This is a genomic window from Streptomyces sp. NPDC048623 (assembly GCF_040650755.1).
In the GTDB taxonomy this organism is placed as follows: domain Bacteria; phylum Actinomycetota; class Actinomycetes; order Streptomycetales; family Streptomycetaceae; genus Streptomyces.
This window is the reverse complement of the sequence record NZ_JBEZHV010000006.1, coordinates 168,270-280,382: the sequence shown is the minus strand read 5'-3', so window position 1 is coordinate 280,382 and position 112,113 is coordinate 168,270. Positions and strand designations below refer to the sequence as shown.

Below are 112,113 nucleotides of genomic sequence, written 5' to 3'. Positions count from 1 at the left end.
ATATTTCGGTTGCGTTACGTGACTTGTGAAACACCATGGAGCGAAATCCGGCCACGCGATCCACCGGCGATTCCCCGAAGATCCACTGTTCTTCCGCGAACAGGGCGTGCAAACGAGAAAAGACCCCGCCCCCGGTGCGCGGATGTGATGCGCGCGGGGGGCGGGGTCGGGCGTGCGGGCTGTTCGGCCGCTGTGCGGTCAGCCGACCAGCTGGTCGTACGCGGGGAGGGTGAGGAAGTCCGCATAGTCGGCGTCCAGGGAGACATGCAGCAGCAGGTCGTGGGCCTGCTGCCACTTTCCGGCCGCGAAGGCCTCCTCGCCGATCTCGGCGCGGATCGCGGCGAGCTCCTCGGCGGCGACCTCGCGGGTGAGTTCGGGCGTGGCGGTCTTTCCGTTCTCGAAGACGACACCCGCGTTGATCCATTGCCAGATCTGCGAGCGCGAGATCTCGGCGGTGGCCGCGTCCTCCATCAGGTTGAAGATGGCGACGGCGCCCAGGCCGCGCAGCCAGGCCTCGATGTAGCGGATGCCGACCTGGACGGCGTTGCGCAGCCCCTCGTACGTCGGGTGGGCGTGCAGCGAGGCGATGTCGATCAGCTCGGGTCCGGCGACGTGCACGTCCTCGCGCAGCCGGTCCTTCTGGTTCGGCTTGTCGCCGAGGACCGCGTCGAAGGAGGCCATGGCGATCGGGACCAGGTCGGGGTGGGCGACCCAGGAGCCGTCGAAGCCGTCGCCGGCCTCGCGGTCCTTGTCGGCCTTGACCTTCTCGAACGCGACCTTGTTGACCTCGGCGTCCTTGCGGGACGGGATGAAGGCCGCCATGCCGCCGATCGCGTGCGCTCCGCGCTTGTGGCAGGTGCGGACGAGGAGCTCGGTGTACGCGCGCATGAACGGGGCCGTCATCGTGACCGCGTTGCGGTCCGGCAGGACGAACGCGGGGCCGCCGTCACGGAAGTTCTTGACGATGGAGAAGAGGTAGTCCCAGCGGCCCGCGTTCAGGCCGGCGGCGTGGTCGCGGAGCTCGTAGAGGATCTCCTCCATCTCGTACGCGGCCGTGATGGTCTCGATGAGGACCGTGGCGCGCACGGTGCCCTGCGGGATGCCGACGTGGTCCTGGGCGAAGACGAAGATCTCGTTCCAGAGGCGGGCCTCCAGGTGCGACTCGGTCTTCGGGAGGTAGAAGTACGGGCCCTTGCCGAGGTCGATCAGGCGCTGGGCGTTGTGGAAGAAGTAGAGGCCGAAGTCGACCAGGGCGCCCGGGACCGGACGCCCGTCGACGGTCAGGTGGCGCTCGTCCAGATGCCAGCCGCGCGGGCGCATCACGACGGTGGCGAGCTGGTCGGCCGGCTTGAGCGCGTACGACTTGCCCGAGCGCGGGTCGGTGAAGTCGATGTTCCGGGTGTACGCGTCGATCAGGTTGACCTGGCCGAGGACCACGTTCTCCCAGGTGGGCGCCGAGGCGTCCTCGAAGTCCGCGAGCCAGACCTTCGCGCCCGAGTTCAGCGCGTTGATCGTCATCTTGCGGTCGGTCGGGCCGGTGATCTCCACCCGCCGGTCGTTCAGCGCCGCCGGGGCGGGCGCGACCCGCCAGGAGTCGTCGGCGCGGATCGCCGCGGTCTCGGGAAGGAAGTCCAGGGTGGAGGTACGGGCGATCTCGGCGCGGCGCTCGGCGCGCCGGGCGAGCAGCTCGTCCCGGCGCGGGGTGAACCGGCGGTGCAGTTCGGCCACGAAGGCCAGCGCCGCGTCGGTGAGCACCTCCTCCTGGCGCGGCAGGGGCTCGGCTTCGACGACGACCAGGGAGGACGGCGCTGGTGCGGACATGAACTGTCACTTCCTTCAGCGGACTTCACGGGCGGTGCCAGGCGGCCGCCGGGCGCAGCGGGACGGCACGCGGTGCCGCCGGTGCCGGGATACGGCCGCGGGGCGCCGATCCGGGGATCGGGCCTTCTGAACAGTGGATACTAGTTTCCTCATGGTGGAAGTTCAATGGTTTGTTGATGTCGAGAATCTTCGGGTCGACAGACCATGGCTCCGGGTGCCACCGCACTCGCTCCCGGTGTCCCCGGCCCCGGAGCGCACTCTGCGGTGCCCCTCGGAACGCCTCACTCCAGGTGCGCCAAGTCGGCCTCCGTGTCGATGTCGTACGGCTCGGCCACATCCGAACAGTCCACCAGGGTGATCGCATCCCGGTGCGCCGCCAGATAGTCCCGCGCCCCCCGGTCGCCGACCGCCCCCGCCGCGATCCCCGCCCAGTGCTCCGCGCCGAACAGCACCGGATGGCCCCGCTTCCCGTCGTACGAGGCCGCCGCCAGCGCCTCCCGCCCGCCGTACGCGCCCCGCACCCGGGCCACCGCCGCCGCGCCGATCCCCGGCTGGTCGACCAGCGACACCAGCGCCGCGTCCACCGGCACCGCCGCGGCCCGCAGCGAGTCGAGCCCCACGCGCAGCGAGGACCCCATGCCCTCGGCCCAGTCCGGGTTGTCCACCAGGACGCACCCCGGCAGCTCCGCCTCCGCCCGTACGCGCTCCGCCGCCGCCCCGAGCACCACGTGCACCCGCTCGCACCCGCCCGCCCGCAGGACCGCCACGGCGTGCTCCACCAGCGGCCGGCCCCGGTGCCTGAGCAGCGCCTTCGGCCGCCCTCCGAGCCGTCGGCCGCCCCCGGCGGCGAGCAGCAGTCCGGCCACCACGGGCCCCGTACCGGGGGTCTCTCGCGTCTCTTCCGTCATGGGGACTGCTTACCGCATCGGGCGCGCACGGCAGCGATGCGCACGGGTGCACACGGATGCCTGAAGTTCCGTCCGCGCGCTGGCGCGTGAGCGGCGCCAAGGAGTTAACTGACCCGCGACCCCGGGCGCCCGACCACCGCCGGCGGGGCCGGCACGAACGTGTGCGCACGGGGGGAGGGAAGCCCCCTGGGGGGAGAGAACCATGTTGCGAGACGTGGGGCAGAGGCGAGTGACCGCGGACGGAGTGGACCCGAGGGTGGCCGAACTGCGCGCCGCCGTGTCCCGGCTCCGGCGCGAACTCGCCGGGCATCGGCGGGAGTTCGCCGACCGGGGGATCGCCGAGGACGAACTCGCCGCACTCGACGCGATGGCCGTGAGCGGCGCCCCGGAGATAGCGCGGCTGCGCCGCTCCCTGCTGCTCGTCGCGGGCGCCGTCGGCTCGGTCAGCGCGCTCGCCGAGGGGCTCGCGGGCGTCCGCCGCGCCGTCGACCTCTTCGGCCCGCCGTCCGTGCCCGGGCCCCGGGACGGGCACCTGCCCTGGGACGGGCACCCGGACGCCTGACCCCGACCGGCCCCGTCTCGGGTCGCTGCCGGGGACCTTCGGGTACCCCGGAGGGGTTCACCGCGCCCCTGCCGGTATGCCGAAATCGGGTCAAAATGATACGAAAGGAGACTGCGGCAACGATTCGGCCGGAGCCGGAAGGCGGTGACGAGCATGGCGGCAGTCCGCGGCACCCCGCCGCCCGGACCGGCCCTCCCCGGTGTCGCCCTCCCCGGTGTCGACCCGCTGGGCGACCCGTTCCTGAGGACCCGTTTCGTCCCCCCGGCCAGACCCGCGACCTTCCTGCGGCGCGAGCGCCTGGCCGAGCACCTCGGGCAGGCGCTGCACACCCCGCTCACCGTCGTCGAAGGATGCGCCGGTGCGGGCAAGACCCTCCTGGTGGCGGACTGGGCCGACCGCCTCGGCCGGCCGGTCGCCTGGCTCACGCTCGACGCGGCGATCCAGGGCCCCGGGATGTTCTGGGCGCACTTCCTCCAGGCCCTGCGTGCCGCCGGGGTGCCGCTGCCCACCGGGACCGGGACCGGGACCGGGACCGGGATCGGGACCGACGCGCCCGCCGTGACGGACCCGCTCGCCACCGACCCGCCCACGCGGTCCGGCCGGGCCGCCGCCGGCGACCACACGCTGCCCGCACGGCTCGCCGCCGAACTCGGTGGCCTCGACCGGCCCGTCACCGTGGTGATCGACGAGTTCGACCGGATGACCGCCCCCGAGACCGCGCGGCAGCTGGAGTTCGTCCTGCACCACGGCGGCGCGGGACTGCGCCTGGTCCTGGTCACCCGTACCGAGCCGCTCCTGCCCCTGCACCGCTACCGCCTGGCCGGACAGATCACCGAGATCAGGGACGCCGAGCTGGCCTTCACCCCCGACGAGGCGGTCACCCTGCTCGCGCTGCACGGCCTCGACCTGCCCGCCGCGGCGGCCGGGGACCTGGTGGAGCGCACCCGGGGCTGGGCCGCCGGCCTGCGGCTGAGCGCGATGGCCGCGGTGCTGAGCCCGGACCCCGAGCTCTACCTCAAGGAGTTCGAGGCGGGCAGCGGCACCATCGCCGACTTCCTGCTCGCCGAGGTGCTCGAACGGCAGCCGCCCCGTACCCAGGACCTGCTGCTCCGCGTCAGCCTCCTGGACCGCTTCCACCCCGATCTCGCGGACGCGCTCACCGGACGCCGCGACGCCGCGGGCATCCTGGCCGGACTGCTGCACGACAACGCGTTCGTGGAGGACTTCGGCCACGGGTGGTACGGGCTCCACCCGCTGTTCCGGGAGATCCTCAGGGCCCATCTGCGCCGCCGCTCGCCCGGCCTCGAACGGCAGCTGCACCGGCGCGCCGCCCGCTGGCTGCGGCAGTCCGGTGCGCTGCCCGAGACGCTGGCCCAGGGCGCCGCCGCGGGGGACTGGACCTTCGCCGCCCGGGCCCTGGTCGACGACCTGGCGATCGGACAGCTGTTCTCCGGCCCCCGCTCGGACGAGCTGGAGGCGCTGTTCGCGGGTCTGGGGGCCGAGACGCCGGGACCGGCCGCGGACCTGGTCCGCGCCGCGCGCGACCTGGCCCGCCACGACCTCGACCGGGGCCTCGCCCACCTCCGCCACGCCGAGGAACGGCTCACCACCGACGCCCGCGACACCGCGGCTCGGCTCGGCTGCGCCCTGCTCACCGCCCTCGCCGCGCGCCTCTCGGGCTCCCCGCACCAGGCGGAACAGGCCGCCCGGACCGCCTCCGACCTGCTGCGGACGGCGCCCGCCCGGCTCCTCGACGAGCACCCCGAGTTCCTGGCCCTCCTCCGCACCCACCTGGGCTCGTCGCGCCTCTGGGCAGGACACGTCGACGAGGCGCAGGCCGCCCTCACCGCCGTGACCCGCGGCCCCGGCGTCGCCGCCACGGCACTGCCGCGCCGGGACGCCCTGGAACACCTGGCGCTCATCGACTGCCTCGACGGCCGGCCGGGCAGGGCCGAGCGGGGGATCCGTGCCGCGACGGCCGCGGCGGAGGGCCACGGTCCCTCCGTACCGGCCGGCACCGGCCTCGGCCGAGTCGTCCTCGCCGCGGTCGCCCTGGAACGGGGCGAGAACGCCCGCGCCGAGGCCCTCCTCCGCCGGCCGCCCGGCACACCGGACGCCGACCAGGACCGGGGGCCGCACCAGGACCGCGAGCCGAACCCGGCGCGGCAGCCGAATCCGGAGTCGGACCCGGTGACGGCCGCGGCCCGTCGCCTCGCCACGGCCCGGCTGCTCCTTGCCCAGGGGCGCGTCCGGGCCGCCCTCGCCACCGCGGAACAGGTCGTTCCGGCCGCCGAGGACTCCCCGTGGGCACAGACCCACGCCGCGCTGGTCGTCTCCGCCGCCCGCCTCGCCGAAGGCGACCCGGAGGCCGCCGCCGAGGCCCTGCGAGCGGTGGCCGGAGACCAGCCGGTCGTCCGCGTCGGCGCGGCCCGGGTCCACCTCGCGGCCGGTGACCCCGCCGAGGCCCTGCGCCTGCTCGACGGCCTCCCCGGCCGGGGCGCCGGCCCTGCGGTGTCCGTACGCGCCGCACTGCTCCGCGCCCGCGCCGCGAAACTGGACGGCGACCTCGACGCCGTACACCGGCTGCTCGGCCGGGCCCTCCGGGAGGCCGGGCCCGAACAACTGCGGCGCCCCTTCCTCGAAGCGGGCCCCTGGATCGCGCCCTTCCTGGCGACGGCGCCCCTGCGGATGCTCGCCACGGGCTGGCTCGTGACCGGGGCCACGGCCGGAGCCAGGCCCGAGCCGCCGAGGGGGCTGACGGGGCCGACGGGGCTGACGGGGCCGCCGGTCGAGCCCTTGCTGGAGCCGCTGAGCGCACGCGAGCGCGACGTGCTCAGCCGGCTCGCCCGGACGATGTCCACCGAGGAGATCGCCGCCGATCTGTACGTCTCGGTCAACACGGTGAAGACCCACCTCAAGAGCGCCTACCGGAAACTGTCCGTGCACCGGCGCAACGACGCCGTGCGCCGCGCCCGCGACCTGGGCCTGCTCTGACCCTGGCCGGCCCCTGGGGCCACAGCGCACTCACCCGCCGCGGGTGAGGCGGCGGACCGGGGATTCGGGTGTGATGGCACGGTGAATCGATGGCGTGCGCTGATCGTCCTGGGTGCGGCCCAGTTCCTGATGGTCCTGGACACCTCGGTCATGAACGTGTCCATCAGCCAGCTGGTCGAGGACTTCGACACCGAGGTGACCGCGATCCAGGCCGTCATCACCCTGTACGCCCTGGTCATGGCCGCCTTCATGATCATCGGCGGCCGGATCGGCGACATCCTGGGCCGCCGCCGCGTCTTCCTGCTCGGCATGGGCGTGTACGGCGTGGGCTCGGCCCTCACCTCCGTGGCGCCCACCCTGTGGGTCCTGGCCCTTGGCTGGTCGGTCATCGAGGGGATCGGCGCCGCGCTGGTCCTGCCCTCCATGGCGGCCCTGGTCGCCGAGTCGTACCGCGGCAAGGACCGCTCCGTCGCGTACGGCGTCATCGGCGGCCTCGCCGGCGCCGGGATCGCGGTGGGGCCGCTGCTCGGCGGCTGGGTGACGACGTACCTCACCTGGCGGCTCGTCTTCGCCGGCGAGGTCGTCGTGGTGCTCGCCGTCCTGCTCTTCCGGCGGGCGATCGAGGAACGGCCCGCGACGGGCCGGCGCCCCCGTCTGGACGTGGTCGGCGCCGTGCTGTCGGCGGCCGGCCTGGCCATCGGCGTGCTCGGGGTGCTGCAGAGCACCACCTGGGGGTGGGTGGCGCCGCGTGATCCGCCCTTCACCGTGATGGGCTTCGCCCCCACCCTCTTCGTGATCGCGGCCGGGGTGGCCCTCCTCGCCTTCTTCCGGACCTGGGAGCGACGGCGGGAGGAGAGCGGCGCGGACCCCCTGGTCCACCTGGCGCTCTTCCGCAGGCCGGTGCTGCGCTCGGGCCTGATGACCCTGCTCAGCCAGAACCTGATCCTGCTCGGCCTGTTCTTCACCATCCCGCTGTACCTCCAGGTGGTGCAGGGGCTCGACGCCTTCGAGACCGGACTGCGGCTGCTGCCGGTCTCCGTCACCATGCTCGTGGCCTCCCTGGCCGGGGCCCGGCTCGGGCGCCGGGCGGGACCGCGCCGGGTCGTCCGGGTGGCGCTGGTGCTGCTCGCCGCGTCCATCGTCTGGCTGCTCGCCACCATCGACCCGGTCATCGACGACGCCCAGTTCTTCGGGGCCATGGCGCTCCTGGGCCTGGGCATGGGGATGCTCGCCTCGCAGCTGGGCAACGTCGTGCAGTCCAGCGCGGGGGAGGAGGAGCGCAGCGAGGTCGGCGGACTGCAGTTCACCGCCCAGAACCTGGGTTCCTCACTCGGTACGGCCCTCATCGGGTCGATCCTGATCGGCTCCCTGGCCCACGCCTTCACCACCCAGATCGAGCAGAACCCGAGCCTGTCCGAAGAGGCCAAGCAGCAGACGAGCATCGCCCTGGAGTCCGGGATCAGCTTCGTCTCCACCGACCAGGTCCGCTCGGCCGCCGAGCAGGCCGGGCTGCCCGCGGGCGAGGTCGACGCCGTCACCGAGTCCTACGCCACCGCCCAGCTCAACGGTCTGAAGGCGGCCATCCTCGCGGCCGGCGGCATCACCCTCGCGAGCCTCCTCGTGACCCGCGGGCTGCCCACCGCGAGCCCGGCCCCGGCCGCCGGACCGGAAGAGGAGGAGTCATGAGGTACGCCCGCACCGCACAGCTCAAGGGTCACCCTCAACGGGTGAGGCGGACCGGACCGGCCACGGCGCACGATCGTGGCATGCAGTACGAGATCCGCGTCGACGGACACATGTCGGAGCCGCTGTTCAGCGCGTTCCCCGAACTGGAGCACGTGCTGATCTCCCACCAGTCGGTGTTGTACGGCCCTGTCGTGGACGAGGCACACCTCTACGGACTGCTGGCCCGCTTCCAGTCGCTCGGACTGCACGTGGTGGAACTCCGGCGCCTGCCGGACTCACCGTGAAACACCCGGAACGGAGCAACAGAGATGGGCACCACCTACCTCGCCTACGACTTTCCGCTGCTGAGCGCCTTCTGGACCATGCTGTGGTTCTTCCTGTGGATCCTGTGGTTCATCCTGCTCTTCAGGATCATCGTCGACATCTTCCGTGACGACGACATGGGCGGCTGGGGCAAGGCCGGCTGGCTGGCGTTCGTGATCCTGCTGCCCTTCCTGGGCGTGCTGGTGTACGTCATCGCCCGCGGCAAGTCCATGGGCGGCCGCGAGATCAAGCATGCCCGCGCGCAGCAGCAGGCGTTCGACGACTACGTCCGTGAGACCGCCTCCGGCGGCACCGCCGCGGCCCGCCCCAGCCACGCCGACGAACTCGCCAGGCTCTCCGAACTCCGGACCCGCGGCGACATCACCGAAGAGGAGTTCCGCCGGGCCAAGGCACTCGTCCTGGGCGACGACGCCCCGTCCGCGTCCGCGACCACGGCGGCCGACACCGGTACGGGTACCGGCACCGGCGCCACCTCCCGCCAGTAGCGCGGGAGGACGGAAAGGAGAACCGAGATGGCCACGTCGCACGCTTCCACGCACTCGGCCGGGAGAAGTCCGGCCACCTACGCCTGGGCCGAGGGGCTGACGGCCTTCGCCGCCGTCATGCTCTCCCTCGCCGGACTGCTCGGCATCTTCCGCGGCATCAGCGCGATCGCCGAGGACGAGGTCTTCCTCACCACCCCGAACTACGTCTTCCAGTTCGACCTGACCGGGTGGGGCTGGGTCCATCTCGGGCTCGGCATCGTCGCCGTGCTGGTGAGCATCGGACTGTTCATGACGCAGACCTGGGCACGGTACGCGGGCATCGCCATCGCGGGGCTCGTCATCATCGCGAACTTCCTCTCGCTGCCGTACTACCCGGTGTGGTCCGTCGTCATGATCGCGATGTCCGGATTCATCATCTGGGCGCTGTGCGTCTACCGGAAGCAGGACACCGGCGCCGCCACCGGCGGGAGGACGTCGTGAACGACCTGAAGTTCGAGCAGAAGGGTTCGCTGAGCCACGACGAGGCGGCGGATCTGCTGGCCTCGCTCGCCAAGGCGTTCAAGAAGGGCGAGGAGGCCGAACTGGCCTTCGGCGGGGGAACGCTGAGCCTGAAGGTCCCCGACGCGTTCAGCAGTGAGGTGGAGGTCGAGGTCGAGGGCGACGAGATCGAGCTGGAGCTGGAGCTGAAGTGGCGTACGGGCGGTGCGGCGGACACCGAGCTGGCCAAGGCGCCGAAGGAGACCAAGGAGTCCAAGGAGTCCAAGGCCGCCCAGGAGCCCAAGGCGGCCGCGCCACCCGTCGAGGCGGCCAAGCAGACCAAGCAGGCCAAGCCCGCCAAGCCGAAGGGCAAGCCCGCCAAGGCGAAGGGCGGTCCCGGCAAGCCGAAGGGCAAGTCCGCGAAGCCGACGGGCAAGCGCGCCAAGCGCCGTGCCAAGCGCGCCCGCGCCAAGGCCAAGCGGTGATCCGCCGGGCACGGACGCGAACACGGCGAGGGCGAGGGCGACGGCCCGCGGCGCCGGCCCTGACCCCGGTTTAGCGCCGGATCAGGCGCCGGGCCGTCGCCGCCGCCACCGCCGCCGTGCGCGAGTCCACGCCCAGCTTCGCGAAGATGTGCACCAGGTGGGACTTCACCGTGGCCTGGCTCAGGAACAGCGCCTTGCTGATCTGCTGGTTCGACAGGCCCTCGCCGACCAGCTGGAGCACCTCCAGCTCCCGCCGGGTCAGCGCCTCCGCCGGGGTGCGCATCCGGTCCATCAGACGGTGCGCCACCGCCGGGGCCAGGGCCGACTGGCCGGCCGCCGCCGTCCGTACCGCCGCCGCCAGTTCCTCCGGCGGAGCGTCCTTCAGGAGGTAGCCGGAGGCGCCCGCCTCCACGGCCGCCAGGATGTCCGCGTCCGTGTCGTACGTGGTGAGCACCAGGACCCGCGGTCCGCCCGGTACGGCGGTGATCGCCGCCGTCGCCTCCGAGCCGTGCATCCCCGCGCCGAACTGGAGGTCCATCAGGACCACGTCCACGCCCCCGGCGGCGGCCAGCTCCACCGCGCGCTCGGCCGTGGCGGCCTCGGCGACCACGGCGAAGTCCGGCTCCGTGTCGAGGACGGCGCGCAGCCCGGCCCGTACCACCGGGTGGTCGTCGGCGAGCAGCAGGCGGACGGTCATACGTCGGCTCCAGCGGGTTCGGTCGGGAGGGGAAGGGACACGGCCACGGCGGTGCCCTGGCCGGGGGCGGACTCGACGGTGAAGGAACCGCCCAGCGACTCCGCCCGTGAGCGCATCGCCGGAAGCCCGAAGCCGCCCTCGGAGGAGGGGCGTACGGTCCGCAGCGCGGCCGGGTCGAAGCCCTTGCCGTCGTCCACGACGTCCAGGGTCACCGACCCGCCCATGAACGACAGCGTGATCTCGGCCCGCGAGGCGGAGGCGTGCCGCACCGTGTTCGCGAGCGCCGACTGCGCGATGCGCAGCAGCGCCACCTCGTACGGGGTCGGCAGCTCGACCGGCGTGCCGCTCACGGAGAAGCGCACCCGGGGCCCGTCCGGGCCCGCCGCCCCGCACAGCCGCTCCAGGGCCCCGGCCAGCGAACCGTGCTCCAGATCCGGCGGAGTGAGCGCCCGGACGAAGCGGCGCGCCTCCGCCAGATTGTCCTGGGCGGCCCGCCGCGCCTCGTCGATGTGCCCGGCGGCCGGTGAACCCTCCGGCAGCGCCCGCTCGGCGGCCCGCAGCAGCAGCTGGATCGAGGACAGGCCCTGGGCCAGGGTGTCGTGGATCTCCCGGGCGAGCCGCTCGCGCTCGGCGAGCGTGCCCGCGTGCCGCTCGGCCGCCGCGAGCTCGGCGCGGGTGGAGATCAGCTCCTCGATCAGCCGGCGCCGCCGCTCGCTCTCCCGGTACAGCGCCTGGTAGCCGAGCACGGTCGCGACCGCGACGGCCGCGCCGAGCAGCGGCCCGATGAAGACGCCCGGATTGAGCGCGGCGCCGTGGCCCACGTACGACAGGATCGCGGCGCACGCGGTCAGCCCGACCGCCGGAAGCGACCAGCGCACCGGCAGCAGATGCAGCTGCAGGAAGTACAGCGGGAAGGCGATCCACAGCCCCTCGGGCGTCACCCAGAGCAGCAGCAGCCAGGACAGGCACAGGGCACCCAGCCAGACCGCCGCCCCGCGCTGCGAGCCGCGCACGCCGGGCAGGACCGAGCCCGCCGCGTACACCGCACCGGTCACCACCGCCGCCACCACCCCCGCGGGCGTCTGCGAGCGCACCGCCGCCAGGACGAGGAGGCCCGCCATCAGCAGATGCAGACAGAGGCGCAGCGCGCGCAGGGCAGGGGTGAGGGAGCGGGGATCCATGATGGTTCCAGGGTAGGCGGGGCTGCGAGCCGGACCGGACGCATCCCTCTCAACCGAAAGTTTGATTACGGAGCCAACCGTGGCGCGATGCCCGCACGGGCCCCTGACCAGCAGGCTTGGCCTCATGTTCGTGGCATGGAGAGACCTGAGATTCGCCAAGGGGCGTTTCACCCTGATGGGCACCGTGATCGTGTTGATCACGCTGCTCGTCGGACTGCTTTCGGGACTGACGGCCGGGCTCGCGCGGGAGAACATCTCGGCGATCACCGGCCTGTCGGCGGACCGGCTGGCCTTCGCGGCTCCGCCCGCCGGCCAGTCGGTCTCCTTCACCAATTCGACCGTCACCGCGTCCCAGTGGCGGGACTGGGCCGGCCGGCCGGGCGTCGAGAGCGCCGCGCCGCTCGGCATCCGCACCCTCAACGCGGCGGCGGGCGACCGCACCGCCGCCCTGTCCGCCTTCGGTACGGAGCCGGGCTCGGGCCTCGCGCCCGAGAGCTCACGGCTCGGGGCGGGCAAGGCCGTCCTGTCCGAGTCGGCGGCCGAGGAACTCGGCGTGAGCGCCGGGGACGCCGTACGGCTCGGCAGCCTGGACGCCACGGTCGTGGCGGTCGCCGGAGACGCCTCGTACAGCCACACCCCGGTCGTCTGGACCTCCCTCGCCGACTGGCAGCGGCTCGGCCGCAGCGGTACCGGCACCGAGGACCAGGCCACCGTCATCGCGCTGACCGGCTCCGGTGTCGACTGGGGCGCCGGGGACAAGGCCCTCGGCACGGCGTCCAGGACCGTCGACGAGGCACTCGGCGCCATAGGGTCCTACCAGGCCGAGAACGGCTCGCTCCAGCTGATGCGCGGCTTCCTCTTCGTCATCTCCGCGCTGGTCATAGGAGCCTTCTTCACCGTCTGGACCATCCAGCGCAGCGCCGACGTGGCGGTGCTCAAGGCGCTCGGCGCCTCCACCCCGTACCTCCTCAAGGACGCCCTCGGGCAGGCCCTGGTCATGCTGACCGCGGGCACCCTGCTCGGCACCGGGCTCGCCTCCGGCATCGGCGCGCTGATCAGCGGCGGCGACGTGCCCTTCGTGCTCCAGCCGCTGACCGTGCTCGGCCCGGCCGCCGTGATGATCGTGCTCGGCTCGCTCGGCGCGGCCCTGTCCATCCGGCGGATCACCGCCGTCGACCCCCTGACCGCCCTCGGAAGTGCCCGATGAGTCTGCTGCTCGAAGATGTGACCCTGACCTACCCCGACGGCGACGGCCGCCTCACCGCCCTCGACGCGGTCACCCTCGACGTGCCCGCCGGCCGGCTCGCCGCCGTCGTCGGCCCCTCCGGCTCCGGCAAGTCCAGCCTGCTCGCCGTGGCCGCGACCCTGGTCACCCCGGACAGCGGCCGGGTCGTCGTGGCCGGTACGGAGACGAGCGCGCTCAGCCCGGCGGCCAAGGCGGAGCTGCGCCGCGAGCACATCGGCATCGTGTTCCAGCAGCCCAATCTGCTGCCCTCGCTCAGCGCCCTGGAGCAGCTCCAGGTGATGGCGCACCTGTCGGGCCGCAACCCGCGGACCGTCCGCGACCGGGCGATGGGACTGCTCGACGCCGTCGATCTCGCCGACCAGGCGCACCGGCGCCCGCACCAGCTCTCCGGCGGGCAGCGCCAGCGCGTCAACATCGCCCGCGCCCTGATGAACGAGCCCTCCGTGCTCCTCGTCGACGAGCCGACCAGCGCCCTGGACCACGAGCGGGGCGCGGCGGTCATGGAGCTGCTCGCCGGTCTCACGGCGGAGCGCGGCACGGCGACGGTCCTCGTCACGCACGACCGGACGCATCTGGGGCGGGCGGACCAGGTGGTGACGGTGCGGGACGGACGGCTGACGGAGGAGGCGGCGGAGGTCGCGGTCTGACGTGCGTACGAATGCGCGTACGAAGAAGGGTGCCCCGAGCCCGGAAAGGCTCGGGGCACCCTTCTTCGTACGTCCGGGACCAGGGCCTCAGCCCTGGCCGTTGCCCGCCGTGTTCGCGAGCGCCGCCGACAGCTCCTCGGCGACCTCGTGGAGGATCGGGACGATCTTCTCGGTCGCCGCCTCCGTGACGCGGCCCGCCGGGCCGGAGATGGAGATGGCCGCCGCGGTGGGGGAGTTGGGGACCGGCACCGCGAGGCAGCGGACTCCTATCTCCTGCTCGTTGTCGTCGACCGCGTACCCCGTGGCACGGACCGTCTCCAGGGCCGCCAGGAAGCCCTCGGGCGTGGTGATGGTCTTCTCGGTGGCGGCGGGCATGCCGGTACGGGCGAGCAGCGCGCGCACCTCGTCGGCCGGGTGGTTCGCGAGCAGCGCCTTGCCGACACCGGTGGAGTGCGGCAGCACCCGGCGGCCGACCTCGGTGAACATGCGCATGGAGTGCTTGGACGGCACCTGGGCGACGTACACGACCTCGTCGCCGTCGAGCAGCGCCATGTTCGCGGTCTCGCCGGTCTCCTCCACCAGCCGCGCCAGATACGGGCGGGCCCAGGTGCCGAGCAGCCGGGAGGCGGACTCGCCGAGGCGGATGAGGCGCGGGCCCAGGGCGTACCGGCGGTTGGGCTGCTGGCGGACGTAGCCGCAGGCGACCAGGGTGCGCATCAGGCGGTGGATGGTGGGCAGCGGGAGGCCGCTGCTGGCGGAGAGCTCGCTCAGCCCGACCTCGCCGCCGGCGTCGGCCATCCGCTCCAGGAGGTCGAAGGCGCGCTCGAGGGACTGGACACCGCCGCTCGCGGGGGCGGGCTTGGCGGCGTCGGTGGTGCTGGCGCTGGACGTCGGCACGGCAACGGTCCTTTCGGGGCAGGCGGGCAAGGCAGCAGCCTACCGGGCTGCCGAGCCGGGCACACGGCCCAGGTCCCGGCGTCCGGGCCGGTCAGGGGGGTGTTTGTCCCAGGTCGGCGGCTGCCTTGAGGGGTCCTGGTCCGCCCCGCATGTGCGGAGCTACGTTCTACTGTACGAAATCGGCATTCCACTTCATGGAAACATCCAAGTGTGGTGCGGCGGCGTCTCACGCGGGAAACGAACCCTTGACGGCCTGTCGTCCCGGACGCACACTCCTTCAACAGTTCGTTGAAGTTCGGTCGTGGAATGAAGCAACGAAGTTCGGACGAGGAAGAGGGATAGGGGTACGGGTGGACGTCAATCTGGTCCTGCGTTCGACGCGTGTGGTCACGCCCGAGGGGACGCGCGCGGCGTCGGTCGCCGTCGCGGGCGGCACGATCGCGGCCGTGCTGCCGTACGACGCCGAGGTGCCGGCCGGGGCGCGTCTGGAGGACGTCGGCCATGACGTCGTACTCCCGGGCCTGGTGGACACCCATGTGCATGTGAACGACCCGGGCCGCACCGAGTGGGAGGGGTTCTGGACCGCGACCCGCGCCGCCGCGGCCGGCGGCATCACCACCCTCCTCGACATGCCCCTCAACTCCCTGCCCCCGACCACGACCGTGGAGCACCTGCGGATCAAGCAGGACACCGCCCGCCCCAAGGCCCATGTCGACACCGGTTTCTGGGGCGGCGCGCTCCCGGACAACGTCAAGGACCTGCGCCCGCTCCACGACGCCGGAGTCTTCGGCTTCAAGTGCTTCCTCTCCCCGTCCGGGGTGGAGGAGTTCCCGCAGCTCGACCAGGACCGGCTCGCCGCCTCCCTCGCGGAGATCGCCGGCTTCGACGGCCTGATGATCGTCCACGCCGAGGACCCCCACGAGCTCGATGCCGCGCCCCAGAAGCCCGGCGCGAAGTACGCGGACTTCCTCGCCTCCCGCCCGCGCGTGGCGGAGGACACCGCGATCGGGAATCTGATCGCGCAGGCCCGGCGACTGCGCGCCCGCGTCCACGTCCTGCACCTGTCCTCGTCCGACGCGCTGCCGACGATCGCCGCCGCGAAGGCGGAGGGCGTGCGGGTCACGGTCGAGTCGTGCCCGCACTTCCTGACCCTGACCGCGGAGGAGGTCCCCGACGGGGCGACCGAGTTCAAGTGCTGCCCGCCGATCCGCGAGGCCGCCAACCAGGACGCGCTCTGGCAGGGCCTGGCCGACGGGGTCATCGACTGCGTCGTCTCCGACCACTCCCCGTCCACCGCCGATCTGAAGACCGGGGACTTCGCCTCCGCGTGGGGCGGGATCTCCTCGCTCCAGCTCGGGCTGCCCGCGGTCTGGACCGAGGCCCGGCGCCGTGGTCACGACCTGAACGACCTCGCCCGCTGGATGTCCGCCAACCCCGCCCGCCTCGCCGGACTCACCCAGAAGGGCGCGATCGAGCCCGGCCGGGACGCCGACTTCGCCGTCCTGGACCCCGACGCGACGTTCACCGTCGACCCCGCTCGGCTTCAGCACCGCAACCGTGTCACCGCGTATGCCGGAAAGACCCTCCACGGCGTCGTCACCTCCACCTGGCTCCGCGGCGAACGCATCAACGCCCGTGGCACGCTCACCGAGCCCACCGGCCGTCTCCTGGAGAGGAACAACCGACCGTGACCGCGATACCGAGCTTCACCGGCGACGCCGGCCCCTACGGCGGAGGCGACCCGTACGCCGACTACCGCACGGCGGACTTCCCCTTCACCCGGTACGCCGACCTCGCCGACCGGCGCCTGGGCGCCGGGGTGATCGCCGCCAACGACGAGTTCTTCGCCGAGCGCGAGAACCTGCTCAAGCCCGGGGCCGCCGAGTTCGACCCCGAGCACTTCGGCCACAAGGGCAAGATCATGGACGGCTGGGAGACCCGCCGCCGGCGCGGTGTCTCCGCCGCGCAGCCCCATCCCACCGAGGACGATCACGACTGGGCGCTCGTACGCCTCGGCGCCCCCGGCGTGATCCGCGGCATCGTCGTCGACACCGCCCACTTCCGCGGCAACTACCCGCAGGCCGTGTCCGTCGAGGGAGCCTCCGTCGCCGGCTCGCCCTCGCCCGAGGAACTGCTCGCCGACGACGTGAAGTGGACGCCCCTCGTCCCGCGCACCGCGATCGGCGGCCACGCCGCCAACGGCTTCGCCGTCGCCGTCGAGCAGCGCTTCACCCACCTCCGGGTCAACCAGCACCCCGACGGCGGCATCGCCCGCCTCCGCGTGTACGGCGAGGTCGCCCCCGATCCGGCCTGGCTCGGCGTGCTCGGCACCTTCGACCTCGCGGCCCTGGAGAACGGCGGCCAGGTCGAGGACGCCTCCGACCGCTTCTACTCCCCGGCCACCAACACCACCCAGCCCGGCCGCTCCCGCAAGATGGACGACGGCTGGGAGACCCGGCGCCGCCGCGACAAGGGCAACGACTGGATCCGCTACCGCCTCGCCGCCGAGTCCGAGATCCGCGCCGTCGAGATCGACACCGCGTACCTCAAGGGCAACAGCGCCGGCTGGGCCGCGCTCTCGGTCGCCGCCGAAGGCTCCGACGACTGGACCGAGATCCTGCCCCGGACCCGCCTCCAGCCCGACACCGACCACCGCTTCGTGCTCGACACCCCGGCGGTCGGCTCCCGGGTCCGGATCGACATCTACCCGGACGGCGGCATCTCCCGCCTCCGCCTCCACGGCTCGCTCACCGAGGCGGGCGCGGCGCGGCTGACCGCCCGCCACCAGGAACTGGGCGGCTGACGTTCCGGGCCGAGGCGGCCCAGAGGAAAGGTGTAGCCACCAACGGCCGCGCGCCGGTACGGTGCTCGCACCCCCGTGTGCGAGCCGCCGAAGTCTCCACCGCACCCCCCTGAGTTGGAGACTCGATGTCGTCGCTCGCCGCCCCGCTGCCCCTCGGCGCCCCGCGCCGCGCCTGGCTCACCGACCTGCCCGTGCTGCTCGTCGCGGTGGTCTGGGGCACCAGCTACCTGGCTGCCAAGGGCATCACCAGCGCCCACACCGTGCTGGCCGTGCTCGTGCTGCGCTTCGCGATCGTGCTGCCGGTGCTCGTCGCGGCGGGGTGGCGGCGGCTGCGGACCCTGGACGCGGCGCAGTGGCGCGGGGCCGCCGTCCTCGGGCTGATCCTGGCCGGGATCTTCCTCGTGGAGACGTACGGCGTGGTCCACACCTCCGCCACCAACGCGGGCCTGATCATCAGCCTCACCATGATCTTCACGCCGCTCGCCGAGGCGGCCGTGAGCCGCGTCCGTCCGCCCCGCGCCTTCCTCGGGGCCGCCGCGCTCTCCGTCGCGGGCGTGGTCCTGCTGACCCAGGGCGGGGGCTTCACCGCGCCGTCCCTCGGCGACCTCCTGATGCTGCTCGCGGCCCTGGCCCGTACCGTCCATGTGCTCGCGATGTCCCGGATCAAGGCCGTCCGGAACGCCGACTCGCTCTCCCTCACCACGGTCCAGCTCGGCTCCGCCGTCGCCGTCTTCGCGGTCCTGGCCGCCCTGCCCGGCACCGGCGCCACGCCGTGGGCGGCGGCCGCCGACTTCGGGCCGGGGGAGTGGGCGGGGCTGCTGTTCCTCTCCGTCCTCTGCACCCTCTTCGCCTTCTTCGTGCAGATGTGGGCCGTTCGCCGCACCTCCCCGTCCCGCGTCAGCCTGCTCCTCGGCACCGAACCGCTGTGGGCCGCGGCCGCCGGCATCGCCCTGGCCGGCGACCGCCCGGGCGCGCTCGGCCTGGCGGGCGCGGTCCTTGTCCTCGCCGGAACCGGCTGGGGCCGCCGCGCCGCCGACCGGGACCCGAACCGCGCCAAGGGGTGACACCCCGCCCCCGCCGGACCCGTCCCGCCCGTCCCCGGCTCGGGACAGGGCCTCACGCCGAGATCGCCGCCGCGCTCCACACGGGCGTGCCCACCGTCAAGACCCATGTCTCGCGGATTCTGGCCAAACTCGGCCTCGACAACCGTGTCCGGATCGCGCTGCTCGGCCACGACGCCGGACTGCTCGACCTGCCGGGCGACGAGGACCGTGCGTAGTCTGAGCCGATGTCGGTCACTGATCTGCGGGAGTACGGCGCGGACTTCACCGCGAACCCGTACCCCTACTACGCGAAACTCCGCGCCTCTGGTCCGGTCCACGAGGTCATCACCCCCGAGGGCATCCCGGCCTGGCTGATCGTCGGTTACGAGGAGGCCCGCGCCGCCCTCGCCGACCAGCGGTTCATCAAGAACCCCGCCGAGGTCATCGACTTCGTCCCCCTCGACACCGAGGTCATCGGCCCCAACCTGCTCAGCGTCGACCCGCCCGACCACACGCGTCTGCGCAAGCTCGTCGCGGGCGAGTTCACCGGCCGCCGCGTGGAGGCGCTGCGCCCGCGCGTCCAGGAGCTCACGGACGAACTGCTCGACGCGATGGCCCCGGCCGGCCGCGCCGACCTCGTCGACTCCCTCGCCTTCCCGCTGCCCATCACCGTCATCTGCGAACTCCTCGGCGTGCCCGCCGCCGACCGCGAGTCCTTCCGCCGCTGGTCGAACGAACTCGTCGCGCCGAACGGGACGATGAGCGAACGCGAGGCCGTCGAGGGCTTCGGCGGCTACCTCGACGCACTCATCGAGGACAAGCGCGCCGCCGGGCCCCAGGACGACCTGCTGTCCGCGCTCATCGCCACCCGCGCCGAGGACGGCGACCGGCTCTCGCTGCCCGAACTCCGCGCCCTCGGCTATCTGCTGCTGATCGCCGGCCACGAGACCACGGTCAACCTCATCGCCAACACCGTCCGGCTGCTGCTCGGCCATCCCGGTCAACTCGCCGCCGTGCGCGCCGACTTCGGCCTCGTCGACGCGGCGATCGAGGAGAGCCTGCGCTACGACGGGCCGGTCGAGACCGGCACGTACCGCTTCGCGCGCGAGGACGTGGAGATCGCCGGGACCGTGATCCCCGCCCGCGCCATCGTCCTCGTCGGCCTCGCCGCCGGCGCCCGCGACCCCGGCCGCTTCCCGGACCCCGACCGCTTCGACGTACGGCGCGACCCGCGCGGCCATCTCGCCTTCGGCCACGGCATCCACTTCTGCCTGGGCGCCCCGCTGGCCCGCCTGGAGGGCCGGATCGCCGTCCGGTCACTCCTGGAGCGCTTCCCGCGGCTCGAACTCGACCCCGAGGCACCGCCGTACGAGTGGATCCAGGGCCTCTTGATCCGCGGCACCCGGCGGCTGCCGGTGGTGTGGTGACCGGCTGACCCGCAGGACGGGCCACCGGACACGGCCTACAGCCCGGGGATCTCCGTGAGCCGCACCGGCCGCCGCTCGCGGCGGGACCGCTCGCACGCCTCCGCGACCCGCAGGGCCTCCAGGGCCTCCGCGCCGTCGCAGGGGTTCCCGCGCTCGCCGCGCACCAGGCGTACGAAGGCGTCCAGCTCCGCCTCGTACGCCGGGGCGAACCGCTCCAGGAAACCCGGCCAGGGCTTCCCGGGCGGCGGCGGGCCCATCGGCTCGACCGACTCGAGCGGGGTGCGCTCGTCCAGGCCCACCGCGAGCTGGGCGAACTCCCCGGCCAGCTCCATCCGTACGTCGTAGCCGGCGCCGTTGCACCGGGTCGCGGTGGCCGTCACCAGCGTGCCGTCGTCGAGCGTGAGCAGCGCGGCCGCCGTGTCCACGTCGTCCGCCTCGCGGAACATCGCGGGCCCCGCGTCCGACCCCGCCGCGTACACCTCTACGACCTCCCGCCCGGTCACCCAGCGCACGATGTCGAAGTCGTGCACCATGCAGTCCCGGAACAGACCGCCCGACAGCGGCAGATACGCGGCGGGCGGCGGCGCCGGGTCGGAGGACGCCGTCCGTACGGTGTGCACCCGGCCGAGCCGCCCCGCGCCGACGGCCTCCCGGGCCGCCCGGTACCCGGCGTCGAAGCGCCGCATGAAGCCGATCTGCAGCTCGGTCCCGGCCGCCGCGACCGCCCGCAGCGCCCCGAGCGTCCCCGGTATCCCCAGCGCGATCGGCTTCTCGCAGAACGCCGGAAGCCCGGCCGCCGCGGCCCGCTCGATCAGCTCCGCGTGCGCGGCCGTCGCCGAGGCGATCACCACCGCGTCCAGCGCGTGGTGCCCGAACAGTGCCTCGGCGTCCGGTGCCGCCTCCGCCCCGAGCGCCCCGGCCACCTGCGCGGCCCGTGTCGCGTCGGCATCGGCGAGTACCAGCGCGTCGACCTCCGGATGCCGCGCGAGCACCCCGGCATGGAAGCCGCCGATCCGTCCCGTCCCGACCAGTCCGATCCGCATGGCCCCAAGGTCGTTCGGATCGCCGCGGGTGTCAAGGAAGCCCCGGGCCAACCGGACAGGCCCCCGCCCCCGGGGCGCCCCAGCCGCCGCACGCCCCGCCGGCGGCGCTCCGGTGCTTCCGACGGCTCACCCGTGGGTAGGCCGTCCGTTCGGGATCGGGCCCCGCTGAAGATCGGCGCGACCCCCATGACCGATACTGCAATGCACGCAGAAGGACACAAAGGAGGGCACGGTCTCGTGACCAGGGTTCGCACAGGAGGGGTACGCGCGGCCGTCGGCGCCGTGCTCGCGGTGGCGCTGACCGCCGCGCTCGCCGGATGCAGCAGCACCGGCGGCAAGCGCGCGGAGGACGCCCGCAAGGCGGCCGCCGCCCAGGGCAGGGCGGCCGTGAACACCCCCCGCTGGACCTTCGCCATGGTCACCCACTCGGGCGACGGCGACACCTTCTGGGACATCGTCCAGAACGGTGCCGAGCAGGCCGCCGTCAAGGACAACATCAACTTCCTCTACGCCCACAGCGACGAGGCGCAGCAGCAGGCCCAGCTGATCGACTCGTACGTGGCGAAGAAGGTCGACGGCATCATCGTCACCCTCGCCAAGCCCGACGCGATGAAGGCCTCCGTCGAGAAGGCCGTGAAGGCCGGCATCCCGGTGATCACCGTGAACTCCGGGGCCGACCAGTCCAAGGCCTTCGGCGCCCTCACCCACATCGGCCAGGACGAGACCGTGGCCGGCGAGGCCGTCGGCGACGAGCTCGACCGGAGGGGCCGCAAGAAGGCCCTGTGCGTCCTGCACGAGCAGGGCAACGTCGGCCACGAGCAGCGCTGCGCCGGAGCGAAGAAGACCTTCGGCGGCGAGCTGCAGAACCTCTACGTCGACGGCACCAACATGCCCGACGTCCAGGCCTCCATCCTCGCCAAGCTCCAGTCCGACCCGTCCATCGACGCCGTCGTGACCCTCGGCGCGCCGTTCGCCGACGCCGCCGTCCAGGCGAAGAAGAGCGCCGGCAGCAAGGCCGAGGTCGACACCTTCGACCTCAACGCCAAGGTCGCCACCGCCCTGGAGGCCGGCACCCTCGGCTTCGCCGTCGACCAGCAGCCCTACCTCCAGGGCTACGAGGCCGTCGACCTGCTCTGGCTCTACCGCTACAACGCCGACGTCCTCGGCGGCGGCAAGCCGGTGCTCACCGGCCCGCAGATCATCACCAAGGACCAGGCCGGCGCGCTCAAGGAGTACACCGAGCGGGGCACCCGATGAGCGCGGCGTCCCCGCCCTCGGACGGCCTCGACCACGTCGACGAACGACTCCTGCGCACCTCGCCGCTGAAGAAGCTGCTCGCCCGCCCCGAGCTCGGCTCGGTGGTCGGCGCGATCGCCGTCTTCGTCTTCTTCTCGATCGTCGCGGACAGCTTCCTGCGCGCCTCCAGCCTCGGCACGGTGCTCTACGCGGCCTCCACGATCGGCATCATGGCCGTGCCGGTCGCGCTCCTGATGATCGGCGGCGAGTTCGACCTGTCGGCCGGCGTCCTGGTCACCAGCTCGGCGCTGATCTCCTCGATGTTCAGCTACCAGATGACCGCGAACGTCTGGGTCGGCGTCGGCGTCTCGCTGCTCGTCACCCTCGCCATCGGCGCCTTCAACGGCTTCATGCTGACCCGCACCAAGCTGCCGAGCTTCATCATCACCCTCGGCACCTTCCTGATGCTGACCGGGCTGAACCTCGGCTTCACCAAGCTGATCAGCGGCACCGTCTCCACCAAGTCGATCGCCGACATGGAGGGCTTCCCGTCCGCCCGGAAGCTCTTCGCCTCCCAGTGGACGGTCGGCGGGGTCGAGCTCAAGGTCACCATCCTGTGGTGGTTCGCCCTGGTCGCCGTCGCCACCTGGATCCTGCTGCGCACCCGCTTCGGCAACTGGATCTTCGCGGTCGGCGGCGGCGCCGACGCCGCCCGCGCGGTCGGCGTCCCGGTCTACAAGACCAAGATCGGCCTGTATCTGGGCGTGGCCTTCTGCGCCTGGATCTCCGGCCAGCACCTGCTCTTCTCGTTCGACGTCGTGCAGTCCGGCGAGGGCGTCGGCAACGAGCTGATCTACATCATCGCGGCCGTCATCGGCGGCTGTCTGATCACCGGCGGCTACGGCTCCGCCATCGGCTCGGCGGTCGGCGCCTTCATCTTCGGTATGACCGGCAAGGGCATCGTCTACGCCGAGTGGAACCCGGACTGGTTCAAGTTCTTCCTCGGCGCGATGCTGCTGCTCGCCACGCTTCTGAACGCCTGGATCCGCAAGCGTGTGGAGGCCACCAAGTGACGACCGAGACCACCACCCCCGCGTCTCCCGCGCTCGTCGAGCTCGACGACGTCAGCAAGTACTACGGCAACATCCGCGCCCTCGAAGGGGTCTCCCTGGAGGTGAACGCGGGCGAGATCTCCTGCGTCCTCGGCGACAACGGCGCCGGCAAGTCCACTCTCATCAAGATCGTCGCCGGTCTGCACCGGCACGACGCCGGCACCTTCCGCATCGAGGGCGAGGAGGTCACCCTCGCCAACCCGCGCGACGCCCTGGACCGCGGCATCGCCACCGTCTACCAGGACCTCGCCGTCGTCCCCCTGATGCCCGTCTGGCGCAACTTCTTCCTGGGCTCCGAGCCCACTCGCGGCAAGGGCCCCCTCAGGCGCCTCGACGTCCCGCTGATGCGCGAGACCACCCGTACGGCGCTGCTGCGCATGGGCATCGACCTGCGCGACGTCGACCAGCCCATCGGCACCCTCTCCGGCGGCGAGCGGCAGTGCGTGGCCATCGCCCGGGCGGTCCACTTCGGCGCCAAGGTGCTCGTCCTCGACGAGCCGACCGCCGCGCTCGGCGTCAAGCAGTCCGGGGTGGTCCTGAAGTATGTGGCCGCCGCACGTGACCAGGGCCTCGGCGTGGTCCTCATCACCCACAACCCGCACCACGCCTATCTCGTCGGTGATCGTTTCGTGCTGCTGAAGCGCGGCGTCATGGCCGGCAGCCACACCAAGGACTCCATCACCCTGGACGAGTTGACCCGCCAGATGGCCGGCGGCAGCGAGCTGGAGGACCTGCGCCACGAGCTGGAACGCCCCTCCGGTCCGTAGGGCCTGTCCGGCGGATCAGGGCCGGGTCCGCGACGCCTGGCACGGCACCTCGCCGCGTTCCCGAAGCGCCCCGATAGCTCCGCTATCGAGACGCTCCGGCGCCTTGCGATGCACCGCACCAGACGCCGCGGCCTATCCGGCCCTGATCCGCCGCACAGGCCCTGACCCGTTCATCACGCGGACCTCACACCCCACCTGGCAGAATCGAGCCGATGAGTACCTACCGTGACCTCACGCACCGTGGCTCGGCTCGCGGCACGGTCCTGCGGACCGTCGGCACCCGGGAGCGGCGCTCGCATCTGACCGCGCCCCGGGTGCCGACCGTCGGCATCGACATCGGCGGTACGAAGGTGATGGCCGGGGTCGTCGACGCCGACGGCAACATCCTGGAGAAGGTCCGCACCGAGACCCCCGACAAGTCCAAGAGCCCCAAGGTCGTCGAGGACACCATCGTCGAGCTGGTCCTGGACCTCTCCGACCGGCACGACGTGCACGCCGTCGGCATCGGCGCGGCCGGCTGGGTCGACGCCGACCGGGCCCGGGTGCTCTTCGCCCCCCACCTCGCCTGGCGCAACGAGCCCCTCCGGGACGCCCTCCAGGACCGGCTCGCCGTCCCCGTCATGGTGGACAACGACGCCAACACCGCCGCCTGGGCCGAGTGGCGCTTCGGCGCCGGCCGCGGCGAGGACCACCTCGTCATGATCACCCTCGGCACCGGCATCGGCGGCGCCATCCTGGAGGACGGCCAGGTCAAGCGCGGCAAGTACGGGGTCGCCGGCGAGTTCGGGCATATGCAGGTCGTCCCCGGCGGCCACCGCTGCCCGTGCGGCAACCGCGGCTGCTGGGAGCAGTACAGCTCCGGCAACGCGCTGGTCCGCGAGGCCCGCGAGCTGGCCGCCGCCGACTCCCCGGTCGCGCACGAGATCATCGAGCGGGTCAAGGGCCACGTCCCCGACATCACCGGCCCCCTCATCACCGAGCTCGCCCGCGAGGGCGACGCCATGTGCGTCGAGCTGCTCCAGGACATCGGCCAGTGGCTCGGCGTCGGCCTCGCCAACCTGGCCGCCGCGCTCGACCCCTCCTGCTTCGTCATCGGCGGCGGCGTCTCCGCCGCCGACGACCTGCTCATCGGCCCCGCCAGGGACGCCTTCCGCCGCCATCTCACCGGCCGCGGCTACCGTCCCGAGGCCCGGATCGCCCGCGCCCAGCTCGGTCCCGAGGCCGGCATGGTCGGCGCCGCCGACCTCGCCCGGCTCGTCGCCCGCCGCTTCCGGCGCGCCAACCGCCGGCGGGTCGAGCGCTACGAGCGGTACGGGCGCTACGCGCAGGTGCTGCGCGGCGCCACCACCGACCGCAGCTCCCGCACCACCCCCCAGGACCCCCGTTCATGACCGTGCCCCACCCGACCCTGCCGCCCGAGAGCTCCGAGAACACCGAACACGCCGAGCACGCGCCCGGGACGCCCGAGGGCCGAGTCCCCGAGAGCCGAGCCCCCGAGGGCCGGCTGCCCGAGGACCGCGGCCACATGCTGCGCCGGCGCGTGCTCACGCTGCTGATCATCGTGCTGCTCATCGGCGTCCCGGCCGGCTATCTGGCGATCTCCGCCGGCCAGAGCCGCGACAGCGGCCGCGACAAGGAGCGCGAGTCCTCCGCCGTCGGCCTCCAGGACAACCGGCCCTCCCTGATGAAGCGCCGCGTCTTCGAGATCCCGATCCCGGACGGCGCCTGGCACGTCGCCTACTACGAGACCAGCAACTGGAAGACCAGCCGCCTCTACGTCCACTTCACGACCACCGCCGCGGGCCTGGACACCTTCCTCGCCGAGAGCGGCGGCAGCCGCGCCGCCCTGAAGCCGGGCGAGGTGAGCATCACCGCCCGGGACGCCGACATCGTCGGCTGGAACTTCACCCCCGGCCACGGCTGGTCCGGCACCACCATCACCCGCGAACGGCCCCGCCCCCACACCGACATCACGGTGGACCTGTCGGACCCCGCCTTCCCGCGCGTGTACGTGGTGTCGACGACCTCCCCCTGAGGACCTGAGGAGGTACGGCGCGGGCGCGGGCTGAGTAGCACGACTCAGGACGCCGGGGCCGGCCCGGACCGAGCATGGCGGCAGGAACGTCGCCGACCTCGGGGGGACCCCATGCTCAGCCGCCTTTCCGGACAGCTCGTACCGGCCGTGGGACGCCTCCGCGTCACCACCGACCCGCACACCGACCTCGCGCCCGGCAGCATCCTGGTCGCCAACCACACCTCGCTCGCCGACCCGGCGATCGTCCTCGCCGCGCTGCACCGGCTCGGCGCCGAACCCGTCGTCGCCGCCACCGCGGGCCTCTGGCGCCTGCCCTGGCTCGGCCGCGCGCTCGCCCGTGAGGGCCACATCCCGGTCCACCGGGGCAGCGAACGGGCCGCCGAATCCCTCGACCTCGCGGCGGCGGCCCTCGCCGCCGGCCGGCTCGTACTGATCTACGCCGAAGGCGGGCTGCCCCGCCGCAGGGACGCCGCCGAGGCGCCCCCGGAGGCCTTCCGCAGCGGCATCGCCCGTCTGTCCCTGCGCACCGGCGCCCCGCTCGTCCCCGTCGGCCAGGCCGGCGCCCGCCGGGTCGTCTCCGGCGGTACGGCGAAGCAGCTCGCCGGCCTGGTCACCGCACCCCTGCGCCGCCCGGACCTGCACGTCCACGTGGGCGCGCCGCTCACCCTCAGCGGCGACACCCCGGCCCGTACCGCCCAGGCCCACGACGCCGTCACGGCCGCATGGCGCGAGGCCGCCGCCCGGCTCGGTGAGCGGGGCGGCGGCCTCGGGACGGATCAGGGGACGGGCCGGGGGACGGCTCAGCAGGTGACGGTGCCCCTGCGGATCGCGTGACCGCCGGTGTTGCTGTCGTCGGCCCAGTACACGGGCTTGGAACCACCGACGCACTCGTCGGCTGAGGCGAGCGCGAAGCCCTCGTTGTTCAGGTTGGACATGCCGGTCGGGCGGTTGTAGACGGCGGCCAGGGCGAAGCTGCCGGTGGTGCCGATCTTCATCGTCCGGTGCCGGCCGGAGCAGGTGTCGTCGCAGACCACCCACAGCCGCGCGGCCTGCGCCTCCCACTGGAGCTCCATCACGCCGGACATGCCGCTGCCGATCGTGGCGATGCGGGTGGCGGTGCCGCCGTCCTCGAGCACGTAGCCGTAGACCGTGCCGGTGCCCTCGACGCCGAGGAAGAACACGCCGCCGGTGTGTGCGCCGAATCGGCTCGGGTCGTAGGCCGCGCCGGTCGACTCGTCCTTGAAGCCCGCCGCGGTGAGGGTGGCGTCGGGGATCCAGGTGATCGCCTCGAAACCGGCGTTGGAGCCCACGGCGGGCAGGCCGGCGGTCAGGTTCCACTCCTTGGTGGCGGTGAGGCCGGTGCCGGTGCCGGTGCCGACCTCGTAACGGAGCACGGACAGCCGGCTGGTGCCGGACGCGTCGCCGTCGCGCTCGGTGGCGACGTACGCGCCGCCCGCCGCGCCGGCGGCGGTCAGGGTGACGGCCTCGCTGTCGGGGGCGCCGCTGCCGCCGGGGTAGCGCAGGGTCTTGCCGGAGGTCCAGCCGTTCGCGGTGTCGGGCCTCCAGCCGCCGGAGCCGTCACGGACGAGCCGCCACAGCTTGCCGGAGTTCTGGGCGCCCCACAGCACGGAGCCCTCCTCGTACAGGCCGCTCAGGTCCGAGCCGAAGACGTTGGAGCCGTCGGCCGTCGCCACGGAGCTGCCGCCGGGCCAGGCCACCGGGTCCGAACCGCCGCCGGAGGTACCGCAGTCGTTGAGCGCGCCGAGCGTCATGGTCGCCGCCTGGCGGAAGGCGCCGGTGCCGTCGGGGCAGCGCGACCAGGACGGGGCGGAGTGGCTGGTCCAGGTGAAGCTGTCGACCAGGGTGCTGCCGCCGGGCAGGTACAGGCGGGCCTTGTCGCTGGAGCCGAGACCGAACGACGCGGAGACGTCGAACGCGCGGACGGCCCCCGGGGCGAGCGAAGTCCCGGACGGCACGGTGAACTTGGAGCTGTTGTTGTCGTCCTTGAGGATCCAGCCCGAGACGTCCACGGCCGCCGTGCCCTTGTTGTACAGCTCGATCGAGTCGTTGACGCCGCCGGTCGTCACCACCTCGTTGACACGGATGTCGTCCGCCGGAGCCGCGTGGGCCACGGGCACGAGCAGCGCCGCGGCGGCGGCCAGCGTGGAGCCGGCGACGGCGAGGCGGAGGGGGGTGCGGCGGAGGAGAGTGCGTACGTCGGGCACGGTTGTCCGTCCTGGGGAGGTGAGGAGCGGCGGCTGGGGCGAGACGAGGCTCCCCGCCGATGCCGAACGCCGGTCGGCAGCCGCCCGGTCGGCGTGTGAACGCCGGTCGAACGGCAGGCCGACGGGCATCGGCCGCGGACGTCCCACTCCGCGGGGCTCACCGCAGAACGCCGGCCGGGTGAACGATTCCGCCTGTGACCGCCTCTCACGCCGCCGGTCGCCGCCAGGGGAACGGTGCGAGGTCGGGTTCCACCCAGCCGGTCCTGGCGGCGGGGCTCGCCAGGGTCGAGGGGCGGTAGAAGCGGGTGAGGAGCCGCTTGTCGAGCAGTGCGGGGTGCCGGCTGGCGAAGGCGTCGAAGTCGCACCGGCCGGTCTCGGTGGTCTCGGCGGTCTCGGCGGTCTCGGCGGCATGGTGCCCCACGAGTTCGACCCAGGCCCGGCTGACGGTGGCGTTGTACTTCTGCGGCACCCCCGCGTCGCGGGCGATGCGCTGGATGCCGTCGCTGACCAGGGCCACCGCGGCGGCGGTGCCGTACCGCGTCACCGCCAGCCAGGTCAGCTGGACGTGCTGCCGGTGCCCGAAGCGGTCGGCGCCCGCCATGACCTCCCGCATCAGCTCCGGGAACCGCGCGTCCCGCGTCACGAGGACACCTCCACCAGCGCCCGCAGCACGTCGTGGAAGCCGGCGACCGCGGCCGGGGGCAGCTCGGCGAGCGCGCGCCGCTCGATGTCGGCGAACGTCCGGCGGATCGTGTCCGCCGTCACGCGCCCGGACGGGGTCAGCTCGATCAGTACGGAACGCCGGTCGCCCGCGCGCGTGCCGCGGGTGATGTGTCCGCGGCGCTCCAGCCGGTCGAGGACGCTGGTCAGCGTGGTGGGGCGGGTGCCCACGGCGGCGCCGAGCTGCGACACGGTACGGCCCTGCCCGTCGGCGAGGTTGGCCAGGGCGTTGATCTCGGAGGCGGTCATGTCGAGGTCGACGAGTTCGGTGGCGATCAGGTGCAGCGTGGCGTGGGTGGCGCGCTGCAGTGCCAGGAGGGCCGACGGGTTCAGGGGTGCGGATCCAGGTTTCACGATTTCGGATAGTACGATATCGGAGTAATGGATGCCGGCCGTCCGGCCCGGTAGGTCTTCCAGCTGGTCAAACGGCTACAGTCGGGACCCGGTTCATAGGGGCTGTCGTGACAGATTGAAGGTGTGAACCCGTGACCGAAGGCAAGACCGAAACCCTGCAATACCGCGTCGACGGGCGAGACGACGCCCCGGTCCTGGTCCTGGGGCCGTCCCTCGGGACCACCTGGCACATGTGGGACCGGCAGATTCCCGAACTCACCCGCTCCTGGCGGGTCGTCCGCTTCGACCTGCCCGGACACGGCGGCGCCCCCGCGCACCCCGCCGACTCCGCCGCCGAGCTCGGCGACCGGCTGCTCGCCACCCTCGACGAGCTCGGCATCCAGCGTTTCGGGTACGCGGGCTGCGCCCTCGGCGGCGCCGTCGGCCTCGACCTCGCGCTGCGCGCCCCGCACCGGGTCGCCTCCCTCGCCCTGGTCGCCACCTCGCCCCGCTTCGGCACGCCCGACGAGTTCCGGCAGCGCGGCGTGATCGTGCGCACCAACGGCCTCGAACCGATGGCCCGCACCGCGCCCGAGCAGTGGTTCACCCCCACCTTCGCCGGCGCCCAGCCCGCCATCGTCGACTGGGCCGTGCAGATGGTCCGCACGACCGACCCCGGCTGCTACATCGCCGCCTGCGAGGCGCTCGCCGTCTTCGACGTCCGCGACGCCCTGGAGCGGATCGGCGTCCCCGTCCTCGTCCTGGTCGGCGCCGACGACCGGATCACCGGCCCCGCCGAGGCCCGCACGCTCGTCGCCGGAATAGCCGACGCCCGGCTCGCCGTCGTCCCCGGCGCTTCCCACCTCGCGCCCGTCGAGCAGCCCGCCGCCGTCACCGAGCTGCTCACCGGCCACTTCGCGCCGCTCGCCCAGGAGTCCACCGGCTCCCTCGCCGTGCCCGGTGTGCCACCGGTCTCCGCACCCGTCGTCCCGGTCGGCGAGCTCGCCCCGGTGGCCCCCGCCGAGGAGGAGGACGTCCGCCCCGACGCGTACGACCGCGGCCTCGGGCTGCGCCGCGAGGTGCTCGGCGACGCGCATGTCGACGAGGCGCTCGCCGATCCCTTCGGCGCCGACTTCCAGAGCCTGGCCACCAGCTTCGCCTGGGGCGAGGTGTGGAGCCGCGACGGCCTCGACCGCCGCACCCGCAGTGCCGTCACCCTCGCCGCCCTGATCTCCGGCGGCCACCACGACGCGCTCGCCGACCACACCCGCGCCGCGCTCCGCAACGGCCTGACCCCCGTCGAGCTGCGCGAGATCCTGATCCACACCGGCGTCTACTGCGGCCTCCCGGCCGCCGAGAGCGCGCTGCGCGTGGTCCGCCGCGTGGTCGAGGAGGACACCACGCCCCCGGCGTAGGCTGCGCTCGTGAAGCTCACCAAGAACACCCACTCCTGCGTCCGCCTGGAGAAGGACGGGCGGACGCTCGTCATCGACCCCGGGATGTTCACCGAGGAGGAGGCGGCCGTCGGGGCGGACGTCCTCCTCGTCACCCACGAGCACGCCGACCACTTCGACGAGGCGCGGCTGCGGGCGGCCCTGGACGCCAACCCGGGCGCCGAGGTGTGGACGCTGCGGAGTGTCGCCGAGCAGCTGTCCGCCGCCTTCCCGGGACGGGTCCACACCGTCGGGCACGGCGACACCTTCAGCGCCGCGGGTTTCGACGTCCAGGTGCACGGCGAGCTGCACGCGGTGATCCACCCCGACATCCCGCGCATCACCAACATCGGCTTCCTCGTCGACGGCGCCGTCTTCCACCCCGGCGACGCGCTGACCGTGCCCGACCGGCCGGTGGAGACGCTGTTCCTGCCGGTCATGGCGCCGTGGAACAAGATCTCCGAGGTGATCGACTACGTGCGGGAGGTCAAGCCGGTGCGCGCGTACGACATCCACGACGCGCTCCTCACCGACCTGGCCCGGCCGATCTACGACCGCCAGATCGGCGCCCTCGGCGGCACCGACCACCGCCGCCTCGCCCCGGGCGACTCGGCCCTGCTCTGAGCCCGGTTGTCGGACCCCCCGACCCAGGGCCTGTCCGGCGGATCATGGCCGGGTCCGCGACGCCTGGCACGGTACCTCGCCGCGTTGCCGAAGCGCCCCGATAGCTCCGCTATCGAGTCACTCCGGCGCCTTGCGATGCTTCCCCTCGGCCCTGGCGGGCCTGGGGAGACCCCATGCACCAGACACCGCGGCCTGTCCGACCCCGATCCGCCGGACAGGCCCTAGGCTTGCGCTCATGCGCATCGCCACCTGGAACGTCAATTCGATCACCGCCCGGCTGCCCCGGCTCCTGGCCTGGCTGGAGAGCACCGGCACCGACGTGCTGTGCATCCAGGAGACCAAGTGCACCGCCGAGCAGTTCCCCGCCGCCGAACTGCGGGAGCTGGGGTACGAGTCGGTGGTCAACGCCACCGGACGGTGGAACGGGGTCGCCCTGGTCTCCCGGGTCGGCCTCGCGGACGTGGTCACCGGACTGCCCGGCGGACCCGAGTACGAGGGCGTCGAGGAGCCGCGGGCGATCTCCGCGACCTGCGGCCCGGTCCGCCTCTGGTCGGTGTACGTGCCGAACGGGCGTGAGGTGGGCCACGACCACTACGGGTACAAGCTGCGCTGGCTGGAGGCCCTGAGGGCGGCCGTCGGCGGGGACGCGGCGGGGGAGCGCCCCTTCGCGGTGCTCGGCGACTACAACATCGCGCCCGCCGACGAGGACGTCTGGGACATCGCCGAGTTCGAGGGTCTCACCCATGTCACCGAGCCCGAGCGCGCCGCGCTCGCCGCGCTGCGCGAGGCCGGCCTGGGCGATGTGGTGCCGCGCCCGCTGAAGTACGCCCACCCGTACACGTACTGGGACTACCGCATGCTGAGCTTCCCCAAGAACAAGGGCATGCGCATCGACCTGGTCTACGGGAACAAGCCGTTCGCCGACGCCGTCAAGGACAGCTACGTGGACCGCGAGGAGCGCAAGGGCAAGGGCGCCTCCGACCACGCCCCCGTGGTCGTCGACCTGGACGTCTGATCGTTCCGCGCGCCGGGTGGTGCCCCCCAGGGGTGTGATGCGAGGCTGTTCGGATGCACATTCCTTTCCTGGACAACTGGCGCAAGAAGCACGACACGGCCCGCTCCCCCCTGGTCTCCGTCTTCGACCGGGACCCGGAGGGAGCGGCCGAGCTGCTCGCCGAGTGCGAGCTGCTGCGCGCCCGTGCCCAGGCGGCCGGGGTGGCGCTCGACGACACCCCACGCTCCCTCGCCGCGCTCGACCAACTCCCGCCGCGCTGGCGCGAGGACCCCGAGGAGCTGCCCTGGTTCGGGAACGACGCGGGGCTCTATCTGGGCACGGTGCTCGTCCGGACCGTGCCGGGCGCCGGCTGGCGGCTGCGCCCCGACGGGCAGCCGGTGGTCCAGCTGCCCTCCGGCCGGGAGATCAACGTGGTCGAGGCGGGCCTGGACTGGGCCGCGACCGGGATCCCCGAACTGTCCCAGATCTACGCCGAGTCCGCCGAGTTCTGACCCCTCCGCGGTCCTTTCGTCAGCCGCCAGCCGTGATCACTCACTCCGGACGCAGCGGCACGGACACATGACTGGGGTCGGCCGCGGGGGAGGAGAAGGTCAGCTGCGCGCCGGTCGGGTTGTGCTCGATGTACAGCGGGTCGACCGTGTCGACGACCAGCGCGAGCCGGTGACCGGCGGGCACGTCGTAGGCCGTGGCGAACAGCTCCAGGTCCACGGCGAACGGCCGACCGGGCTCCCGGCCGTGGAAGGTGTACGGGGCGTGGGTGACCAGCTTGCCGACGCCGAGCGGGCCCACGTCGTACAGGTACGCCACGAAGGTGCCGCTCCCGGCGGTCGGGGTGACCGTGGTGTGCAGCCGCGCCGTACCGCGCACCCGCTGCGGCGTGGCGTACCGCTCGGACTGCCACACGCCCGCGAAGGCGCGGGGGAGCAGCGGGATCGAGGCGATGGGCGGGGCCTGGAAGAACTGGTCCAGGAGGTTGGAGAGCATGACGATGCCGCCGTCGGCGCCGGAGTCGACGTTCGCCCACAGGTGCGCGGAGCCGCCGAGCGGGAGCTTGTGCTGGTTCGCGTTGACGGACTTCCAGTCCGGGTAGCCCTCGTAGCCGGCGTCGGAGCGCGGCTTGAGCCGCACCGGCTGCTCGCGGTCGACGCCGTTGTCGACGCCCTTGAGGTAGTGGTCGAACCAGCGGTGGGCGCTGGTCCAGGTGTCGTTGGGCAGCCCGAGCAGTCCGGTGGCCTCGGCGGTGGCGTGGTCGCCGGGCCGGAACTCCAGGCGCTTGGGACCGGCCAGCTTCTCGTAGAAGCTCGCGAACTGGTTGGGCGGGAAGATGGTGTCGCCCCAGGCGTTGCCGAGCATGATCGCGGGCCGGTTGGCGTTGATCGCGTCGAGCTGGGTCGCGGCGGAGCGCTCGCGGCCCCAGGCGATCATCTCGTCCTCCTTGTCCAGGTTGGACGAGAGGAAGTTCTTGAGGGTCTCCTGGAGTTCGGGCCCGGGGCGGCCGGTGAGATAGCCGGCGCCGCCGAGCAGGGCGGCGGCCTGGAGGTGCTGGGTCCGGCCGCTGTAGATGGAGTCGATGAGATCGGCCCAGCCGCTGAGCGCGGCGACCGCCTTCACCCGCTTGTCGTGCGCGGCGGCGAGCAGACTGATGCCCGCGCCGTACGAGACGCCCGCCATGCCCACCTTGGCGGGGTCGGCGGGCGTGTGGGCGAGGGCCCAGTCGATGACGAGGGAGGCGTCGGCGACGTCCTTCGGCCCGGCCGTCTCGATCTCGCCGCCGGACTGCCAGAAGCCGCGCGAGTTGTAACTCACCACGACATAGCCGGAGTCGGCGAGCTGCTGCGCCTGGGTGAGGTACTCGATCTGGGGCACGGCCCAGCTCGTCGGCAGCACGATCACGGGGAAGCGGGCACCGGCGGAGGCGCCGGCCGGGGTGACGACATTGGCCTTGAGCACGGTGCCGCCGTCACCGGCGATGTCGACGAAGCGGACGGTGCCGGCGGAGTCCGCATGGGCGGCGGGGGCGAGCCCGAGGGCCGCCCCGGCGACGAGAGCCGCCGAGACGGCGAGGGGCAGGGCTGTGCGGCGCACGGGTCACTCCTCACTGGATGTCACTGATGGGGGGCAGTGAAGTGACCCGACGGTAAGGGCAGGGGCTTACCGGAGGTAACTGGTCGGTAAGTTACGCGTGGGTAACGATTGGGGAAGGACTGGAATCGGCGGGTTGCGCCGGAGCCGGAGCGGGAGCCGGAGCCGGCCCCGGCCCCGGCGGGCGCCCGCTCCGGCGCCCGCCGTCGCCGTCAGGGACCGCCGAGGATCGCGACGGCCTCGGCGAGGTCCGCGTGCGCCGGTACGAAGCTCCCCAGCGCGACGGAGAACATCGCCCGGTCGGTCAGCGCCCGGGCCAGGCGGACCGAGTCCCCCGGCAGCTGCCGGGCGAGGTCGACACCCTCGTCGAAGAACGGCCCGAGCCGCTCCCGCAGCCGGTACGGACGGTCCCCGTCGCGGCTCACCACGCGCACCGCGATCCTGCGCCGGACGTCCACCAGTTCGGGCAGCCGCCCGTCCGCGCCCAGCCGGGCCGCCCGCTCCTCCAAGGCCGGCAGCTCGTCGAAGAAGGCCTTCCGTGTGTCGACCGCCCAATGGAGGACGACGCTGCCGAACGGCGGCCTCGGGTCCTCGGGCGTGGCGGCCGGCTCGTCCGCCCGCCCCGAGAGCGTGAACAGGGTGACCCAGGAGGACAAGCCGCTGCTCCAGGACCTCGGCTCACCGTGCGCCGCGAGCCCGGAGAACACCGTCAGGGCCTCCTGTCGTGCCGCCGCGGCCTCCTTCGGACGCCCGGCGGTGTCGTACATACGGGAGTGGTGCACCAACTCCCAGGCGAAGCCGCCCAGTGGCGACTCCTGTCCGGCGGCCTTGCGCCGGGTCTCCTCGACCAGTTCCCCGAACACCTCCAGCGCTTCCCCGTGCCGTCCGGCACCCTCCAGTGCGGCCGCCCATGCGGTCATGTCCCAGAACGAGGGCACCGCTGGGCCGCTCCGGGCCACCTTCCCGCACAGCTCCGCCGCCTCCGCGAACCGCCCCTCCTCGGCCAGCGCACGCGCCAGGCGCTCGCCCTGCCCGGCCCCGGCCAGCTCCTCGCAGACCGCGCGGCCCTCGGCCCGCCGTCCGAGCGCGAACAGGGCCCGCTGCCGGGCATCCAGTGCGCGGCGCAGGCGTTCCACCCGGCCGGGCACGTCGTCCGTGATCCGCCGCGCGGCCCCGACCGCCTCGGTGGCGAGCGACAGATCCACCCGCGGGTCCCGGCTGCGGTAGGAGGCCAGCAGCAGTCCGTCGACCAGCTTCGGCAGATACGCCTTCGGACTCACCTCCGCGAGCACCCGGTACGCCAGGACCTCCTCCCAGTCGCTCAGCCGCCCGCTCCCCAGCAGCAACACCCGCGCCCGCAGCACCGCGTCGTGATCGATGTTCCCCATGTCCCCCCTGTTCTCCGAGTGATGCACGACGGAGATTCTGGGAGTCGGCGGGCGGACCGGACAAGGCTCGCGAACTGTGCGTTCCGTCCTACGAAAACGGCCGCTGACCTGTCATGATGGTGACGTCTTCACCCCGACGGGAGGGCGGGCCGGTGCCGGACGCGAGCGAGGCTCTCGACGCGGGCGAGGTCCCCGACGTCTTCGACCCGCGGATCTACGCCGCCGGCATCCCGCACGCACGTTTCCGCGCCCTGCGCGACCGCCGGCCCGTCGCCCGGCAGGAGGAGCACGAGGTCCTGGGCTGGCCAGCCGGGCCCGGCTTCTGGGCGGTCACCCGGCACGCCGACGTCGTACGGGTCCTCAAGGACGCCGGCACCTACTCCTCGCACCTCGGGGCCACTCAGATCCGCGATCCCGACCCGGCCGACCTGCCGTTCATCCGGCGCATGATGCTCAATCAGGACCCTCCGCATCACGGGCGGTTGCGCCGCCTCGTCAGCCGCGCCTTCACACCCGGCCGGATCGAGCGGTTCGCCGCCACCGCCCGCGAACGGGCCCGCGAACTCCTCACCGTGGCACGGGAGTCGGGTACCGAAGTGGACCTCGTACGGGCCGTCACCGACGAGTTCGCCCTGCTCAACCTCACCGATCTGCTCGGCGTGCCCGCCTCCGACCGGGGCCTGCTGCTCGGCTGGACCGAGCGGGTCATCGCGTACCAGGACCCCGACGAGCCGCCCGTCCTCGACGCCGAGGGGCGGCCGGTCAACCCCCGCTCACCCGCGATGCTCGCCGAGATGTTCGCCTACGCGCAGCAGCTCGCCGCGCACAAGCGGGCGCACCCCGCCGACGACCTCATGACGGCCCTGGCCGGCTCCGAACTGCGCGACGCCGAACTGGAGATGTTCTTCTTCCTGCTCACCGTCGCCGGCAACGACACCGTCCGCGGCGCCGCACCCGGCGGTCTCCTCGCCCTCGCCGAACACCCGGACCAGCAGCGGAGGTTGTGGCAGGGCGAGGTGTCCATGGACACCGCCGTCGACGAACTCCTGCGCCTGCACCCGCCGGTCCTGTCCTTCCGCCGCACCGCCGCCCGGGACACCGAGCTCGCCGGGGTGAAGATCGCCGCAGGGGACAAGGTCGTCGTCTTCCACGCCTCCGCCAACTTCGACGAGCGCGCCTTCGCCGACCCCCACCGGGTCGACCTGGCCCGTACGCCCAATCCGCACGTCTCCTTCGGCGACGGACCGCACGTCTGCCTCGGCGCGCACTTCGCCCGGCTCCAGCTGCGGGTCCTCTACGAGGAGGCGCGCGCCGTACTGCCCGGCCTCGCGCCCGCCGGGCCGCCCCGGCGCCTGGTGTCCAACTTCATCAACGGGATCAAGTCGTTGCCGGTGCGGCTTGAGGCGTGCGCGCCGCGCGTGTGATGTCGGCGACCAGCTCGACCACATCGGGGCCGTACGCCTGCGAGTTGACGACCTTCAGCAGCAGCACGAAGGTGCCGTCCGTCCCGTACCTGGCGGCCAGTGCCTGGTGGTGGCGGGCCAGATGGCGCGCCGCGGCCTGATTGGTGACCGCCGCCTGTCCGCAGAGCAGGAACACCGGCCGCCCGCCCTCGCCGCGGGTGAGGCGCGCGAGGACGACGTACTCGCTGACGCCCCACACCGGACGGTAGGTCTCGCCGCCGACGGTGAACATCGCGCGGTCCTCGATCGGCTCGGACTCGACGTTCACCGTGAGGCCCGGCAGCAGATTCGGCAGATGCGCGGCCATGCGCCGGTTGGAGTAGGGGCCGCCGATGCAGAACTCGGCTATCTCGCCCAGACCCTGACGGGCCGTGTCGTGCTGCACGATCCGGGGCCGGGCGCCGCAGTCCTTTATCAGCGCGGACAGTTCGAGGAGCGCGGACACGTCGGTGGCGTGCACCCCGCGTTCGCTGCCGGCCAGGCGGTTCACCACGAGCAGGCACTCGGAGCCGCCGGGAAGCCCGAAGAAGGCCTGCTTGCGGCGCAGCCGGCGGCGCCAGAAATAGGTGCGGGTCAGCCAGCCGAGGGAGCCGCTGACGCCGGTGGCCAGGACACCGAGCACCACGTTGCGCAGGTCTTCGTTCATGGGCGCGCATGCTAGCGGGGAAGCGGTCGGTTGTTCGAGACCGCCCCAAGGGCCGGGCCCGGACACGGCCCGGGCACGGCCTGGACGCGGTCCTGACGGATCGTGCGGCCAGAAGTTACGCTGCGCGGACCGGCGTTGACTGGAGGTAGGGATGCACGGGCGTTTGCGACGTTCTGCCGTACGTCACGGATCGATCCTGGCCGTTGCCGCGGCGGTGCTCGCGGTCGGGGCCGCGGCCCCGCCGACGGTCGCCCGCCCGGCCCCCGGGGGATCGGCCCCGGTCAAGGAGCCCGTCGCCGCCGGCTGGGGCGGGGCCGTCGCGAGCGTCGACGCGGACGCGTCCGCCGCCGGCGTCGAGGTGCTCCGCAAGGGCGGCAACGCCGTGGACGCGGCGGTCGCGGTGGCCGCCGCGCTCGGTGTGACGGAGCCGTATTCGGCGGGCATCGGCGGGGGCGGCTACTTCGTCTACTACGACGCGAAGACCCGTACCGTGCACACCGTCGACGGGCGCGAGACCGCGCCCGGCTCCGCCGACGCGAACCTGTTCGTGGAGAACGGCGCACCCATCCCCTTCGAGGAGGGCATGACCAGCGGCCGCGGCGTCGGCACCCCCGGCACGCCCGCGACCTGGGCGACCGCGCTCGACGCGTGGGGCAGCAAGCCGCTCGGCAAGCTCCTCGAACCGGCCGAGCGGCTGGCCCGCGACGGCTTCACCGTCGACGCGACCTTCCGCGCGCAGACGGCGGGCAACGAGGCGCGCTTCCGGGACTTCCCGGCGTCCTCCGAACTCTTCCTGCCCGGCGGGCAGTTGCCGGTGGTCGGCTCGGTCTTCAAGAACCCCGACCTGGCCCGTACGTACGAGAAGCTGGGCCGGGAGGGCGTGGGCGCGCTCTACCGGGGCCCGCTCGCCCGGGACATCGTCAACACCGTGCAGCACCCGCCGGTACGGGCGGGTGCGACCCGGGTGGTCCGCTCGGGCGATCTGACGGAGCGGGACCTGGCGCGCTACGGGACGGTGCTGCGGCAGCCCACCAAGGTGTCCTACCGGGGCCTCGACGTGTACGGCATGGCGCCGTCGTCCTCCGGCGGCACCAGCGTCGGCGAGGCGCTGAACATCCTGGAGTCCTCCGACCTCTCCCGGGCCTCCCAGGCCGCGTATCTGCACCGCTTCATCGAGGCGAGCCGGATCGCCTTCGCCGACCGGGGCCGCTGGGTCGGCGACCCGGCCTTCGAGGACGTGCCGGTCCGCGGCCTGCTCTCGCAGCGGTACGCGGACTCCCGGGCCTGTCTGATCCGCGACGGGGCCGCGCTGACCAGCCCGCTCGCGCCGGGCGACCCGCGCGACCCCGCGCCCTGCGCCACCGGCGGGACGGCCGCCCCGACCACGTACGAGGGCGAGAACACCACCCACCTCACCGTGGCCGACAAGTGGGGCAATGTCGTCGCCTACACCCTGACCATCGAGTCCACCGGCGGCAGCGGCATCACCGTCCCCGGCCGCGGCTTCCTGCTCAACAACGAGCTGACCGACTTCTCCTTCGCCCCGGCCAACCCGGCCGTCCACGACCCCAACCTGCCCGGCCCCGGCAAGCGCCCGCGCTCCTCGATCTCCCCGACGATCGTCCTCGACCGCACCGGCCGCCCGGTCCTCGCCCTGGGCTCCCCGGGCGGCGCCACCATCATCACCACGGTCCTGCAGACCCTCACCGGCGTCGTCGACCGCGGCCTCCCCCTGGTCGACGCCATCGCCGCCCCCCGCGCCAGCCAGCGCAACCAGCCCACGACGGAACTCGAACCGGCCCTCTGGAACAGCCCGTTGAAGGCGGACCTGGAATCCATCGGCCACGCCTTCCGCCAGAACCCCGAGATCGGCGCGGCCACCGGCGTCCAGCGCCTCCCGGACGGCCGCTGGCTCGCCGCCGCCGAACCCACCCGCCGCGGCGGCGGCTCGGCGATGGTGGTCCGCCCGGCGCCGTAGCCCAGAGGGGCTAAAGGGCCGTCAGGACGCGCGGGCCGTCCGGGGTGATGGCGATCGTGTGCTCCGCGTGGGCCGCCCGGGAGCCGTCGAGGGTGCGGATGGTCCAGCCGTCGGCGGCCGTGTAGTGATGGTCGCGGCCGCCGGCGAGGAGCATCGGTTCGATCGCGATCGCCATGCCCGGGCGCAGCGGCATGCCCCGGCCCGGGCGGCCCTCGTTGGGGACGTCCGGGCCCTCGTGCATCGTGCGGCCCACGCCGTGGCCGCCGAAGCCGTCGGCGATGCCGTAGCCCGCCCGGCGGCAGACGCGGCCGACCGCGTGCGCGATGTCGCCGATCCGGTTGCCGACCACCGCCGCCGCGATGCCCGCCGCCAGCGCCTCCTCGGCCGTCTCGATGAGGCGGGTGTCCTCCGGGCGCGCCCGGCCGACCGTGAAGCTCACCGCCGCGTCGCCGACCCAGCCGTCGAGCACCGCCCCGCAGTCCGCGCTCACCAGGTCGCCGTCGGCGAGCCGGGTGCCGTCCGGGACGCCGTGCACGATCGCGTCGTTGACCGAGAGGCACAGCACCGCGGGGAACGGCACCGGCGCCCAGTCCGGGCGGTAGCCCAGGAAGGGCGAGCCCGCACCGGCCGCGGCGAGCACCTCCCGGGCCACGCCGTCGAGTTCGGCCAGGGTCACCCCGGGCGCCGCCTTGTCCCGTACGGCCTGGAGGGCCTGGGCCACCACCCGCCCGGCCTCGCGCATGAGCAGCAGGTTCGTTTCCGTCTTGATCTCCACCATGCCAATTACTATACCGGTATTAGAATGGGTCGCATGGTCCGTACACCCCTCACCCCCGAAGAGCGCGAGCGCGGCGAACGGCTCGGGCAGCTGCTGCGCGCGGCGCGCGGCGAGCGCTCCATGGCCGAGATCGCCGCGGCCGCCGGCCTCTCCGCCGAGACCCTCCGCAAGATCGAGACCGGCCGCGCCCCCACCCCGGCGTTCTTCACGGTCGCCGCGCTCGCCGGCGTCCTCGGCCTCTCGATGGACGAGCTCGTCACCCGCTGCGCCCTCGTCCCCCTGTAGGGCCGGCCCGGCGGCTCATGGCCGGGCCCGCCGAGTGGTCCCGGCGCGGCGGAGGGAGGACGCTGGAACCGAGCGCGTCCGGGTGTGCCGAGGGCGCACCGCTCGGAGCCCTCCGCCCGGTCGGGAAAGGTCGCGTCATGCGCATGCTGTTGAAGGTTCAGATGGACACGGCGGCCTCCAACGAGGCCATCAAGCAGGGCACCCTCCAGCAGACCATGGAGGCCGCGCTGGAGAAGCTGCGCCCCGAAGCCGCCTACTTCACCGCCGAGAACGGCTGCCGCACCGGCTATCTGTTCTTCGACCTGGCCGACCCGTCCGACCTGCCGGTCATCTCGGAGCCCTTCTTCATGGGGCTCAACGCCAAGCTCTACTACTCGCCGGCCATGAACGCCGACGAGCTGCGCAAGGGACTCAGTGCCCTCGGCCGTTAGGGCGTGTTCCGAAAACACCGGCGCACCGGCCGGGCCTGCCGGACCGCCGCGTAGCCTCGGGGGCGTGACCCCCGACACCAGGATCCCCGAAGAGCTGCGGCACGGCCGCTACGTCAGTCTCACCACCTTCCGCAGGAACGGCACCGGGGTCGCCACCCCGGTCTGGTACGCGGTCGACGGCGACGAGCTGTACGCCTGGACCCGCACCGACTCCTGGAAGGTCAAGCGGCTGCGCAACGACCCCCGGGTCGTGGCCGCCGTCTGCGACGTGCGCGGGAACATCCCCGAGGGCGCGGTACGGGCGGAGGGCACGGCCCGGCTCGTCACGGGGGACGAGCTGCGGCACGTACGCAGGCTGCTCTCCCGCAAGTACACCTGGCAGTTCTGGGCCGTCGACTGGCCCGCGACCCTCGCCCGGCTCGGCAAGCGCCCGCACACCGGCATCGTGGTGAGCTTCCCGCGCCGAGGCACGCCCGAAAACTCTGCGTAGCCGTCCCGTAACACTGGTGCGGTCCAATGCCCCTGGACCGAAGGGGCAGCGGAATGACGGTGCATCACATCCCGGCGGACATCGCCGCGTTCACGGGCTGGCTGAGCGGGCTCGCGGGCCGGCTCGCGCCGGGCGAGGGCTGGTACGGGGTCTTCGCCGCCCGCGACCCGGAAGGGATGCGCGCCTGCTTCGACGGTACGGACATCCTGCCCTGGGACGTCGCCGAGTCACTGCTCCAGGACCTCGGCGAGGCGGCCGACGGGCCCGGTGCGGTACGCGGCCGGGCCCTGCACCGGGCCGCGGCGGCCGCCCACGACCGGGCGCCCGGCGGGGCGGCGGCGCTCACCGAGCGGCGGGCCCTGATGGCGGCCGAGATCAGGTACGCGGAGCAGCGCATCCGGGAATTGAGCGGCCGGCCGGACCCCGACGGCGCCCTGTTCTGGGCCCGCGACGACCACGCCCGCGCCACCGCCCGGGTCGCCGAGCTCACCGAACGGCTCGACACCCTCGCCGGAGCCGGAGCCGGAGCCGGAGCCGGAGCCGGAGCCGGAGCCGGAGCCGGAGCCGGAGCCGCTGCGGCTGCCGGGACCGGGGTCGGGGCCGTACGACCTCCCGCCCCGCCAGAGCCCGTGCGGCGCCGTCCGCGCGGGGCCCGCTACGCGTGGCTCGCGGAGGAGGTGGAGGAGCCGGTGCCGCTGGGGGAGCCGGCGGCCGGGCCGGTCCCGGCGGCGCCGCCCCTGGCCCCGCCCCGTGGCGCCCGCTTCGCCCCCGTACCGGCCGCACCGGACCCCGCCCCGGCCCCCTCGTACGGCTCCGGCACGCCCGAAGACCCCGGCCGGGCCGCCCGCGCCGCCGGCAACGCCGTCCACGCCCTGCGCCGGCTGCGCGCCCAGGGCCGTACCGGCGAGGCGCACGCCCTGCTCTGCGAGGCGCTGGCCGGGCCGCCCGCCTGGCTGCCGGTGCTCGCCGCGGAACTGCGCGCCGCGGGGCTCGCCGCCGACTGGTCCACCCTGCTCTGGGAGGCCGCGGGGCTGCCGCCCGCGCGGCTCGCCGCCGTCGCGGCGGCGCTCGCCGACGCGGGCCGCACCGACGACCGCGACCGGCTGCTCCGCCAGGGCGCGGCCCGCCCGGTGGCCGAGCTCGCCGGGGCCTGTGCCGCGCTGCGCGCCGAGCGCCGGGAGGCGGAGGCCCGCGCCCTGCTCACCGCCTTCCTGCACGCCCGTACCCCCGAGGACGCCGCCGCCCTCGCGGCCACCGACCCCGCCGCCCTCGTCCCCGAGCTGCGCACCGCCGCCCGCGCCGTGCTCTCCCCGGCCGGTGAGCGCGACCTGCTGCACGCCTTCCGGGTCGCGGGCCTGGCCTGACCGGCGCACCGCGCCCGAACATCCGTGCCCGTACACGCGTCCACCCGTACCGGTACGTGTCGGTAGGTGTCCGACGTGGACCAGTCGGGTATGAAACATGATCGACTCCGCCACTTCACGGCGGTGGTCTTGCTCCGGGGTGAGACGGGGCTTACGTTCTCCATCTACGCATCGCGTCTACGTGCGTAGAGGCTCTCTGACGCCGCGCCGAAGGAGCAGCTCATGACCGACGTCGTACGCGCCGCGCTCGTCCAGGCGACCTGGACCGGCGACACCGAATCCATGATCGCCAAGCATGAGGAGCACGCCCGCGAGGCCGCCCGGCAGGGGGCGAAGGTCATCGGGTTCCAGGAGGTGTTCAACGCCCCGTACTTCTGCCAGGTGCAGGAACCCGAGCACTACCGCTGGGCCGAGCCCGTGCCTGACGGGCCCACCGTGCGCAGGATGCAGGAGCTCGCCCGGGAGACCGGGATGGTGATCGTCGTGCCCGTCTTCGAGATCGAGGGCGCGGGCTTCTACTACAACACCGCGGCCGTCATCGACTCTGACGGCTCCTACCTCGGCAAGTACCGCAAGCACCACATCCCGCAGGTGAAGGGCTTCTGGGAGAAGTACTACTTCCGCCCGGGCAACCTCGGCTGGCCGGTCTTCGACACCGCCGTCGGCAAGGTCGGCGTCTACATCTGCTACGACCGGCACTTCCCCGAGGGCTGGCGCCAACTCGGCCTCAACGGCGCCCAGTTGGTCTACAACCCGTCGGCCACCCACCGCGGCCTCTCCTCCTACCTCTGGCAGCTGGAGCAGCCCGCCGCGGCCGTCGCCAACGAGTACTTCATCGCCGCGATCAACCGCGTCGGCACCGAGGAGTACGGCGACAACGACTTCTACGGCACCAGCTACTTCGTCGACCCGCGCGGCCGGTTCGTCGGCGACGTCGCCTCCGACAAGGAGGAGGAACTCGTCGTCCGCGACCTGGACTTCGGCCTGATCGAACAGGTCAGGCAGCAATGGGCGTTCTACCGAGACCGCCGTCCCGACGCCTACGACGGGCTGGTGCAGCCGTGAACAGCCTCTACCACCGCCACCGCGCCGTCATCCCTGACTGGGTCGCCCTCTACTACCAGGACCCCATCGAGCTCACGCACGGCGAGGGCCGCTACGTCTGGGACGCCGAAGGGCGCCGCTACCTCGACTTCTTCGGCGGCATCCTCACCACCATGACCGCCCACGCCCTGCCCGAGGTCACCAAGGCCGTCTCCGAGCAGGCCGGGCGGATCATCCACTCCTCCACCCTCTACCTCAACCGCCCCATGGTGGAGCTCGCCGAGCGGATCGCCGCCCTCTCCGGCATCCCCGACGCCCGGGTCTTCTTCACCACCTCCGGCACCGAGGCCAACGACACCGCCCTGCTGCTCGCCACCGCCTACCGCGGCAGCAGCCAGATCCTGGCGATGCGCAACAGCTACCACGGGCGCTCCTTCTCCACCGTCGGCATCACCGGCAACCGCGCCTGGTCGCCCACCGGCCTCTCCCCGCTGCAGACCCTGTACGTGCACGGCGGCGTGCGCACCCGCGGCCCGTACGCCGCGTACAGCGACGAGCGGTTCATCGACGGCTGCGTGGCCGACCTCGAGGACCTCCTCGGGCACACCCACGACGTCGCCGCGCTCATCGCCGAGCCCATCCAGGGCGTCGGCGGCTTCACCTCCCCGCCCGACGGCCTCTACGCCGCCTTCCGCCGGGTCCTCGACCGGCACGGCATCCTGTGGATCGCCGACGAGGTGCAGACCGGCTGGGGCCGCACCGGCGAACACTTCTGGGGCTGGCAGGCGCACGGCCAGGCCGGACCGCCCGACATCCTCACCTTCGCCAAGGGCATCGGCAACGGCATGTCCATCGGCGGTGTCGTCGCCCGGTCCGAGATCATGAACTGCCTCGACGCCAACTCCATCTCCACCTTCGGCGGTTCGCCCGTCACCATGGCCGCGGGCCTCGCCAACCTCGGCTACCTCCTCGAACACGACCTCCAGGGCAACGCCCGGCGCGTCGGCGGCCTCCTCATCGAGCGCCTCCGGGCCGTCGCCGCCGGCGTCGACGCCGTACGCGAGGTGCGCGGCCGCGGCCTGATGATCGGCATCGAGCTCACCGAACCCGGCACCGACCGGGCGAACCCCGAGGCCGCGTCCGCCGTCCTGGAGTCGGCCCGGGAGAACGGCCTGCTCATCGGCAAGGGCGGCGGCCACAACACCAGCGCGCTGCGCATCGCGCCCCCGCTCTCGCTCACCGTCGCCGAGGCGGAGGAGGGCGCGGCCATCCTCGAACAGGCCCTGAGGTCCCTCTAGTTCGCGAACCCCTCCGCGAACCCTCTCGTCCGCAGGGAGAAGCCCCGTGAGCACCCGCACCCTGATCCGCGGCGGCCTGGTCGTCACCGCCGCGGACGAGACCCACGCCGACGTCCTGATCGAGGAGGGCCGCATCGTGGCCCTCGCCGCCCACGGCTCCGACATCGCGGCCGGCTGGACCGCCGACCGTACGATCGACGCCACCGACCGCTACGTCATCCCGGGCGGCGTCGACGCCCACACCCACATGGAGCTGCCGTTCGGCGGCACCTTCGCCTCCGACACCTTCGAGACCGGCACCCGCGCCGCCGCCTGGGGCGGCACCACCACCATCGTCGACTTCGCCGTGCAGAGCGTCGGCCACTCCCTCCGGGAAGGGCTCGACGCCTGGTACGCCAAGGCCGACGGCAACTGCGCCGTCGACTACGGCTTCCACATGATCCTCTCCGACGTGAACGAGCACACGCTCAAGGAGATGGACCGGCTGGTCCAGGAAGGGATCTCCTCGTTCAAGCTGTTCATGGCCTATCCGGGCGTCTTCTACAGCGACGACGGACAGATCCTGCGGGCCATGCAGCGCGGCGCCGAGAACGGCGGGCTGATCATGATGCACGCCGAGAACGGCATCGCGATCGACGTCCTGGTGGAGCAGGCGCTGGCCCGCGGCGAGACCGACCCCCGGTATCACGGGGAGGTCCGCAAGACGCTGCTTGAGGCGGAGGCGACGCACCGGGCGATCCAGCTGTCGCGGGTGGCGGGGGCGCCGCTGTACGTGGTGCACGTGTCGGCCGAGGAGGCGGTGGCGGAGCTGGCGGCCGCGAGGGACAAGGGCCTGCCGGTCTTCGGCGAGACCTGTCCGCAGTACCTCTTCCTCTCCACGGACAACCTGGCGGAGCCGGACTTCGAGGGTGCCAAGTACGTCTGCTCGACCCCGCTGCGGCCGAAGGAGCACCAGGCGGCCCTGTGGCGGGGCCTGCGGACCAACGACCTCCAGGTGGTGTCGACGGACCACTGCCCCTTCTGCTTCGTCGGCCAGAAGGAGCTGGGCCGGGGGGACTTCTCGAAGATCCCGAACGGTCTGCCGGGGGTGGAGAACCGGATGGACCTGCTCCACCAGGCCGTCGTGGACGGGCACATCTCGCGCCGCCGCTGGATCGAGATCGCGTGCGCCACGCCGGCGCGGATGTTCGGGCTGTATCCGCAGAAGGGCACGATCGCGCCGGGCGCGGACGCGGACGTCGTCATCTACGACCCGCACGCCACCCAGACCCTGTCGGCGGCCACCCACCACATGAACGTCGACTACTCCGCGTACGAGGGGAAGACGCTCACCGGCCAGGTCGAGACCGTCCTGTCCCGCGGCGAACCCGTCATCGAGCAGCGGAAGTTCACCGGGCGCGCCGGCCACGGCAGCTTCGTCCCCCGCTCCACCTGCCAGTACCTGAACTAGGAAGGCCGCACCCTTGGACTTCGGACTCGTCCTGCAGACCGACCCGCCCGCGTCGCAGGTGGTGGGACTCATGCGCCGGGCGGAGCGCAACGGCTTCCGCTACGGCTGGACCTTCGACTCCGCCGTGCTGTGGCAGGAGCCCTTCGTCATCTACAGCCAGATCCTCGCCAACACCACCAAGCTGCACGTCGGCACGATGGTCACCAACCCGGGCACGCGGACCTGGGAGGTCACCGCCTCCACCTTCGCCACGCTCAACGACATGTACGGCAACCGGACCGTCTGCGGCATCGGCCGCGGCGACTCCGCGATGCGGGTCGCCGGCCGCAAGCCCAACACCCTGGCCCGGCTCGGGGAGGCCATCGGGGTCATCCGCGACCTCGCCGAGGGCCGGGAGGCCGTCGTCGACGGCAACCCGATCCGGATCCCGTGGATCAAGAACGGGAAGCTGCCGGTGTGGATGGCGGCGTACGGGCCCAAGGCGCTCGCGCTCGCCGGGCAGAAGGCGGACGGCTTCATCCTCCAGCTCGCCGACCCGTTCCTCACCGAGTGGATGGTCAAGGCCGTCCGGCAGGCCGCCGCCGACGCCGGCCGCGACCCCGACGCGCTCACCATCTGCGTCGCCGCCCCCGCCTACGTGGGCGACGACCTGGCCCACGCCCGCGACCAGTGCCGCTGGTTCGGCGGCATGGTCGGCAACCACGTCGCCGACCTGGTCGCCAAGTACGGCGAGCACTCGGACATGGTCCCGGACGAGCTCACCGCGTACATCAAGGACCGGCACGGCTACGACTACTCCCACCACGGCCGCGCCGGGAACCCCGACACCGAGTTCGTCCCCGACGAGATCGTCGACCGCTTCTGCCTCCTGGGCCCGGCCGAGGCCCACATCGAGAAGCTGCGGCACCTGCGCGAGCTCGGTGTCGACCAGTTCGCCGTGTACGCGATGCACGACAACCGCGAGGGCACCATCGACGCCTACGGCTCCGACATCATCCCCGCCATCAACTCCTGATCCGCTGCCGAACCCCCCACGCCCCGCACGGCCTCGTTCCGTCCCCGAACGAAGGGTTCCGCCGCCATGACCGCCACCACCCCCTCCGACAGACCCGCCGACCCCGCCATAGCCGCCGCCCGCCGCGTCGAGCTCTCGCCCGGCGCGGCCGGCGCCGACCCGCGGTTCGTCAACGACGACCTGCTGCCGGTGCCCGTCGCCGCCCGCCGCTGGACCACCTACAACTTCGCCGCGCTGTGGGTCGGCATGGCCCACAACATCCCTTCCTGGCTCCTTGCCTCTGGGCTCGTCGCGCTCGGCATGGACTGGCTGCAGGCCGTCCTCACCATCGCTCTCGCCAACGTCATCGTCCTCGTGCCGATGCTGCTCACCGGGCACGCCGGCCCCAAGTACGGCATCCCCTTCCCGGTCCTCGCGCGCGCCTCCTTCGGGATGCGAGGGGCCAACCTGCCGGCGCTCGTGCGGGCCGGCGTCGCCTGCGCCTGGTTCGGCATCCAGACCTGGATCGGTGGCCAGGGCATCTTCATCCTGCTCGGCAAGATCTTCGGCGGCTGGTCAGAGGCGAGCCGGGTCGCGGGCCAGCCCTGGACGCTGTGGCTGTGCTTCGTCCTGTTCTGGGCCCTTGAGCTCGCCATCATCCACCGCGGCATGGACGCGCTGCGCCGCTTCGAGAACTGGGCCGCGCCTTTCGTGATCGTCGGCGCGCTGGTGCTCCTGGTCTGGGTCGCGGTCAAGGCGGGCGGGTTCGGCCCGCTGCTCGACCAGCCCTCGAAGCTGGGCTGGGGCGCCGACTTCTGGCCTGTGTTCTTCCCCTCCCTCATGGGCATGATCGCCTTCTGGGCGACGCTGTCGCTGAACATCCCGGACTTCACCCGCTTCGGGGCGGGCCAGCGGGCACAGATCTGGGGGCAGACTCTGGGGCTGCCGACGACGATGACCCTCTTCGCGCTGCTGTCCGTCCTGGTCACGTCCGGCTCGCAGGCGGTGTACGGGGCGGCGGTCTGGGACCCGGTGGCGCTCGCCGCGAAGACCGACAACGTCTTCGGTCTGCTCTTCGCCCTGGTCACCGTGCTCGTGGCGACCCTGTCGGTGAACATCGCGGCCAACGTCGTCTCGCCGGCGTACGACCTCGCCAACCTCGCCCCGCGGTTCGTCGACTTCCGCAAGGGCGCCCTGATCACCGGCGTCGTCGGCGTCCTGATCATGCCGTGGAAGCTGACCTCGACGCCCGAGCTGTACATCTTCACCTGGCTCGGTCTGGTCGGCGGACTGCTCGGTACGGTCGCGGGCATCCTCATCGCCGACTACTGGGTGGTCCGCCGCACCCGCCTCGACCTGGGCGGGCTCTACCGGGCCGACGGGCCGTACTGGTACCGGGGCGGCTGGAACCCGGCGGCCGTGCTCGCCTTCGCCGTCGGCGGGGTGCTCGCGGTCGGCGGCTCCCACTCCGCGCCCGGCGCCGGGCCGTTCCCCGAGGACGGACTGATCCCCTTCCTCAAGCCCCTCGCCGACTACGGCTGGGCGGTCGGCCTCACCGCGGCTCTGCTCCTGTACACCGCGCTCATGAAGGGACGGGGAGTCATCCCGTTGGCTGGCCGACCCCGGTGACGTAGATGCCGCTTCGCTCGCGGAGCAGCTGTGGTTCGGCGCAGCCACCTTGTCCAGCGAGAGCTCAGGCGCGGTTGCCGGCGAAGAGCTCGAGGTGGGCGCAGGTGGGGCAGCGGTAGGCGTCAATCTGCCAGGCGGGCTTGCCCATACGCCTGGCACCGCCGAAGGGGCCGCGTTCGAGGGCACCTTGGATCCAGCGGGTGTAGCCGCGGGAGCTCTGACCGGCGTCCTCGACGAAGCCGGGTTCGAGGCCGACGGTGCCGCAGTGGCTGCACCGGAAGGTGTTGTCCATGAACCGGAGTCTAGGCATGGGGCCGGCAGGTCCCGTCGGCGGGACGCCTCACCCAAGGCTGACAGAGAAGGCCACGAACTCGCCGAACCTCCGCCCGGCGTAGCCGCCACGGTCCCGGGCCGGCACGGTCGCCACGACCACGGGCAGTTCGGGCGTTCGCCCGCGACGTGGCCGAGCTGCTGACCCACCGGCACCCGGACGAGCCGTGGTGTCCGCGAGGGTCCTCTACCGGAGCCCGGTGGCGGTGGTGCGGCCGTCCGGGGAACTCCCGAGGAGCTCCGCCAGGCCTCGGCGGGTGGCGGCGATGACGACGCGGTCCTGGTGGTGCAGGACGTGGCCGGGGTGGAGGTCCCACAGGAGGGACTGGTGCTCGGGGTCGTGGCCGGTGTTGGCGAGGTCGGGGGAGCGGGCCTCGGGGCGCGCCGTGTCGAGGGCGAGGACGCGCCAGCCGCCCGGGCGGAAGGCTTCGGCGACGGTGCGGCCCTCGAACTGGGGGTGGCCGGCGACGGGGAGGGCGGCGAAGAGCAGGACCTTGCGTTCCACGGAGATGGCACCGAGGATCTGACGGCCCATCATGGCTCCCGCGAAGGCGGGAGCCGCCAGGTGGGAGACGCTGCGGCTGCGGGTGACGGCCTGCGGGTGCGCGGAGCGCAGGGTGCGGTAGACGGCGGTGGCGAAGTCGTCGTCGTACAGGCGGAGCGCCACCCGGAGGTCGCTCTTGAGCGCGCGGGCGGCGAGGGTGGCCTCCAGGTTGGTGGTGTCGGAGCTGGTCAGTGCGAGGAGGGCGGTCGCGCGGTGGACACGGGCCGCGCCCAGGACGCCGTCCTCGGTGACGTCTCCGAGGACCACGGGCACGCCCAGGGCGCGGGCCAGGGCGATGCCGCGGGCGTCGGGGTCCTGCTCGACGCAGACGACGGGGATGTCGAGCTCGCGCAGCCGGGTGAGCACGCGGGCCCCGACCTTGCCCAGACCGAGCAGCACGATGTGCCCGGACAGCCCGCGGGGCGGTCGGCGCAGGGCACCGGCGGTGCGGAAGGTGCCGAGGGCTTCCAGGGCGCCGGCCACGAGCAGGGGGAGCAGGGCGAGACCGGCGAGGCCGGAGAGGAGTTGCAGCACCTGGCGGGTGGGTGGTTCGTCGACGGCGGGATCGTTGATGGCGAACAGGTCGAGCAGGGTCAGGTAGGCGGCGTGCAGCACGTGCTCGTCGGTGAGCAGGGTGGTGGCCACCGTGAGGGCGAGGACGGCGGCGACGATCCCGGCGAGTGCCCAGCGCAGCCGGGCGGAGAAGACCTTCCCGAGCGGGGCGCCGCGCCGGGCCAGCCGGCGGGGAGGCAGGGCCGGCCCTTCGCGCCGTACCGCTTCCAGGACGACGGTGCCGCGAGCGGCGGAGCCGCGTACGGTGCGGTCGTCGGGGAGGAGGTCGGGGGCCGGGGCTCCGGCGTTGTACGAGCCTTCGAAGCCCGCCGGGTCGGCCGCGGTGGAGGAGAGCAGAGCGAGCGTGCACAGCCCCGGGTCCGGGACCTGACCCCGGTCGGGTGCGGGGTGTTCGGCGGCGCGCAGCAGCAGTCCGTCGGCCTGGACCACCTTGTTGGTGTCGGCGAGCGCGGTGGCCACCAGGGCCGGCGCGGCGGTGTCCGCGTCGGAGAGCACGGTCGTGGACGCGTCCAGGACGGCCCGGTCCAAGCCCGGTACGGCGACGAGGGCCGCCTGGTCGAGGAGCTGTTCCAGGTGCTGCCCCAGCTTGCGGTTGTACATGCGGACCACGAGCCGCAGACCGGGGCTGAGGCGGCGGGCGGCGAGCGCCGCCCTCAGGTTGGTCTCGTCGTCCTCGTACACGAGCGCCAGCGCGGCGGCCCGGTCGACCTCCGCGCGCAGCATCGCCTCGGTCGTGGGAGCCGGAGCCGTCACGACCCGAACCGGTACGACCGTCCTGCCGCTCAGCGTGTCGGTGTCCGTGGTGCCCGTGGTGCCTGTGTCGGCCGCCTCCTCGCCGGCGCGTTCGGCGGGCACGACGAGGACGACCCGCTGGCGGTAGACCTCCCGCAGTTCGATGGCGAGCCGGTGCGCCAGCCCGTCGTCACCGCAGACCACCATGTGCCCAGCGGTATGTGACGGTGCGGCACCCTGGTGGGGCAGCCCGCTCATGTCTTCCCCCGTGACGTCGAGATGTGTTGCGGTTGATCATCCCCCAGTCCACCGCCGGCCGACAGGGCGGAGCCGGAGCCGTGCCGGGGTGCTGAAGCTCGCGGCCCTTCGCGGCCCCCGGCGGCCGGCGGGTGCCGCACCACAGGCCGCCGTACGACAGGCCGCCGTCAAGAACTCGCCAGAAAGGCGTTAGGAACCTATAAAGTTGCGGTCGGTGTGCCGGGAAGTCTGGTCGGCGAGTTCTCTTCACGTTCCCGTGTTCTGACGACCCCGGTCAGGAGCCGCCGATGTCCGCCCGTGATCTCGCCGAGCCGTATCCGCACGTCGTGACCGACGACAGTGCCGTGGACGCGGTCCGGCTGCTGGCCGAGCACGATCTGCCCGCGCTCTTGGTGCTGGACCCCGACGGAGTCCCGTACGCCGCCGTGCCCGGTTCCCAGCTGGTACGCCAACTGGTCCCCGAGTACGTGATGGAGGACCCGCTGCTGGCCCCGGTGATCGACGACCGGCACGCCGAGGCGGTCGTCCAGGACCTCGTGGGCAGGACGGTGTCCGAGTGGCTGCCCGCCCGTACCTTCAAGCCGCCGTACGTCAGTCCGGATGCCGGGACGATGGAGATCGCGGCGGCCATGGCCCGTACCCACGTCCCCCTCGTGGCGGTGGTCGAGCGGGACGGTCGTACAAGCCGGCTGCTCGGGGTCGTCTCGGCGGCCGGGCTCATGCGGCACCTGCTCGCGTCGGGCGGCCGGGCGGGCGGACAGGCGTGAGCGACTGGCAGAGCTGGGCGTCGGTCGCCGTCTTCGCGGGCGTCTACCTCCTGATCGTCACGGAGTGGGTCCACCGGGTCGCCGCGGCCCTGGGCGGTGCTGCGCTGATGCTGGCCATCGGTGCCACCGACGACGTGTCCGCCTTCCACTCGGAGGAGACCGGCATCGACTGGAACGTCATCTTCCTGCTCATGGGCATGATGATGATCGTCGGTGTGCTGAAGCGGACCGGACTCTTCGAGTACCTGGCGATCTGGTCGGTGAAGCGGGCCAGGGCCCGGCCGTTCCGTGTCATGACGATGCTGGTCGTCATCACCGCCGTGGCGTCCGCCCTGCTCGACAACGTCACCACGGTGCTGCTGGTGGCCCCGGTCACGCTCCTGGTGTGCGAGCGACTGAAGCTGCCGGCCATGCCGTTCCTGCTCGCCGAGGTCTTCGCGTCCAACATCGGCGGCACCGCCACGCTCGTCGGCGACCCGCCCAACATCATCATCGCCAGCCGGGCCGGCCTGACCTTCAACGACTTCCTCGTGCACTTGGCGCCGCTGTGCGTGGTCCTGATAGCCGTGCTCGTCCTGCTGTGCCGCGTGATGTTCGCGAAGTACTTCGTCTACGACGAGGAGCGCGCCGCCGAGGTCATGGAGCTGCGAGAGCGCGAGGCCATCACCGATCCCCGCCTCCTGGCCCTCGGCCTGGGCATCCTCGGCCTCGTCGTCGCCGGCTTCGTCCTGCACCCGGTCCTGCGCTACGAGCCCAGCGTGGTCGCCCTGCTCGGCGCCGGCCTGCTGGTCGCCGTCTCCAAGGTGGAGACGTCCGAGGTCCTCGGCGAGGTGGAGTGGCCCACCCTCGCCTTCTTCGCCGGCCTGTTCGTCATGGTCGGGGCACTGATCGAGACCGGCGTCATCGGCGAGCTCGCGACCTCGCTCGCGGGGACCATCGGCGGCGCCGCACTCGGCGGATCCATGCTGCTGCTCGGCGGCTCGGCCGTGCTGTCCGCGATCGTGGACAACATCCCCTACGTGGCCACGATGGCGCCGATCACCGGCGAACTCGTCACCGAGATGGGCGGCGACCCCGACCACGTGATGTGGTGGGCCCTGGCCCTCGGCGCCGACCTCGGCGGCAACGCCACCGCGATCGGCGCCTCCGCCAACGTCGTCGTCCTCGGCATCGCCGAACGCAACCGCCAACCCATCGGCTTCTGGCAGTTCACCAAGTACGGCCTCGTCGTCACGGCCGCCACCATCGCCGTCTCCGCGCTCTACCTGTGGCTGCGCTACTTCGTCCTGGCGTGAAGCACCGGACGGATCCCGGGAACGGCATGGGGGGGAGCGGGATTCAGCCGATGATGGCGACGGGGCCGTCCCAGGCGTCCTGGTCGACGGTGATCGTGTAGCCGCCGCGGGTCTCCTTGCTGTTGACCAGGTACTGGTGGCCGCGGCTGTGGTTGGTGTACTGGGTGGCGCCCCACGGCCAGTCGGCGGTGGTGGTGTTCTGCTTGTCCCACAGCGCGTACCAGAGGTTGCCCGGCAGGTCGGTGCGGTCGGGCGCGGTGGCGACGGCCTTGGCGCTGGAGCTGGTGAAGCCGTAGAAGCCGCCGCGGTACGTCTTCGCACGCAGGGTCTTGGTGAAGGAGCGGACGTACGTGAGCACGGCGTCGTTGCACGCCTTGTCGGTGATGTCGTACGGCTCCATGTCCAGGAAGATCGGGCTGCCGGCCTTCATGCCGAGCGCCGAGGCCTTCGCCACCGCGTCGTTGGCGTCGCTCACGCCGAGCGAGGCCGCGGTGGAGGCCGTGAGCTTCTCGGGGTTGGCGCTGGTCTGGCACGGCGGCTGGGCGCCGACGTAGAGCGGGATGAGCTTCCAGCCCATCGTGTCGACCGACTTCACCCAGGACGCGGTGAGGTTCGGCTGGGCGCAGCCCCGGTTCCTGCCGCCGATGTACACCGCGGCGCCGCCGTAGAAGCCGTTGCTCTTCCAGGCCTTCATCGCCGCCGACGAGGGCGCCGCGCACGTGTCGAAGGCCCGGCCGGTGAACGTCTTCTGCGCGGGCCACACCGTGGCCGCCATCGAGGTCTGCGCCGCGACCACGGCCCCCACGACGGCGACGACGCCTCCGGTCGCCGCGGCGATGTAGCGACGCTTCTTCGACAGCCGATGGCCGGCCATGACCCCACCCCATTTTCATGAACGCGGCAGACCGCCGCCGTCAGCAGACCGCACTGTAGCCGCCCTCGCTCAGACCGGACGCCCCGCCCCGGCCGGGGCCGGCGACGACTGCGTTCCGGCCATGTGTGACGGGGGCCACAATCATGGAACGCCTTCCCGCTCGACCGCCCCATGAGGCATGATTCGAACGGGGCGTTACCTACCGGTAGGTAGTGACCATCCGACTTTCGCCACGTCGTTCTCCCGCACTGGAGGAGATGTTGTCGTCAACTTCCATCAAGAACGCCGTCCACGGGGACATCTCCGTCGGCACCGTGCTGACGTGGGCCAAGGCGTACTCCGACCAAGAGGTCCGCGACTACTACGAGTTGACGGGCGCACCGGCCGATTCGCTGCCCGAGCACCTGCCGTACGTACTGACCGTCGCCCCGCTGACCAAGCTGGGCGGTGATCTCAACTACCTTTCGCAGCGCATGGATTGGCGAGCGACCCGGCCGCTGGGGCGGAACGAGGAGATCGTCGCCGAGCTGGAGGTCACCCGCCTGGAGCCGACCGCCGGGATGACCAAGATCGCCTTCGACGCACGCATCCGGTGCGGGGACGAGGTCGTCATCACCGGCCGCAGCAAGGGCCTCATCGTCAGCGCGTGACCCGCAAGCCCACCACGTGAAGCGCTTCAAGAGAACGGATGGTTCTGCCGTGAGCACCACCACCCGCACCACCACGCGCACGTTACGCGCCGAGGACATCGACGTCTGCGCTCGCCTCACCGGCGACCTGGGCGCGCACCACATGGGCGGACACGGCGACCGCCGGATGGCCCAGGGGGCGCTCACCCTCTCCGTGGTTCCCCTGCTCGCCGAGCCCGGGGTGCACATGCGAGACCTCTCCCTCACCTTCCTCGCCCCCGTCTACGCGGGCGACACCGTCACCGCGACCGTCCGCGCCACCGAGGCTGAGGCCGGGGCCGCCACCGAGGCCGGTGAAGTGGCCGCCGAGACCGCGGAGCTGCCCGCGGACCACGCGCTGCTCACCTGCGAGATCACTGTGGTCAACGGCGCCGGGACTCCCGTGCTGACCGGCACCGGCATCGCCGAACTGCCCCGCACGATGGCCGACGGCCTGCTCGACACCCCGGCGCAAGAGGGGAGTTGACCGGTGACCGCCGCATTCCGCGCCAATGACGTCAAGCTGCTCACGCCCGAGGTCTTCGCCGACCCCTACCCCACGTACGCGCTGCTGCGCGAGCACGATCCGGTGCACTGGGACGAGCAGCTCAACGGCTTCCTGCTCACTCGCTACGACGACGTGAACGCGGCGATCCGCGATCACGAGACCTTCTCGTCCCGGCGCATCCACCTGCTCGCCGCTCGTGGCGGGGCCAACCCGTCCCCCGCGATGCAGCGCTTCCTCTCGCTCGCCGAGCAGTGGATGTGGATGCTGGACCCGCCCCAGCACACCCGGGTGCGCAAGCTGATGAACCAGGGCTTCAGCCCGCGCGACGTACGGCTGCTCGAACCGCGGGTGCAGGGGATCGTGACCCGCCTCGTCGACGCCATGCTGGAGAAGACGGACGGCTTCGACCTGATTCCCGACCTCAGCTACGCGGTGCCCGCCGGTGTGCTCCTCGCCCTCTACGACCTTCCCGACGACGACGGTCCGCTCATCACCCAGTGGTGCGACACCATCAAGGTCTTCCTCGGCGGCGCCCCCGACCTGGTCGGCACGCAAGGACCGGCGGTCCAGTCGCTGCAGCAGATGATGGAATACCTGGGCGCGGTGATCGCCGAGCGCAGGAAGAACCCCAAGGACGATCTGATCTCCCGCCTCGTGCAGGCCGAGGAGGACGGCGAGCGGCTCGGCGACGAAGAGCTCTGCTCGAACCTGCTGCTGCTGTTGGTGGCCACGTACGAGACCTCCGTCGACATGATGGGCAACGGGCTGCGCGGGCTCCTCACCCAACGGGACCAGTGGGAGCTGATCAAGGCCCAGCCGCAGCTCATCCCGGCCGCCGTGGAGGAGATCCTGCGCTGGGACGGCCCGGTGCAGCTCACCCACCGCCTGGTCACCCGCGACATCGAACTGCACGGAACGCCCGTCAAGGCGGGCCAACTCGTCTACCTGGTACGGGGATCGGCCAACCGTGACCCGGCGCACTTCACCGACCCCGACCGATTCGACGTGACCCGCACCGAGACCGGGCACGTGGCACTCGGCACCGGCGTGCACTTCTGCATCGGGGCCGGCCTGGCCAGACTGGAAGGGGCCTGCGTACTCGGGGAGTTGATCCGCAGGACACCCGAACTCGCCCTGGACGAGACCCGCCCGTACCGCTGGCGCGCCGACAACCTGCAGTTCCGCGGACTCGCGACACTGCCCGCGACGGCCGGCGGTCAGGCACCGGCATAGTTCCCGGCACCGCCCACGGGGGACTCCATGGCACCGCCGACGGACGCCGGACCGCACGACGCTCCCTTCCTTCATGTTCACCTCGCGGATCTGTCCGCCGTGTACGCGGCGGCGGAACAGGGCCCGCCGGATCTGCCCGAGCCCGAGGGCGCGGCGCTGCGCGACCGGTACGCCCCGGGCCGCAGGCGCGCCCAGGCGCAGGCGTCCCGGCTGCTCGTCCGGGCCGTCCTGAGCCGGGCCACCGGCCGGCCGGCGCACCGGGTGCCCGTCGTCACCGACGCCGACGGCCGCCCGGGGCCGGCCGGGCCTCCGGCGCGGTGGCCGCACTTCAACGTCAGCCACGACGGCGGGCTGCTCGCGCTGGTGCTCGGCACCGGCCCGTGCGGGATCGATGTCGAGGACACCCACGAGGACGCGCTGCGCGAGGTCGCCGACCGCTTCTGCGGCGGCGCCGATCGCGCGCTCCTCTCCGAACCGGACGGGGCCCGGCGCCTGTGGGCGGCCAAGGAGAGCGTGGCCAAGGCGCTCGGACGCGGGCTGCGCGCCGGACTCTCCACGATCCACTTCACCGGCCACCCGGGCCGGCAGTGGGCCGAGGCCACCTGGCGTGGCCGGCCGGCCGGACTGCGTACCCGCGTGGTGGACCTCGGCGGCCGCCATCTGGCGGTCACCGCGCCAACGGTGCCGGGCGCCGTCCGCCTGTCCTGGTGGACACCGCACCACGCCGGCACCGACGGGCGTTGGGGGCTGCGCCCCGGCGCCTCGGCACACGCACGACCACTGGTCGCCGACGCGATCAGTGCCATCGACATCGACGCCGTACAGGCGGCATGGACGTCCTGGTGACGCATGCCGTCGTACGCCGTCGTCCGAGCGGGGGAAGCCAATGGACGAACCGACACTGCATACCGCGCTTGACAAGATCGCCACCGAACACGGGGACGTCATCGTCGATTTCCCCGCCGACAAGGTGGCGCTGAGCCTGACCGAGCTGAGCGCGCGGTCCCGGCGGATCGCGGCGCACCTGCGAGACCTGGGCATACGAAAGGGTGACCGCGTCGGCGCGCTGTCCACCAACGAGCCGGACTTCCTGCTGATCCTGTTCGCGCTCAGCCGCCTCGGCGCGTGCGTGTGCCCGTTGCCGATGCACTCGCGGGAGGGCGCCGGGCGGCTGGTCGGCGTGCTGGACGACGCCGGCATCAAGGACGTGGTGGTCTCGAGCCGCCTCGCCAAGATGATGCCCTTCATCGAGGAGGCGCTCCCCGGCCGCCGGGTGCTCGGGGCGGCCGAGATCCTGGCCCACGGCGGACAGGACGGGACGGACGAGGTGGACGGCGCGGACGTGGCCGCCGAGTGCGAGATCGTCCTCCAGTACACCTCGGGCAGCACCTCGCACCCCAAGGGCGTCCGGCTGACCCACGCCAACGTCCTCGCGACCCTGCGCGCGATCCGCGACGGCATCAGGCTCACGCCCGCCGACAAGAACGCCAACTGGCTGCCGCTCTTCCACGACATGGGCCTGTTCGGCACGCTCACCGGCATCCTGACCGGCGTGCACTGCACCATCTGGCGGCCCTCGGCCTTCGTCAAGGACCCCGCGCACTGGCTGCGGCAGTTCGCCGACGGCGGCTACACCATCAGCCCGATGCCCAACTTCGCCTACGACTACCTGGTGGAGGCCGTACCGGCCGACGAGGCCGCCTCGTACGACCTGTCCCGCTGGCGGGTGGCGTTCAACGGCGCCGAACCGATCGCCGTCGACTCGCTCGAGACGTTCTTCGGGCACTTCACCCCGTCCGGCTTCGACCCGCGCGTGATGCTGACGGTGTACGGCCTGGCGGAGGCGACGCTCGCGGTGACCTTCCCGCCGCTCGGGCGCGGTCCGCGCTTCGACTGGGTGGACCGCGCGGCGCTCGCCGAGCGGGGCGTCGCCGTACCGGTCGAGCGGACGGCACCGGGTGCGCGCGGCCTGGTCGGCGTCGGCCGCCCGGTGCTCGGGATGAACCTCCGGATCGGCGACCCGCACAGCGACAGCGGCGCGGCGCTCGACGACCGGTCGGTCGGCGAGGTGCAGCTGCGCGGCACGTCCGTCACGGCGGGCTACGTCGACGACGCCGGCGCCCTCACCCAGCCGTTCACCGCGGACGGCTGGCTGCGCACCGGCGACCTCGGCTATCTCGCCGACGGCGAACTGCACATCACCGGGCGCGCCAAGGAGATGCTCATCCTGCGCGGCGAGAACTACTACCCGGACGACGTGGAGAGCGCCGTACGCACCGACGAGGCCGTGCACCGCCGCCGCTGCGTGGCCTTCGTCCACCACGAGCCCGAGCCCGAGCCCGAGTCCGGGCCCGAGCACGGCCGGGAGCAGCACCGCGAGCGGGAGTTCATGGTCCTCGTCGCGGAGACAGACCGCCCCGAGGCGGAGCACACCGCCCTGGCCGACCACCTGCGCACCCTGGTCCGCACGTCTCTGGGTCTGCACGACCTGCGCGTCGTGCTCGCGGCCCCGGACTCGTTGCCGCGCACCACCAGCGGAAAGCTCCAACGGCTCGCCGCCAAGAGGGACTTCGCAGCCGGCCGCTGACACCGGGTCGCCGCCGCAGCGCACCCTCGCTGCCCGCTGCTCGGTGCCGCAGATCACTGCCACAGCTCACTTCCACGACCAAGGGATGAACTGATGCACAGTTACGACGTCTTCACCCAGTACGAACGCAACCACTGGAAGCTGACCGACATCGACTTCTCCGCCGTCGACAAGGACAAGGTCAAGCCCGAGTACGTGACGATCGCCAAGAGCGCCGTGATGGGCGAGTCGAACGTCATCGCCGCCGTGCACGGCTTCCTCAACGAGTTCGTCGACGACTACGACTTCTCGACCTTCGCCGTGGTGTGGGGCAACCAGGAGGTCCAGCACCACTACATGTTCAAGGCCTGGCTCGACGCCATCGGCGAGAAGGTGGACGACGCGGCGGTGGCTGCCATGCGGGCCCCGTACGACCCGGGCATCACGCCGTCCGCGACCCTGGCCACCAACATCATCTCCGAACTGACGGTGAATCACATCTACCGCAGGGTGGCGAGCGCGGTGGACGAGCCGGTTCTCAACACCCTTCTCCTGAACGCCAGTCGGGACGAGGCCGGGCACGCCCGGGAGTTCATCCACTACTGCCGGGAGCGGCTGCTTCGGCACCCCGAGGAGACGGCCTCGGTCCTCGAGACGCTCTACGTCTACACCTCGGACAAGCGCATCAAGCACCCCGTGGGCATCTTCAAGAGCGAGCTGTCCGAGCTGGAGGACCACGAGACCATCGACACCGCCTTCGAGCTGTTCCTGGAGCGCATCGCCGACGCCGACGAGCTGTTGGAGCTCCAGGGGAAGATCCGCAAGGTGTTCGGCACGATCGTGGACATGGACCTGTCGAGCAACGCCAAGGTGCGCCGCGCGCTGGCCGAGGTGATCGCCGCGTGACCGCCCTCAGCACGGAGACGGGCTCGCCGGCCGGTGAGCCTGCCGGCGAGCCGGTCGAGCTCCCCTGGCGGGTCCTGCCGGACTACCAGTGCTTCGGCTGCTCGCCCGCCAACGAGCGCGGTCTGCGGCTCCGGTTCCGGCACACGCCGGACGGCGGCATCGAATGCACCCTCGTGTTCGACCGCACCTTCGAGTCCTACCCGGGCGTGGTGCACGGCGGGATGTCCGCCACGGTCTGCGACGAGATCATGGGCAATCTGCTGGTGCTCCGGCTGGGCGTCTCGGTCTTCACCACCAGCATGCGCACCCGCTACATCGAACCCCTGGAGATCGGCGCCACCTACCGCTGCACGGCGAGCACCGACGCGGTGGCGGGCGACAAGGGCCCGTACACGGCGCAGGCCCAGATCACCGACGCCGCCGGGCAGGCCGTCGTCTTCGTCTCCGGCTCCTATCAGCCGGTGACACCGGAGCAGGCCAAGGCCCGGATGGCGATGTCCGACGACGAGGCCCGGCTCGTGGACGAGGCGCTGTCCGCGCTGCGCACCGACTGACCGCCGAGCAAGGCCGGCAGCTGAGCACGGCTTTTCCGTACAGACGCACCAGACATACCAGAGACACGTACGAGGAGAGAACCCACATGTCCCAGACCCACACCAAGGACGAGATCATCAGCACCGTGACCGAGCTGGTCGCCGCCGAATTCGGCCGTCCGGCGGCCGAGTTGACCCCCGACCGCGACCTCACCTCGGTGGAGGGCGCCGACTCGGTCAAGGTGCTCCGCTCCGTCGCCCGGATCGAGCGCACCTACGACATCGAACTGGAGGACGACCAGGTCTTCGGCTTCAAGACGATCGGCGACGTGGCCGACGCCGTCGCCGTCCTCATCGCCGAGCGGGGCTGACCGCTCATGACCGTCGACCACATCGAGCCGGCCGAACCGAAGACCAACCAGCACTACGACCAGGACCCCAGGGTCTTCGAGCTGTACCTGGACCGCACCCGCAAGTACAGCGCCGGGATCTACCGCACCGACGAGGACACCCTCGACCAGGCCCAGCAGAACAAGCTGCACTACGTCGCCGACCGGCTCGGCATCCGGCAGGGCGGCCGGCTGCTCGACATCGGCTGCGGCTGGGGCTCGCTGATCCTCTTCATGGCGGCCGAGTACGGCGCGTCCACGACGGGCATCAGCCCGGCGCCCAACCAGCACGCCTACATCGCCGAGCAGGCCGCCGCGAAGGGTCTGACCGGCCAAGTGGCCACGCGCATAGGGCAGATCGAAGAGCTGGAGCTCGAACCGCGCTCCTACGACGCGATCACCATGCTCGGGTCGATCGTCCACATGCCCGACCTGGACGCGGTCTACCGCAAGGCCTGGGCGGCGCTCAAGCGGGGCGGCCGGATGTACGTGTCCGAGAGCTGCTACCGCAACGACGCCAAGCGCGCCGAGTTCGCCGAGCGCGAGAACTCCGTGTTCGTACGGGACTCGATCTTCGGCTGGGGCGACATGCGTCCGCTCTCCGACCTGGTGCGCGGTGCCGAGAACGCCGGGTTCTCGGTCCTGGCCGTGGACGACCTGACCGAGGGCTACTGGCGCACGATCGAGGACTGGCTCGCCAACGTGGAGCGCAACGCGGCCCGCCTGGACGAGATCGAGCCCGGCCTGTCCGAGCAGCTGATCCGCTACCTCAAGACGGCCAACGCGGGGTGGGGATACACCACCAAGCACTACGCGCTGACCCTCGGCAAATCCCGTTAGTGGAGGCCACGTTGACGGAGATCGACGCCATACCCGCCAGGTGGAGGCACGTCCAGGCCGGCGGACCCCTGCTGCCCGCCACGGATGTGGACACGGCGGTCAGCGCCTTCCTGCGCGCCTCGCCCCCGACGAAGCGCTGGGACACCGACTTCAGCTTCGACTGGTCCCAGGCCGACGCCGGCCGGCTGACCGAGGGCGAGCGCTCGGCGGTGCAGTTCGTCACCATCATCGAGGACCATCTGCCCGGCTACTTCGCGCTGTACGAGCGGAACTTCCCGGTGGACGACAGCGTCGATCGCGAGACGTTCATCCACAACCGGGAGCTGTACCACTTCACCGTCCGCTGGGCGCAGGAGGAGGACACCCACGCGAGCGTGCTGGCCCGCTATCAGCTGGCCGCCGGACTCGCCGAGCAGCAGGATCTGTGGGCCTCGCTGGCCGACGAGGGGCGGAAGCACTTCGAACTGCCCTACTCGCAGGCGGTCCAGTTCTTCGTCTATCCCCTGGTGCAGGAGAAGGCCACCCAGATCTACTACCAGCATCTGCGCCAGGTGGTCGGCGATCCGCTCCTGAAGGAGATCCTGGTCCGGCTCAGCAGGGACGAGGCCCGGCACTTCACGTTCTTCGCGGACATGGTGGGGCGCTACCTGGAGCGCTACGGGGACGCGGTGGTGGACCCGATCCGCGAGGTGATCGCAGAGTTCCGGATGCCGCTCGCGGACACCATTCGCGGGTACTGGCGCTGGGCTCTGAAGATCGCCGACACGGCTCGCTACGACCACACCGAGGCGTATGACCACCTGGTGAAGGTCGTCAACCGCGCGGTGGACGCCAAGTCGGACAAGGTCGACGAACTGATCTCGTTCGTCACGGCCTGCGGGCAGCTGGGGCCTCGGCTCTGAGCTGCGCGGCCGGGGGTGAGGCGGCCGTCGTCCGGGGCGGGTCCCGGACGACGGCCGTGCCCCGGCCGCCCACCACCGCGACCGACTGAGCCTCAGGTGGGGCCTCTCCTAGGGGACCCGCGCCGTCCACTCCGGGGCCGAGAACTTGGACTCGGCCAGCTCCTTGGCCAGCGCCAGCTCCTCCTCCCTGATGCTGCCCTCGCTGAGGCCGTAGCGGGCCCGGAAGGAGGCGATCATGCGCTCGATGACCGCGTCGCGGGGCAGACCGGTCTGGCGGCGCAGCGGGTCGACGCGCTTCTTGGCGCTCTTGGTGCCCTTGTCGGACAGCTTCTCGCGGCCGATCCGCAGCACCTCCGTCATCTTGTCGGCGTCGATGTCGTACGCCATCGTCACGTGGTGCAGCACCGCGCCCGCACCGGCGACCATCCGCTTCTGCGCGGCGCCCGCGATCTTGCCGGCCTCCGTCGCGATGTCGTTCAACGGCTGGTACCAGGCCTTGACACCCATGTCACCGAGTGCGCCGAGCACCCAGTCGTCGAGATACGCGTAACTGTCGGTGAAGGACAGACCCTGGACGAGGGCGTCGGGGACCGACAGGGAGTACGTGATGGTGTTGCCCGGCTCGATGAACATCGCGCCGCCGCCGCTGATCCGGCGGACCACCTCGATGCCGTGCCGCCCGGCGGCCTCGGGGTCCACCTCGTTGCGCAGCGACTGGAAGCTGCCGATCACCACGGCCGGCGAGCCCCACTCCCAGACCCGCAGGGTCGGCGGGCGGCGGCCGGCCGCCACCTCGGCGGTCAGCACCTCGTCGAGCGCCATGTGCAGGGCGGGGGACTGCGGCGGTTCGTGGACCAGCTGCCAGTCGTAGTCCGTCCAGTCCGTGGCGTGCGCGAGCGCCCGGCGCACCGCCACCCCGATCCCCTCGGTGGTCAGCCCGAACATCTCGGTGCCCGGCGGCAGCGCCTGGTCGATGCGGGCCGCGAGACCGGCGGCGTCCGTGTCGGCCGGCGCGCCCTCCAGAGCCCGGTCGATCGCCAGGATCGCCTCGTCGGGTTCGAGGAAGAAGTCGCCCGCGACCCGGACCCGGCGCAGCACACCGTCCGCCACGTCGAGATCGACGACCACCAGCTTGCCGCCCGGGACCTTGTACTCGCCGTGCACGGACCCTCCCTGGAAGTAAGGGGTGAACTCGATCAAAGCGTACTCGTGGCCCGCGGGTCGTCCGGAGGTTGTCCACAGGTCGCCGCACCGCCCCCGGAATGTCAGACGGGTGTGGTGGGATGGACGCATGACGGAACGAAGCGTGACGACGACGACACGAGACACGAGGCTGACCACGGACGACTTCCTGGACCGGCTGCTCGCCGGTGACACCACCGCGGTGGAGGAGGCCGTCCGCAAGGCGGCCGCCACCGAGATCATGCCGCGCTTCCGGCAGCTCGACGCCGCCGAGATCGTGGAGAAGAACGGGCCGCACGACCTGGTCACCGTGGCCGACCGGGCCGCCGAGACCCAGCTGACCGCCGCCCTCACCGCCCTGCTGCCCGGCTCGGTGGTGGTCGGCGAGGAGGCCGTGCACGCCGACCCCTCGATATACGAGGCGCTGAAGGGCGACGCGCCCGTGTGGATCGTCGACCCGGTGGACGGCACCCGCCAGTTCGTCCGCGGCGAGGCCGGATTCTGCACCCTGGTCGCCCTCGCCCGGCACGGCGAGATCCTCGCCTCCTGGACGTACGCCCCCGCCCTGGAGGAGTTCGCCGTCGCGGTGCGCGGCCGCGGCGCCACCCTGAACGGCGCGCCGATACGGTCCGGGGCGCCCGCCCCCGGCGCGGTCCTGGAGGTCGCCACCTCCCACCCCGACTACACCACCCCGGACCAGAAGCGCGCCCTGCTCGGCCTGCGCACCGAGGGCGTCGACCCGCGCCCGTGCGGGTCGGCGGGCCTGGAGTACCTGGCCGTCGCCCGGGGCGAGCTCGATGGGATCGCCTTTTCTTGGGAGTACGCCTGGGATCACGCGGCGGGGCTGCTCCTCGTCGAGGAGGCCGGCGGCACGGATCTGACCGTGACCGGCGAGCGCTTCCGGATCGCCGGTGGTAACGCCCTGCCGTTCACGGCGGCCCGCGACGCGGCCACCGCCGACCGGATCCGGTCACTCCTCCAGGCCGGGTAAGTCCCGTACCAGGCCGGGAATATGCTGGATTCCTCGGCCGGCCGACGAAGGAGTCCAAGGTGCCGTCGATGCTCGATGCCGTCGTCGTGGGGGCGGGGCCCAACGGACTGACCGCAGCCGTGGAGCTCGCCCGGCGCGGCTTCTCGGTCGCCGTGTTCGAGGCGAAGCCGACGGTCGGCGGGGGCGCCCGCACCGAGGAACTCACCCTGCCCGGCTTCCGCCACGACCCCTGCTCGGCCGTGCACCCCCTCGGCATCGGCTCGCCGGTCTTCCGCACCATGCCGCTGGCCCGCCACGGCCTGGAGTGGCTGCACCCCGAACTGCCCCTGGCCCACCCCTGGGACGACGGCACCGCGGCCGTCCTCTCCCGTTCGGTCGCCGAGACCGCGGCCTCCTTCGGCCCGCGCGACGCCGGCACCTACCGGCGGCTGGTCGCGCCCTTCCTCGGCAAGTGGGAGGGCCTGGCCCGGGACTTCATGCAGCTGCCGCTCACCACGCTGCCCCGCGACCCGGTCACCCTCGCCCGGTTCGGCCTCGCCGGGCTGCCACCGTCGACCTGGCTGATGCGCCGCTTCCACGACGAGAAGGCGCGCGGTCTGTTCGCCGGTCTCGTCGGCCATGTCATCGCCCCGCTCGGCGGCTTCGCCACCGGCGCCGTCGGCCTGGTCTTCGCGCTCGCCGCGCACGCGGTCGGCTGGCCGCTGCCCCGGGGCGGCTCCCAGTCGATCTCCGACGCCCTCGCCGCGTATCTGAAGGAGCTCGGCGGCGCCGTCCACACCGACTTCGAGGTCAAACGGCTCGACGACCTGCCGCCGGCCCGCGCCTATGTCTTCGACACCTCGCCCACCGCCCTCGCCCGGATCGCCGGGCTCGGCGCGGCCTACGACGGCTACCGCTACGGCGCCGCCGCGTTCAAGATCGACTATGCCCTGTCCGGGCCCGTGCCCTGGACCAGCGAGGCCGCCCGCCGGGCCGGCACCGTGCAGATCGGCCCCACCATGGGCGAGATCGGCACGGCCCTCCACCAGGTCGCCGGCGGCACGGCCCCCGACACCCCGTTCCTGATCACCGCCCAGCCCAGCCTGGTCGACCCCGGCCGCGCCCCCGAGGGCAAGCAGGTCTTCTGGGCCTACGGCCATGTCCCCAACGGCTGGCGCGGCGACCTCACCGACGCCATCGAGCGGCAGATCGAGCGCTTCGCGCCCGGCTTCCGCGACCTCGTCCTGGCCCGCGCCACCGCCGGACCGCCCGAACTCGCCGACCGCAACGCCAACTACGTCGGCGGCGACATCGCCTGCGGCGCCGCCCGCGGCCTGCAACTCGTCCTGCGCCCCAGACTGTCCCTCTTCCCCTACAACACCCCGCACCCGGCGGTCTTCCTCTGCTCCTCCGCCACCCCGCCCGGCCCCGGCGTCCACGGCATGTCCGGCCACAACGCCGCCAAGGCCGTCTGGCGCCGGCTGCGCACCCCCACAGCGCGCTGAGGGCCTGCGCCTGGCCCGAAACCGGGGTGTCCCGGCGGCCCGACGGCGCGAGGATGGATTCATGAGCACCCGATCCGGCCCGTCCGGCCAGACAGACCGACCCGCCATCGTCCTCGTCCGCGGCGACATCACCGCGCAGGACGCGGACGTCATCGTCAACGCCGCCAACTCCTCGCTCCTCGGCGGCGGCGGAGTCGACGGCGCGATCCACCGCAAGGGCGGCCCCGCGATCCTCGACGCCTGCCGCACGCTCCGCGCCGGCCACTACGGCGGCGGGCTCCCCACCGGCCAGGCCGTCGCCACCACCGCCGGAAACCTCGCCGCCCGCTGGGTCGTCCACACCGTCGGGCCGGTGCACAGCACCCAGGAGGACCGCTCCGCGCTGCTCGCCTCCTGCTACCGCGAGTCGCTCCGCGTCGCCGCCGCACTCGGCGCCGAGACCGTCGCCTTCCCCGCGATCTCCACCGGGATCTACGGCTGGCCCATGGGCGACGGGGCCCGCATCGCCGTCCGCACCGTGCGGCAGGAGGCCACGGCACCCGTGCGCGAGGTGCGGTTCGTGCTGTTCGACCAGGCGGCCTACGAGATCTTCGCCGAGGCGCTCGCGGCGGACGGCACCACCCCACGTTGATGTCGTTTTCCCGCCAGCCCGGGCCGCCGACGATCACCGATCCTTGAGGCATGCACACCGACACCGAGCGCTGCGTGCGGGCCGTCCAGTCGAAGGACGCCCGTTTCGACGGCGTGTTCTTCACCGCCGTCCGGACCACTCGGATCTACTGCCGGCCCAGCTGCCCCGGCGTACCGCCCAAGCCCCAGAACATGGAGTTCCACCCGAGCGCCGCGTCCTGCCAGCGGGCCGGCTTCCGCGCCTGCAAGCGCTGCCGGCCCGACACCAGCCCCGGCTCGCCCGCCTGGCACGCCCGGGCCGACGCCGTCGCCCGCGCCGTACGCCTCATCCAGGACGGGCTCGTCGACCGCGAGGGCGTCCCCGGGCTCGCCGCCCGCCTCGGCTACTCCACCCGCCAGATCGAACGCCAGCTGCTCGCCGAACTCGGCGCCGGACCGCTCGCCCTCGCCCGCGCCCAGCGCGCCCAGACCGCCCGGCTGCTCATCGAGACCACCCCGCTGCCCATGGCCGAGATCGCCTTCGCCGCCGGCTTCGCCTCGATCCGCACCTTCAACGACACCGTCCGCGAGGTCTTCGCGCTCACCCCCGGCGAACTGCGCGCCCGCGCCGCCCGCTCCCGTGCAGCCCGCTCCCGTACCGCGCCCGCCGCAGCTCCCACCGCCACCCCCGGCGCGATCACCCTCCGGCTGCCGTTCCGCGCCCCGCTCGAACCCTCCAACCTCTTCGGCCACCTCGCCGCCACCGCCGTCCCCGGCGTCGAGGAATGGCGCGACGGCGCCTACCGCAGAACACTCGCCCTGCCGTACGGCTACGGCATCGTCGCCCTCGCCCCGCGCCCCGACCATGTGCAGTGCCGGCTCTCGCTGACCGACCCGCGCGACCTCACCCACGCCATCAGCCGCTGCCGCCGGCTGCTCGATCTCGACGCCGACCCCGTCGCCGTCGACGAGCAGCTGCGCACCGACCCGCTGCTCGCGCCGCTCGTCGACGCCGCGCCCGGCCGGCGGGTGCCCCGTACCGTCGACGCCGCCGAGTTCGCCGTACGGGCGGTGCTCGGCCAGCAGGTGTCCACCGCCGCCGCCCGTACCCACGCGGCGCGGCTCGTCACCGCGCACGGCGTCCCCGTCGACGACCCCGAGGGCGGCCTCACCCACCTCTTCCCGACCCCCGACGCGCTCGCTGGGCTCGACCCCGAGACCCTCGCGCTGCCCCGCAGCCGCCGCACCACCCTGCTCACCCTCGTCACCGCCCTCGCCGACGGCAGCCTCGCCCTCGGCCCCGAGAGCGACTGGACCGAGGCCCGCGAACGGCTGCGCGCCCTGCCCGGCTTCGGTCCCTGGACCACCGAGGTCATCGCCATGCGGGCGCTCGGCGACCCCGACGCCTTCCTCCCCGGCGACCTCGGCATCCGGCGCGCCGCCGAGGGCCTCGGCCTGCCCGCCGCCCCGGCCGCGCTCACTGCCCGCGCCGCCCGCTGGCGGCCCTGGCGCGCCTACGCCGTCCAGTACCTGTGGGCCACCGACAGCCACCCGATCAACCACCTGCCCGCGTAAGGAAGTTCCGCCATGCCACCCACCGTCCGGCACACGGTCGTGGACAGCCCCTACGACCTGCTGACCCTGGTCGCCGTCGACGGCGTCCTCAGCCGTATGTACATGACCGACCAGCGGCACCGCCCGCCGGAGGAGACCTTCGGTGAGCCCGACCCGCGCCCCTTCACCGAGGCGGTCCGCCAGCTCGACGCGTACTTCGCGGGCGAACTCACCGAGTTCGACCTGCCGTTGAACCTCACCGGCACCCCGTTCCAGCTGCGCGTCTGGGAACAGCTCCGGCTCATCCCGTACGGGGAGACCCGGACCTACGGCGAACTCGCCGAGGCCCTCGGCAGCCCCGGCGCCTCCCGCGCGGTCGGCCTCGCCAACGGCAAGAACCCGGTCACCATCATCGTCCCCTGCCACCGGGTGATCGGCTCCGGCGGCAGCCTCACCGGCTACGGCGGCGGCCTCGACCGCAAGAAGCGGCTGCTCGCCTTCGAAGCGGGCGCCGGCGAGCCCGACGCCCTCTTCCCGATCTGGTGATCAGCGCAGCCGGTCGATCAGCGCGGGCAGCGCCGTGCCGATCGGCTCGCGCACGATCTCGTGCGCGACCGGGTCGTACGGCGTGGGCTCGGCGTTCACGATGATCAGGCGGGCCCCGTTCTCGGCCGCGATCCCCGCGAGCGAGGCCGCCGGCTGCACCTGGAGGCTGGTGCCGACCGCGATGAACACCTCCGCGGCCTTCGCGATGGACATCGCGTTGCCGAGCACCACCGGGTCGAGCCGCTCGCCGAACATCACCGTCGCCGACTTCAGGATCCCGCCGCACGCCCGGCACGCCGGGTCGTCCTCACCGGCCTCCACCCGCGCGAGCGCCTCCGCCATCGACGACCGCGCGTGGCACGCCGTGCACACCACCGCCCGCGCCGAGCCGTGCAGTTCGAGCACCTTCCGCTCGGGCATCCCCGCGGCCTGGTGCAGTCCGTCGATGTTCTGCGTGATCACCCGCAGCGCGTGCCCGCTCCTCTCGAACGCGGCGACCGCGCGGTGCGCCGCGTTCGGCTCGGCGGCGAGCACCGGCCCGTCCTTCCGCATCAGCCACGAACGGCGCCGGATCTCCGGGTCGGCCATGTACGGCCCGTAGGTGACGAGCCGCTCCGCCTCGGGGTCACGCGTCCACATCCCGTTCGGCCCCCGGTAGTCGGGAATCCCCGAGTCCGTCGAGATGCCTGCCCCGCTGAGAATCGCCACCATGGTCATGCCGCGAGCGTAGGCAGGACGGAAGCCCGCCCGCGAGCGAATTCACCGCCGCGGGCCGGGACCGCCCGCGCCGGGCCCCGCGCCGGGACCGCCCGCGCCGGGCCCCGCGCCGGGACCGCCCGCGCCGGGCCCTGCCCCGGGCCCGGTTCACCGTGACCGCCTGCCGTCATCCCGTCAGCGTGGCCAGTCGCGCCGTCCGCTCCGCCAGTTCGCTGATCCGTGCCCCGTCGAAGCCCGCCACCGCGCTGTGCACCCGGTCCCGGAGCGGTTCCGACCACTGCGGCGGGATCGCCGCCGCGCCGCACAGGACGCCGGCCACCGAGCCCGCCGTCGCGCCGTTGGAGTCGGTGTCCAGGCCGCCGCGCACGGTGAGCGCCAGGGTGCGGGTGAAGTCGCCCTCGCCGTACAGGAGTCCGGCGGTGAGGACCGCCGCGTTCGGGACCGTGTGGATCCAGCCGAGCGCCCCGGTCTCACGGCGCAGCTCGGCGAGTGCCTCGGACCAGTCCACGCCCGCCTCGTGCAGCGCCATGGTGTGCCGTACGGTGCGGGCCAGCCTGCATCCCGGCGGGACGTGCTCCAGAGCGGCTTCCAGCGCCGTGCGGGCGTCGGGGGCGGTGAAGGCGGCGGCGACCAGGGCGGCCGCCCACATCGCGCCGTACACCCCGTTCCCGGTGTGCGACAGGACCGCGTCGCGGCGGGCGAGTCCGGCCGCGCGCCGCGGATCGCCGGGCGACGTCCAGCCGTACACGTCCGCCCGGATCAGCGCGCCGATCCACTCCTGGTACGGATTGTCGTAGGTGGCGGTCAGCGGCGGCTTCAGGCCGTTCGCGAGGTTCCGGTAGGCGACCCGCTCCGCCGTGAACGTCTGCAGATACGGCAGCCGCAGCAGCCACAGCTCGCCGACCTGCTCGGTGCTGAAGTCGAAGCCGCGGGTTTCGAGCAGGTGCAGTCCCAGGATCGAGTAGTCCACGTCGTCGTCCCGGCAGCTGCCGTTGATCCGGCCGCGCACGCACTGCGGCCACTCCGGCCGCAGCTCGAAGCCGTCCGCGCCGGCCGCGGGCGGCGGCGGGAGGTAGTCGGTGAGCGGCAGCGCGTCGGTCAGCCGCAGATAGGCGTCTATCCGCTCGGGTGTCCAGTGGTCGCCGCTCTCGACCGGTTTGCCGAGCATGTTCCCGGCGATCCGCCCGGTCCAGCCGCCGAGGACCCGGTCGGCGAGTTCGCTGTGCTTGAGCCGGCTCATGATTCCGGTCTAGCCGACGGGAGGGCCGGGCGCGCGGCGACCCGCCCCCTTGTCCCGCCTTTGCTCGCTCCCTGTCGCCGTTTTGATCGATCAATTCGGTGCTCCCGTGACCCTCTATGGTGCGGAATACCGGCATATCAGGGGGTGGCCTGCGCTCTCGCGATACGGATAAGGTCGGCCCTGGCGCGACTGCCTGTTCGAAAGCAAGGGATGCAAGGTGACGGACGGAGCAGTTTCTGTGGTCGCACGCGTGCTCGTCGCGGCCGACAAGTTCAAGGGTTCGCTCACGGCCGTGCAGGTCGCGGAGCGGGTCACAGCGGGGCTGCGACGGGTCGTCCCGGACCTGCGGGTGGAGACGCTGCCCGTCGCGGACGGCGGCGACGGCACCGTGGCCGCGGCGGTGGCGGCCGGGTTCGAACGGCGCGAGGTCACCGTGACCGGGCCCCTCGGCGAGCCCGTCACCGCGGCGTACGCGCTGCGCGGCACCACCGCGGTGGTGGAGATGGCGGAGGCCTCCGGCCTCCAGCTCCTGCCCGCCGGCGTCTTCGCGCCGCTCACCGCCACCACGTACGGCTCCGGCGAGCTGCTGCGCGCCGCGGTCGACGCGGGCGCCACGACGCTCGTCTTCGGCGTCGGCGGCAGCGCCACCACCGACGGCGGCGCCGGCATGCTGGCCGCGCTCGGCGCGGTGTTCCTGGACGCGGAGGGCGCGCCGGTCGGCCCGGGCGGCGGCGCCCTGGCGAACCTGGCCTCCGCGGACCTGTCGGGCATCGACCCGCGCTTCGCCGGCGTCGACTTCGTCCTCGCCAGTGACGTGGACAACCCGCTCACCGGCCCGAAGGGCTGCGCGGCGGTGTACGGCCCGCAGAAGGGCGCGAGCCCCGAGGACGTCGAGACGCTCGACGCGGCCCTCGCGCACTACGCGCAGGTCCTGGAGAAGGCCATCGGCCCCCGGGCCGCCGAGCTCGCCGCCTCCCCGGGCGCGGGCGGCGCGGGCGGCATCGGCTACGGCGCGCTGCTGCTCGGTGCGAGCTTCCGACCCGGCATCGAGCTGATGCTGGAGGTCCTCGGCTTCGCCCCGGCCCTGGAGCGCGCCACCCTGGTCATCACCGGCGAGGGCTCCCTCGACGAGCAGACCCTCCACGGCAAGGCCCCGGCGGGCGTCGCCGCGGCCGCCCGCGCGGCCGGCAAGGAGGTCGTCGCGGTCTGCGGCCGCCTCGCCCTCCCGCCCGAGGCCCTCGGCGCGGCGGGCATCCGCCGCGCCTACCCGCTGAGCGCCCTGGAACCCGACCCGTCCAAGTCCATCCCGCACGCGGGCCCCCTGCTCGAAGAGGTCGCGTCCCACATCGCGCGGGACTTCCTGCTGTAGGGCGCAAGCCCAGGCGTCCGGGGCCGGCCCCGGACCGGCCCTGGCACCCGGCGTCTGCCTCCGGCCCGCTGCCGCCGGCTACCCGGCCCCGGCACCTGGCGCCGCGCTCGGCCCCCTGGCCCCGGGCCGCTGGCGCCGGCTCCGGACCCTGACCTCTGGGCCCTGGACCCCGACCTTGACCTCTGGCCCCGGGCCCTGTCCACGGGCTCGGCCCCCTGGCCCCGGCCCGCCCGGCCTTGGCCCCGGGCCTGGGTCCGGGCTCTGGGCTTCAGACCCCGGCCCTGGCCCCGGGTCCCGGCCCTGGCTTGGGCCTCGGGCTCCGCCCCGGACCCAGCCCCCGGCCTCGGGCCACAGCGCCCGGCTCGTTTCCCCGGCCCCGGCCCCCCCTCACCGGACCGTCCGCTCCCGCACCGGCTCGCCCGTGTGCGGGTCCAACAGGACCGTCGTCACCTCGCTTCCGTTCCGTACGATGCGCAGCTCGTCCGGGCCGCGCCAGGTGATCTCGGCGTGGGCGTAGTCCTCGGGTGCGCCCCGGAAGGTGGTGGCGGGCCAGGAGTGGGCGGCGAGGCCGGAGCCGGCGACGACCGTGACGCGCCAGGGCGGGTCGATCGCGTTCGGGCCGGACTCGACCACGACCCGGCGGTCCACACCGGCGGGCGCCGGGACCAGGCCGATCTCGTCCCAGCTTGCGCCGGTCCGCGCGAGCGGTACGGCGGCGAGCGCGGCGCCCGCGCACAGCACGAGGACCGGCACCCGTACCGCCACCTGGCGGGTCAGCAGCCAGACGGCCGGGGCCAGGAGTACGGCGGTGGCGAGGAGGAAGGGCCAGAGGTGCGCGAACACGGTGAGCAGGACGAGCAGCCTGCTCGACTCGGCGGCCCGGGACCCCAGGGGGTACGCCACCGCCGTGAGGACCGCGGCCGCGAGGAGGACGCCGCCCGGAAGGCGGCTGCGGCGGCGTAACACATACCTGTGCGTCGTCATCGTCACGCGCGCCACCCTGGCAGAGCCGCCCCACGGCGCGCGGGCCGGCCGCGAAAGCTTCGCCCGGGCTTCAGCCCCTCGCCGGGCGTACGCAGACGAAAGGGCCCCGGACGCGACAAGCATCCGGGGCCCTTTCACAAGCCGGTACCGCTACCGCAGCTGCGCGGCCTCCGCCTGGCGCGCCTCGCGGCTCTCGCGCCGGTTGTCGCGGAAGGTGTTCACTCGCCTGGCCGTCGCGAAGAGGGGGATCACGGCGCCCAGGACCACCTGGAGGGCGCACCCGGCCTGGAGCAGGAACTGGCCGCCCGGCGCGTCGAACGCCCAGGCCGCGAGCATCGCCATCGCTCCGACGATCCAGCTGAGCATCGCCACCGCGAGGACACCCCGCGGCTTCGGGTACTCGACCCGGCTCACCATCAGCCACGCCGTGCCGATGATCGCCAGCAGGGTCGGGATGAACGGCAGCTCAAGCAGGATGATCGACACGACCGTCAGCGCGCCGAACGGGCTCGGCATGCCCTGGAACATGCCGTCCTTCATCGTCACGCACGAGAACCGCGCGAGCCTCAGCACCACCGCGAGCAGCACCACGATCGCGGCCACCGCCGAGACCTTCTGGTGGGCGTCGTCCGCGACCATGCCGTACACGAGCACGAAGTACGCCGGCGCCAGGCCGAAGCTGATCAGGTCCGACAGGTTGTCGAGCTCGGCGCCCATCGGCGAGCTGCGCAGCTTGCGCGCCACGATGCCGTCGAAGAGGTCGAAGATCGCCGCTCCGAGCATCAGGATCACGGCCGTCGCGGCGGAGTGCCGCGCCATGCCGGTCTCCACCCCGCTGCCGGTGAGGTGCGGGATGAGGATGCCGGTGGTGGTGAAGTACACCGCCATGAAGCCGCACGTGGCGTTACCGAGCGTGAGGGCGTCCGCTATGGACAGCCTCAGCGACAGCGGCATCTCCTCGGCGTCGTCGGCGTCCGCCTCCGACTCGGCGACCCAGTCGGCCGCCCGTGTGTCGGGATCAATCACGGTCAATGCGAGTCACCCCCGCAGTCGTGGGCTGACCGACCTCGACCGCGACCTCGACACCCTCCGGGAGGTAGATGTCGACCCGCGATCCGAAGCGGATCAGTCCGATCCGGTCACCCTGCTCGACCTTCGTCCCCTGCGGGATGTACGGCACGATCCGCCGGGCCACGGCGCCGGCGATCTGCACCATCTCGATGTCACCGAGCTCGGTGTCGAAGTGCCAGACAACGCGCTCGTTGTTCTCGCTCTCCTTGTTGAACGCCGGCACGAAGCCGCCGGGGACGTGCTCCACGGACGTCACCGTGCCGGCCAGCGGCGCGCGGTTGACGTGGACGTTCAGCGGGCTCATGAAGATGGCGACGCGGGTGCGTCCGTCCTTCCACGGCATGATGCTCTGCACCACGCCGTCGGCGGGCGAGATGACCCGGCCCTGAGCGATCTCGCGCTCGGGGTCGCGGAAGAACCACAGCATGCCGGCCGCGAGAGCGGTGGCCGGCACGGCGATGGCCTTGGCACGCGTCGACCTGCGCGAGCGCGCGAGGCTCAGCGCCGCGGTGGCGACGGTCGGCAGAAGCCACGGCGATGCTCCGCGAGCGATGCGGACGCCCTTGAGGCGGTCGCGGTGTGCAGAGGTTTGGCTGTGGGGCATGGATGACCTTCGTAGCGGATGATGCCGCGCTTACAACGGGGGACGGCGGCTTTGCGGCGATGCTATCGGTTGCGGGCCGCAACTGGGCAAGCCAGAAGCCGAGTCGGCGGCCGGAAGACGAACACGGGGTGTGATCTTCTTCGCGGCCAAACCGACCCAAATCCGACAATCAACCCTGGAATCGGTATTCCTCGAGCAGCCGTCGACCGATGATCATTTTCTGGATCTCGGCGGTACCTTCACCGATGAGCAGCATCGGGGCCTCGCGGTAGAGGCGCTCGATCTCGTACTCCTTCGAGAACCCGTAGCCACCGTGAATACGGAAGGCATCCTCGACGACCTCCTTGCAGTATTCGGAGGCGAGGTACTTCGCCATCCCTGCTTCGAGGTCGTTTCGTTCCCCGGAGTCCTTTTTGCGTGCTGCGTTCACCATCATGGCATGAGCGGCCTCGACCTTGGTAGCCATCTCGGCGAGCTTGAACTGGATCGCCTGGTGCTGGGCGATCGCCTTGCCGAAAGTGTGACGCTGCTGGGCATACTGGACGCCGAGTTCGAAAGCACGCTGCGCGACACCGCAACCACGGGCCGCCACATTGACGCGGCCGACCTCCACGCCGTCCATCATTTGGTAAAACCCTCGGCCGGTGACCCCGCCGAGGACCCGATTGGCCGGAATGCGCAGTCCGTCCATGATGAGTTCGGTGGTGTCGACCCCCTTGTAACCCATCTTCTCGATCTTGCCGGGAATGGTGAGGCCGGGGCGGACCTCTCCGAAGCCGGGCTCCTTCTCGACGAGGAAGGTCGTCATCGACTTGTGCGGGGCGGTGCCCTCGGGGTGTCCTTCGTCACTTCGGACGAGAACGGCGACCAGCGTTGACGTGCCGCCGTTCGTCAGCCACATCTTCTGGCCGTTGAGGACGTACTCGTCGCCGTCCTTGACCGCCTTCGAGGTGATCGCCGACACGTCCGAGCCGAGACCCGGCTCCGACATCGAGAACGCGCCGCGCGTCTCGCCGGCCGCCATCCGCGGAAGGAAGTAGTCCTTCTGCTCCTGCGTGCCGTGCTGCTTCAGCATGTACGCCACGATGAAGTGGGTGTTGATGATGCCGGACACCGACATCCAGCCGCGCGCGATCTCCTCCACGCACAGCGCGTAGGTGAGCAGCGACTCACCCAGGCCCCCGTACTCCTCGGGGATCATCAGACCGAAGACGCCGAGCTCCTTCAGCCCGTCCACGATCTGCTGCGGGTACTCGTCGCGGTGCTCGAGCTCCGTCGCGACCGGGATGATCTCCTTGTCGACGAAGTCGCGGACGGTGGAGAGGATCTCCTGCTGGACGTCGGTCAGACCGTGGGTCTGGGCGAGTCGCGCCATGACTACTTCCCCTGTTCCTTCAGCTCGGGGCGGCCGGGCTGCTCGCCGCCGCGCGCGTCGATGTACTCGGCGGTCGGGACCATCACCTTGCGGCGGAAGACGCACACCAGGGTGCCGTCCTGCTTGTAGCCCTTGGTCTCGACGTAGACGATGCCGCGGTCGCTCTTCGACTTCGACGGCGTCTTGTCGAGGACCGTGGTCTCGCCGTAGATGGTGTCGCCGTGGAAGGTCGGCGCCACGTGACGCAGCGACTCGATCTCCAGGTTGGCGATGGCCTTGCCGGAGACGTCCGGCACGGACATGCCGAGCAGCAGCGAGTAGATGTAGTTGCCGACGACGACGTTCTTCTTGAAGTCCGTCGTGTTCTCCGCGTAATTCACGTCCATGTGAAGCGGGTGGTGGTTCATCGTCAGCAGACAGAAGAGGTGGTCGTCGTACTCGGTGACCGTCTTCCCGGGCCAGTGCTTGTAGACGGCGCCGATCTCGAACTCTTCGTAGGTGCGGCCGAACTGCATGGTGCTACGCCTCCGGGATCTCGAACTTGGTGGTGCGCTGCATGCCGGCGGCGCGGCCCTTGCCGGAGATGACCAGGGCCATCTTGCGGGAGGCCTCGTCGATCATCTCGTCGCCGAGCATCGCGGAGCCCTTCTTGCCGCCGGCCTCGGACGTGTAGTAGTCGTACGCGTCCAGGATCAGCTCGGCGTGGTCGTAGTCCTCCTGCGAGGGCGAGAAGATCTCGTTCGCGGCGGCGACCTGGTCCGGGTGCAGCACCCACTTGCCGTCGAAGCCGAGGGCGGCCGAGCGGCGGGCGACCTCGCGGTAGCCCTCCGGGTTGCGGATCTGCAGGTACGGGCCGTCGATCGCCTGCAGGTTGTTGGCGCGGGCGGCCATCAGGATGCTCATCAGGATGTGGTGGTAGGCGTCCGCCGGGTAGCCGGGCGGCTGCTCGCCGACGACCAGCGACTTCATGTTGATGGAGGCCATGAAGTCGGCCGGGCCGAAGATGATCGTCTCGACGCGCGGCGAGGCCTGCGCGATCGCGTTGACGTTGTTCAGGCCCTGGGCGTTCTCGATCTGCGCCTCGATGCCGATCTTGCCGACCTCGAAGCCCATGGTCTTCTCGATCTGGGTGAGCAGCAGGTCGAGCGCGACGATCTGCTCGGCGTTCTGCACCTTCGGCAGCATGATGCAGTCGAGGTTCTGGCCGGCGCCCTCGACGACCGTGACCACGTCGCGGTACGTCCAGTGGGTCGTCCAGTCGTTGACGCGGACCACGCGGGTCTTGCCGGTCCAGTCGCCCTCGTTGAGGAACTTCACGATGGTGTGCCGGGCGTCCGGCTTGGCCAGCGGCGCGCAGGCGTCCTCCAGGTCCAGGAAGACCTGGTCGGCCGGGAGGCCCTGGGCCTTCTCCAGGAAGCGCGGGTTCGAGCCGGGCACCGCGAGGCAGGAGCGGCGCGGGCGCAGCCGGTTCAGGGGCGTGCTGCTGGTCATGCGGGGACCTCCGTACTTTCAAGGGGGCTGAGCTTGTTCGCTGTGCGGATCTCGTCGACGATACGGCCGATGATCCCGGTGATGCCGAAGTCCTTCGGGGTGAACACGGCGGCGACGCCGGCCGCCCGCAGCTCCTCGGCGTCGGCGTTCGGGATGATCCCGCCGACGACGACCGGGATGTCGGCCGCGCCCGCCGTCCTCAGGCGGTCGAGGACGTCCGGCACGAGCTGGGCGTGCGATCCGGACAGGATCGACAGGCCGACCGCGTGCACATCCTCCTCGACGGCCGCGTCCACGATCTGCTCGGGGGTCAGCCGGATGCCCTGGTAGACCACCTCGAACCCGGCGTCGCGGGCCCGTACGGCGATCTGCTCGGCGCCGTTGGAGTGCCCGTCCAGGCCCGGCTTGCCGACCAGGAAGCGCAGCTTGCCGACACCCAGGTCCGCCGCCGTGCGGTCCACCTTGCGGCGCACCTCGGCGAGCGGGGAGCCCTCCTCGGCCGGGACGGCCACGGGGGCGGAGGAGACACCGGTCGGGGCCCGGAACTCGCCGAACACCTCGCGCAGCGCCCCGGCCCACTCGCCGGTGGTGACACCCGCGCGGGCGCACTCCAGGGTGGCCTCCATGAGGTTGCCGGTGCCCTTCGCGGCCTCCTTCAGCCGCTCCAGGGCCTTGCACGGCCGCGGGTGGTTGAAGGGCGGCTGGTAGCGGGTGTCGCGCCAGGTGCCGAGCGCGGACACGACGCGGGCCTCGACGGCCGGGTCGACCGTCTGGATCGCGGTGTCCAGGTCGGCGGTGAGCGGGTTGGGCTCGGTCGTCTCGAAGATGTTGACGCCGATGATCTTCTCCTCGCCCGACTCGATGCGGGCGCGCCGCTCGGCGTGCGAGGAGACCAACTGCGCCTTGAGGTAGCCGGACTCGACGGCGGCCATCGCGCCGCCCATCTCCTGGATCCGCTCGATCTCGGCCGTGCACTCGGCGACCAGGGCGTCCACCTTGGCCTCGATGACGTGCGAGCCGGCGAAGATGTCCTCGTACTCGAGCAGGTCGGACTCGTGGGCGAGCACCTGCTGGATACGGAGCGACCACTGCTGGTCCCAGGGGCGCGGCAGGCCGAGCGCCTCGTTCCAGGCCGGCAGCTGGACGGCACGCGCGCGTGCGTCCTTCGACAGCGTCACGGCCAGCATCTCCAGGACGATGCGCTGGACGTTGTTCTCCGGCTGGGCCTCGGTCAGGCCGAGCGAGTTGACCTGGACGCCGTAGCGGAAGCGGCGCTGCTTGGCGTCCTCGATGCCGTACCGCTCACGGGTGATGGTGTCCCAGATGCGGCCGAAGGCGCGCATCTTGCACATCTCCTCGATGAACCGGACGCCGGCGTTCACGAAGAACGAGATACGGGCGACGACCTCGCCGAACCGCTCCTCGGGGACCTGTCCGGAGTCGCGGACGGCGTCGAGGACCGCGATGGCGGTCGACATGGCGTACGCGATCTCCTGGACCGGCGTGGCCCCGGCCTCCTGCAGGTGGTAGCTGCAGATGTTGATCGGGTTCCACTTCGGGATGTGGTTGACCGTGTACGCGATCATGTCGGTCGTGAGGCGGAGCGAGGGGCCGGGCGGGAAGACGTGCGTCCCGCGCGACAGGTACTCCTTCACGATGTCGTTCTGGGTGGTGCCCTGGAGCTTGGTGATGTCCGCGCCCTGCTCCTCGGCCACCACCTGGTAGAGCGCCAGGAGCCACATGGCGGTGGCGTTGATGGTCATGGAGGTGTTCATCTGCTCCAGGGGGATGTCCTGGAACAGCCGCCGCATGTCACCGAGGTGCGAGACGGGCACCCCGACCCGGCCGACCTCGCCGCGGGCGAGGACGTGGTCGGGGTCGTAGCCGGTCTGCGTGGGCAGGTCGAACGCGACCGAGAGGCCGGTCTGGCCCTTGGCGAGGTTCCGCCGGTAGAGCTCGTTCGACGCCTCGGCGGTCGAGTGACCGGCGTACGTCCGCATGAGCCACGGCCGGTCCTTCTGCCGCTCGCCCTTCTGGCGCTCTGTCATCTGTGGTCCCTGGGTCAGATGTTACGGAAGCGGTTGATGGCGTCGATGTGCTGGGCGCGCAGCTCCTCGTCGCGGACGCCGAGGCCCTCCTGGGGCGCGAGGGCGAGCACGCCGACCTTGCCCTGGTGCAGGTTGCGGTGCACGTCGTACGCGGCCTGGCCGGTCTCCTCCAGGGAGTAGACCTTCGAGAGCGTCGGGTGGATCTTGCCCTTGGCGACCAGGCGGTTGGCCTCCCACGCCTCGCGGTAGTTGGCGAAGTGCGAGCCGATGATCTTCTTCAGCGACATCCACAGGTAGCGGTTGTCGTACTCGTGCTTGTAGCCCGACGTCGAGGCGCAGGTGACGATGGTGCCGCCCCTCCGGGTGACGTAGACGCTGGCGCCGAAGGTCTCGCGGCCCGGGTGCTCGAAGACGATGTCCACGTCCTCGCCGCCGGTCAGCTCGCGGATCTTGCCGCCGAAGCGCTTCCACTCGCGCGGGTCCTGGTTCTGCTCGTCCTTCCAGAACTTGTAGCCCTCGGCGTTGCGGTCGATGACCGCCTCCGCGCCCATGGAGCGGCAGATCGCGGCCTTCTCCGGGGAGGAGACGACGCAGATCGGGTTGGCGCCGCCGGCCAGGGCGAACTGGGTGGCGTACGAGCCGAGGCCGCCGCTCGCGCCCCAGATGAGCACGTTGTCGCCCTGCTTCATGCCGGCGCCGTTGCGGGAGACCAGCTGGCGGTACGCGGTGGAGTTCACCAGGCCGGGCGCCGCCGCCTCCTCCCAGCTGAGGTGGCCGGGCTTCGGCATCAGCTGGTTGGACTTCACCAGGGCGATCTCGGCCAGGCCGCCGAAGTTGGTCTCGAAGCCCCAGATGCGCTGCTCGGGGTCGAGCATCGTGTCGTTGTGGCCGTCGGAGGACTCCAGCTCCACGCTCAGACAGTGCGCGACGACCTCGTCGCCGGGCTTCCAGGCGTTGACGCCCGGGCCGGTGCGCAGCACGACGCCCGAGAGGTCGGAGCCGATGACGTGGTACGGCAGGTCGTGGCGCTTGGTGAGCTCGGACAGGCGGCCGTAGCGCTCCAGGAAGCCGAAGGTCGACATCGGCTCGAAGATCGAGGACCACACCGAGTTGTAGTTCACGGAGCTGGCCATGACGGCGACGAGGGCCTCGCCCGGGCCGAGCTCGGGGAGGGCGACGTCGTCCAGGTGGAGCGACTTGCGCGGGTCCTTGTCGCGGCTGGCGACCCCGGCGAACATCTCCTGCTCGTCCTTGTGGACGGTCACGGCGCGGTACGACTCGGGGAGCTTGATGCTGGCGAAGTCCGCCGACGTGGAGTCGGGCGACTGGATCGCGTCCAGGATGTCCTTCACGGGATGCCTCCGGCGGTGCGGCGTCCACGGGGACGCGCTGAGGGTTACGTCGGGGTTTGGTGCTGTGGAGGTGTGCCGTCGGTTCGGCGCGGTGGAGCGGTGGCGGCGCCGTGGTGGGGCGCAGGAGGTGCCTGTGACGCAGGCGTCCGGGCGCACTCGCGGGATTGCTTGTGGGGACAGCCGGCGCACGAGGTGATCTCTGCGCGCCGGCCGCCCGGACAACATCAACGTATGGCACGCCGTGTCACCTGACAAGGCACTCCGTGCCAACAATTTCACTCAGATGCAATCTGGTGGTCACGGATGAGCGATGATCGATCGAATGGGCCCCTGAACTGGGCGGATACGGGGTGGGGAACCCGGAAACGACGAGGGCCGCCCCCGGAATCCGGGAGCGGCCCTCGTCGTGAGGTGGCCGTGAGACGGCCGTGAGGCGATGTTCAGCTCTTCTTGAGCGCCTGCTGGATCGTCCGCATGACCTCGTCCAGCGGTGCGTCCGTCCGGGCGACGGCGACCACCACGTCGCCCGTCGTGGAGGCGGTGGCGGCGGCCGGCCGGACCGTTTCGTCCGCGCCCCTGGCGCTCTCGGCGGGCACGGTGCCGGGCCGGGCGCCTATACCGCTGCCGAAGGTCTCCCGCACGATCGCGAAGGCGTGGTCCAGCTGCGCCTCCACGTCGCCCTGACCGCCGGCCCGCAGCCAGCGCCGCAGCACATGGTTGTGCGCGGTGACCACGGCGGACGCCGCCACCTCGGCGAGCAGCGGATCGTCGTTGCCGTAGTGGTGGTCGCGCTCGTCGAAGTGCCCGAGCAGATAGCGGGTGAAGAGACGCTCGTAACGGGCCACCGAGGCGATCTCGCGCTCGCGCAGCGTCGGCACCTCACGGGTGAGCCGGTAGCGCGCCACGGAGACCGAGGGCGAGCCCGCGTACATCTTCATGACCTCCTTGATGCCCCGGCACACCGTGTCCAGCGGGTGCTCGTGCGGCGAGGCGGCGTTCAGCACCGCCTCGGCGCGCACCAGGGTGTCGTCGTGGTCCGGGAAGATCGCCTCTTCCTTGGAGCGGAAGTGCCGGAAGAAGGTGCGCCGGGCCACCCCGGCGGCCGCGGCGATCTCGTCGACCGTCGTGGCCTCGTAGCCCTTGGTGGCGAAGAGCTCCATCGCCGCGGCGGCGAGCTCCCGGCGCATCTTCAGCCGCTGCGCGGCGGCACGGGTCCCCGCCGCGCTCTCCGGGGCGTCGGGCGTGGACGTGGCACGGGGTGTCTTCGCGGCCTTGGACATGTCCCGAACGTACTGCATCGGAGCGGCAGTGCGCCCAGGTGGGGGAGGGGAGCCCGGCCCGGCACCGGCGGTGCCCGGCGGGCTCAGCAGCCCTCCCCATCCCCCGTACGCTCCCGGCCGGGGCGGCTGGGGCTCAGCGGCGGGCATATTCGCGGAAGCCGCGCCCCGTCTTGCGGCCGAGGCATCCCGCGGCCACCAGGTGCTCCAGGAGCGGCGCCGGGGCCAGGCCCGGGTCGCGGAACTCGCGGTGCAGCACCTTCTCGATGGCGAGCGAGACATCGAGACCGACCACGTCGAGCAGCTCGAACGGGCCCATCGGGTAGCCGCCGCCCAGCTTCATCGCGGCGTCGATGTCGTCCAGGGTGGCGTAGTGCTCCTGGACCATCTTGACCGCGTTGTTGAGGTACGGGAAGAGCAGCGCGTTGACGATGAAGCCGGCCCGGTCGCCGCAGTCCACACCGTGCTTCCTGATCTTCTCCGTGACCTCGCGGACGGTGGCGTGGACGTCGTCGGCGGTCAGCACCGTACGGACGATCTCCACCAGCTTCATGGCGGGCGCCGGGTTGAAGAAGTGCATGCCGATGACGTCCTGCGGGCGGCTCGTCGCCTTCGCGCAGGCGACGACGGGCAGCGAGGAGGTGGTGGTGGCGAGCACCGCGCCCGGCTTGCAGATCTTGTCCAGGCGGGCGAACAGGTCCTGCTTGACCTCCAGGTCTTCGGCGACCGCCTCGACGGCCAGGTCGACCTCGGCGAAGGCGTCGAGCGAGCCGGCCGGGACGATCCGGGCCAGCGTCTCGTCGCGGGCCTCGCCGGTCATCCGGCCCTTGTCCACGGAGCGGCCCAGCGACTTGGCGATCCGGGCCTTGGCGGTGTCCGCCTTCTCCTGCGAGCGGGCGGCCAGGACGACCTCGTACCCGGCCTTCGCGAAGACCTCGGCGATGCCGGAGGCCATGGTGCCCGAACCGGCCACACCGACCGAACGGACCTCACGGCCGCCGGCGCCGGTCGCGGACTGCTGCGGGGTGAGCGCGTCGTCGACCACGGTGGCCGAGCCCGGCGCCTCGTACGTATAGAAGCCGCGGCCGGACTTGCGGCCGGTCAGACCCGCCTCGCTGAGCTGCTTGAGGATCGGGGCCGGGGCGTGCAGCCGGTCCTGCGAGGAGGCGTACATGGCCTCCAGGACCGTACGGGCGGTGTCGATGCCGATCAGGTCGAGCAGGGCCAGCGGGCCCATCGGCAGACCGCAGCCGAGCCGCATGGCGGCGTCGATGTCCTCGCGGGAGGCGTAGCGGGCCTCGTACATCGCGGCGGCCTGGTTGAGGTAGCCGAAGAGCAGCCCGTCGGCGACGAAACCGGGGCGGTCGCCGACCGCGACGGGCTCCTTGCCGAGCTCCTGGGCGAGCCGGGTGACCGCGTCCACGTGCCGCGGGTCGGTGAGCACCGAGGACACCACCTCGACCAGCTTCATCGCCTGGACCGGCGTGAAGAAGTGCAGGCCGAGCACCCGCTCCGGGTGTGCGGAGTCGGCGGCGAGCCGGGTCACCGAGAGGGCGTTGGTGCCGGTGGCGAGGATCGCGTCGGGGCGGACGATGCCGTCCAGGGCCCGGAAGACCTCGTGCTTGGTCTCGTACGACTCGGGCACGACCTCGATGACGAGGTCGGCCGCGGCGGCGGCCTGGAGGTCGGAGAAGGTACGGAACCGGGCGAGGACGTCCTGCCGCTCCTCCTCGGTGATGCGCTCGCGGGCCACCGCACGGGCGGTGGAGGCCTCCAGGGCGGCGACGGCCTGGGCGGCCGCGTTCTCGTCGGTGTCGATGCCGATGACCTCGCGGCCGGCCCGGGCGAGGACGTCGGCGATGCCCGCGCCCATGGTGCCGAGACCGACGACGGCGATGGTGGAGAGAGGGGTGTCCATCAGGGGACTCCTGAGAGGAAGAGTGACGACTGAAGGCAGTGCGCGAAAAGCGAGGCACGCGGGGGCCCGGAAAGGCGCGATGGGCCCGGAGGGCGTGCGAAAGAGGGCGACGGACTCTGTCCCGGAGTCACGCCGAAAACTGCCGAACCGAACGAACGAACACAACGGCTGCGTCACCAGGCCGTCGTGCGAAGTGCGGGGGGTGTCCCGCTCACCTGAGATTAACTGCCGGGTAACGAGCGCGCCAGTCCTCAGAAGTTGAGAAAGTGTGATCTGGATCGCGGCTACGCTCCAAAACATGGTCGAATTCGTGAATTTCGCCGAGGACCCCGAATTCTGCTCGATGATCGATCGTTTGCGGGAAGAGTTCGGGAATGCGGGCGACGAAGTCCCGGCGGCATTCGAACAACTCGCCGGGCCGCTCGGCACGGAAGAACTGCACGCCGCCCTCACCGCCCCCGGGCAGCCGCTCTGGGTCCGCGAGATCGCCGCCTTCCGGCTCGGCCTGGCCGGTGACCGGCGCGCCTTCGAGGCGCTCGTGCTGCTCCTCAACCACCGTGACCCCGCGCGCTGCGTCTCCGCCGCCCACGCCCTCACCCGCCTCGGCGACCCGCGCACCGCCCGCGCCGCCGCCGCGCTCGCCACCAACGAACTCCGCGTCGCCTACGCCCTGCTGCCGGTCCGCCTGCTCGCCTCGCTGCGCGCTCCCGAGAGCGCCCCCGCCCTCGTCACGGTCCTCCGGCGCAGGCTCGCGCCCGCCGATCCGCACTGGCGGGTCGGCCTCGCCTGCGTCGAGGGGCTCGGCGCCCTCGGCGACCCGGCGGCACGTGAGGTCCTGACCGCCGCGCTGCCGCACCCGAGGCTCGGGGAGGCGGCCCGGGAGGCCTTGCGGCGACTGTGATGTGCGTCCCGTCGGAGGCGGGCGGCGTCAGGCGGTGTGCCGGTCCTCCGGTATGGCCCGGTCCTCCGGTATCAGCGCGAACGCCTCGATCTCCACGAGGAGCGCCGGCAGCACCAGCGCGCTCACCTGGACCGCCGAGCTGGCCGGCAGCGGCAGCCGGTCGAACGCCGCGTCGCGGGCCGCGCGGATCGCGGGCATGTGCGCCATGTCCGTGACGAAGTAGGTCAGCTTCACCACGTCCTCGAATCCCGCTCCGGCCGCGGCCAGGCAGCGGCCGACGTTGGCGAAGACCTGCCGGGCCTGCGCCGCGGCGTCACCGGTGCCGACGACCTCGCCCGCGGCGTCCAGGGCGAGCTGGCCGGACACGGCCACGAACCGGCCGGTGCCCCACACGACATGGCTGAACTGCGGACTGGGCGCGAGCCCCTCGGGGGCGGCCACATGGGTCAGTTGCGTACTCATGACTCACATCCTGAACCACGCGACTGACACCCGGGACCGCCCCCGGTCGATCTGTGGAAAACTCTCCGGCCGGCCTGTCGGGACGACCGGCCGGCCGACGGCGTGGCGTGTCAGTGCACGTGACCGAGCAGGCCGTGAAGAGTGATGCCGGCCGACGGAGCCGTGCCGCGGGTCTCGGCGGCTTTCGCCGGCTCCGGTTCCGGGAGGGTGTCGCAGACCGCGTCCGCCTCGGCGCCGTCCGCGCCGCGCGGGACCTTGCCGGTGGAGAGGTACGTGGCGAGGTGCTCGTCCATGCAGTCGTTGCCGGCCAGCGTCACACCGTGGTTGCCGCCGCCCTCCTCGACGACCAGGCTGGAGCCGTGCACCATCCGGTGCAGCGCGACCCCGCCCTCGTACGGCGTGGCGGCGTCGTCGGTGGCCTGGAGGATGAGCACCGGCGGGACCTGGTCGTTGCGCACGTCCGGCGGGGACAGCGGGTCGACGGGCCAGAAGGCGCACGGCGCGTTGTACCAGGCGTTGTTCCAGGTGGAGAAGGGTGCCTTGGCGTGCGTCTCCCAGTTGTCCTTGCGCCACACGCTCCAGTCGCGCGGCCAGGCCGCGTCACGGCACTGAACGCTCGTGTAGACCGAGTAGCCGTTGTCGGCGGCCGAGTCCGCCGCAGCGTAGGCCTTGTACGCCTCGACCAGCGGCGCGCTGTCGTGGTCGTTGACATACGCGGCGAAGGCGGCCGCGAGGCGCGGCCAGTAGCCGTTGTAGTAGCCGCCCGGCAGATACGTGTCCTCCAGCTCGCCCGGACCGACCTTGCCGCCCGCGGGTGTGGCCCGCAGCTCGTCGCGCATCCGGTACCAGGCGGCCTCGACCGCCGCCGGGTCGGTGCCGAGCCGGTAGGTCGCGTCGTTGCGGGCCACCCAGGCCGCGAAGTCCTTCTGCCGGGTGTCGAAGGCGTAGTCCTGGGCGAGGTTGTCCTCGTACCAGACACCGTGCGGGTTGACCACGGAGTCCAGCGCCATCCGCCGCACCCGCTCGGGGTGGAGCCGCGCGTACACGGCGCCCAGGTACGTGCCGTAGGAGTACCCGAGGTAGTTGACCTTGGGCGCGCCCACCGCGGCCCGGATGGCGTCCATGTCGCGGGCCGTGGAGACGGTGTCGATGTACGGCAGCACGTCGGCGTACTTGTCGCCGCAGGCCTTGGCGAAGGCCTGGGCCCGCTCGACACCGGCCCGCTCGCCCTCGGCGCCCTGCGGCACCGAGTCGGGGCGCACCGGATCGAAGTGGCCCGGGCGGCAGTTCAGGGCGGGCTCGCTCTTGCCGACGCCGCGCGGGTCGAAGCCGATGACGTCGTACTGCCCGGCCACCTTCGCGGGCAGTGAGGCCGCGACGTACCCGGCCATCCCGCGGCCGCTGCCGCCGGGGCCACCGGGGTTGACCAGGAGGGGGCCCTGGAAGGTCTTGGCGGTGTGTGCGACCCGGGTGAGGGCGAGCGAGATGCTCCGGCCGGCCGGGTCGTCGTGGTTGAGCGGCACCCTGAGGGTGCCGCACTGGAGCCTGGGATACGCCTTGGTCGGGCAGTCGGTCCAGGTGAGCGGGGCGATCGGCCGGGTGGCCGGCTCGGGGTCGGCCGCGGCGACGGCGGGCGCGGGCAGGACGGTGACAGTCCCGGCGACCAGCGCCCCAGCGGCGATCAGCATTCCTGCGCGGGGTTTCATACGCCGTCCGTGCCCCCTCGCGGGCTCGGGAGGACCGTCTCGGCGCAGAGTTGACCCGTTCGGCGGACTGACACGCCGTCAGTGACGTGGCGGAGGGCGGGCGCTCACAGCAGGGTGAGCTGCTCGGCCGCCGGCACGCCTGCGTGGAGGCCGGGTGCCGGGTCGGGCACGGATTCCGTGCGTGACGGTGAGCTCACCCGGCGCCCGCCCGGTCCGATACCGAACTCGGCCGCCAGCTCGTGCACCTGACGGGTGATCCGGCGCTGGTACCAGGTGGGCGCGTAGGCGCCGCCCGCGTACATCCGCTCGTAACGGGTGACGAGTCCGGGGTGGTGGCGGCCGAGCCAGCCGAGGAACCACTCGCGGGCGCCCGGCCGCAGATGCAGCACCAGCGGTGTGACGGAGGTGGCGCCGGCCTCGGCGACCGCGCGGACGGTGGCGCGCAGCTGCTCCGGCCGGTCGCCGAGGAACGGGATGACCGGGGCCATCAGGACCCCGCAGTCCATGCCGTGACCGGCGAGGGTGCGGACCACGTCCAGGCGCCGCTCGGGGGCCGGGGCGCCGGGCTCCACGGTGCGCCACAGCTCCCGGTCGGTGAAGCCGACGGAGACGGAGACGCCGACCTCGGTCACCTCGGCGGCCTGCCTGAGCAGTTCCAGGTCGCGGAGGATCAGCGTGCCCTTGGTGAGGATCGAGAAGGGGTTGGCGTGGTCGCGCAGCGCCTCCAGGATGCCCGGCATCAGCCGGTAGCGGCCCTCCGCGCGCTGGTAGCAGTCGACATTGGTGCCCATCGCGATGTGCGCGCCCTGCCAGCGCGGGGAGGCGAGCTGGGCGCGCAGCAGTCGCGGCGCGTTCACCTTCACCACGATCTGCGAGTCGAAGCCGGTGCCGGTGTCCAGATCCAGATAGGCGTGGGTCTTGCGGGCGAAGCAGTACACGCACGCGTGCGTGCAGCCGCGGTACGGATTGACCGTCCACTCGAACGGCATGCGGGAGGCCCCGGGCACCCGGTTGACGATCGAGCGCGCCCGTATCTCGTGGAAGGTGATCCCGTGGAACTCGGGTGTGTCGAAGGTACGGGTGGTCACCGCGTCCCGGCCGAACAGCGCGGTCTCGGCGGGAGCGGCGGGGGTGTCGGCCAGATGGTCCCAGCGCATGGACGCCTCCTCGGTGACAGGTGGTCCCAGATTAGAACATATGTTCCCTTGATCGCCGCAACCCGGATTTTGGGCCCCGGTCCGCAGGTGATTGGCTGGGGGCACATCCCCGAGAGATCACACTGGAGGAAGTGCCATGGCGCAGGTCGAGGCCACGACGGAGCGGATCGTCGCCGCCGACGCGGAGACGGTGTTCGACGCGCTCGCCGACTACACCGGCACGCGCGGGAAGCTGCTCCCCGAGCACTTCAGCGAGTACGAGGTGCGCGAGGGCGGCGACGGCGAGGGCACCCTCGTCCACTGGAAGCTCCAGGCCACCAGCAAGCGCGTCCGGGACTGCCTCCTGGAGGTCACCGAGCCCACCGACGGGCAGCTCGTGGAGAAGGACCGCAACTCCTCCATGGTCACCACCTGGACCGTCACTCCGGCCGGCGAGGGCCGGTCGAAGGCCGTCGTCACCACCGTCTGGAACGGCGCCGGCGGCATCGGCGGCTTCTTCGAGCGCACCTTCGCCCCCAAGGGCCTCGGCCGCATCTACGACGCGGTGCTCGCCAACCTCGCCGCCGAGGTCGAGAAGTAGCCTCGGGAAACCGGAACCCTGGAGTAACGCCCGGAATCGTCACCGATTCGAGTGGTTTCCCCGCGACCCCCGCAAGAGTGCCCGGCGCACCCGGGGGTCGCGCGCCACCCGGCAAACGCGCTGATGAGCGCCCCAAGTGCGCCGTCCCGCAGGGACGTTCAGTCACTCCGGCCCCACCTGTCCCCCGTGCCGCCCGACTTGCTCCCGCTTCGCGCCCAATGCGAAGAATGACGCGCGCAGAGGCCGTGACGAGGGGAGCAGTACGTGGGTGCCATCACGAGCGTGGAAGACGCCGAAACGGCCGAGGGCGCGGAACCGCCCCTCGCGGGCGAACCACCCCACCACCCGTCCCGCGACCCGTCCTCTGACACGTTCCGGGATCCGGCCGCTCCGGCCGCTCCGGGCGCCGAGAGCCCCGCGGCCCCCGCGGCCCCCGCGGATCCTTCGGACCCTCTGGGTCCCGCATCCGGGCCCGCCCTCGACCCCCGCCGCGTCCGGCTCGTCTTCGTCGGCCTCATGCTCGCACTGCTCCTCGCCGCGCTGGAGCAGATGATCGTCGCCACCGCCCTGCCGAAGATCGTCGGCGAACTCCAGGGCCTGGACCGGATGTCCTGGGCGATCACGGCCTATCTGCTCACCGCCACCATCGGCCTGCCCGTCTACGGCAAGCTCGGCGATCTCCTCGGCCGCAAGGGTGTCTTCCTCTTCGCCATCGTGGTCTTCGTCATCGGCTCGGGACTGGCCGGCTGGTCGCACACCATGGACCAGCTCATCGCCTTCCGCGCCCTCCAGGGCGCGGGCGCCGGCGGACTCATGATCGGCGTCCAGGCGATCATCGCCGACATCGTGCCCTCCCGGGAACGCGGCCGCTACATGGGCCTCATCGGCGCCGCCTTCGGACTCGCCTCCGTCGCCGGACCGCTGCTCGGCGGCTTCTTCACCGACCACGTCTCCTGGCGCTGGTGCTTCTACTTCAACGTGCCCTTCGGCCTGGTCACCCTGGTCGTCGTCGCCCTGGTCCTGAAGCTTCCCCGGCCCGCCGCCCGCGCCCGCTTCGACGTGCTCGGCGCGCTGCTGCTCGCCACCGCCTCCACCTGCCTGGTACTGCTGACCAGTTGGGGCGGCACGGAGTACGCCTGGGACTCGCGTGTCATCCTCGGCCTCGGCGCGGGTGCCGCCGTGGCCGCCGTCCTCTTCCTCGTCGTCGAGCGCTTCGCGCCCGAACCCCTCATCCCGCTGCGCCTGTTCCGCGACTCCGTCTTCACCGTCACCAGCCTGGTCGGCGCGGTCGTCGGCATCGCCCTCTTCGGCGCCGCGAGCTATCTGCCCACCTTCCTGCAGATGGTCGAGGGCGCCACCGCCACCGAGTCCGGCCTCCTGATGCTCCCGCTCATGGGCGGCATCGTCGTCGCGTCCGTCGTCTCCGGGCAGCTCATCAGCCGCACCGGCCGCTACAAGGCGTACCCGATCGCCGGCGCCGCCGTCGCCACCCTCGGCATGTGGCTGCTCTCCCGGATGGACACCGACACCCCACGGCTCCAGCACAGCCTCTGGCAGGCCGTCCTCGGCGTCGGCATCGGCCTGATCATGCCGGTCCTGGTGCTCGCCGTGCAGAACTCGGTACGCCCCGCCGACCTCGGCACCGCCACCAGCGCCCACAACTACTTCCGGCAGATCGGCGGCAGCGTCGGCGCGGCCGTCTTCGGCACGCTCTTCGCCGCGCGCCTCGACGACGCCCTCACCGAGCGGCTGCCCAGGGACGGCACCGCCGTGCTCCCGCCCGCCGACTCCGTCACCCCGCAGACCGTGCACGCGCTGCCGCCCGCCCTGCGGGACGCGTTCGTCCAGGCGTACGCCGACGCGATGCCCCGGATCTTCCTCTACCTCGTGCCGGTCCTCGCGCTCGGCCTCGTCCTCGCCTTCCTGCTCAAGGAGAAACCGCTGGTGTCCCACCACACCCACGCCACCACCGAGGCCCCCGTCGCCGAATCCTTGGCCGCCGAGGCTCCGGCCCCGATCCCGCAGGCCCGGACCGGGTACGCGGCCGGGGTGCCGGTCTGCGGCACCGTCCAGCACCACGACGGGAGCTGCGTGCCGCGCGCGGCGCTCACCCTCATCGACGTCCAGGGCCGCCAGATCGGCCGCGGAGCGAGCGGCGACGACGGCCGGTACGCGCTGAGCGTGCCCGGATCCGGCTCGTACGTCCTCATCGCCGCGGCCGGCGGACACCAGCCGCAGGCGGTCTCGGTGACCGTGGGGGACCGGCCGGTCGAGCTCGACGTCGTCCTCGGCGGAGCGGGCCGGCTCGCCGGCACCGTGCTCACCGCCGACGGCACGCCGGTGCGGGACGCGGCCGTCACCCTCACCGACGTACGCGGCGAGGTCGTCGCCTCCACCCGCAGCGGGCGCGAGGGCGGCTACGTGATCGGCGAACTGGTCGCCGGCGAGTACACCCTGGCCGCCAGCGCCCCCGCCTTCCGGCCGGCCGCCCTCCCGGTCACCGTCCAGTCCTCCCGCGAGACCCGCCAGGACATCGAACTCGCGGGCGGCGCGGTCCTGCGCGGCACGGTACGCGCCGGCGCCGGCCGCCCCGTCGAGGACGCCCGCGTCACCCTCCTCGACGCGGCCGGCAACGTCGTCGACACCCTCACCACCGCCGCCGACGGCACCTTCCGCTTCGTGAACCTCTCGTCCGGCGAGTACACGGTGATCGCCGCCGGCTATCCCCCGGTCGCCACGGTCCTCCACCTGGCGGGCGGCGGCCGCACGGAACGCGACCTGCAACTGGGGCACGAGGACTGAGAGGGGGCGGGGCCGGCGGTGCGGGCCGGCCCCCGCCCGGATCAGTCCTCGGCGGCGTCCGGGCCGGCCGTCGCCCTGCGCAGCGCGCTGATGCAGGCGCCGATCGCCTCCTGCAGGGCCTCCAGGCGCTGGAGCATGTCGTCCTCGACGACGTCCTCCTCCAGGACCTCGTCGAGGGTGAGCTCCTCGAAGACCTTCGTCGCCTTCTGCAGGCTGTTGTAGAACTTGGTGCGGCGCTCCTGGACGCGCAGCGCCGGGTCCTCCTCGACGGCGTTGGCGACCATCGTCCGCACGGTCTCGTAGGCCTCGCCGGCCCACTCGCCCGCCTCCTCCGAGTCGTCCAGCTCGTCGATGAGCGACAGGTGGCGCTCGGCCTCGGCGCGCAGCTGGGGCGGTGCGTCGACGGTCTGGCCGGCCGGGGTCCTGATCCGGCCGCCCTCGGCGATCTGGCGGACGTACTCGATGCGGTCCGCAGCCTTCGCCTCCTGCGCCACGGCCTTCTTCAGGTCGCCGGTGCGGGCGATGGCCCGGGCCATCTCGGTCTGGAGGGCCGGGTCCTCCTTCATACGGTCGAGCAGCGCGCCGCGCGCCGCCTCGGCGGTGCTCGGGTCGGCGAGGATCGCGGCGCGCAGGGCCGTGGGGTTCTCCGCGACCTCGAGCGCCTTGGTCGGCTTGATGCCCTCCGCCTCGGCGGCCGCCGAGATCGCGTGGCCGCGCACGGAGGTGGCGCTGTTGCGGGAGGAGTAGTACGACAGCCAGACGTCCGCCTCGGGCAGCTCGACGTCCTCGCCGGGCACCAGGACCTCGAACTGCGGGACCAGACCGTCGTCCGCGGCCATGTCCCAGGCCTTGTAGTAGCGCATCACGCGCTCGGGCGAGCAGCCGGCGAGCTCCGCGAAGGCCTTCGCCGACACCTTCTCCGAGTCCTCGGCCGCCTGGCCGCCGGGCCGCACGCTGTGGGCCACCTTGAGCGCGAAGGCCCAGCCGCCGGTCCGTGCGTACACCCCGAAGTCGCGGGCGTCGCGGACCACGGTCTCGGCCACGGACTGGGCGGCGGGCTCGACCCACTCGCCGGTGTCGACGGGCGTCTCGACAGGGGACTCGACAGACAGGCCGGAAGGGGCTTCGGACGGGGCGAGCGAGGTGGTCACCGAGAGGTCTCCTGCGAATCGGGAGGGAAAATCTGCGCCCGACAGCCTATACGCACGAGATGAAAGGATTCGCCCGAATCACCGGCACACGGGTCGGCCCCGGCGCGGCCCCGCGCCGGCCCTGAACCGGCCCCCGAACGGCCGCCACCACCGCCATCGGTCCACGCCACCGACACTTATCCACAGGGCTGGTGGCGGTCCCGGGTCGGCGCGTACGGTTCCAGGCATGAAGATCCTGATCAGTGCGGACATGGAAGGCGCCACGGGGGTGACCTGGCCCGCCGACGTGCTGCCCGGCACCCCGCAGTGGGAGCGGTGCCGGTCCCTGTTCACGTCCGACGTGAACGCGGCGGTGCTCGGTTTCTTCGACGGCGGCGCGGACGAGGTCCTGATCAACGAGGCGCACTGGTCGATGCGCAATCTGCTCCTGGAGCGGCTCGACGAGCGGGCCGAGATGCTCACCGGCCGCCACAAGTCGCTCTCCATGGTCGAGGGCGTGCAGCACGGTGACGTGGACGGCATCGCCTTCGTCGGCTACCACACGGGCGCGGGCACCGAGGGCGTCCTCGCGCACACCTATCTCGCCAACTCCATCACCGGCGTCTGGCTCGACGGGGTGCGCGCGAGCGAGGGCCTGCTCAACGCGCGGGTGGCGGCCGAGTTCGGCGTCCCCGTCGTGCTCGTCACCGGCGACGACCTGACCTGCGAGGACGCTCTGGGGTACGCGCCGGAGGCGCACAAGGTGGCGGTCAAGGACTACGTGTCGCGGTACGCGGCGGTGTGCCGCACCCCGGCCCGGACCGCCGCCGAGATCCGTGCCGCGGCGAAGGAGGCCGCGTCGCTCGCCGTACGGCACGAGCCGGCCGCGGGCGGGCCGTTCACGGTGGAGCTGGAGTTCGACGCGGAGCACCTGGCGGCCGCCGCCACGGTGGTCCCGGGCGCCGAGCGGAGTGGCGAGCGCCGCACGGCCTACACCAGCGAGACGATGTACGAGGCAATCCGCACGTTCAAGGCGGTGACGACGATCGTGTCGGCCGCCGTGGAGGAGCAGTATGGCTGAGCAGCACGCCGGCCCGGACGCGACCGCCCTCGACGAGGTCGTCACCTTCACGTCCGAGCTGATCAGGATCGACACCACCAACCGGGGCGGCGGCGACTGCCGCGAGCGGCCCGCCGCCGAGTACATGGCGGAGCGGCTCGCCGACGCCGGCCTCACACCCACCCTCCTGGAGCGCTCCCCGGGCCGCACCAACGTCGTCGCCCGGATCCCCGGCACCGACCCGGGTGCCGACGCGCTGCTCGTCCACGGACACCTGGACGTGGTGCCCGCCGAGGCCGCCGACTGGACCGTGCACCCCTTCTCCGGCGAGGTCCGCGACGGCGTCGTGTGGGGCCGGGGCGCCGTCGACATGAAGAACATGGACGCGATGATGCTGTCCGTCGTGCGCTCCTGGGCCCGGCAGGGCCTGCGGCCGCGCCGCGACATCGTCATCGCCTACACCGCCGACGAGGAGGCGAGTGCCGCGGACGGCTCCGGGTTCCTCGCCGACCGGCACGCCCAGCTGTTCGAGGGCTGCACCGAGGGCATCAGCGAGTCCGGCGCGTTCAGCTTCCACCCGGACCCGCGCACCCGGCTCTACCCGATCGCGGCGGGGGAGCGCGGCACCGCCTGGCTCAAGCTCACCGCGCACGGCCGGGCCGGGCACGGCTCGAAGATCAACAAGGACAATGCGGTCACCCGGCTCGCCGCCGCCGTCGCCCGCATCGGTGACCACGAATGGCCGGTACGGATCACCCGGACCGTGCGGGCCGCACTCGTCGAACTCGCCGCGCTCCAGGGCATCGACGTGGATGTCGACGCCCCCGGCTTCGACGTCGAGCCGCTCCTGGAGAAGCTCGGACCGGCGGCCGCGCTCGTCGCGCCCACCCTGCGCAACAGCGCCAACCCGACGATGCTCGACGCCGGTTACAAGGTGAACGTCATCCCCGGCCAGGCCGTCGCCTATGTCGACGGGCGCATGCTGCCCGGTGGCGAGGACGAGTTCACCGAGACCATGGACCGGCTCACCGGGCCCGACGTGGAGTGGGAGTTCCACCACCGCGAGGTGCCCCTGGAGGCCCCGGTCGACTCACCGACCTTCGCCAAGCTGCGCGCCGCGGTCGAGCGCTTCGACCCCGAGGGGCGCACCGTGCCCTTCTCGATGCCCGGCGGCACCGACGCCAAGCAGTTCTCCCGCCTGGGCATCACCGGCTACGGATTCTCGCCGCTGAAGCTGCCCCCGGACCTCGACTACGCGGCGCTGTTCCACGGCGTCGACGAACGCGTCCCGGTCGACGCCCTGCACTTCGGCGTCCACGTCCTCGACCACTACCTGCGCTCGGCCTGAGACCGGCCTGGCGCTCCTGCCCGAAAGCCCGCACGCACGACCCGTTACAAGGGGGGATCCCGATGGCACCCACGGCCGCCTATGGCAGCTGGCCGTCACCCATCGACGCCGCGCTCGCCGCGGCCAACGACGGACGGCCCGAGTCCGTCGGGTTCGTCGGTGACGAGGTGTGGTGGACCGCACCACGGCCCACCGAGGGCGGGCGGCGCGCCCTGGTGCGCCGCCGCCCGGACGGCACCGAGGAATCGGTGCTGCCCGCCCCGTGGAACGTCCGCAGCCGAGTCCACGAGTACGGCGGACAGCCCTGGGCCGGCACGGTGCGGGCGGACGGCACCCCGTTCGTCGTCTTCTGCCACCACCCCGACCAGCGGCTGTACGCCTGCGAGCCGGACGCGCCGGGCGGCCCGGAGCCCCGGCCGCTCACCCCGCTTTCCGCCACCGGCGAGGGCCTGCGCTGGGCCGACCCGGTGCTGCTGCCCGAGCGCGGCGAGGTCTGGTGTGTGCTGGAGGAGTTCACCGGACCGGCGCCCACCGACGTGCGCCGGGTGATCGCCGCCGTGCCGCTCGACGGCTCCGCCGCCGCCGACCGCGGCCGGATCCGTGAACTCACCGACGACGCCCACCGGTTCGTCACCGGACCGCGACTCTCCCCGGACGGTCGGCAGGCCGCCTGGATCGCCTGGGACCACCCCCGGATGCCCTGGGACGGCACCGAGGTCCTGCTCGCCGACATCGCCGCCGACGGCACCTTCGGCACCCCGCGCACCGTCGCCGGCGGCCCCGAGGAGTCCGTGCCCCAGGTCGGCTGGACCGCCGACGGACAGCTGCTCCACGCCGGCGACCGCACCGGCTGGTGGAACCTCTACCGCACCGCGGCCCCCGGCACCGGCGCCGCGCCGGTCCCGCTCTGCCCGCGCCCCGAGGAGTTCGGCGGCGCGCTGTGGAAACTCGGCCTCGCCTGGTTCCAGCCGCTGGACAGCGGCCTCGTCGCCGTCATCCACGGCCGGGGCGCCACCACCCTCGGCATACTCGACCCGGAGAGCGGCGAACTCGTCGACGTCACCGGACCCTGGACCGAATGGGCCGCCACGCTCGCCGTGCACGGCACCCGGGTCGTCGGCGTCGCCGCCGGACCCCGCAGCGCCTACGAGGTCGTCGAGCTCGACACCCGCACCGGTCGCACCCGCGTGATCGGTGCCCGGCACGCCGACCCGGTGGACCCCGCCTACTACCCCGAGCCGCAGATCCGCACCTTCACCGGGCCCGACGACCGCGAGATCCACGCCCACATCTACCCGCCGCACAACCCCGACCGCACCGCCCCCGCCGACGAGCTCCCGCCCTACCTCGTCTCCGCGCACGGCGGCCCCACCGGCCACGCCCCGCTCGTCCTCGACCTGGAGATCGCCTACTTCACCTCCCGGGGCATCGGCGTCGCCGTGGTCAACTACGGCGGCTCCACCGGCTACGGCCGGGAGTACCGCGAACGGCTGCGCGAGCAGTGGGGTGTGGTCGACGTCGAGGACTGCGCCGCCGTGGCCCAGGCCCTCGCAGACGAGGGCACCGCCGACCCCGGACGCCTCGCCATCCGCGGCGGCAGCGCGGGCGGCTGGACCGCCGCCGCCTCCCTCGCCCTCACCGACGTCTACGCCTGCGCCACCATCATCTACCCCGTCCTGGACGCCACCGCCTTCACCACCGGCGAGACCCACGACTTCGAATCCCAGTACATGCACTCGCTCATCGGTCCGCCCGACGAGGTGCCCGCCCGCTACCGGGACCGCGCCCCGGTGGAGCACGCCGAGAAGATCTCCGCACCCTTCCTGCTGCTCCAGGGCCTCGACGACCCCATCTGCCCGCCCGCACAGGCCGAGCGCTTCCTCGCCAGGATGGCCGGCCGGGGCGTACCGCACGCCTACCTCGCCTTCGCCGGCGAGAGCCACGGCTTCCGCCGGGCCGACACCATGATCCGCGCCCTGGAGGCCGAACTCGCCCTGTACGCACGCGCCTTCGGCATCGCCCGGGACGACCTCGCCGAACTGGAGCTGAGCTCATGACCCCCGCCCTCGTCCGTCCGCCGCGACTGCGCCCCGGCGCCCGGGTCGCCGTCGTCGCCCCCAGCGGCCCGGTCCCCGAGGACCGGCTCCAGGCCGGACTCGACATCCTGCGCGGCTGGGACCTCGACCCGGTCGTCGCGCCGCACGTCCTCGACACCCACCCCACCCTCGGCCACCTCGCCGGCACCGACGCCGACCGTGCCCGCGACCTCACCGAGGCCTGGTGCGACCCGGACGTCTCCGCGGTGCTCTGCGCCCGCGGCGGCTACGGCGCCCAGCGGATGCTGGAGCTGCTCGACTGGGACGCGCTGCGGGCCGCCGGCCCCAAGGTCCTCGTGGGCTACAGCGATGTCACCGCGCTCCACGAGGCCTTCGCCGTCCGGCTCGGCCTCGCCACCCTGCACGGACCGATGGTCGCCGCCGCGGCCTTCGTCAAGGACGCCCGCACCCAGGAGTCCCTGCGCGCCACCCTCTTCGAGCCCGAATCGGTGCGCACCCTCGGCCTGGACGGGGCCGCCGCCCTCGTCCCGGGCCGCGCCCACGGCGTCACGCTCGGCGGCTGCGCCTCCCTGCTCGCCTCCGACCTCGGCACCCCGCACGCCCGGACCTCCGCCCGCGGCGGGCTGCTGCTCCTGGAGGACGTGGGGGAGGAGCCGTACCGCATCGACCGGATGCTCACCCAACTACTGCGCTCCGGGTGGCTGGACGGGGTGGCCGGGATCGGCCTCGGCTCCTGGGAGAAGTGCGGTCCCTACGAGAAGGTGCGCGCGGTCCTCGCCGACCGGCTCGGCGGCCTGGGCGTCCCGGTCGTCGAGGGCCTGGGCTTCGGCCACCACGAGAGCGCGCCGACGATACCCCTCGGCGTCCCGGGAGTCCTGGACGCCGACGCGGGCACACTCACCCTCGACATACCCGCCCTGAGCTGACCGCCCTCGCCGCCGGCCGCCGGTGCTGATCCGCGGCCGGACGGCCGCGGGCGTCACAGTGCCGCGTACCCCGGGCGGACGACCGTCTCGATCAGGCGCTCCCGCTCGGGCAGCGGCAGGAAGGCGGCCTCCAGGGCGGCGACCGTGAACTCCTCGAAGACCTCCGGGCCGTAGCCGAAGGCGTCCGCCATGTGCTGGAACTCCTCGCTCATGGTGGTGCCGGAGACCAGACGGTTGTCGGTGTTGAGGGTGATCCGGAAGCCCAGGCGGCGCAGCTCGTCGATCGGGTGCGAGGCGTAGTCCTTGGCCGCGCCCGTCTGGAGGTTGGAGGTGGGGCAGACCTCTAGGGCGATCCGGTTGTCCCGGACGTACGAGGCGAGCCGGCCCAGTGTGCCGTCCTCGCCGATGTCGTCGGTGATCCGCACGCCGTGCCCGATCCGCTCGGTGCCGCACACCTGCACGGCCTCGTGGATCGACTCCGCGCCGACGGCCTCGCCCGCGTGGATGGTGAAGTGGCAGTTCTCCCGCTTGAGGTGCTGGAAGGCGGGCAGGTGGCGGGCCGGCGGGTTGCCGATCTCGCCGCCGGCGATGTCGAAGCCCGCCACGCCGTTGTCCCGGTGGGCGACGGTCAGCCGGGCGATCTCCAGCGAGCGGTCGGTGTGGCGCATGCCGGTGAGCAGGGTGCGTACGGTGATCCGGCCCCCGGCGCGGCGCTCGCCCTCGCGGAAGCCGTCGTTCACGGCCTCGACCACCTCGTCGAGGGTCAGCCCGCCCTCCAGGTGCTGCTCGGGCGCGTAACGGATCTCGGCGTAGACGACCCCGTCGGCGGCCAGGTCCTCGGCGCACTCGGCCGCGATCCGCTCAAGCGCCTCGCGGGTCTGCATCACCGCGCAGGTGTGGGCGAACGTCTCCAGGTACCGCTCCAGCGAACCGGAGTCGGCGGCGTCCCGGAACCAGACCGCCAGCTCGGCCGGGTCCTCGGTGGGCAGCCCGGTGTAGCCGCGGTCCCGCGCGAGTTCGACGATCGTCGCCGGGCGCAGCCCGCCGTCGAGGTGGTCGTGCAGTACGGCCTTGGGGGCGCGGCGTATCCAGTCGGCCACGGGGGCGGTGGCGGAGGTGGAGGCAAGGTTGTCAGACAAGTGCATGGCGGGGAAGTGTACGCCACCTGGGGAGCGCGAGGGTGTGACGGTGGCGACAGGCGGGGGCGGAGACCGCACGGGGCGGGCGTCCGGTCCCTTACGGCGCTGCCTCGCGCTCAGTTCGACTGGAGGACCGGCAGCGCGGGCGCGCCGGTCGGCAGCATGTGCTTCGCGGCCAGGACCGGGGTGTCCCCGACCCGTACGACCTGGGTGACGAGCACGGTCGGGGTGTCCGCCGACCGTCCCAGCTGCTCGCCCCGCCGCCGCCCGAGCAGCGTCGCCGTGACCGCGCTGTGCGCCGCCAGGGACACGCCCCGCGAGGCCCCGCACAGAACCGCCAGCATGGACGTCCGCTCCGGTGCGGCGGCCGAACGCAGCGCCTCGGCGAAGGCGGGGTGGGTCCGTTCCAGGACCTCGGCGTCGGCGGCCCACTCGTGGCTCAGGACCGCCGGCCCGGCGTCGCCGACCAGGACGGACTCCCAGAAGCGCAGCTCGGCACCGGCCGGGGCGAGCAGGTGCTGGGTGGTGAAGTCGGTCGGTTCCTCGATGGTGCGCAGGAGGCCCCGTACGCGCAGCGGCGCCGCCGCGCCCAGGAGCTCCTCCAGGGCCCTGACCTGCTCGAAGCCGCGCCGCGGCGGATGCGCGTTGACCGTGCGGCCCACCCCGCGCCGTACCGTGAGCAGCCCGTCCTCCTGGAGCAGCAGCAGCGCTTCGCGCAGTGCCGGCCGGCTCACGCCGAGCTCGCCCGCGAGCTTGGGCTCGGAGGGGAGGGTGGAGCCCGGCGGGTAGGTGCCGTCGTGGACGGCGTCCGCGATCCGTTCGTAGAGCGCGACGACGGGGCGTCGCTGCGGTGCGCCGGCTGCCACGGAGGGGCCCTCCTCGTTCACGCGGGTCAGGTCTGGGCTGTCTGCCGTGTCTACCGTAGCCGCCCGCCGTTGTCTGACAAGTCACTCGAATGGCCCCCTTCGCCACCACCGAACCGGACGAAACGGCCCATTCTGGGGGAACGCACGACGGAGGAGAGGGCGGGCGATGAGTCGCAAGGAGACATCGAGCACGGGCGGGTCCCGGGCGCGCGGAGTCATCACCCCCGGCCGGGTCGCGATCGGGGTCGTGGCGGTCCTGTTGCTCGTGTTCATCTTCGAGAACACACGGCAGGTGCGGATCAGGCTGCTGATCCCCGAGGTGACCATGCCGCTGTATCTCGCGCTGCTCGCGACGACGCTGCTCGGCGGGATCTGCGGCTATTACGTGGCCGCCCGGAGACGCAAGTGAGGCGGGCCGCGCTGGTCGGCGCGGGCGCGGTGCTCGCGCTCGCGGCCGTCGCCGTCAGCTCGGCCGAACCGGCCGCGACGGAGGACGACACCGAGCCGCCGGTCCGCCAGCCCACGCCCGACCTCAGGGGCCGGAGCCTCTGGCGCGTCTTCACGGCGCTCGCCCCGCGTACTCGCCTCGACGTCATCGACGTCGGCGGCGACGACCGCCGCGTGCTCTGGCCCCCGAACTGGTGGGTCTGCACCCAGCACCCCGCCCCCGGCGCGGAGCGCGCCCCGCGGAGCCGGCTGGTGGTGGGCGTGGTGAAGAAGGGCGAGTCCTGCCCGGCCCGGGTGACGGCGGCGCGCCGCTGAGACGGCGCCCTGGCGGCCGCCCCGGCTGGTCTGCCCGCCGGGCCCTGCCCGCCCGGCCCGGCCCCCCGGCCCGCCGGGTACCGGCGTCGTGCCCTACCCCCTGCGGCCCTCCCGGTAGCCTGGGCCCATGTCTCGTGATCTTGGGCGGTATCTCGTCACCGGGTCCCGGGTCGGGCTGCGGTCGTTCACCGCAGGCGACGCCGAGGAGTTCACCGCGCGGGCGCGTGAGAGCCGGGAGTTGCACGTCCCGTGGCTCTATCCGCCGCAGACGGCCGACGCGTACGCCGTCTACAGCCGCCCGTTGATCGAGGACCCGGCCAGGGAGGGGTTCCTGGTCTGTGAGCGGGGCGGCGGCGGGATCGCCGGGTTCGTGAACATCAACAACATCGTCCGGGGCGCGTTCCTCTCCGGCGCGCTCGGGTACGGCGCGTTCGCGCATGCCGCCGGGCGCGGGCTGCTGTCCGAAGGGCTCGGCCTCGTCCTCGCGTACGCCTTCGGGCCGCTCGGGCTGCACCGGCTGGAGGCGAACATCCAGCCGGGGAACACCGCCTCGCGGACCCTGGTGCGGCGTGCCGGGTTCCGGTTGGAGGGGTTCTCGCCCGCGATGCTGTTCATCGGCGGGGAGTGGCGGGACCACGAGCGGTGGGCGATCACGGCCGGCCAAGACGCCCGGTCCGGTGGGTCCGGCCGGACCGGCGAGGGCGCCGCGGCTCAGCGCTTGTAGTTGATCTTCATCGTGTCCATGTCGGTGACCTTGGACTTCAGGCCCGCGAAACCGTGCCCGAGGGACCGCAGCGCCCGCTCCACCCGGTCCTCCGCGATCGCGCCCGCCATCTCCTCGCCGTCCGCCGCGTCGGAGACGACGACCAGGCGGTACGAGAAGTGCTTCAGGGTCCGGTCGTAGGCGAGCGAACCCTCCTCGGTGAACTGCATCGCCGAAAGCCCGTGATCCTCGGCCTCCGCGAGAAGCCGGGTGCGGCTCTCCTCCGAGAGACCCTCGAACGTGCCCCGGACGATCACCCGGTAGGTGTGCTGCTCACTCATCGACTTCGCCTCGCGCCTCTCTCGACAACGGATCCACCCTATGGAGGCGCCCGCGCCGCGCAATGGAATTTCCCGGTCAAGCCTCCACCGGCGGTCGACCGCACCCTGGCCGACGACGGTCCCGGCGTGTTCCATGGTCGGCATGACGACCGTACGACGTGCCGTACTCACCCTGCCCGCGGCGCCGTTGGGCCCGGACAACCCGCTGCCCGCGCTCCACCGCCTCGACGGAGCCGGAACCCCCGCGGTCGACGAGCGGGACCGGGCCGCGCTGCCCCGCGACATGGCCCGCGGGCTCGGGCACGCCCCGCTGCGCACGCTCCTCCCCACCCGGATGCGCGACGGCTACGGGCGGGACCGCACGCCCACCACCCTCGACACCGTCGAGATCGAGAACGAGTACCTCCGGGTCACCGTGCTCCCCGGTCTCGGTGGCCGGATCCACTCCCTCCACCACAAGCCGACCGGTCGTGAACTCCTCTACCGCAACCCGGTGTTGCAGCCCGCCGCGTTCGCCCTCAACGGCGCCTGGTTCTCCGGCGGCATCGAGTGGAACATCGGCGCCCGCGGCCACACCACCCTCTCCTGTGCCCCGCTGCACGCCGCGGTCGTTGCCGCGCCCGACGGCGGCGAGATGCTGCGCCTGTGGGAGTGGGAACGGCTGCGCGACCTGCCGTTCCAGGTCGATCTGTGGCTGCCGGCGGACGCCGCGCACCTGCGCGTCGGCGTCCGCATCCGCAACCCGCACGAGCGGGCCGTGCCCTGCTACTGGTGGTCCAACACGGCCGTCCCCGAGGACCGCCGGGTCCTCGCACCCGCCGACACCGCCTGGCACTTCGGCTACACCCGCGCGCTGCGCCGGGTCCCGGTGCCGTGCTCCGAGGACGGCACCGACCGCACGTACCCGTTGCGCAGCACCCACGCAGGCGACTGGTTCTACGCGCTGCCGGACGGGCGGCGGCGCTGGATCGCCGCGCTCGACGAGAACGGCGAGGGGCTGGTGCAGACCTCCACGGACGGGCTGCTCGGCCGCAAGCTCTTCGTGTGGGGCACCGGGCCCGGCGGGCGGCGCTGGCAGGAGTGGCTGACCGAGCCCGGCACCCCCGGCTACGCCGAGATCCAGGCCGGACTCGCCCGCACGCAGCTGGAACACCCGGTGATCGAGGCGGGGGAGGAGGTCTCCTGGCTCGAGGTGTACGGGCCGCTGAGCGCCGACCCGGCGACGGTGCACGGCGCGGACTGGGCGGCGGCCCGCGCGGGCGTCGAGACCGCGCTCGCCGAGGCGCTGCCGCGGGCCGAGGTCGACACGGCGTACGAGCGGTGGCGGACCGCCGCCGACACCGAGCCCGGCCCGCTGCTCGCGGCCGGCTCGGGCTGGGGCGCCCTCGAAGTGCTGTGCGGAGGCTACGAGTTGCCGGGCACACCCTTCCCCGACTCGCTGATCGGCGAGGAACAGCGTCCGTGGGCCCATCTGTTGCGTACGGGCGCCCTGCCCGCCCCGGAATCCGGCGCCGCCCCGGTGCCGGGCGCCGTCCCGCCACCCGGCACAGCACCCGAACCCGCCCCGCACGGCCGTGCGCCCTGGCCGACACCGGTCTCCGACGCCTGGCGGGACATGCTGGAGACCGCGCCCGCCGACCCGGTGACCGAGTACCACCTGGGCGTCGCCCAGCGGGCGGCCGGTGATCTCGCCCAGGCGGTACGGAGCTGGGAGCGCGGCCTCAAGAACGCGGCCGAGCGCTGGCCCCTGCTCTACTGCCTGGCCGTGGCCGACCGGGAGGACGGGCACCGGGAGCGGGCCGCCGACCGGTACGCCGAGGCGTTCGAGGCGCAGTACGGCGGTGATCCGCTGGTCACCGCCGCGCTCGGGCGCGAGACGGTCACGGTGCTGCTCGGCGCGAACCGGCCCGCCGAGGCGCGCGGCGTGCTGTCCCGCCTCCCGGAGGAGGTGCGCGCCCGTGGCGCGTTCCGGTACCTGGAGGCCCGGCTGCTGCTCGCCGAGGGGCGCCCGGCGGAGGCCCGCGCCGTCTTCGACGCGGGCTTCGAGGTCGCCGACCTGCGGGAGGGCGCGGAGGAGCTGGGCGAGTTGTGGTCCCGTATCGCGGACGAACCACTGCCCGCCGCCTACGAGTTCAGGATGCGCCCGGTAGGCGAGTGATCGGACGCGGCCGGCGAGTGATCACACCCGGCACAGGATCTCGCCGTGCGGGACCATGAACCAGCCGTCGTCCTCCGTGCCCCAGGCGTGCCACGCCTCCGCGATCGAGGCCAGTTCCTCGGGGGTCGCGTGGCCGCCGTCGACGGCGAGGCGGGCGTAGGCCGACTGGGTGACGCGGTCGGCCCACAGGCCGCTCCACCAGGCCCGCTCGTCGGGCGAGGCGAAACACCAGACGCCGGCGGACGAGGTGACGTCGGTGAATCCCGCCTCGTGGGCCCAGGCGCGCAGCCGCCGGCCGGCGTCCGGCTCGCCGCCGTTGGCGGCGGCCACCCGCCGGTACAGGGCCTGCCAGCGCTCCAGGCCCGGTGACTGCGGGAACCAGGTGAAGGCGTCGTAGTCGCTGTCCCGGGCCGCCACCACCCCGCCCGGCCGGCAGACCCGCCGCATCTCGCGCAGCGCCTGGACCGGGTCGCCGACGTGCTGCAGCACCTGATGGGCGTGGACGATGTCGAACGAGTCGTCGGGGAAGTCCAGGGCGTGGACGTCGGCGACCGCGAACTCCACGTTGTCCACGCCCCGTTCGGCCGCGGCGGCGCGCGCCTTGCTCAGGACCTCCTCGGCGTGGTCCACCGCCGTCACCCGCCCCGGTGCCACCCGCGCCGCCAGATCGGCGCTGATGGTCCCCGGCCCGCAGCCGACGTCCAGGACGTCCAGACCGGACCGCAGTTCGGGGATCAGATACGCGGCCGAGTTCTCGACGGTGCGCCAACTGTGGGAGCGGAGCACGGACTCGTGGTGGCCGTGGGTGTAGACGGCGGTTTCCGCATGCGACATGACCGACTCCTTGTGTGAGTGCGTGCGGATCACGGTACGCCGGTCATTCGGTATATGAGACCCAGTTCTCACCATATGGACTCAGGATGGGGTCGTGCCGAGCAGGTCTACATGAACAGGCCGATCCGGTAGCGGAGTTCGCGCAGCAGTCGGCCGCCCGTCTCCTCCGTGACGGACACGCCGTCGGGCCGCCAGGCGGCCTCCTCGTAGAACCCGCGCGCCCGCGCGTTGTCCTCGAAGACCCACAGCCCGGCCCCGCGGAAACCCGCGGCGCCCATCGCGTCCACGGTCGCCACGAGCAGCGCCCGTCCCACCCCGCGTCCCCACGCCTCGGGCGCGGCGTACAGCGCCGCCAGCTCCGCCGTCACCAACGGGTCGAGACTCCCGTCCCCGTCCCCCTCGCCGGGCGGCCACGGCCGGAAGCAGGAGAACGCCTCCACCCTCCCGCTCGCGTCCTCCGCCACCAGGACCACCGGGCCGTCGGGCGCCGTCAGGCGGGCGCGCCACGCCTCCGTCCGCTCGGTGACGTCCAGGCCGTCCAGATACGGCGCGGGGATCAGGTCCCGGTAGGCGGCCTGCCAGGAACGGACATGTACGGCCGCGACAGCGGCGGCGTCGGTGGGCAGGGCTCTGCGGATCGGCATGCCCGGCATTGTCGGCGGGGGCCGCCCTGGACGGCCACGGATTTCAGCCGAACTCGATGGACCTCAGCGGAACTCGACGGGCCTCGACGGGACTCGACATCAGCGGTGCCACTCCCAGCGCCGCTCCCCGTCCTCGTACACCTCCGTCGGCGCCAGACCCGCCGCCCCGGCCACCGCCGCCGAGGCGTGATGGTCCGGGTGGACATGGGCGATGAGCGACGGCGCGCCCCGCTGCCGGAGCCAGTCGGCCAGAACCACCGCCGCCTCCCGGGCAAGTCCGCGCCCCTGCCAGGGAGTCCCGAGCACCCAGGCGATCTCGGCGCCCCCGGGCGCCACCGTGGCCTGCACGGTGCCGATCGCCGCGCCGGTCTCCCGGAGCCGCAGCACCCAGTTGCACCACATCGTCGTCGCCGGGTCCGGCGGTCCCGCCAGGAGCCGCTCGTGCCGGGCGCGCAGCTCCGGCTCCGCGAGCGGGGCGCCGCCGATGAAGAGGTGCAGCGCCGGATCGGCGAGCGCCCCGGTCAGCTCGGCGGCGTGGTCGAGCCGCAGCGGCTCCAGGTCGAGACGGGCGGCGCGCAGCGGGACGGCGGCGTAGTGCTTCGGGTCGTAGGCGCTCATCCGCCCAGTGTCCGTCGCCGTGGCCGCCGCGCCGTACGTGGCCCCACGGTGGCACACCGACGCCGTCGTCCGGCGGCGCGCGAGGGGCGGGAACCGGCAAACCTCCGTATAAAGGGCACTGGGGTGCCACTCGCGGGCGCCCCGGCGCCCCCGCGTGGGCGGGAGCGTGGCGTGGGGCAGGAGGAGGTTCGGGACATGCGGCAGACGGCCCCGGAGAGCCGCGGACCCGTGCGTTACGGGCCGCCCGCGCCGGAGCCCGGCCTGCCGGTGCTGCCCGGCCTCGCCGCGCTGCTCGCCGCCGCCGTCGACCGCACCGGCCCCGAACCGCCCGGCGGCGGGCCCGTGCTCCGCGAGGCCGCCGCCGGCTACTGGTGGCGCCGAGGACTGCGGACCCACGCCGAGGACGTGGTCGCGGCCCCCGGCGCCCCGCCCCTGCTGCTCGCCCTGATCGCCGCGCACGGCGGCGACCTGCTGCTGCCCCGCCCCTGCCCGGCCTGGTGGACCCCGCAGGCCCGGCTCATCGGCCGCCCGGCGTACCACGTGCCGACCACCGCGGAGGCCGGCGGCGTCCCCGACCCGTACGCCCTCCTGGAGACCGTCCGCCGGGTGCGCGCCGAGGGCGGCCACCCCCGGCTGCTGCTGCTCTCCGTCGCCGACGACCCCACCGCCACCGTCGCCCCGCCCGAGCTCGTACGCGAGGCCTGCGAGGCCGCCGTCGCCGAGGGCCTGCACATCATCAGCGACGAGACCTGGCGCGACACCCTGCACCGCCCGCAGGACACCGTGCTGCTCAGCCCCGCCGAGATGTGCCCCGACGATGTCACCGTCCTCACCGACCTGGCCGGTGCGCTCGCCCCCGCCGCCTGGCCCTGCGCCGTCGCCCGTTTCCCGCCGACCGCCGTCGCCCGCGCCGACGGCTACGGCGACCCCCGGGCGCGCACCCTCGACATCCTCACCGCGCTCGGCGCCCTCGTGCCCGGGCCGTTCGCACCCGCCGCCGCGCATGCCCTCGACGAACCCGAGGACGTCACGGTACGGGCCCGGCTCACCGCCCAGTTGCACGGCCGGGTCGCGGCCGCCGCCCACCACGCGGTGCTCGCCGCCGGCGCCCTCGCCCGGCCCCCGCAGGCCGGCCGGCACCTCTACGCCGACCTGGGCCCGCTGCGTGCCGGCCTCGCCGCCCGCGGGGTCACCGACTCCCTCGAACTGGAGAACCATCTCACCGCCCGGCTCGGTTCTCCCGTCCCCGGCGGGCACCGCTTCGGCGACGAACTCGGCGCGCTGCGGGTCCGGTTCGACACCGCCGCGTTCCTGGGGGCGACCGAGGAGGAACGGATGGAGGCCCTCACCTCTCCGCGCCCGGAGGAACTGCCACAAGTGGCAAGGGCGTTGAACACCTTCGGAGCCGCGCTCGACGAACTGGGGTGAAGGAGGCGCGGGTTGCCGTACGAGCGCGCGGATTGCCCGTACGAGCGCGCGACGTGGCGCAGCGGTGACGACGAACACGACGGTTGACGGAACAGAGGGAGGCCGCAGAGATGACGGAACAGACGGCCCGGCCGGCCCGGGCCCCGCACTCCGCCCGCACCCCCCACGCCCCGCACCGCGCACCCGCGCTCCAGCCCCTCGGCCGGCTGCGCCACGACTGGCCGCGCACCTTCGCCGACCGGCTCACCGCGCCATTGCCCGGGGTCCGCGCCATGGCCAGGCTCGCCCGCGAGGGCGCCGTCCGCCCCGGGCCCGACGGGCTGCGTGACATCCCGCAGCTGCCGTTCGCGCCCGGACCGCTGCCCGAGGCGGGGCCCGACACCTTCGCCGTCACCTGGGCCGGACATGCCAGCTGGGTGGTCCGGGCCGGCGGGCTCACCGTGCTCACCGACCCCGTCTGGTCCCGCCGTATCCTCGGCACCCCGGCCCGGCTCACGCCCGTCGGCGTCCGCTGGGAGGACCTGCCGCCGGTGGACGCCGTCGTCATCAGCCACAACCACTTCGACCACCTCGACGCGCCCACCCTCAAGCGGCTGCCGCGCCGCACACCGGTCTTCGTGCCCGCCGGACTCGGCCGCTGGTTCACCCGGCGCCGCTTCACCCACGTCACCGAGCTCGACTGGTGGGAGGCGGCCGAACTCGGCGGCGTGCGCTTCGACTTCGTCCCCGCGCACCACTGGTCCAAGCGCACCCTGCTCGACACCTGCCGCTCCCTGTGGGGCGGCTGGGTGCTCACCGACCGGGTGGGTCGCACGCTCTACTTCGCCGGGGACACCGGATACGGGCACTGGTTCGCCGAGATCGGGCGGCGCCATCCCGGGATCGACCTCGCGCTGCTGCCGATCGGCGCGTACGACCCGCGCTGGTGGCTCAGCGACGTGCACACCGACCCCGAGGAGGCGGTCCGCGCCTTCCAGGACCTGGGCGCGCGCCGGATGGCGCCCATGCACTGGGCCACCTTCGTACTCTCCGCCGAGCCCGTACTCGAACCGCTCACCCGCGTCCGGGACGCCTGGACGAAGGCCGGGCTGCCCCGCGAGGACCTGTGGGACCTGCCGGTCGGCGCGTCAGGTGTGCTTGTGCCTTAGTGCTCGTGCCTTACTGCTCGTGCCTCAGCGCTCGTGCCCTGACCGGCCGTGTGCGGCACCGCCGGCACCGCCGGCACCGCCGGCACCGCCGTGCCGTGCACCGCGCATCCGGCGCCACAGCGCCGGCACCGCGCTGATCAGCACCGTCAGCCCCACGGCCGCCACCACGCCCTCCCAGGGCTCCGGGAACAGCGAACCGCCCAGGATGCCGATCAGCGCGTACGTCGCCGCCCACGCCAGACACGCCGGCAGGTCGCCCCGGGCGAACCGGCGCAACGGCATCCCCGAGAGCAGACAGGCCAGCATCACCGGGATCCGCCCGGCCGGTACGAGCCGGGACAGCACCAGGACCGGCACCTGGTGGCTCTCCAGGCGTTCCTGCGCGTGCGCGAGCCGGTCCGGCGTGGCCCGTGAGCGCAGCTCCTCCAGCCAGCGCGAGCCGTTGCGGGACCCGACCCCGCGCCGCCCGAGCCAGTAGAGCGCGAGGTCGCCGAGGAACGCCGCGGCCGACGCCACCAGGAAGACGAACAGGAGCGACAGCGGCGCCGTCTGGTGGAACGCCACCACCGCCGCCGAACTGACGATGGCCCCGGTCGGCACCACCGGCACCAGCGCGCCGAGCGCCACGAGCAGGAAGAGCGAGGGATAACCGACCGCCCGCTGCGTCGTCTCCGGCGGCAACTCCCGCACCACCGTGAGCGCGTGGTGGATCACCGGCCCAGCCCCTCGGCGTCGGCCGCCGCCCCGCCTGGCGCCGCCCCGCCTGCCGCCCCGCCCCGCGTCACCGCGCCACCTCCGGGCGCACCCGCTCGCCATGGGCCAGCAGATGGACCGCGACCTTCGGGGCCAGGCGGGCGGCGTGGCGGACGAAGTCGTCGCCGGGGGCGTGGAACTCGTGAGGGCGGATCGCGTCCAGGCCGATCGGCCAGTACGTGCCGTAGTGGACCGGGATGGCGGCGGCCGGGGACAGGGCGGCCAGGGCCTCGGCGGCGCGGTGGGCGTTCAGGTGGTTGTGGCCCAGGTACGGGCCCCAGCCGCCGACCGGCAGGAGGGCCACGTCGACCGGGCCGACCGCCTCCGCCATGCCGTCGAAGAGGCCGGTGTCGCCGGCGAAGTAGGTGCGGGCCTCGCCCTCGACCACGTAACCGAGCGCGGGGGAGCGGTGCGGGCCGTACGGCAGCCGGCGCCCGTCGTGGAGCGCGGGCACGGCCCGTACCGTCACACCCTCCACCGACACCTCCTCGCCCGCCGCGAGCTCCGTGAACCGCAGGCCCCGCCGGTCGTCGAGGCGCCGCAGCGCCGGGACGGCCTCCGGTGCGCCGGCCGGCACGATCACCCGGGTGCCGGGTGCGAGCAGCGCGAGCGACGGCAGGTGCAGATGGTCGGCGTGCAGGTGCGAGACCAGGGCGATCTCGGCGCGGGCCGCCTCGGGCGGCGGCACCGCCCCGCGCCGGCGCCGCAGATGGGCCAGCCGGCGGGCGAAGAGCGGGTCGGTGAGCACCCGGACCCCGGAGTCCTCGACCGTGCACGTCGCGTGACCCCACCAGGTGACTTCCACCGGTCCGCCGCCCTCTCCCGTCGTATCCTGCTCGGGTCCCGCTCCTGCTCGGGTCCCGCTCCTGCTCGCGTCCCGCCTGTTCCCGTCGCGGGGCCCGGGCCATCCGTAACGAGGGTAGATGTCCGGGGGCGCGCGTGTGGCCGGTCTTCACCGGACCGACCCCGCTTGGTATACCGGACCACTCCTCGGGGTCACTCCGACGCAGTAGGGTCGCCCCATGGACGACGTTCGGGTGGCGGCGATCGCCAGCCTCACCCCGCTCGAGGAACTCGACGAGGACCCCTTCCTGGTCGACACCCGCAGCCAGTACGCCATGTGCGTCCGCTGGGCCCGCGACCACGGCTACGTGGTGACGAGGCAGCTGCTCTGCTACGGCCTCCGGCCCGACCACGACGCCCTGTGGGCCGACGTCGAGGAGGGGGCCGTGGACCTCTTCGTGGCCCCGAACGAACGGGTCCTGGCCCGCGCGCTGGCCGACGTCCCCGGCTTCCACGCCGAGTGCGCGCGGC

The 112,113-nt window shown here is 72.8% G+C and carries 107 protein-coding genes and 1 pseudogene (1 of these 108 cut by a window edge); 67 read left to right on the top strand and 41 right to left on the bottom strand.

The annotated features are described in order from the left end of the window. Positions 1–198 precede the first annotated feature (198 nt). Complete coding sequence (aceB, locus tag AB0C73_RS12030) at positions 199–1,821, bottom strand: malate synthase A (RefSeq protein WP_362527832.1); 1,623 nt, start codon at positions 1,819–1,821, stop codon at positions 199–201. 281 nt (positions 1,822–2,102) lie between these two features. Further along, complete coding sequence (locus AB0C73_RS12025; protein ID WP_362527829.1) at positions 2,103–2,729, bottom strand: nucleotidyltransferase family protein; 627 nt, start codon at positions 2,727–2,729, stop codon at positions 2,103–2,105. Positions 2,730–2,931: 202 nt separating this feature from the next. On the opposite strand from AB0C73_RS12025, the gene AB0C73_RS12020 reads away from it, so the two are divergent. From AB0C73_RS12020 to AB0C73_RS11990, 7 genes are all read left to right on the top strand, one after another. After that, positions 2,932–3,291, top strand: a complete 360-nt coding sequence (locus AB0C73_RS12020) for a DUF5955 family protein (protein WP_362527826.1) — start codon at positions 2,932–2,934, stop codon at positions 3,289–3,291. 153 nt (positions 3,292–3,444) lie between these two features. Then, positions 3,445–6,285, top strand: a complete 2,841-nt coding sequence (locus AB0C73_RS12015) for a LuxR C-terminal-related transcriptional regulator (RefSeq protein ID WP_362527824.1) — start codon at positions 3,445–3,447, stop codon at positions 6,283–6,285. A gap of 81 nt (positions 6,286–6,366) precedes the next feature. Further along, positions 6,367–7,971 carry an MFS transporter gene (locus AB0C73_RS12010; RefSeq protein WP_362527821.1) on the top strand — a complete coding sequence of 535 codons (1,605 nt, stop codon included), beginning with the start codon at positions 6,367–6,369 and terminating at the stop codon, positions 7,969–7,971. Positions 7,972–8,051: 80 nt separating this feature from the next. Beyond that, complete coding sequence (locus tag AB0C73_RS12005; RefSeq protein WP_362527819.1) at positions 8,052–8,255, top strand: hypothetical protein; 204 nt, start codon at positions 8,052–8,054, stop codon at positions 8,253–8,255. A gap of 24 nt (positions 8,256–8,279) precedes the next feature. After that, on the top strand, positions 8,280–8,780 hold the full coding sequence (locus tag AB0C73_RS12000; protein ID WP_362527818.1) for an SHOCT domain-containing protein: 501 nt from the start codon (positions 8,280–8,282) through the stop codon (positions 8,778–8,780). Between the two features lie 27 nt (positions 8,781–8,807). Next, a complete protein-coding gene (locus AB0C73_RS11995; protein WP_362527815.1) occupies positions 8,808–9,260 on the top strand; it encodes a hypothetical protein in 453 nt (150 codons plus the stop codon). After that, on the top strand, positions 9,257–9,742 hold the full coding sequence (locus tag AB0C73_RS11990) for an amphi-Trp domain-containing protein (protein WP_362527812.1): 486 nt from the start codon (positions 9,257–9,259) through the stop codon (positions 9,740–9,742). The genes AB0C73_RS11995 and AB0C73_RS11990 overlap by 4 nt, the downstream gene beginning before the upstream one ends. A 70-nt stretch (positions 9,743–9,812) precedes the next feature. Here AB0C73_RS11990 and AB0C73_RS11985 read toward each other — a convergent pair whose 3' ends face one another. Continuing rightward, positions 9,813–10,439 (bottom strand): response regulator transcription factor, encoded by a 627-nt coding sequence (locus AB0C73_RS11985; protein ID WP_362527809.1) that lies wholly within the window; start codon positions 10,437–10,439, stop codon positions 9,813–9,815. Then, positions 10,436–11,620 (bottom strand): sensor histidine kinase, encoded by a 1,185-nt coding sequence (locus tag AB0C73_RS11980; RefSeq protein WP_362527806.1) that lies wholly within the window; start codon positions 11,618–11,620, stop codon positions 10,436–10,438. The genes AB0C73_RS11985 and AB0C73_RS11980 overlap by 4 nt, the downstream gene beginning before the upstream one ends. Before the next feature lie 124 nt (positions 11,621–11,744). Between AB0C73_RS11980 and AB0C73_RS11975 the strand changes: the two genes are divergently transcribed. Beyond that, on the top strand, positions 11,745–12,827 hold the full coding sequence (locus AB0C73_RS11975) for an ABC transporter permease (protein WP_362527803.1): 1,083 nt from the start codon (positions 11,745–11,747) through the stop codon (positions 12,825–12,827). Next, the gene (locus AB0C73_RS11970) at positions 12,824–13,513 is read left to right on the top strand and encodes an ABC transporter ATP-binding protein (RefSeq protein ID WP_362527800.1); all 690 of its coding nucleotides are present in this window, start codon (positions 12,824–12,826) and stop codon (positions 13,511–13,513) included. Before AB0C73_RS11975 ends, AB0C73_RS11970 begins: the two co-directional genes overlap by 4 nt. An 87-nt stretch (positions 13,514–13,600) precedes the next feature. Here the strand turns inward: AB0C73_RS11970 and AB0C73_RS11965 are convergent, their stop codons facing one another. Next, the gene (locus AB0C73_RS11965; RefSeq protein WP_362527797.1) at positions 13,601–14,410 is read right to left on the bottom strand and encodes an IclR family transcriptional regulator; all 810 of its coding nucleotides are present in this window, start codon (positions 14,408–14,410) and stop codon (positions 13,601–13,603) included. A gap of 350 nt (positions 14,411–14,760) precedes the next feature. Between AB0C73_RS11965 and allB the strand changes: the two genes are divergently transcribed. The 5 genes and pseudogenes from allB to AB0C73_RS11940 all read left to right on the top strand — a co-directional run bounded on the left by allB (position 14,761) and on the right by AB0C73_RS11940 (position 19,683). Further along, positions 14,761–16,101 carry an allantoinase AllB gene (gene allB / locus AB0C73_RS11960; protein WP_362527795.1) on the top strand — a complete coding sequence of 447 codons (1,341 nt, stop codon included), beginning with the start codon at positions 14,761–14,763 and terminating at the stop codon, positions 16,099–16,101. Further along, the gene (gene alc / locus AB0C73_RS11955; RefSeq protein WP_362527792.1) at positions 16,098–17,213 is read left to right on the top strand and encodes an allantoicase; all 1,116 of its coding nucleotides are present in this window, start codon (positions 16,098–16,100) and stop codon (positions 17,211–17,213) included. Before allB ends, alc begins: the two co-directional genes overlap by 4 nt. 125 nt (positions 17,214–17,338) lie before the next feature. Further along, positions 17,339–18,277, top strand: a complete 939-nt coding sequence (locus tag AB0C73_RS11950) for a DMT family transporter (protein ID WP_362527790.1) — start codon at positions 17,339–17,341, stop codon at positions 18,275–18,277. 38 nt (positions 18,278–18,315) lie between these two features. Beyond that, positions 18,316–18,492, top strand: a pseudogene (locus AB0C73_RS11945) (LuxR C-terminal-related transcriptional regulator); the annotation flags it as partial. Between the two features lie 9 nt (positions 18,493–18,501). Continuing rightward, positions 18,502–19,683: a cytochrome P450 gene (locus AB0C73_RS11940; protein ID WP_362527788.1), complete on the top strand. Its 1,182-nt coding sequence runs from the start codon at positions 18,502–18,504 to the stop codon at positions 19,681–19,683. Positions 19,684–19,718: 35 nt separating this feature from the next. Here the strand turns inward: AB0C73_RS11940 and AB0C73_RS11935 are convergent, their stop codons facing one another. Next, positions 19,719–20,726: a Gfo/Idh/MocA family oxidoreductase gene (locus AB0C73_RS11935; RefSeq protein WP_362527786.1), complete on the bottom strand. Its 1,008-nt coding sequence runs from the start codon at positions 20,724–20,726 to the stop codon at positions 19,719–19,721. Between the two features lie 237 nt (positions 20,727–20,963). Here AB0C73_RS11935 and AB0C73_RS11930 point away from each other — a divergent pair, with 237 nt between their 5' ends. From AB0C73_RS11930 to AB0C73_RS11905, 6 genes are all read left to right on the top strand, one after another. After that, a complete protein-coding gene (locus tag AB0C73_RS11930; RefSeq protein WP_362527785.1) occupies positions 20,964–21,983 on the top strand; it encodes a sugar ABC transporter substrate-binding protein in 1,020 nt (339 codons plus the stop codon). Then, a complete protein-coding gene (locus AB0C73_RS11925) occupies positions 21,980–23,035 on the top strand; it encodes an ABC transporter permease (RefSeq protein WP_362527783.1) in 1,056 nt (351 codons plus the stop codon). The genes AB0C73_RS11930 and AB0C73_RS11925 overlap by 4 nt, the downstream gene beginning before the upstream one ends. Continuing rightward, entirely contained in the window at positions 23,032–23,841 is an 810-nt protein-coding gene (locus tag AB0C73_RS11920) for an ATP-binding cassette domain-containing protein (RefSeq protein ID WP_362527780.1), read from the top strand. Before AB0C73_RS11925 ends, AB0C73_RS11920 begins: the two co-directional genes overlap by 4 nt. Before the next feature lie 212 nt (positions 23,842–24,053). Next, positions 24,054–25,232 (top strand): ROK family glucokinase, encoded by a 1,179-nt coding sequence (locus AB0C73_RS11915; RefSeq protein WP_362527778.1) that lies wholly within the window; start codon positions 24,054–24,056, stop codon positions 25,230–25,232. Positions 25,233–25,366: 134 nt separating this feature from the next. After that, a complete protein-coding gene (locus AB0C73_RS11910) occupies positions 25,367–25,876 on the top strand; it encodes a hypothetical protein (protein WP_362528046.1) in 510 nt (169 codons plus the stop codon). A 111-nt stretch (positions 25,877–25,987) separates the two neighbouring features. Further along, positions 25,988–26,710: a lysophospholipid acyltransferase family protein gene (locus AB0C73_RS11905; RefSeq protein ID WP_362527776.1), complete on the top strand. Its 723-nt coding sequence runs from the start codon at positions 25,988–25,990 to the stop codon at positions 26,708–26,710. On the opposite strand, the gene AB0C73_RS11900 is transcribed toward AB0C73_RS11905, so the two are convergent. The 3 genes from AB0C73_RS11900 to AB0C73_RS11890 form a co-directional block, all read right to left on the bottom strand. Continuing rightward, positions 26,677–28,038 carry a lamin tail domain-containing protein gene (locus AB0C73_RS11900; RefSeq protein ID WP_362528044.1) on the bottom strand — a complete coding sequence of 454 codons (1,362 nt, stop codon included), beginning with the start codon at positions 28,036–28,038 and terminating at the stop codon, positions 26,677–26,679. The two genes, AB0C73_RS11905 and AB0C73_RS11900, sit on opposite strands and share 34 nt — an antisense overlap. Positions 28,039–28,306: 268 nt before the next feature. After that, the gene (locus AB0C73_RS11895) at positions 28,307–28,744 is read right to left on the bottom strand and encodes a hypothetical protein (protein WP_362527775.1); all 438 of its coding nucleotides are present in this window, start codon (positions 28,742–28,744) and stop codon (positions 28,307–28,309) included. Beyond that, on the bottom strand, positions 28,741–29,175 hold the full coding sequence (locus AB0C73_RS11890; protein WP_362527773.1) for a MarR family transcriptional regulator: 435 nt from the start codon (positions 29,173–29,175) through the stop codon (positions 28,741–28,743). The genes AB0C73_RS11895 and AB0C73_RS11890 overlap by 4 nt, the downstream gene beginning before the upstream one ends. A 131-nt stretch (positions 29,176–29,306) precedes the next feature. Between AB0C73_RS11890 and AB0C73_RS11885 the strand changes: the two genes are divergently transcribed. The 4 genes from AB0C73_RS11885 to AB0C73_RS11870 all read left to right on the top strand — a co-directional run bounded on the left by AB0C73_RS11885 (position 29,307) and on the right by AB0C73_RS11870 (position 32,717). Continuing rightward, complete coding sequence (locus tag AB0C73_RS11885; protein WP_362527772.1) at positions 29,307–30,569, top strand: alpha/beta fold hydrolase; 1,263 nt, start codon at positions 29,307–29,309, stop codon at positions 30,567–30,569. A gap of 9 nt (positions 30,570–30,578) precedes the next feature. After that, the gene (locus AB0C73_RS11880) at positions 30,579–31,211 is read left to right on the top strand and encodes an MBL fold metallo-hydrolase (RefSeq protein ID WP_362527769.1); all 633 of its coding nucleotides are present in this window, start codon (positions 30,579–30,581) and stop codon (positions 31,209–31,211) included. 235 nt (positions 31,212–31,446) lie between these two features. Beyond that, positions 31,447–32,226, top strand: coding sequence for an exodeoxyribonuclease III (locus AB0C73_RS11875; protein WP_362527768.1), 780 nt, complete (start codon positions 31,447–31,449; stop codon positions 32,224–32,226). A gap of 53 nt (positions 32,227–32,279) precedes the next feature. Beyond that, entirely contained in the window at positions 32,280–32,717 is a 438-nt protein-coding gene (locus tag AB0C73_RS11870) for a DUF6278 family protein (RefSeq protein WP_362527766.1), read from the top strand. A 40-nt stretch (positions 32,718–32,757) separates the two neighbouring features. On the opposite strand, the gene AB0C73_RS11865 is transcribed toward AB0C73_RS11870, so the two are convergent. Together AB0C73_RS11865 and AB0C73_RS11860 are read right to left on the bottom strand one after the other, a co-directional pair. Further along, positions 32,758–34,311 (bottom strand): alpha/beta fold hydrolase, encoded by a 1,554-nt coding sequence (locus AB0C73_RS11865; protein WP_362527764.1) that lies wholly within the window; start codon positions 34,309–34,311, stop codon positions 32,758–32,760. Positions 34,312–34,520: 209 nt separating this feature from the next. Then, positions 34,521–35,696 carry a hypothetical protein gene (locus tag AB0C73_RS11860; RefSeq protein ID WP_362527762.1) on the bottom strand — a complete coding sequence of 392 codons (1,176 nt, stop codon included), beginning with the start codon at positions 35,694–35,696 and terminating at the stop codon, positions 34,521–34,523. A 152-nt stretch (positions 35,697–35,848) separates the two neighbouring features. Here AB0C73_RS11860 and AB0C73_RS11855 point away from each other — a divergent pair, with 152 nt between their 5' ends. Next, the gene (locus tag AB0C73_RS11855) at positions 35,849–37,120 is read left to right on the top strand and encodes a cytochrome P450 (RefSeq protein WP_362527760.1); all 1,272 of its coding nucleotides are present in this window, start codon (positions 35,849–35,851) and stop codon (positions 37,118–37,120) included. On the opposite strand, the gene AB0C73_RS11850 is transcribed toward AB0C73_RS11855, so the two are convergent. Then, on the bottom strand, positions 37,074–37,805 hold the full coding sequence (locus AB0C73_RS11850; RefSeq protein ID WP_362527758.1) for a hypothetical protein: 732 nt from the start codon (positions 37,803–37,805) through the stop codon (positions 37,074–37,076). The two genes, AB0C73_RS11855 and AB0C73_RS11850, sit on opposite strands and share 47 nt — an antisense overlap. A gap of 163 nt (positions 37,806–37,968) precedes the next feature. Here AB0C73_RS11850 and ggt point away from each other — a divergent pair, with 163 nt between their 5' ends. Further along, on the top strand, positions 37,969–39,783 hold the full coding sequence (ggt, locus tag AB0C73_RS11845; protein ID WP_362527756.1) for a gamma-glutamyltransferase: 1,815 nt from the start codon (positions 37,969–37,971) through the stop codon (positions 39,781–39,783). Between the two features lie 10 nt (positions 39,784–39,793). On the opposite strand, the gene map is transcribed toward ggt, so the two are convergent. Further along, positions 39,794–40,561 carry a type I methionyl aminopeptidase gene (map, locus tag AB0C73_RS11840; RefSeq protein WP_362527754.1) on the bottom strand — a complete coding sequence of 256 codons (768 nt, stop codon included), beginning with the start codon at positions 40,559–40,561 and terminating at the stop codon, positions 39,794–39,796. Positions 40,562–40,594: 33 nt separating this feature from the next. Between map and AB0C73_RS11835 the strand changes: the two genes are divergently transcribed. The 9 genes from AB0C73_RS11835 (at position 40,595) to AB0C73_RS11795 (ending at position 49,546) form a co-directional block, all read left to right on the top strand. Further along, positions 40,595–40,846, top strand: a complete 252-nt coding sequence (locus tag AB0C73_RS11835) for a helix-turn-helix transcriptional regulator (protein WP_362527752.1) — start codon at positions 40,595–40,597, stop codon at positions 40,844–40,846. A 137-nt stretch (positions 40,847–40,983) separates the two neighbouring features. After that, the gene (locus tag AB0C73_RS11830; protein ID WP_362527750.1) at positions 40,984–41,277 is read left to right on the top strand and encodes a hypothetical protein; all 294 of its coding nucleotides are present in this window, start codon (positions 40,984–40,986) and stop codon (positions 41,275–41,277) included. A 64-nt stretch (positions 41,278–41,341) separates the two neighbouring features. Continuing rightward, positions 41,342–41,767 carry a PPOX class F420-dependent oxidoreductase gene (locus tag AB0C73_RS11825; RefSeq protein ID WP_362527747.1) on the top strand — a complete coding sequence of 142 codons (426 nt, stop codon included), beginning with the start codon at positions 41,342–41,344 and terminating at the stop codon, positions 41,765–41,767. A 53-nt stretch (positions 41,768–41,820) separates the two neighbouring features. Beyond that, positions 41,821–43,131 (top strand): UL36 very large tegument protein, encoded by a 1,311-nt coding sequence (locus tag AB0C73_RS11820; RefSeq protein WP_362527745.1) that lies wholly within the window; start codon positions 41,821–41,823, stop codon positions 43,129–43,131. Positions 43,132–43,353: 222 nt separating this feature from the next. Further along, positions 43,354–44,196: a nitrilase-related carbon-nitrogen hydrolase gene (locus AB0C73_RS11815; RefSeq protein WP_362527743.1), complete on the top strand. Its 843-nt coding sequence runs from the start codon at positions 43,354–43,356 to the stop codon at positions 44,194–44,196. After that, complete coding sequence (locus AB0C73_RS11810) at positions 44,193–45,473, top strand: aspartate aminotransferase family protein (protein WP_362527742.1); 1,281 nt, start codon at positions 44,193–44,195, stop codon at positions 45,471–45,473. Before AB0C73_RS11815 ends, AB0C73_RS11810 begins: the two co-directional genes overlap by 4 nt. 46 nt (positions 45,474–45,519) lie before the next feature. After that, a complete protein-coding gene (gene hydA / locus AB0C73_RS11805) occupies positions 45,520–46,923 on the top strand; it encodes a dihydropyrimidinase (RefSeq protein WP_362527739.1) in 1,404 nt (467 codons plus the stop codon). Positions 46,924–46,936: 13 nt separating this feature from the next. Further along, complete coding sequence (locus AB0C73_RS11800; RefSeq protein ID WP_362527737.1) at positions 46,937–47,938, top strand: TIGR03842 family LLM class F420-dependent oxidoreductase; 1,002 nt, start codon at positions 46,937–46,939, stop codon at positions 47,936–47,938. A gap of 66 nt (positions 47,939–48,004) precedes the next feature. Continuing rightward, a complete protein-coding gene (locus AB0C73_RS11795) occupies positions 48,005–49,546 on the top strand; it encodes an NCS1 family nucleobase:cation symporter-1 (RefSeq protein WP_362527734.1) in 1,542 nt (513 codons plus the stop codon). A gap of 64 nt (positions 49,547–49,610) precedes the next feature. Here AB0C73_RS11795 and AB0C73_RS11790 read toward each other — a convergent pair whose 3' ends face one another. Continuing rightward, positions 49,611–49,838: a hypothetical protein gene (locus AB0C73_RS11790; protein ID WP_362527731.1), complete on the bottom strand. Its 228-nt coding sequence runs from the start codon at positions 49,836–49,838 to the stop codon at positions 49,611–49,613. Positions 49,839–50,063: 225 nt separating this feature from the next. Next, the gene (locus AB0C73_RS11785; protein ID WP_362527729.1) at positions 50,064–51,932 is read right to left on the bottom strand and encodes an NAD-binding protein; all 1,869 of its coding nucleotides are present in this window, start codon (positions 51,930–51,932) and stop codon (positions 50,064–50,066) included. A gap of 338 nt (positions 51,933–52,270) precedes the next feature. On the opposite strand from AB0C73_RS11785, the gene AB0C73_RS11780 reads away from it, so the two are divergent. Both AB0C73_RS11780 and AB0C73_RS11775 read left to right on the top strand, forming a co-directional pair. Further along, positions 52,271–52,750 (top strand): CBS domain-containing protein, encoded by a 480-nt coding sequence (locus AB0C73_RS11780; RefSeq protein ID WP_362527726.1) that lies wholly within the window; start codon positions 52,271–52,273, stop codon positions 52,748–52,750. Beyond that, entirely contained in the window at positions 52,747–54,045 is a 1,299-nt protein-coding gene (locus tag AB0C73_RS11775; RefSeq protein WP_362527723.1) for an ArsB/NhaD family transporter, read from the top strand. The genes AB0C73_RS11780 and AB0C73_RS11775 overlap by 4 nt, the downstream gene beginning before the upstream one ends. Before the next feature lie 43 nt (positions 54,046–54,088). Here the strand turns inward: AB0C73_RS11775 and AB0C73_RS11770 are convergent, their stop codons facing one another. Then, on the bottom strand, positions 54,089–54,919 hold the full coding sequence (locus tag AB0C73_RS11770) for a glycoside hydrolase domain-containing protein (RefSeq protein ID WP_362527721.1): 831 nt from the start codon (positions 54,917–54,919) through the stop codon (positions 54,089–54,091). Positions 54,920–55,176: 257 nt separating this feature from the next. Between AB0C73_RS11770 and AB0C73_RS11765 the strand changes: the two genes are divergently transcribed. The 10 genes from AB0C73_RS11765 to AB0C73_RS11720 all read left to right on the top strand — a co-directional run bounded on the left by AB0C73_RS11765 (position 55,177) and on the right by AB0C73_RS11720 (position 63,464). After that, positions 55,177–55,569, top strand: coding sequence for a hypothetical protein (locus AB0C73_RS11765; RefSeq protein WP_362527719.1), 393 nt, complete (start codon positions 55,177–55,179; stop codon positions 55,567–55,569). A gap of 49 nt (positions 55,570–55,618) precedes the next feature. After that, entirely contained in the window at positions 55,619–56,074 is a 456-nt protein-coding gene (locus AB0C73_RS11760) for a hypothetical protein (RefSeq protein WP_362527716.1), read from the top strand. A 3-nt stretch (positions 56,075–56,077) separates the two neighbouring features. Further along, on the top strand, positions 56,078–57,328 hold the full coding sequence (locus tag AB0C73_RS11755) for a cytochrome P450 (protein ID WP_362527713.1): 1,251 nt from the start codon (positions 56,078–56,080) through the stop codon (positions 57,326–57,328). A 27-nt stretch (positions 57,329–57,355) separates the two neighbouring features. Further along, positions 57,356–58,174 carry a 4'-phosphopantetheinyl transferase superfamily protein gene (locus AB0C73_RS11750; RefSeq protein WP_362527710.1) on the top strand — a complete coding sequence of 273 codons (819 nt, stop codon included), beginning with the start codon at positions 57,356–57,358 and terminating at the stop codon, positions 58,172–58,174. A gap of 40 nt (positions 58,175–58,214) precedes the next feature. Next, positions 58,215–59,915: an AMP-binding protein gene (locus AB0C73_RS11745; protein ID WP_362527707.1), complete on the top strand. Its 1,701-nt coding sequence runs from the start codon at positions 58,215–58,217 to the stop codon at positions 59,913–59,915. 93 nt (positions 59,916–60,008) lie between these two features. Continuing rightward, complete coding sequence (locus AB0C73_RS11740) at positions 60,009–60,800, top strand: ferritin-like domain-containing protein (RefSeq protein ID WP_362527705.1); 792 nt, start codon at positions 60,009–60,011, stop codon at positions 60,798–60,800. Then, the gene (locus AB0C73_RS11735) at positions 60,797–61,354 is read left to right on the top strand and encodes a PaaI family thioesterase (protein ID WP_362527703.1); all 558 of its coding nucleotides are present in this window, start codon (positions 60,797–60,799) and stop codon (positions 61,352–61,354) included. Before AB0C73_RS11740 ends, AB0C73_RS11735 begins: the two co-directional genes overlap by 4 nt. A gap of 86 nt (positions 61,355–61,440) precedes the next feature. After that, positions 61,441–61,704: an acyl carrier protein gene (locus AB0C73_RS11730; protein WP_362527701.1), complete on the top strand. Its 264-nt coding sequence runs from the start codon at positions 61,441–61,443 to the stop codon at positions 61,702–61,704. Between the two features lie 6 nt (positions 61,705–61,710). Next, positions 61,711–62,562 (top strand): class I SAM-dependent methyltransferase, encoded by an 852-nt coding sequence (locus AB0C73_RS11725; protein ID WP_362527698.1) that lies wholly within the window; start codon positions 61,711–61,713, stop codon positions 62,560–62,562. Positions 62,563–62,573: 11 nt separating this feature from the next. Continuing rightward, entirely contained in the window at positions 62,574–63,464 is an 891-nt protein-coding gene (locus tag AB0C73_RS11720; protein ID WP_362527696.1) for an acyl-ACP desaturase, read from the top strand. Between the two features lie 108 nt (positions 63,465–63,572). Here the strand turns inward: AB0C73_RS11720 and AB0C73_RS11715 are convergent, their stop codons facing one another. Beyond that, positions 63,573–64,628, bottom strand: a complete 1,056-nt coding sequence (locus tag AB0C73_RS11715; RefSeq protein ID WP_362527695.1) for a biotin/lipoate A/B protein ligase family protein — start codon at positions 64,626–64,628, stop codon at positions 63,573–63,575. Positions 64,629–64,755: 127 nt separating this feature from the next. Here AB0C73_RS11715 and AB0C73_RS11710 point away from each other — a divergent pair, with 127 nt between their 5' ends. From AB0C73_RS11710 to AB0C73_RS11690, 5 genes are all read left to right on the top strand, one after another. Further along, complete coding sequence (locus tag AB0C73_RS11710) at positions 64,756–65,637, top strand: inositol monophosphatase family protein (RefSeq protein ID WP_362527693.1); 882 nt, start codon at positions 64,756–64,758, stop codon at positions 65,635–65,637. 59 nt (positions 65,638–65,696) lie between these two features. Continuing rightward, complete coding sequence (locus tag AB0C73_RS11705; RefSeq protein ID WP_362527692.1) at positions 65,697–67,121, top strand: NAD(P)/FAD-dependent oxidoreductase; 1,425 nt, start codon at positions 65,697–65,699, stop codon at positions 67,119–67,121. A 61-nt stretch (positions 67,122–67,182) separates the two neighbouring features. Continuing rightward, positions 67,183–67,752, top strand: a complete 570-nt coding sequence (locus AB0C73_RS11700) for an O-acetyl-ADP-ribose deacetylase (RefSeq protein WP_362527689.1) — start codon at positions 67,183–67,185, stop codon at positions 67,750–67,752. Positions 67,753–67,802: 50 nt separating this feature from the next. Continuing rightward, positions 67,803–69,305 (top strand): AlkA N-terminal domain-containing protein, encoded by a 1,503-nt coding sequence (locus AB0C73_RS11695; RefSeq protein WP_362527686.1) that lies wholly within the window; start codon positions 67,803–67,805, stop codon positions 69,303–69,305. A 12-nt stretch (positions 69,306–69,317) separates the two neighbouring features. After that, a complete protein-coding gene (locus AB0C73_RS11690) occupies positions 69,318–69,830 on the top strand; it encodes a methylated-DNA--[protein]-cysteine S-methyltransferase (RefSeq protein ID WP_362527683.1) in 513 nt (170 codons plus the stop codon). On the opposite strand, the gene AB0C73_RS11685 is transcribed toward AB0C73_RS11690, so the two are convergent. Further along, a complete protein-coding gene (locus AB0C73_RS11685) occupies positions 69,831–70,547 on the bottom strand; it encodes a Sir2 family NAD-dependent protein deacetylase (protein WP_362527681.1) in 717 nt (238 codons plus the stop codon). 166 nt (positions 70,548–70,713) lie between these two features. Then, positions 70,714–71,787 (bottom strand): ADP-ribosylglycohydrolase family protein, encoded by a 1,074-nt coding sequence (locus tag AB0C73_RS11680; protein WP_362527679.1) that lies wholly within the window; start codon positions 71,785–71,787, stop codon positions 70,714–70,716. 217 nt (positions 71,788–72,004) lie between these two features. Between AB0C73_RS11680 and AB0C73_RS11675 the strand changes: the two genes are divergently transcribed. Further along, the gene (locus AB0C73_RS11675; protein WP_362527676.1) at positions 72,005–73,156 is read left to right on the top strand and encodes a glycerate kinase; all 1,152 of its coding nucleotides are present in this window, start codon (positions 72,005–72,007) and stop codon (positions 73,154–73,156) included. 387 nt (positions 73,157–73,543) lie between these two features. Here AB0C73_RS11675 and AB0C73_RS11670 read toward each other — a convergent pair whose 3' ends face one another. The 10 genes from AB0C73_RS11670 to AB0C73_RS11625 form a co-directional block, all read right to left on the bottom strand. Beyond that, positions 73,544–74,140 (bottom strand): hypothetical protein, encoded by a 597-nt coding sequence (locus AB0C73_RS11670; RefSeq protein WP_362527673.1) that lies wholly within the window; start codon positions 74,138–74,140, stop codon positions 73,544–73,546. 150 nt (positions 74,141–74,290) lie between these two features. Continuing rightward, positions 74,291–75,166, bottom strand: coding sequence for a CDP-diacylglycerol--serine O-phosphatidyltransferase (gene pssA / locus AB0C73_RS11665; RefSeq protein WP_362528042.1), 876 nt, complete (start codon positions 75,164–75,166; stop codon positions 74,291–74,293). Further along, the gene (locus AB0C73_RS11660; protein ID WP_362527671.1) at positions 75,159–75,815 is read right to left on the bottom strand and encodes a phosphatidylserine decarboxylase; all 657 of its coding nucleotides are present in this window, start codon (positions 75,813–75,815) and stop codon (positions 75,159–75,161) included. The genes pssA and AB0C73_RS11660 overlap by 8 nt, the downstream gene beginning before the upstream one ends. A gap of 169 nt (positions 75,816–75,984) precedes the next feature. After that, complete coding sequence (locus tag AB0C73_RS11655) at positions 75,985–77,190, bottom strand: acyl-CoA dehydrogenase family protein (RefSeq protein WP_362527668.1); 1,206 nt, start codon at positions 77,188–77,190, stop codon at positions 75,985–75,987. A gap of 2 nt (positions 77,191–77,192) precedes the next feature. Then, complete coding sequence (locus tag AB0C73_RS11650) at positions 77,193–77,705, bottom strand: MaoC family dehydratase (protein ID WP_128981445.1); 513 nt, start codon at positions 77,703–77,705, stop codon at positions 77,193–77,195. A gap of 4 nt (positions 77,706–77,709) precedes the next feature. Further along, positions 77,710–78,681 carry a CoA ester lyase gene (locus tag AB0C73_RS11645; protein ID WP_362527666.1) on the bottom strand — a complete coding sequence of 324 codons (972 nt, stop codon included), beginning with the start codon at positions 78,679–78,681 and terminating at the stop codon, positions 77,710–77,712. Further along, positions 78,678–80,729, bottom strand: a complete 2,052-nt coding sequence (locus AB0C73_RS11640; protein ID WP_362527663.1) for a protein meaA — start codon at positions 80,727–80,729, stop codon at positions 78,678–78,680. The genes AB0C73_RS11645 and AB0C73_RS11640 overlap by 4 nt, the downstream gene beginning before the upstream one ends. Positions 80,730–80,743: 14 nt before the next feature. Beyond that, positions 80,744–82,081 carry a crotonyl-CoA carboxylase/reductase gene (gene ccrA, locus AB0C73_RS11635; RefSeq protein ID WP_362527662.1) on the bottom strand — a complete coding sequence of 446 codons (1,338 nt, stop codon included), beginning with the start codon at positions 82,079–82,081 and terminating at the stop codon, positions 80,744–80,746. A gap of 440 nt (positions 82,082–82,521) precedes the next feature. Beyond that, complete coding sequence (locus AB0C73_RS11630) at positions 82,522–83,361, bottom strand: TetR family transcriptional regulator (RefSeq protein ID WP_362527659.1); 840 nt, start codon at positions 83,359–83,361, stop codon at positions 82,522–82,524. 133 nt (positions 83,362–83,494) lie between these two features. Further along, positions 83,495–85,276, bottom strand: coding sequence for a 3-hydroxybutyryl-CoA dehydrogenase (locus tag AB0C73_RS11625; protein WP_362527656.1), 1,782 nt, complete (start codon positions 85,274–85,276; stop codon positions 83,495–83,497). A gap of 298 nt (positions 85,277–85,574) precedes the next feature. On the opposite strand from AB0C73_RS11625, the gene AB0C73_RS11620 reads away from it, so the two are divergent. Further along, complete coding sequence (locus AB0C73_RS11620; RefSeq protein WP_362527654.1) at positions 85,575–86,177, top strand: adenylosuccinate lyase; 603 nt, start codon at positions 85,575–85,577, stop codon at positions 86,175–86,177. A gap of 27 nt (positions 86,178–86,204) precedes the next feature. Here AB0C73_RS11620 and AB0C73_RS11615 read toward each other — a convergent pair whose 3' ends face one another. From AB0C73_RS11615 to AB0C73_RS11605, 3 genes are all read right to left on the bottom strand, one after another. Beyond that, positions 86,205–86,639 carry a RidA family protein gene (locus AB0C73_RS11615; protein ID WP_362527652.1) on the bottom strand — a complete coding sequence of 145 codons (435 nt, stop codon included), beginning with the start codon at positions 86,637–86,639 and terminating at the stop codon, positions 86,205–86,207. 110 nt (positions 86,640–86,749) lie between these two features. Next, positions 86,750–88,345, bottom strand: a complete 1,596-nt coding sequence (locus tag AB0C73_RS11610; RefSeq protein ID WP_362527650.1) for an alpha/beta fold hydrolase — start codon at positions 88,343–88,345, stop codon at positions 86,750–86,752. A gap of 104 nt (positions 88,346–88,449) precedes the next feature. Then, entirely contained in the window at positions 88,450–89,502 is a 1,053-nt protein-coding gene (locus AB0C73_RS11605) for an Rv2578c family radical SAM protein (RefSeq protein ID WP_362527649.1), read from the bottom strand. Between the two features lie 136 nt (positions 89,503–89,638). On the opposite strand from AB0C73_RS11605, the gene AB0C73_RS11600 reads away from it, so the two are divergent. Together AB0C73_RS11600 and AB0C73_RS11595 are read left to right on the top strand one after the other, a co-directional pair. Then, on the top strand, positions 89,639–90,082 hold the full coding sequence (locus AB0C73_RS11600; RefSeq protein WP_362527647.1) for an SRPBCC family protein: 444 nt from the start codon (positions 89,639–89,641) through the stop codon (positions 90,080–90,082). Between the two features lie 453 nt (positions 90,083–90,535). Further along, positions 90,536–92,884, top strand: a complete 2,349-nt coding sequence (locus AB0C73_RS11595; protein ID WP_362528040.1) for an MFS transporter — start codon at positions 90,536–90,538, stop codon at positions 92,882–92,884. A 41-nt stretch (positions 92,885–92,925) separates the two neighbouring features. On the opposite strand, the gene AB0C73_RS11590 is transcribed toward AB0C73_RS11595, so the two are convergent. Next, the gene (locus AB0C73_RS11590) at positions 92,926–93,927 is read right to left on the bottom strand and encodes a hypothetical protein (RefSeq protein ID WP_362528038.1); all 1,002 of its coding nucleotides are present in this window, start codon (positions 93,925–93,927) and stop codon (positions 92,926–92,928) included. A 334-nt stretch (positions 93,928–94,261) separates the two neighbouring features. Between AB0C73_RS11590 and AB0C73_RS11585 the strand changes: the two genes are divergently transcribed. The 4 genes from AB0C73_RS11585 (at position 94,262) to AB0C73_RS11570 (ending at position 99,405) form a co-directional block, all read left to right on the top strand. Further along, positions 94,262–95,095 (top strand): M55 family metallopeptidase, encoded by an 834-nt coding sequence (locus AB0C73_RS11585; RefSeq protein ID WP_362527645.1) that lies wholly within the window; start codon positions 94,262–94,264, stop codon positions 95,093–95,095. Beyond that, the gene (locus AB0C73_RS11580; RefSeq protein WP_362527644.1) at positions 95,088–96,422 is read left to right on the top strand and encodes a M20/M25/M40 family metallo-hydrolase; all 1,335 of its coding nucleotides are present in this window, start codon (positions 95,088–95,090) and stop codon (positions 96,420–96,422) included. The genes AB0C73_RS11585 and AB0C73_RS11580 overlap by 8 nt, the downstream gene beginning before the upstream one ends. A 62-nt stretch (positions 96,423–96,484) precedes the next feature. Next, positions 96,485–98,479, top strand: a complete 1,995-nt coding sequence (locus AB0C73_RS11575) for a prolyl oligopeptidase family serine peptidase (RefSeq protein WP_362527641.1) — start codon at positions 96,485–96,487, stop codon at positions 98,477–98,479. Next, positions 98,476–99,405, top strand: a complete 930-nt coding sequence (locus AB0C73_RS11570; RefSeq protein ID WP_362527638.1) for an LD-carboxypeptidase — start codon at positions 98,476–98,478, stop codon at positions 99,403–99,405. Before AB0C73_RS11575 ends, AB0C73_RS11570 begins: the two co-directional genes overlap by 4 nt. Positions 99,406–99,458: 53 nt before the next feature. Here AB0C73_RS11570 and AB0C73_RS11565 read toward each other — a convergent pair whose 3' ends face one another. Together AB0C73_RS11565 and AB0C73_RS11560 are read right to left on the bottom strand one after the other, a co-directional pair. Beyond that, a complete protein-coding gene (locus AB0C73_RS11565) occupies positions 99,459–100,550 on the bottom strand; it encodes an adenosine deaminase (protein ID WP_362527635.1) in 1,092 nt (363 codons plus the stop codon). Positions 100,551–100,660: 110 nt separating this feature from the next. Continuing rightward, positions 100,661–101,410: a GntR family transcriptional regulator gene (locus AB0C73_RS11560; protein WP_362527633.1), complete on the bottom strand. Its 750-nt coding sequence runs from the start codon at positions 101,408–101,410 to the stop codon at positions 100,661–100,663. Between the two features lie 166 nt (positions 101,411–101,576). Here AB0C73_RS11560 and AB0C73_RS11555 point away from each other — a divergent pair, with 166 nt between their 5' ends. From AB0C73_RS11555 to AB0C73_RS11545, 3 genes are all read left to right on the top strand, one after another. Continuing rightward, entirely contained in the window at positions 101,577–101,819 is a 243-nt protein-coding gene (locus AB0C73_RS11555) for a DUF1049 domain-containing protein (RefSeq protein WP_362527631.1), read from the top strand. Next, positions 101,816–102,172 (top strand): hypothetical protein, encoded by a 357-nt coding sequence (locus tag AB0C73_RS11550; RefSeq protein WP_362527628.1) that lies wholly within the window; start codon positions 101,816–101,818, stop codon positions 102,170–102,172. The genes AB0C73_RS11555 and AB0C73_RS11550 overlap by 4 nt, the downstream gene beginning before the upstream one ends. A 127-nt stretch (positions 102,173–102,299) precedes the next feature. Then, entirely contained in the window at positions 102,300–102,896 is a 597-nt protein-coding gene (locus AB0C73_RS11545; RefSeq protein WP_362527627.1) for a GNAT family N-acetyltransferase, read from the top strand. Here AB0C73_RS11545 and AB0C73_RS11540 read toward each other — a convergent pair. Then, the gene (locus AB0C73_RS11540) at positions 102,884–103,216 is read right to left on the bottom strand and encodes a DUF6204 family protein (RefSeq protein ID WP_362527624.1); all 333 of its coding nucleotides are present in this window, start codon (positions 103,214–103,216) and stop codon (positions 102,884–102,886) included. The two genes, AB0C73_RS11545 and AB0C73_RS11540, sit on opposite strands and share 13 nt — an antisense overlap. A gap of 142 nt (positions 103,217–103,358) precedes the next feature. Here AB0C73_RS11540 and AB0C73_RS11535 point away from each other — a divergent pair, with 142 nt between their 5' ends. Further along, a complete protein-coding gene (locus tag AB0C73_RS11535; RefSeq protein ID WP_362527622.1) occupies positions 103,359–105,374 on the top strand; it encodes a DUF5107 domain-containing protein in 2,016 nt (671 codons plus the stop codon). 21 nt (positions 105,375–105,395) lie between these two features. Here the strand turns inward: AB0C73_RS11535 and AB0C73_RS11530 are convergent, their stop codons facing one another. The 3 genes from AB0C73_RS11530 to AB0C73_RS11520 all read right to left on the bottom strand — a co-directional run bounded on the left by AB0C73_RS11530 (position 105,396) and on the right by AB0C73_RS11520 (position 107,470). After that, on the bottom strand, positions 105,396–106,208 hold the full coding sequence (locus tag AB0C73_RS11530; protein WP_362527619.1) for a class I SAM-dependent methyltransferase: 813 nt from the start codon (positions 106,206–106,208) through the stop codon (positions 105,396–105,398). A 107-nt stretch (positions 106,209–106,315) separates the two neighbouring features. Then, positions 106,316–106,852, bottom strand: a complete 537-nt coding sequence (locus tag AB0C73_RS11525) for a GNAT family N-acetyltransferase (RefSeq protein WP_362527616.1) — start codon at positions 106,850–106,852, stop codon at positions 106,316–106,318. A gap of 99 nt (positions 106,853–106,951) precedes the next feature. Continuing rightward, on the bottom strand, positions 106,952–107,470 hold the full coding sequence (locus tag AB0C73_RS11520) for a GNAT family N-acetyltransferase (protein WP_362527613.1): 519 nt from the start codon (positions 107,468–107,470) through the stop codon (positions 106,952–106,954). Positions 107,471–107,665: 195 nt separating this feature from the next. Here AB0C73_RS11520 and AB0C73_RS11515 point away from each other — a divergent pair, with 195 nt between their 5' ends. Both AB0C73_RS11515 and AB0C73_RS11510 read left to right on the top strand, forming a co-directional pair. Further along, positions 107,666–108,898 carry an aminotransferase class I/II-fold pyridoxal phosphate-dependent enzyme gene (locus AB0C73_RS11515; RefSeq protein WP_362527610.1) on the top strand — a complete coding sequence of 411 codons (1,233 nt, stop codon included), beginning with the start codon at positions 107,666–107,668 and terminating at the stop codon, positions 108,896–108,898. Positions 108,899–109,008: 110 nt separating this feature from the next. Continuing rightward, on the top strand, positions 109,009–110,046 hold the full coding sequence (locus AB0C73_RS11510; RefSeq protein WP_362527607.1) for an MBL fold metallo-hydrolase: 1,038 nt from the start codon (positions 109,009–109,011) through the stop codon (positions 110,044–110,046). Between the two features lie 24 nt (positions 110,047–110,070). On the opposite strand, the gene AB0C73_RS11505 is transcribed toward AB0C73_RS11510, so the two are convergent. Together AB0C73_RS11505 and AB0C73_RS11500 are read right to left on the bottom strand one after the other, a co-directional pair. Next, complete coding sequence (locus AB0C73_RS11505; protein WP_362527605.1) at positions 110,071–110,760, bottom strand: VTT domain-containing protein; 690 nt, start codon at positions 110,758–110,760, stop codon at positions 110,071–110,073. A 67-nt stretch (positions 110,761–110,827) separates the two neighbouring features. After that, positions 110,828–111,604 (bottom strand): MBL fold metallo-hydrolase, encoded by a 777-nt coding sequence (locus AB0C73_RS11500; RefSeq protein ID WP_362527603.1) that lies wholly within the window; start codon positions 111,602–111,604, stop codon positions 110,828–110,830. A 217-nt stretch (positions 111,605–111,821) separates the two neighbouring features. Between AB0C73_RS11500 and AB0C73_RS11495 the strand changes: the two genes are divergently transcribed. After that, a protein-coding gene (locus AB0C73_RS11495; RefSeq protein ID WP_362527601.1) for a hypothetical protein crosses the window boundary here: on the top strand, positions 111,822–112,113 show its 5' portion. The gene runs 113 nt beyond the window's last position; 292 of the gene's 405 nt are visible here — the first part of the coding sequence; its start codon is at positions 111,822–111,824; its stop codon lies beyond the right edge, outside the window.

Excerpts from the sequence above, each read along its gene's own strand:
- aceB (WP_362527832.1), bottom strand. The coding sequence starts at position 1,821 with ATGTCCGCACCAGCGCCGTCCTCCCTGGTCGTCGTCGAAGCCGAGCCC.
- AB0C73_RS12025 (WP_362527829.1), bottom strand. The coding sequence starts at position 2,729 with ATGACGGAAGAGACGCGAGAGACCCCCGGTACGGGGCCCGTGGTGGCC.
- AB0C73_RS12020 (WP_362527826.1), top strand. The coding sequence starts at position 2,932 with ATGTTGCGAGACGTGGGGCAGAGGCGAGTGACCGCGGACGGAGTGGAC.
- AB0C73_RS12015 (WP_362527824.1), top strand. The coding sequence starts at position 3,445 with ATGGCGGCAGTCCGCGGCACCCCGCCGCCCGGACCGGCCCTCCCCGGT.
- AB0C73_RS12005 (WP_362527819.1), top strand. The coding sequence starts at position 8,052 with ATGCAGTACGAGATCCGCGTCGACGGACACATGTCGGAGCCGCTGTTC.
- AB0C73_RS12000 (WP_362527818.1), top strand. The coding sequence starts at position 8,280 with ATGGGCACCACCTACCTCGCCTACGACTTTCCGCTGCTGAGCGCCTTC.
- AB0C73_RS11995 (WP_362527815.1), top strand. The coding sequence starts at position 8,808 with ATGGCCACGTCGCACGCTTCCACGCACTCGGCCGGGAGAAGTCCGGCC.
- AB0C73_RS11985 (WP_362527809.1), bottom strand. The coding sequence starts at position 10,439 with ATGACCGTCCGCCTGCTGCTCGCCGACGACCACCCGGTGGTACGGGCC.
- AB0C73_RS11980 (WP_362527806.1), bottom strand. The coding sequence starts at position 11,620 with ATGGATCCCCGCTCCCTCACCCCTGCCCTGCGCGCGCTGCGCCTCTGT.
- AB0C73_RS11975 (WP_362527803.1), top strand. The coding sequence starts at position 11,745 with ATGTTCGTGGCATGGAGAGACCTGAGATTCGCCAAGGGGCGTTTCACC.
- AB0C73_RS11970 (WP_362527800.1), top strand. The coding sequence starts at position 12,824 with ATGAGTCTGCTGCTCGAAGATGTGACCCTGACCTACCCCGACGGCGAC.
- AB0C73_RS11950 (WP_362527790.1), top strand. The coding sequence starts at position 17,339 with ATGTCGTCGCTCGCCGCCCCGCTGCCCCTCGGCGCCCCGCGCCGCGCC.
- AB0C73_RS11940 (WP_362527788.1), top strand. The coding sequence starts at position 18,502 with ATGTCGGTCACTGATCTGCGGGAGTACGGCGCGGACTTCACCGCGAAC.
- AB0C73_RS11935 (WP_362527786.1), bottom strand. The coding sequence starts at position 20,726 with ATGCGGATCGGACTGGTCGGGACGGGACGGATCGGCGGCTTCCATGCC.
- AB0C73_RS11925 (WP_362527783.1), top strand. The coding sequence starts at position 21,980 with ATGAGCGCGGCGTCCCCGCCCTCGGACGGCCTCGACCACGTCGACGAA.
- AB0C73_RS11915 (WP_362527778.1), top strand. The coding sequence starts at position 24,054 with ATGAGTACCTACCGTGACCTCACGCACCGTGGCTCGGCTCGCGGCACG.
- AB0C73_RS11910 (WP_362528046.1), top strand. The coding sequence starts at position 25,367 with ATGCTGCGCCGGCGCGTGCTCACGCTGCTGATCATCGTGCTGCTCATC.
- AB0C73_RS11905 (WP_362527776.1), top strand. The coding sequence starts at position 25,988 with ATGCTCAGCCGCCTTTCCGGACAGCTCGTACCGGCCGTGGGACGCCTC.
- AB0C73_RS11875 (WP_362527768.1), top strand. The coding sequence starts at position 31,447 with ATGCGCATCGCCACCTGGAACGTCAATTCGATCACCGCCCGGCTGCCC.
- AB0C73_RS11870 (WP_362527766.1), top strand. The coding sequence starts at position 32,280 with ATGCACATTCCTTTCCTGGACAACTGGCGCAAGAAGCACGACACGGCC.
- AB0C73_RS11860 (WP_362527762.1), bottom strand. The coding sequence starts at position 35,696 with ATGGGGAACATCGATCACGACGCGGTGCTGCGGGCGCGGGTGTTGCTG.
- AB0C73_RS11850 (WP_362527758.1), bottom strand. The coding sequence starts at position 37,805 with ATGAACGAAGACCTGCGCAACGTGGTGCTCGGTGTCCTGGCCACCGGC.
- map (WP_362527754.1), bottom strand. The coding sequence starts at position 40,561 with ATGGTGGAGATCAAGACGGAAACGAACCTGCTGCTCATGCGCGAGGCC.
- AB0C73_RS11835 (WP_362527752.1), top strand. The coding sequence starts at position 40,595 with ATGGTCCGTACACCCCTCACCCCCGAAGAGCGCGAGCGCGGCGAACGG.
- AB0C73_RS11830 (WP_362527750.1), top strand. The coding sequence starts at position 40,984 with ATGCGCATGCTGTTGAAGGTTCAGATGGACACGGCGGCCTCCAACGAG.
- AB0C73_RS11820 (WP_362527745.1), top strand. The coding sequence starts at position 41,821 with ATGACGGTGCATCACATCCCGGCGGACATCGCCGCGTTCACGGGCTGG.
- AB0C73_RS11815 (WP_362527743.1), top strand. The coding sequence starts at position 43,354 with ATGACCGACGTCGTACGCGCCGCGCTCGTCCAGGCGACCTGGACCGGC.
- AB0C73_RS11795 (WP_362527734.1), top strand. The coding sequence starts at position 48,005 with ATGACCGCCACCACCCCCTCCGACAGACCCGCCGACCCCGCCATAGCC.
- AB0C73_RS11790 (WP_362527731.1), bottom strand. The coding sequence starts at position 49,838 with ATGGACAACACCTTCCGGTGCAGCCACTGCGGCACCGTCGGCCTCGAA.
- AB0C73_RS11785 (WP_362527729.1), bottom strand. The coding sequence starts at position 51,932 with ATGGTGGTCTGCGGTGACGACGGGCTGGCGCACCGGCTCGCCATCGAA.
- AB0C73_RS11780 (WP_362527726.1), top strand. The coding sequence starts at position 52,271 with ATGTCCGCCCGTGATCTCGCCGAGCCGTATCCGCACGTCGTGACCGAC.
- AB0C73_RS11770 (WP_362527721.1), bottom strand. The coding sequence starts at position 54,919 with ATGGCCGGCCATCGGCTGTCGAAGAAGCGTCGCTACATCGCCGCGGCG.
- AB0C73_RS11765 (WP_362527719.1), top strand. The coding sequence starts at position 55,177 with ATGTTGTCGTCAACTTCCATCAAGAACGCCGTCCACGGGGACATCTCC.
- AB0C73_RS11750 (WP_362527710.1), top strand. The coding sequence starts at position 57,356 with ATGGCACCGCCGACGGACGCCGGACCGCACGACGCTCCCTTCCTTCAT.
- AB0C73_RS11745 (WP_362527707.1), top strand. The coding sequence starts at position 58,215 with ATGGACGAACCGACACTGCATACCGCGCTTGACAAGATCGCCACCGAA.
- AB0C73_RS11740 (WP_362527705.1), top strand. The coding sequence starts at position 60,009 with ATGCACAGTTACGACGTCTTCACCCAGTACGAACGCAACCACTGGAAG.
- AB0C73_RS11730 (WP_362527701.1), top strand. The coding sequence starts at position 61,441 with ATGTCCCAGACCCACACCAAGGACGAGATCATCAGCACCGTGACCGAG.
- AB0C73_RS11725 (WP_362527698.1), top strand. The coding sequence starts at position 61,711 with ATGACCGTCGACCACATCGAGCCGGCCGAACCGAAGACCAACCAGCAC.
- AB0C73_RS11710 (WP_362527693.1), top strand. The coding sequence starts at position 64,756 with ATGACGGAACGAAGCGTGACGACGACGACACGAGACACGAGGCTGACC.
- AB0C73_RS11700 (WP_362527689.1), top strand. The coding sequence starts at position 67,183 with ATGAGCACCCGATCCGGCCCGTCCGGCCAGACAGACCGACCCGCCATC.
- AB0C73_RS11695 (WP_362527686.1), top strand. The coding sequence starts at position 67,803 with ATGCACACCGACACCGAGCGCTGCGTGCGGGCCGTCCAGTCGAAGGAC.
- AB0C73_RS11690 (WP_362527683.1), top strand. The coding sequence starts at position 69,318 with ATGCCACCCACCGTCCGGCACACGGTCGTGGACAGCCCCTACGACCTG.
- AB0C73_RS11685 (WP_362527681.1), bottom strand. The coding sequence starts at position 70,547 with ATGACCATGGTGGCGATTCTCAGCGGGGCAGGCATCTCGACGGACTCG.
- AB0C73_RS11680 (WP_362527679.1), bottom strand. The coding sequence starts at position 71,787 with ATGAGCCGGCTCAAGCACAGCGAACTCGCCGACCGGGTCCTCGGCGGC.
- AB0C73_RS11670 (WP_362527673.1), bottom strand. The coding sequence starts at position 74,140 with ATGACGACGCACAGGTATGTGTTACGCCGCCGCAGCCGCCTTCCGGGC.
- AB0C73_RS11660 (WP_362527671.1), bottom strand. The coding sequence starts at position 75,815 with ATGCCCCACAGCCAAACCTCTGCACACCGCGACCGCCTCAAGGGCGTC.
- AB0C73_RS11655 (WP_362527668.1), bottom strand. The coding sequence starts at position 77,190 with ATGGCGCGACTCGCCCAGACCCACGGTCTGACCGACGTCCAGCAGGAG.
- AB0C73_RS11650 (WP_128981445.1), bottom strand. The coding sequence starts at position 77,705 with ATGCAGTTCGGCCGCACCTACGAAGAGTTCGAGATCGGCGCCGTCTAC.
- AB0C73_RS11645 (WP_362527666.1), bottom strand. The coding sequence starts at position 78,681 with ATGACCAGCAGCACGCCCCTGAACCGGCTGCGCCCGCGCCGCTCCTGC.
- AB0C73_RS11640 (WP_362527663.1), bottom strand. The coding sequence starts at position 80,729 with ATGACAGAGCGCCAGAAGGGCGAGCGGCAGAAGGACCGGCCGTGGCTC.
- AB0C73_RS11630 (WP_362527659.1), bottom strand. The coding sequence starts at position 83,361 with ATGTCCAAGGCCGCGAAGACACCCCGTGCCACGTCCACGCCCGACGCC.
- AB0C73_RS11625 (WP_362527656.1), bottom strand. The coding sequence starts at position 85,276 with ATGGACACCCCTCTCTCCACCATCGCCGTCGTCGGTCTCGGCACCATG.
- AB0C73_RS11620 (WP_362527654.1), top strand. The coding sequence starts at position 85,575 with ATGGTCGAATTCGTGAATTTCGCCGAGGACCCCGAATTCTGCTCGATG.
- AB0C73_RS11615 (WP_362527652.1), bottom strand. The coding sequence starts at position 86,639 with ATGAGTACGCAACTGACCCATGTGGCCGCCCCCGAGGGGCTCGCGCCC.
- AB0C73_RS11610 (WP_362527650.1), bottom strand. The coding sequence starts at position 88,345 with ATGAAACCCCGCGCAGGAATGCTGATCGCCGCTGGGGCGCTGGTCGCC.
- AB0C73_RS11605 (WP_362527649.1), bottom strand. The coding sequence starts at position 89,502 with ATGCGCTGGGACCATCTGGCCGACACCCCCGCCGCTCCCGCCGAGACC.
- AB0C73_RS11600 (WP_362527647.1), top strand. The coding sequence starts at position 89,639 with ATGGCGCAGGTCGAGGCCACGACGGAGCGGATCGTCGCCGCCGACGCG.
- AB0C73_RS11585 (WP_362527645.1), top strand. The coding sequence starts at position 94,262 with ATGAAGATCCTGATCAGTGCGGACATGGAAGGCGCCACGGGGGTGACC.
- AB0C73_RS11580 (WP_362527644.1), top strand. The coding sequence starts at position 95,088 with ATGGCTGAGCAGCACGCCGGCCCGGACGCGACCGCCCTCGACGAGGTC.
- AB0C73_RS11575 (WP_362527641.1), top strand. The coding sequence starts at position 96,485 with ATGGCACCCACGGCCGCCTATGGCAGCTGGCCGTCACCCATCGACGCC.
- AB0C73_RS11570 (WP_362527638.1), top strand. The coding sequence starts at position 98,476 with ATGACCCCCGCCCTCGTCCGTCCGCCGCGACTGCGCCCCGGCGCCCGG.
- AB0C73_RS11565 (WP_362527635.1), bottom strand. The coding sequence starts at position 100,550 with ATGCACTTGTCTGACAACCTTGCCTCCACCTCCGCCACCGCCCCCGTG.
- AB0C73_RS11555 (WP_362527631.1), top strand. The coding sequence starts at position 101,577 with ATGAGTCGCAAGGAGACATCGAGCACGGGCGGGTCCCGGGCGCGCGGA.
- AB0C73_RS11545 (WP_362527627.1), top strand. The coding sequence starts at position 102,300 with ATGTCTCGTGATCTTGGGCGGTATCTCGTCACCGGGTCCCGGGTCGGG.
- AB0C73_RS11540 (WP_362527624.1), bottom strand. The coding sequence starts at position 103,216 with ATGAGTGAGCAGCACACCTACCGGGTGATCGTCCGGGGCACGTTCGAG.
- AB0C73_RS11535 (WP_362527622.1), top strand. The coding sequence starts at position 103,359 with ATGACGACCGTACGACGTGCCGTACTCACCCTGCCCGCGGCGCCGTTG.
- AB0C73_RS11530 (WP_362527619.1), bottom strand. The coding sequence starts at position 106,208 with ATGTCGCATGCGGAAACCGCCGTCTACACCCACGGCCACCACGAGTCC.
- AB0C73_RS11525 (WP_362527616.1), bottom strand. The coding sequence starts at position 106,852 with ATGCCGATCCGCAGAGCCCTGCCCACCGACGCCGCCGCTGTCGCGGCC.
- AB0C73_RS11520 (WP_362527613.1), bottom strand. The coding sequence starts at position 107,470 with ATGAGCGCCTACGACCCGAAGCACTACGCCGCCGTCCCGCTGCGCGCC.
- AB0C73_RS11515 (WP_362527610.1), top strand. The coding sequence starts at position 107,666 with ATGCGGCAGACGGCCCCGGAGAGCCGCGGACCCGTGCGTTACGGGCCG.
- AB0C73_RS11510 (WP_362527607.1), top strand. The coding sequence starts at position 109,009 with ATGACGGAACAGACGGCCCGGCCGGCCCGGGCCCCGCACTCCGCCCGC.